Source organism: Yoonia sediminilitoris (assembly GCF_003058085.1).
Lineage (GTDB): Bacteria > Pseudomonadota > Alphaproteobacteria > Rhodobacterales > Rhodobacteraceae > Yoonia > Yoonia sediminilitoris.
In genome coordinates this window covers 56392-170619 of sequence record NZ_QBUD01000001.1, presented here as the reverse complement: position 1 = coordinate 170619, position 114228 = coordinate 56392, and the positions used below count along the sequence as shown (strand labels likewise).

Here is a 114228-nt window from a genome sequence, read left to right as displayed (position 1 = left end):
GGTACCAAAAGGGTCGGGAACCGACGTCAGCGGCTTTTGCATGAAGGGCTCCAGCGCTGCGGGGTCGGGAACATTGCCGGGGATTTTGCGCATCCCGTCCATGTCGTCCGAAAAGCAAAGCAGTTTGGTGGGGATGTCCGATATCACCTCGAACGCGCGGCGCACCATCGTGGTGCGGCTGACTTCGCCGAACGTCCCGATATGGGGCAGGCCAGAGGGACCATAACCCGTCTCGAACAGCACATACCCCTTTTCAGGGTCCTTCTTTGCGTAACGTTTGAGCACACGGCGGGCTTCCTCAAAGGGCCAGGCCTTGGATGTCATCGCTAGGTCACGCAGATTGCTCATGGTATCTCTCAGAATCTCGGTATTATGACCCCAACGGCCACAACTGGCGCACTCCCTATTGCGAGACGGGCACAGCGTCAATAAATGGGTGCAGCAACCAGAGGGAAAAGCCATGCTCGAAGAAGGACCAATGACTGCTCAAGACGCACTTGTGGCACTCATGATTGCCGTGTCGGCATCCGATGAAAACATTCGCACGTCTGAACTGGTCAAGATGAGCAACGCGATAAACAACCTGCCGGTCTTTGCAGGCTTTGACCCCGAACGGTTGCCACGCATGTCCAAGGTTGTGTTTGACCTGCTCGAACCAGAGGACGGGCTGGAGGCCTTGTTTGGCCTGATCCGCGATGCGCTGCCCGAACGCCTGTATGAAACAGCCTATGCCCTGTCATGTGATGTGGCCGCAGCCGATGGCAGAATCGACGGCCCCGAAGCACGGATGCTACAGGAAGTCCGCGACGAGCTGGAGATCGACCGTCTGCACGCCGCCGCCATCGAACGGGGCGCAAGGGCACGTCATATCACCCTTTAGGCGCCGCGCTTGATCCAATGCTGCAAGAGCCTTTGCTGCAATGCCTTGGCTTGCCGGTTCCATTGTCTGGCCCCGGCGGGCGATTCGTCACCTGCCCGTTTGCCCTGCTCCCGCTTTTCCAGATCAGCCCCGAAAAAGGCAAACGCAAGGTCTTGCCCCCCGGAGGTGCGGACATAGCCCGCAAGGCTGGACACGAAATTCAACGTACCTGTCTTTGCCTGTACGTGTCCCAGATGATTGCGGACCACCTTGCGATTAGCATCGACCATCTGAATCCGCTTCATCAGCGGGCGCAGTGTTGCGGCTGCGCCATCGGCGCTCAGGAACGACACCATGTCAGCCGCCGAGACGCGCGATTCATCACCGAGGCCGGAGTGATCCACGAAGTGCGGCTGAATACCCGCGCGATCCCCCGCCCAACGCGCCATCCCGAGGGCAGAGGTGCGCAAGCCGCGCTGCGTGCCGGTCAGGGCCGCAGTGGCAGAAAGCCCAGCGGCCTCTGCCGTGATATTGGTCGAAAAGCGCAACATCGACCGCATCATCTGGTCAAGCGGCGCACTGCGCCAGACTGCCAACGCGCGGCCCTGCGGCAACTCTGCCAGCTCTTGCGGTCGCTTCAGGACGATTCCGTGCGACCGGGCAAAGGTCGCAAAAACCTCTCCTGCATAAAGCGCGGGACGACGGACCGGCAGCCAACGTGATCCGCCATTGTTCAATGCGCGGCGGGCGACGGTCCAGTCATCGACGCCGTCGCGCTCTTGATAGGTGAAAACCGGGCTCTGGCGATCGACAACACTGACGCGGGCGGTGGTGACGGCCGGGCGATATTTTTCGCTGCGCGCATCAAGGGCAGTGGTGTATTTTGCGCCTTCGCGCTTCCATTCGAAATGCACCCTGTTGAAGTTCAGGTTCAGGCCGGTCACAGCTGGGTTGTACCCGACATGGTCCAGTTGGGTGTTGTCGATTTCATCAAGGTTGACCAGCGCGTTGTCCCAGACAAAAAAGTCGCCTTTCACCTCACGCAGACCGGCCGCTTTGATCTGTTCTGCCAGATCGGCAAGTTGATCGGTCACCAGATTGGGATCACCGCCACCGACCAGAATCAAATCACCATCCAAAACGCCATCCAGAATGGGACCTGCAGCAATTACCCGTGTCTCAAACTGATGGGCAGCGCCCAGCGCTTCGATTGCATAAAGCGCGGTGACAGCCTTGGTCACACTCGCAGGCGGCAAAGCGGCATCGGGTTTAATCGCCTCGCGCACTTCTCCGGTCGCCAGATCAGCAACGACGCACCCGACCGACCCCGACAGATTGGCGCGCGCGATCAGGCGGGCAGCAGGGTCATTGACAGAAAGGCGGGCGCGTGGCCGGATCGACGTCAACGGCGCCTCCGCCCTTGCCTGCGTGGCCAGCAGGGATGCGGCTCCTGCAAGCAGATGTCTCCTGTTGACAAGCATTACCATTCTCCTCGGGCGCGGATTGCCGATGATGACTGGTCTGACATGGGCAGATTAACAAAAGACCACACCGGCGCTTTCCTGCGCCCCAAACCATGCGAGGCCTGCTTGGGCAGTTTGGCCTGTGCATAAATCCGCGCGGCCTTTGACGTTCGCGCGGCAAGCCTGTCGCCGGGGCGGGCAAGGACGCCGACCGGCACGTTGTCCATAATCCAGCGCCAGTCATGCCAGCGGTGCAACCCGGTCAGGTTATCAGCGCCCATCAACCAAACGAACCGGACCCCCGGATAGCGGCGGTGCAGCGCCGCAATGGTCTGGGCGGTATAACGGGTGCCCAGATGAGTTTCGATGTCTGTGACCAGCACACGGGGATGCGTCATCACCGCCCGTGCGGCCTGCAATCGGTCGTCAATCGGAGCGGGCCCAGCCGTTTTCAAAGGGTTTCCCGGACTTACCAGCCACCAGACGCGATCCAGATCAAACCGTTTCAGGGCCGCCTTGGTGATATGCACATGCCCTTCATGCGGCGGATCGAATGAACCGCCCAAAAGGCCAATGACTTGTCCTGCTCTTGCTGTCGGCATGCCGTGCAAACTGTTCCACCTTTGATTTTACAGGGGCAAAAAGCCGGGACCGCCCCCAAAAGTAAAGCCTTTTCAGGCAAGATAGCGCATGAAAGCAAAGCGCGCGCTGTCCGGAGCCCAACAGGGAACATTGATCGTGCCCTGCCCGCCATGCAGCCGGGTCAACAACCTTGACGACCCGCCAACTGCGGGCATCAGCCGCAAGGCAACGTCCAGTCCGCCCGGGTGCCCGCGGGTCCCCGCCTGATAGGCAAGATACACAACATGCTGCCCGTCAGGCGATGGATGCGGGAACCAGTTGACAGCATTATCGTCAGTCATCTGCTGCAGGCCAGTCCCGTCAGGATGAATACGCCACAGGTTCACCGCACCTTCGCGCTCTGCGTTAAACCAGATCCACTGGCCGTCGGGCGTATAATCAGGGCCATCAATGTGGTCAAAGGCATCAGTTACGCAAACCTCATCATCGCCTGCCACCGTACACGTCAACAGCGCAAACGGCCCGCCGCGCCGCCCGACATAGGCCAGCCTTTGACCATCGGGCGCCCAGCCGTGCCAATAGGAAGGCACAGTGTCGGTTACCCGCACAGGCACGCCACCCGTTACAGGCAGACTGTAAATGCAGCTCGATTCCGTCCGACTTTTGTCACTGATAACAAGCATGCTGCCATCGGGTGAAATTCCGTGATCATTGTTGCAAGCGGTCGCATGACCGGTGTCGATCAAATGCAATGCCGGTGCGGCCAGCGGCACACGAAACAGCCGCCCGTCACCATTGACAATCAGATAGCCATCAGGGTGCCAATTCGGGGCTTCAATATGCCCGTCGTGGCGCAACAGCACTGTGGCTTCACCCCGGGCCATATCGAACAAGCACAGCTCACTTTGCATTGCTGACCCCAGCTTGAATGACAGATGTCAAACTGTCCCCTCCGGCAGGTAGTCAAACTTGGTAAACCGCGCCTCTTTCCCCCCGCCCGAAGTATCAAATGCAACCACCCCTACAAAGGCCCCGGTAAAGGACGCATGTTCGCCGCGCCCGCCTTCGTCCGAAATGACCGAGGCGTCGAGGGCCGGACCAAAAGCAATCCAGTCGCCGCTCTGACGATAGAAAAACTGTTGGGTGGGGCCATTCACATCGACGCGCAGCTCCACTGGACCATCGGTCAGAGGGACATCAGCAGCAGGAAAGGATAGTGCCCCATCCGGCCAATCACCGGGACAAGACATCAAGGTCAGCACGCGCCCGCCATCCGCGCCAAGGCCAACCATGGCCGCATGAAATTTGTGCCTGTTGTAGTATGTCGTAAGCCCGGCCGCTTGCTGATAGGTCTCGGGCGCAAAATCCCACAACATCGTTTCCACGCGGTACGCATGATGTTCCTGCCTGCGGGCCACCAATGCCTGCTCAAACCAGCTGCCAATGCTCTCACGACCGATCAGGACCAGTGCGTCAGGGTCTTCACGAAAAATACGGTCACGTTCCGGAGTGCGCAGCCACTGGAACTCTGGTGGCAAATTGCCACCAAGTGTGCGACGCACAGCGGTAGGGGGGCGTTGTGCCACATCAACTGGTGCAGGCACCGTGGCGCGCGGGACCATGCCTCCGGCCTTCAGGTACAGCCAATCATCAAGCCAGACGACCTCTTCTATCCCTGTCTCGCGCCCCAATGCACAAAACGGACCATGTGGCCCCGGCAGAGGACGGCCCATCAGGAACGTGTGGTAGTGAGCGCCCCAATGGGTTTCGACATATTGGCCATGACCAGTGCGCTGGATCGGACCATCAGATCCTGCCGCGCACATCACGTGCAGATCGGGGTGATTTTCATAAGGCCCCCAAATATCGCGGGACCGGGCCAGCGTGACCGCATGATCATAGCCTGTTCCACCCTCTGCGGTGGTCAGGTAATAATATCCGTTGCGTTTGAAGATATGGGGCGCTTCTGTCAGGCCACGGGCCGTGCCCTGATAAATATTGCGAACCGGACCAAACAGACCTTTGTCAGGCGACCACTCCTGCAACAGAATACCATCAAAAGATGCATGGGCCGGATTGCCGCCCGTGCCGGGGCCACGGTGGTTCCATTGCATATTCATGAAATACTTGCGGCCATCGTCCTCATGAAACAGAGACGGATCAAAGCCGGATGAATTGACGTACCAAGGATCGGTCCATGTTCCGTCAATCCTGTCGCATGTGGTGATATAGTTCGGCGCATCCTTAAAGGCACCGTCCAGCCGCTTTACATCCGTATAAACCAGCCAGAACTTGCCATCCGCATAGGACAGGCATGGCGCCCATATCCCGCAGCTATCCCCATTGCCCCGCATATCCAGCAGGGCGGCACGGTTCAGCGGCCGAGCCACAAGGTCCCAATTGACCAGATCACGCGAGTGGTAAATCTGCACCCCCGGATACCATTCAAAGGTGGATACGGCGATGTAATAGTCCTCTCCTACCCGGCAGAATGAAGGGTCCGCATTGAAACCGGGCAGAATGGGATTGGTGATCATGCTCATCGTTGTGCGGCGCCTTTCACCTGCTCGGCGGATTGGGCCCAAAGGTTGATCTGCTCTTCATCTGCATATTGGTCAATCAGGGCCAGCTCATCAGCAGTGAATTCAAGGTTATCCACGGCACCGGCACAATCCACCACCTGACTGGGCTTGGACGCACCAATCAGGGCGGTCGTAATACCGCCATCGCGCAACACCCATGCAATTGCCATCTGGGCAAGGGTCTGACCACGACCCTCGGCGATCTCGTTGAGCTTGCGGATATTGCCGATCGCCTTTTCGGTAATCATCGCGGGGGCAAGGGACTTCCCCTGTGAGGCGCGGCTGTTGTCGGGCACCCCACCAAGGTATTTCTTGGTCAGCATACCCTGTGCAAGGGGGGTAAAGGCAATGGAACCAACACCCAGCTCCTGCAACGTCTCCTTCAGGCCGTCCCGCTCAACCCAGCGGTTCAGCATGTTGTAGGATGGCTGGTGGATCACACAGGGTGTGCCCAGATCATTCAGAATGGCGACCGCCTGCCGCGTGCGCTCTGAGTTATAAGATGAAATACCGGCATAAAGCGCACGACCGGAGCGGACAATGTAATCCAGCGCGCCCATGGTTTCCTCCAACGGGGTGTTGGGGTCAAAGCGGTGCGAGTAAAAGATATCGACATAGTCCAAACCCATCCGCTTGAGCGATTGATCACAAGACGACACCAGATACTTGCGGCTGCCCCATTCGCCATAGGGGCCGGGCCACATCAGATAGCCCGCTTTGGAGCTGATAATCAGCTCGTCGCGATAGCCGGCAAAATCCTCGGCCAGAATGGAACCGAACGCATGTTCCGCCGACCCGGGCGGCGGGCCATAATTGTTTGCCAGATCAAAATGGGTGATGCCATGATCAAATGCTGTACGGCAAATATCGCGTTTGGTGTCATGCGGGGTGTCATGGCCAAAGTTGTGCCAAAGGCCCAGACTAATGGCTGGCAGCTGCAATCCCGACGCGCCGCAGCGACGATAGGTCATCCGGTCATAGCGGTTTTCTGCTGGTACGTAAGTCATCCCACATCCCCCTTTGTTGTTTGCACCTGATAGGCACCACGGGGCATGTAAGATGTCAACTACAGGGTTGCCCACAACGGGCTGGCGGCAACAGACACCAAACCGTAAGATGGGTTTTAACCCATCCCCGCACGCAGCCTAAGCTCGCCATATGAAAACAAGACGCGCAACAGCCTATCTTCAACCAGCCCTGTTGCTGCTTGCCATGCTTTTTGCCTTCCCCTTTGTTCTTTATGCGGTGCAGTTCGGGCAAGGCGGGCTGCGCAATGCGTTGCCTGAGCCACACTACATCTTTTCCGACAATGCGACAGCCAACATCGGGATTTTCACCCATATGATCACCGGCGCATTGGTCACGCTTCTGGTACCGTTGCAATTGTTTCCAAGCTTGCGCGCCAAAGCACCGCGCTGGCATCGGTGGTCGGGCCGGATAATCATTATGTCTGCACTTATCACCGCTGTGGGCGGGCTGATATATATTGGCCTGCGCGGCACCATTGGTGGGACCGCAATGAATATCGGGTTTGCTCTGTACGGCGTTTTGATCCTGATAGCGGCGACCCAAACGGTGCGCCATGCGCGCAGTGGTCGGATCAGCGCCCATCACGATTGGGCGCTGCGCCTGTTTTGGCTGGCGCTGGGGTCCTGGCTTTACAGGGTGCACTATGGGCTGTGGTATCTTGCTACCGGCGGGCTCTGGTCAAATCCACAATTCACCGGCGGCTTTGATCTGGCACAGAATATCGGCTTTTATGTCCCCTACCTGATCGGGGTTGAACTCTATCTTGCCCGCAAGCGGCGACCGGTCCATCGGCACCCATGACGGCTTTCCATTGGCCGAGGTCCGTGCAAGATTGTGAGCATGAGAATTTTGACAATACGTAACGGCACGCCCGTCTCCCGCATCTCCTTTGGAACCATGCAATTTGGGGGCAAAGCTGATGCTGCCGCCAGCCGTGCGATGTTTGACAGCGCGCGCGCCGCCGGGATTACCCACTTCGATACAGCTGTCGGATATTGCGAAGGCGCGTCCGAAACCTTGCTGGGCCAGATGATCAAACAAGATCGCGACGACCTGTATATCGCGACCAAAGTCGGCTATGCGGGCGGGGCCAGCAAAGCCAACATCACCCGCCATTTCGATACATGCCGCAAACAACTGGATCAGGACGCAGTCGATCTGCTCTATATGCACCGGTTCGACGATGACACCCCGCTTGAGGAAACCTATGAAACATTGGCTGACTTGCAATCGTCCGGGGCCATCCGGCATATCGGCGTGTCCAACTATGCGGCATGGCAGGTGATGAAGGCACAGGCTGTTGCGCGGTCACTTGGCACGAAAATCGATGTCATTCAGCCAATGTACAATCTGGTGAAACGGCAGGCCGAGGTCGAGATTTTTCCCATGGCCCAAGACCAGAAAATCGCCATTGTGCCCTATTCACCGTTGGGTGGTGGACTTCTGACGGGCAAATATGGGCAAGGCAGCGGCGGCCGCCTGACCGAAGATCCACGGTATCAGGCACGATACGACCAACCATGGATGCATCAAACTGCCCGTGATCTGCACGCCCTTGCCGACGCACAAGGTGTTCATCCGGCCACGCTCGCCGTGGCGTGGGTGGCGGCACACCCAGCGTCAGTTTCGCCGATTATTTCGGCAAAGTCGGTTGAACAGCTTGGCCCGTCGCTGGCTGCGGCAGATTTCGATATGGATTCCGATCTTTACGAAAAAACCACCCAACTCAGCATATCCCCGGCACCAGCCACAGACAGGTTGGAAGAAATATGATCGACTTCTTGATTATTGGCGGCGGGATTGCCGGCGTTTCGGCAGCGGCAAGGCTGGTAGAGCTTGGCAGCGTTGTCGTGCTGGAGACAGAGGATCAGCTGGCCTATCATGCCTCCGGTCGCTCTGCCGCAATGTTCGAGGAAAGCTACGGCAAGCCGTCGACCATTGCGTTGAATGCCGCCAGCAAGTGTTTTCATGTTGATGCAGACGTCCTCAGCCCGCGTGGGTTGATGATGGTCGGGAACAAGGACAATGCCGCAACCTTCGAGAACGACCGGACCGTCATGCAACTTGACCTCATCACAATGGATGAGGCGGTAGATTTTGTGCCAATCACATGTCGCAAGGCGGTTGACAGGGCAGCCTATCACAGTGAGGCATGGGACATCGACACCGACAAGCTGCTGCAAACATTCGCCAAAATGGTCCGCGCGAAGGGCGGCCAGATCAATACCAAGGCGGGTGTCAGCAGCATTTCGCGGATCACGACCGGTTGGGAGGTCAACACCCGCACCACCAGCTATTTCGCACGCAATCTGGTCAATGCCGCAGGTGCATGGGTCGACAATATCGCGATGATGGCCGGAATTACGCCGCTGGGTTTTAGCCCCAAGCGCCGGTCCATGGCGCGGATGCCCGCACCGGGTGGACATGATGTGCGCCAATGGCCCATGCTCTTTGGCCCTGGCGAAACATGGTACGCAAAACCGGACGCCGGTGCGCTGATCGTGTCACCCGCCGATGAGGACAAGGTCGAACCGCATGACGCCTACCCCGATGAAATGACACTTGCCGAGGGGTTGATGCGTTATGAAAACAACGTGACGGAACCCATCGTCCGTTTGCTGGCCTCTTGGGCCGGATTACGCACGTTCGCCCCTGACGGCACGCTTGTTCTGGGGCGCGATCCTGTTGATGACCGGTTCATATGGTGCGCAGGCCAAGGCGGATATGGTATGCAATCCAGCCCGGCAGCCAGCCAGTTGCTGGCTGACATCATCGCCGAACGGCAGCCTGAACTGGACGCACAGACCGTCGCCGCACTGTCACCGGCCCGCTTTTCTGCATGACCCGATACAATCGGCAGGGGCAGCCAATTGGCCCGGCGGTTGCAAATTGGTCAGGTTGCGAAACGATCCCCCGCACGCCGATGCGGGGCGCCATTTGCGATGTGGTCCCGCTGGAGCCAAGCCATAGCGACGATCTGTTTGCAGCCTACGCACTTGATACGTCCAGTCAGCTTTGGACCTACATGACCAAGGGGCCGTTTGCCTCTCAACAGCAGCTTTGCGACTGGGTCTCTGACTGTGCCGACGCGCAAGATACGCTGTTTTTTGCCGTCATCGACAAGGCGACGGACAAGGCAATTGGTGTTGTGAGCTATCTTAGGCTTCAGCCCGAAAATGGCGTCGTGTAAGTCGGGAACATCGCCTTTTCGCCAATGCTGCAGCGCACGCCGCTAGCGACAGAGGCGATGTATCTGATGATGCGCCGCGTCTTTGCAGACATGGGCTACCGCCGATATGAATGGAAATGTGATGCACTGAATGCCCCGTCACGTGCGGCCGCCACGCGCTTGGGGTTTCAGTTTGAAGGCATTTTCAGGCAAGCGCTCGTCTACAAAGGGCGCAACCGCGACACGGCATGGTTCTCGATCATTGATGCCGAATGGCCGGCCCTGCAAACTGCGTTCGAAAAATGGCTGGCACCTGAAAACTTTGACAAAGACGGTCAACAAATCCGGCGGCTTGCCGATTTCAGATAGGGCCTGTCAGACCTGATGAAACCGGAGCGGCTTTGAATTCTCTCTGACGATCACGCCCTTGGCCTCCAGATCAAGCTGGACGCATTTCTGCCACCAGCCCGACGTCGCCCCACCGGGAAACAGGGCCTCGGGCAAATGTGCCTTTGCGGCGTCTTTGCTTTCCTTGGCGGTCATACCCGGTGCGGATTTCGGCAAGGTTGCCAGCATTGCCGATTTCATCGCCTCATATTTCGCACGGTCAACCCGTGTGATCTTTCCGGGCGTGTTGATGTTCTCAACCTCGATCTTTTCCGTCATCTTTGCCCCCTCCGGGATGGATCAAGATCCATCTTACGGCATGGCTTCTGTCATCCATCGACGCGAATGCGCGCGTTTTGCGGATCGTAGGGGCTATCCTCCACAATCTCGGCGGGCCAAAGCTGGTCCTGCATCTTGACCTGGAGCTTCGCACCCACCGTGGCCACGTCAGGGCGGACATAGCCCAGCCCGATAGATTTCTCAAATGCGACGGAATAACCACCCGACGTCAAACGCCCCACTCTGCTGCCGTCCTGTGCGTACAGTGCCTCGCGGCCCCATGGGTCCGCATCGGATGGGCCGTCAATCAACAGGGTTACGCATTTCGAGCGTATGCCTTTTGCTTCCATCGCCTCTTTGCCATGGAAGTCCTTTGACAAATCCACAAAGCGTGGCAAATCCGCCTCCAGCGGGGTCGCGTCTCGGCCCAGTTCATTACCGAAGGCGCGGTATGATTTCTCCTGCCGTAGCCAGTTTTGTGCCCTTGCACCGACCAGCTTTAGCCCGTGTTTTTCACCAGCCTTTTCGAGCAGGTCAAAAAGATAGTTCTGCATCTCCATCGGGTGGTGCAATTCCCAGCCCAACTCACCCGTATAGGCGACACGGATGGCGTTGACCGGGCACATCCCCAATTCGATCCGCCGGGCAGACAGCCACGGGAACCGCTTGTTGGACAAGGCGGTCGCCGGATCAGCATCAACGATCACATCATTCAGCAAATCGCGTGATTTCGGCCCGGCAAGCGCAAAAACACCCGTCTGTGATGTCACATCACTGAGGCACATCGGCCCAAATTCACCCATCTTGTCCTGCACGGCCTTGGCCAGATAGTCACCATCATAGGCTTGCCATGCGCCTGCAGAGATCAACGTAAATGCATCCTCTGCATGCCGGACGATGGTATATTCGGTCCGGGTCGTGCCATGGGCAGTCAGCGCATAGGTCAGGTTGATCCGGCCCACGCGCGGCAGTTTGTTTGTTGTGAACCAGTCCAGAAAAGCCGCAGCCCCCGGCCCTTCGAGCCTGTGTTTGGCAAAGGCCGAGGCGTCGATCATCCCGACACCATTGCGAATGGCTTTGGCCTCTTCCACCGCATATTGCCACCAGCCACCACGCCGGAACGAGCGGGCGTCATGGTCAAAGCTTTCGGGCGCGTCCAGCGGCCCAAAGTAGTTTGGCCGTTCCCAACCGTTGACGCAGCCGAACTGCGCACCCCTGGCTTTCATCCTGTCGTAGGACGGGGCGGTTTTCAGGGGACGGCAGGCCGGGCGTTCTTCATCGGGGTGATGCAGGATATAGACGTGATCGTAGCATTCCTCATTCTTGCGTGCCGCATACTCTGTGGTGATCCAACTGCCAAACCGCTTGGGGTCAAGCGACGCCATGTCGATCTCGGCCTCGCCCTCGACCATCATCTGGGCAAGGTAGTAGCCGGTGCCGCCTGCGGCTGTGATGCCGAAGGAAAACCCTTCCGCCAGCCACATATTGCGCAACCCTTGGGCAGGACCGACCAGCGGATTGCCGTCAGGCGTATAGCAAATCGGGCCGTTGAAATCATCCTTCAGGCCGCTTTCCTCGCAAGACGGAATGCGGTGGATCATCGCCATATACTGGTCTTCGATCCGCTCCAGATCGAGCGGGAACAGATCCGCGCGGAAACTGTCAGGCACGCCATGTTCAAAGACAGCAGGCGCACCCTTTTCATAAACACCCAGAATCCAGCCACCGCGTTCCTCTCGCACATAGGACTGGGCATCGGCATCACGAATGACGGGGTGCTCTGCATGCCCTAGCGCGCGGAAGTCCACCAGCGCCGGGTCCTTGTCCATTACGATGAACTGATGTTCGACAGGAATGGCAGGGATCTTGATGCCCAGCTTGCGCGCCGTCGTCTGGGCGTGGTTGCCAGAGGCTGTGACCACATGTTCGGCGGTGATGACGATCTGCTCGTCGGAAGGAACAAGGTTGCCGCCCTTCTCAACCATCTTGGTGCAGGTGACTTCCCATGCCTGCCCTGTCCAGTGAAATGCATCGGCCTGCCACTTTCGCTCGATCACGACACCGCGCTGGCGGGCACCCTTCGCCATCGCCTGTGTGACATCAGCAGGGTTTATATAACCATCTGTATGGTGATAAAGCGCACCCTTCAGGTCGGACGTTTCAATCAGTGGCCACTTCGCCTTGATCTCCTCAGGGGTCATCCAGACATACGGCACATCGCAGGTCTCAGCCGTCGATGCATACAGCATATATTCGTCCATACGCTCTTGCGTCTGGGCCATGCGCAGATTGCCAACAACGGCAAAACCTGCGTTCAGGCCGGTCTCCGCTTCCAGCGTCTTATAGAAATCGACGGAGTATTTGTGGATGTGGGTCGTGGCGTAGTTCATGTTGAACAGCGGCAACAGACCCGCAGCGTGCCATGTGGACCCAGAGGTCAATTCGTCGCGTTCCAGCAACATGACATCGTCCCAACCGGCCTTCGCCAAATGATAAGCGATAGAGGTGCCCACAGCGCCACCGCCAACGACGAGTGCTTTGACTTGGGTTTTCATTTGAGGCGACTCCTTGCTCGTGATCTGGCCATAATCTGAGGCATTCAGAAAATTGGCGACAGAACCAGCCGACTCCTTGAGGGCTGATTGCGACCTTGCAGCACCGTAAGATGGGTTTTAACCCATCGCCGCTGTAAATTGGGCAAGTCGCGTGGGGCGGCTCGGCTCTTTGCATGGCCAGGCTTTTGCTACTCGCCTGATCAAACCATTTGTGTATCCACAGCGTTTCGGCTTTGACTTGAGACAGCAGCGAAAGGCGAAACGTCATAGTTGGATATGGGAGGGTCTGACACATGAGATTTTCAATCGAAGATGCCGCGAAACTGGCCGAAGCCAGTTACGACAGTGGGCGGATTACCAGCCCACGTGTTCTGCATTCTTGCCCGCACAAAGATGTGCAAGCCCATGTCCTTGAGGGTGATATCCTCCTGCTTCCCGGTTCGAACTCGGTTGATGATTACCTCAAATTCAATCTCAGACCGTTACGCATCGGACATAAGAAATTGATCATGAACGACAATAAGGCCAGCAAAGGTGCATCAGGCACCGTGTGGCATCAAGGTTTCCTTGCCTATTCCGCCGAGATTTTCCATTGGCTGATCAAGCAAAACGTGGCGCCTAAATTCATCATCGGGCATTCACTTGGGGCTGCTGCGGCACAGATTCTCTCCAAGAGCTACAATGTGCCCACCATCGGTTTCGCAGCACCGCGGCCCAAATATTCACGCGGAAGGGTCAAATATGATCGTCAATGCCTGCTGATTAACCGCGGCGACGATCCCGTGACCCGACTGCCGCACCGCTTTCATCACATGGGTGTCATCAAGAAAATATCGCCTGCAAAGCGCAAGGACCTCTTCGCCCATTCGATGGTTCAATACCGCGAAATCGTTGATCAGGGACTGCAACATGGTCTTTTGCCATCAAGTTGGGGCGGCATGTGATACGCGCCCTCACAACATTGCAGGCACAACCTGATCAGGCGGGCGATGGCCATCGGCAAAGGTCTGAATATTCAAGATCACTTTCTCGCCCATCTCGATACGCCCTTCCAACGTCGCAGAGCCCATGTGCGGCAGCAAGATCGCGTTTGGCAGTTCCTTGAGGCGGGGATTAATCTGTGCACCCCGCTCGAACACGTCCAGACCGGCACCGGCGATTTCGCCAGCCCGCAGCATCCGGGTCAGCGCGTTTTCATCGATGACTTCGCCCCGCGAGGTATTTACGATCACGGCAGAGGGCTTCATCAGTTTCAGTCTGCGGGCATTCAGGAGATGGAAAGTCGATGGTGTATGCGGGCAATTGATTGACAGGACATCGACACGCGCAACCATCTGATCCAGACTTTCCCAATAGGTCGCGTCGAGTTCTTCCTCGATTTCAGGGCGCAGACGCCTGCGGTTATGGTAATGGACCTGCATCCCAAAGACAGCGGCACGGCGTGCAACGGCCTGCCCGATCCGGCCCATACCAAGAATACCAAGGCGGCGGCCCTTGATACGCCCCCCCATCATCGCCGTGGGTGACCAGCCCGCCCAATGATCGGACTGCGCAACGCGCAACCCTTCAGCCATGCGGCGCGTTACAGCCAGGATCAACGCCATCACCATATCAGCGGTATCTTCGGTCACGACACCCGGTGTGTTGGACACAAGAATGCCCCGCTGCCGCGCGGTTTCGACATCGATATTATCAACACCGGCCCCGTAATTGGCGATCAACTTCAACCTTTCGCCAGCCCGGCCCAACAGCTTTGCGTCGATTTGGTCTGTAATCGTGGACACAAGCACGTCGGCCTTGCCCATGGCATCAACCAGTTCATCAGCTGTCATTTGCGTGTCATCCTCGCGCAAGGTGACGTTGAAAAGCTCTTTCATCCGCGTCTCGACCGCCTCGGGCAACCGTCGCGTGACAACAACACTTAATTGGCGACCTGGCATGGAAACCCTCCCTTGGCTTTTCAAACGTCCTGCACCGTGTCAGGTTGCGCCAAAGGGACGCGCAGCACAAGAACTGCGCGCCGAAAAATGAGTGTGCAGTTATGAGGCAAATGATGCGGGCATCAATGCAGTGGTTGCGGTGTGGGTTTATGGCAATGCTACTATGTGTGTTTTGTGCTGGCGCCCAGGGCCAGCAGACAAGTCGCACAGGCCTGGGACCGGAAACAAATTTGCCATTACCGCGTTTTGTGTCACTCAAGGCATCGCAAGCAAACGTGCGTCGGGGGCCGTCCCTATCGCACCGGATTGACTGGGTGTTTCAGCGACGCAACATGCCTTTGCAGGTGATCGCCGAATATGGCCACTGGCGGCGGGTGATCGACCGGGAGGGACAGGGCGGTTGGGTCCATTACACCATGCTTTCCGGGTCCCGCACCGTGCTGATCAATGGACAAGCCACGCCTCTGCGCGCAAAGCCCGACGACACCTCACTTGAAAATGCGATCCTAGAACCCGACGTCATTGCCCGCTTGGGTGAATGTGAAGTGCGGTGGTGCAAACTGAATGCCGGGGGCTATCGTGGCTGGGCACCAAAGTCGGACCTATGGGGCGTCGCTGACAGTGAAATCAGGGATTGATCGGGACACGGTCGGCAAGCAACAGGATCACTGCTAAGCTTGCTAAAATAACCCGAGTCGCCATGTCTAATCGCCACGATACCACGCTGAACCTATCCGCAGGATTGCTTTCTGTTGCGGTTGCATTCGTGCTTGTCGGGCTCAAGCTGTGGGCGCTGGGGCAGACCGGATCGCTGGCTGTTGCGGCAACTTTGGCTGATAGTGCGATGGATTTGATGATCTCACTGGGCGGGCTGATTGCCATTGCCTATGCAGCAAAGCCCGCAGACGAGGACCACAATTTCGGCCATACATCGGCCGAGGATCTCGCGGCACTGGGGCAATCCATTTTCATCGTGATCTCTGCCGGAGTGATTGCGGTGGCTGCGGTCTTGCGATTGCTGGATGATAATGTTGCCCTGCCCGAGCAAGAGGGGCTGGGGATTACGATCATACTGTTTTCGGTCGGGATCACGCTGGGGCTCGTCGCGTGGCAACGACGCGTCGCGCGCAAGACCGGAAACAAGGTCGTCGCGGCAGACAGTCTGCACTACATTGGCGATCTGATCCCCAATGTGGGCGCGATCATCGCACTTTGGGCATCGGGCGCGTTGGGGCTGCACCAAATCGACAGCGTCGTGGCCCTTGTGGCCGCAGCACTGCTGGTGGTGGGGGCACTGCGGATTGGCAAATCAGCCTGGGACGCGTTGATGGACCGGCAGGCTGACCCAAAGATGATCAGTGGCATTTGTGAAATTGTGGAAGATTTCGAGGGTGTGCAGGGTTACCATGACCTGAAAACGCGGGTCGCTGGCAGCCGGGTGTTCGTCAATTTGCATATAGAACTGGATGGGGCGCAGACGCTCTATGAAGCCCACAATATCGGCGCAGCCCTGCGGCGCGCGATTGTTGCACACTATCCGCAGACTGACGTTCTGATCCATAAAGACCCTGTCGGGGTGCAAAAGCACCCCGACGATGAAAGGTAGATGGGTCAAGACCCATCTTACGCTACATTATCTGATTGGCCTTGAAGAACCGTAAGATGGATTTCAATCCATCTAAGCTGCAAGCCCGCGCCCTTTCAACAATGCTTCCACCCCAGGCAAACGCCCCCGAAACGCCGTATAAAGCGCTGCGGCATCAACAGAACCGCCCGATGATAAAACTGTCTTTTCAAGACGTTTTGCCATCTCCGCGTCAAACGGGTTACCAGCCTCTTCAAAGGCCGCAAAAGCATCAGCATCCATCACTTCCGACCACATGTAGCTGTAATATCCGCTGGAATAACCATCCCCCGCAAAGACATGTGCGAAGTGCGGTGTTGCATGCCGCATGCGAATGGCCCGCGGCATCCCGATCTGCTCCAATAATTCGGCTTGTTTCTGCATCGGGTCCGCTGGGGCTGGACCGTCGTGGAACCCTAGATCAACAAGCGCTGATGCAACATATTCGACCGTCTGGAACCCCATATCATAGGTCGCGGCCCCCAACATACGTTGCAGCAGATCCTCTGGCATAGGAGCGCCCGTCTCTGCGTGAGTCGCGAACTCTGCCAACACCTGCGGCACTTCAAGCCAATGTTCAAACAGCTGGCTGGGCAATTCCACGAAATCCCGCGCAACAGACGTCCCGCTGATGCTTTCATAAGTCACATCCGACAGCATCTGGTGCAATGCATGTCCAAATTCATGGAAAAGCGTGCGCGCATCGTCATACGACAAGAGCGCGGGCTTGCCCTCTTCGGGCTTCGCAAAATTGCAGACATTCACCACAATGGGGCGAATATCGCCCGACAAGCGCTGTTGCGCGCGCATCGCCGAGCACCACGCACCGGACCGCTTGGCGCCACGGGCAAAATAGTCACCCATGAAGACGGCGACATGGGCACCATCGCGCGTCACTTCCCACAAGCGCACATCCGGATGATAGGTCGACCCCTCGCACGCCCTGAACTCAAGTCCGAACAGACGATTGGCACAGGCAAATGCGGCTTCAATCATCCGGTCCAGTTGCAGGTACGGCTTCAATTCGGCCTCGTCCAGATCGTGCAGCAGCCTGCGCCGCTTTTCCGCATAAAAACGCCAGTCCCATGGCTCCAGCGGTCCGGCAAACCCGTCAGCTAGCAGCATCTGCTCCAGATGCGCCGCGTCCGCCAGCGCTGCGGCCTTGGCGGGTTCCCAGACCCGCATCAACAGATCACGCACAGCCCCCGGGTTTCCCGCCATCTCGGTTTCAAGCTTGAAGTCGGCAAAGGTATCGTAGCCCAACAGGCGCGCCCGCTCTTCGCGTAGCTTGAGCGTTTCCGCAGCAATCGCCCGATTGTCGGTTGCGCCGCCACCCGCCCCGCGCGCCGTCCATGCTTCATAGGCTTTCCGGCGCAAATCGCGGCGTTCAGAAAATTGCAGGAACGGTACGATCAGCGACCGCGACAAGGTAACAACCGGGCCGCCTGCCTGCTTTTCTTTTCCTGCTGCCTTCGCCGTGGCGACAACGAAATCCGGCAATCCCGCCAAATCACCAGGCCCAAGCGACATGAACCATTCCCGTTCATCGGCGAGCAGATTTTGCGTGAACTGCGTGCCCAGCACAGACAAGCGCGACTTCACAGCGCGCAGCGCTTCGGCTGCCTGCCCTTCCAACTGCGCACCGGACCGCACAAAGCTGCGCCGTGTCAGCATCAGCACCCGCTGCTGTTCGTCGGACAGATCAAGGTTATCACGGTCCTGCCAAATGGCCTCAACCCGCGCAAAAAGCGCCTTATTTTCGGAAATTTCGGAACCGTAGGCGCTGAGTTTCGGCGCAAATTCGCGCTGCAAGGCTTCGCGGGCCGGATTACTATCCGCGCCCGCCACATTGTAAAAAGTGCCCAAAACGCGGTTCAACAGGGCATCCGCCAACTCCAGCGCCTCAATGGTGTTGGCAAAGGTGGGGGCGTCATCCTGCTGTACAATAGCGGCAATGTTGCTCCGTGCCGCGTCCAGTGCCGCGTCCACGGCTGGCGCAAAATCTGCATCAGAGATTTGATCGAACGGCGGGATTTCAAACGGGGTATCCCAGTCAGCAAGCAACGGGTTTGTCATTTTCAGTTCTCCTTTGCGCAGAACGTAGGGGCCACACCTGCCAGTTGCCACACCCAGCGGGATAACGACGCAAAAAAATGTGGGCCGACGGCACAATCAAAGGCGTTCATGACCGCGTGACCCGCGTTATCTTTGCCGCATCCGTTTCTCAAACCGGCGCAGTAACAGTGACAGCGAAATCGTCATGGTCAAATAGACCAGCGCGACAACATTATAGGTCTCGAAATAGCGAAAATTGCCCGCCGCGGTCACTTTGCCCAGTTGGGTCACGTCAGTCACACCAAGTACGGACACCAGCGACGAATCCTTGACCATCGCCACGAAATCATTGCCTAACGGCGGCAGGATCGTGCGCAGGGCCTGCGGGAATATGATCAGCCGGAACCGCTGCCACTTGCTCAGGCCCAGCGCCTCGGCGGCTTCGATCTGGCCTTCATCGACTGATTGCAGACCGGCGCGAAACACCTCGGCTAGAAATGACGAATAGGCAATCGTCAGCGCAATGACAGCCCGCCAAAGCAAGGAAAAATCGCGGGTGCGGATTGGGTCCAGCCCCACTGACTCCAATACCACGTTCCAGGCTGAAACCAGTGCGGGTGCAAAGACAAAGGCCACGTAAAGCAGCAGGACGATAATCGGGATGCCGCGAAAGACCTCGATGTAGAAGCGTGCAAACTGGCGCAGAACCAGCCAGCGCGACAGGCCCGCCAGCGCCAGCAAAAGCCCCAGAACACAGGCCATCGCGTAGGATACCACGGCGACATAGATCGTGACCCAAATGCCTTTGCGCAGCGTGGCCAGCACCTTGGCATATTCCGGCACGGTCAGGACCTGCCAGAACAGATAGGTGCCAATCGCAATGACAGCGACCAGCCACCAAGGAAAATCCTTGTCGTCGGGGGATGTGGGAATCAACCGGGCACAGTCCCGGACAACATCCGGGACCTCCTGTTCAGGGCTTATTCACCAAGCTTATATTCAAGGAACCACTTGGTATTGAGCGCATCAATCGTGCCATCGGCAGTCATATCCGCGATGGCGGCATTGATCGGGGCGACCAGATCAGAGCCTTTGGGAAAGATGAAGCCGAAGTCTTCGGTGCCCAACTTATTGCCGATAATCTTGAGACCACCGTCAGAGGCTTCGACATAGCCGTTCCCGGCTGTGCCATCGGTCAGCACCAGATCAACGTCGCCCGCGCGCAGCGCTTGCACCGTGGCCCCGAATGTTTCCATCAGCTTGATGCGGGGGTTGGCCTCGTCGCCGTCGAGTACATCATAGACACCGACGTAAAACGGGGTTGTGCCCGGTTGGGCCGCCATCAGCAGATCATCATTGGCGGCAAATCCGGCGGCGTCGTCAAAGCGGTCCTCGTCGCCGCGCACCATCATTACCATTTCCGAGGTCATGTATTTATCCGAAAAATCGACAATTTCCGCGCGGTCCTCGCGGATAGTAATGCCGGTCATGCCCAGATCGAACTGCCCTTCAGACACGGCAGGAATCATCGCGTCCCAGCTGATGTTTTCATAGACGACCGTGGCGTTCAGACGCTCCGCGATCTCGGCCATCGCGTCGTATTCCCAGCCCACGGCATTGCCTTCGCCATCAATGAATTGCAGCGGCGGATAGGCGTTTTCGGTCACGACGACAATCTCGCGCCCGTCCAAATCGGGCAGGTGCCCATCCGCACTGGCGACGGTGGCGATCATCATGGCAGCAACTGTGGCGATTATTTTCATGTCTGGGACTCCCATCGGACAATTTCAATGCCGCAGTATGGGCTTCACTCAGACGGGCGCAAGCCCTGTCCGCCACAGACGGCGCAATCGGCGCGTGGCTTGATATTGATCGTGCGCGTTTGCGCGTAAAGCGCATCATAAATCAGCATCCGGCCACCCAGACCATCGCCCGCGCCGGTAATGAGTTTCACCGCCTCAACCGCCATCATCGCACCGATGACACCGGGCAGCGGACCAATGACCCCCGCCTCGGCGCAACTGGGCACCAACGCACTGTCGGGGGCGGTTGGAAAGACGCATTCGTAACACGGCGTGCCTTGGGCCGGAGCGTAAAGGCTGATCTGCCCCTCCCATTGGGTCAAGGCGCCCGCAATCAGCGGTTTGCCCAGCGCCACGGCGGTACGGTTCACCAGATAGCGCGTATCGAAATTGTCAGTCCCATCAAGGATCAGGTCGTAGTCCGCAAACAGGTCCGCCGCGATCTCCTCCTCCAGCCGCCGCTGATAGGGGCGCACGACAACAAAAGGGTTTTGAGCTTTCATCGCCTCGGCAGCGGAATGCACCTTTGGCATCCCGATATTGCGGTCCAGATGAATAACCTGCCGTTGCAGGTTTGTGTTTTCAACCGTGTCATCGTCAATGACACCAATCGTGCCAACGCCTGCCGCCGCCAGATATTGCAGCGCGGGCGCGCCCAGCCCCCCTGCCCCGACGACCAGCACCTTGGCGTCGCGCATGGCCTTCTGTCCCGGTCCGCCCACCTCGCGCAGCATGATATGGCGTGCGTAGCGGTCGAGTTCCGTCGTGGAAAAGCGGTCCGACGAGGCTGGCGCAGGTGCCGCCTTGGCAGCCACCTGTCGACGCAGGCCACCCAAAAATTTGCGATATCCCCAGACCATGAAACCAAAGGCAATCAACAGCCCCCACAAGCGCGCATCACCGCCAGTGGCCATCCGCAACGGGTGCCCGTCCGGCAGGGCAACATGGATGATCATGACCGCCACAAGCAGAATGCCCATCATAGTCCAGCGCGCGTGATATGGCGCCTTCATCGCAATGCCGATCCCCCAGAGGACGGCAGCCATCGCACCGACCATAATCATAGGCCAGTTGACCCAAATCCGCCTGTGCCCCGCGCGGTCACGTCCAACGCTTGCACCATCTGAAACGTGGCTTGCGACACCGGAGCGACCACCATTTGCGCGATACGCATCCCATGCGTGACGTCGAAATATTCGGTGCCCAGATTGATCAGGATCACACCGACCGGCCCGCGATAGTCACCGTCGATCGTGCCCGGACTGTTCACCATCGTGATCCCATGCTTAAGCGCAAGGCCAGAGCGTGGCCTGATCTGCACCTCAAACCCGTCAGGAATGGCCATCCGCAGGCCTGTCGGAATCAGCTTGCGTGCGCCGGGCATCAGGGTGATCTTGTCACGCTCCGGCAAATTGGCCCGCAGATCTGCACCTGCCGCGCCTTGTGTCTCATAGGACGGCAGGCCCACGTCAGGGTCCGCGCCTGCATCCCATTGCAACTGGATTGTCGGCGTCATGCCAAGGCCTCTGCAATCCGCTTGGCAAGTGCGGTTGCCACTGCCTCTTTGCCCATGCGCGGCCAGTTTTCGGCACCGGCGTCACTGATCAGTGTGACCGCGTTCTCTTTGCCACCCATGATCCCCGTATTAGGTGACACATCGTTGGCCACGATCCAGTCGCACCCCTTGCGCAACCGCTTGGCCGTTGCGTTGGCAATCACATCATCGGTTTCAGCGGCAAAGCCCACGACCAGTTTTGGCCGTCCTACGGTCATCTGCGACACGGTTGCCAGAATGTCCGGATTTTCGGCAAATTCCAGCGTCGGCAGGCCGCTGCCATCTTTCTTGATCTTGCTGTCGCCCGCGTTCGCCACCCGCCAGTCCGCAACGGCCGCCGCAAAGACCGCCGCATCAGCGGCAGGAGCGGATTGAACGGCGTCAAGCATCTGTGCTGCTGTCTGCACCTTGATCACATCTACACCCTGCGGCGGAAGCACATCAGCAGGCCCCGTTACAAAGGTCACATCGGCGCCAAGTGCGGCCAATGCCGCCCCAATCGCCGTGCCCTGCGCACCCGAGGAGCGGTTCGCGATATAGCGCACCGGATCAATCGGTTCGTGTGTCGGGCCGGACGTCACAAGGATATGTTTGCCCTTCAGCGGGCCATCGGACAATGCGGCGTCAATCGCGGCGATAATCTCTGGCACCTCGGCCATGCGACCGGGTCCATATTCACCGCAGGCCATATCGCCTTCATTCGGGCCAACGACCAGCACCCCATCGCCTTGCAGAGTGGTCAGATTGCGTTGTGTCGCGGGGTGGTCCCACATGCGCACATTCATCGACGGGGCGATCAAGACGCGCTTGTCCGTCGCCAAAAGGAGTGTTGAGGCCAGATCATTGGCCAAGCCACTCGCCATCTTGGCCATCAGGTCCGCCGTGGCAGGGGCGACAACGATCAGATCAGCGGCGCGTGACAATTCGATATGGCCCATCTCGGCTTCGTCCGTAAGGTCGAACAGGTCTTGATAGATTTTGCTTGCGGAAAGCGCCGACAGGCTGAGAGGCGTCACAAACTCGGCACCCGACTTGGTCAGGACAGGTGTCACGCGACAGCCGCGCTCGCGCAACCGGCGCACAAGGTCCAACGATTTAAAGGCGGCGATGCCGCCGCCTACAATCAACAGGATATGTTTATTCGCCAACATGGTCTGCTCCGGTATCACCCATGCCAGACACTAGGTCAGATGATACCGGAATGACAATGTCATGCGGCTATGCAAAAAACGAATGGACCTCGGTGCTTTGCGACTCAAGGCTCTTGCGCATTTTGCCAAAGGCTGCTGCTTCCAACTGACGCACGCGCTCTTTGGACAGCCCCAGTTCGGTACCAAGACTTTCCAGCGTGCGCGGGTCCTCACGCAGTTTGCGTTCACGGACGATGAACTGCTCGCGATCGTTCAGCGATGACAAGGCCGTAACAAGCCACTGGCGCAACGTGTCATTGTCATGCGAATTCTCGACGGTCTCTGCGGCCTGCGGGCCATCGTCCTCGAGCGCGTCAATCCATTCGCGACCTTCATCGTCAACCGACTGGGTGGCGTTGAGCGAAAAGTCAGAACCGGACAAGCGCCCTTCCATCATTTCGACATCATGCAGCGGCACACCAACTTCAATGGCGATCAACTCGCGCATCTCCTGACGGTCGATCTCGCGGCCCTCGGCGGAAGCTTCACGTTCCAACCTTGCCTGAACCCGGCGCATGTTGAAAAACAGTGATTTCTGCGATGAGGTGGAACCGGTGCGCACCATCGACCAGTTGCGCATCACATAGTCCTGAATGGATGCCTTGATCCACCAGACAGCATAGGTTGAAAAGCGCACGCCACGATCAGGATCAAATTTGTCTGCAGCTTTCATCAGGCCAACAGACGCTTCCTGAATAAGATCATTCATCGGCGCACCGTAGCGTTTGAATTTAGACGCCATTGAGATGGCAAGACGCATATAGGCCGTGATAAGGCGGTGCAGCGCCTGTTCGTCCCGCTGGTCGCGCCATGCATACGCAAGAGCGAGTTCAGTTTCAGCGTCCAACAATTCAGCCTTCATAGCTGTACGTGACAATGTTTGATCAGAAAAACCGGTGACACCCATGATATTTCTCCCAGTGATCTTGCGATGCATTAACTTTGCTTCTTGAATTTGTTACGATGGGACAAACGCATTGGATCAGAAAAAGTTCACATGACTCAGTCTGGAAAACTCACGCTCGTGCTTGGTGGTGCCGCGTCTGGCAAGTCTGCCTTTGCGGAAAACCTTGTCCTGGAAAGCAATCTGGCCCCGCTTTATGTTGCGACCGCCCAGATTTCTGATGATGAAATGGCGGAAAAAAAATTGCGCCATCAGGAACGCCGGGGGACCGAATGGACAACGGTGGAGGAACCTGTCGCCGTCGCGGATATATTGGCAGAGGCGGACCATTCACAGGTGATCCTGATTGATTGCGCCACGCTTTGGCTGACCAATATCATCTTGGGTGACTACGATCTTGCTGTGGAAAGTGCACATCTGGTCGCCGCCTTGTGCATGTGCCGCGCAGAAGTAGTCGTCGTTTCCAACGAAGTCGGGCAAGGGATTGTACCAGACAACAAACTGTCGCGCACGTTTCGTGACGCCCAAGGCACGCTGAACCAGTCCATCGCCACCGAGGCAGACTTGGTCGTCGCTGTTATGGCGGGTCTGCCCCTTGCGCTGAAAGGGTCTTTGTGACCCGGTTCTGGCTGGTAAGGCACGGGCCAACACACCAGAAAACCTTTGTCGGATGGCGCGATGTCCCCGCAGATCTTTCCGATCAGGCGCTGATCGACAGGGTTGATGCCTATTTGCCGTCAGACGCGCTGGTCATCGCGTCCGACTTGCGCCGCGCCTCTGCCACAGCTGACGCGATTGGCGGCACGCGGCAGCGTCTTCCAGACAATGCAGGATTGCGCGAATTCGACTTTGGCGTCTGGGACGGGATGACCTTTGATCAGGTCGCCGCCCGCGACCCCGACCTAAGCCGCCGTTTCTGGGAGCAACCTGGCGAACTGACAGCGCCAGAAGGCGAAAGCTGGAACGGTGTCGCGGCAAGGGTCAGCCGCGTGGTTGACCAACTCTGCCGCGACCACGCAGACGCAGATATCGTATTGGTTGCCCATATCGGCGTTATCATGACCCAGATACAACGCGCCAGCAGCAGCACCGCCTATCAGGCGATGGGCCACAATATCGACAACCTGTCCGTGACTGACATCACCATGGCAAGCGGACGCTGGCAGGTTGGGAACATCAATCACATTCCGTGATATGGAACGTCAAAATTCCTTGTTTGGCAACGGGTTGAACCGTCTCTAACGTCATGCGCATGACATATGATCTTTATATCGGTGATCGCACCTTCAGCAGCTGGTCGCTCCGTGGTTGGCTGATGCTTGAAAAGTCCGGTCTGCCTTTCAAAACCCATATGGTTGGGCTTTATGCTGGCACCTACCGCGCAGAGCTGGCACATCTTGCCCCAGCGCGCACGGTACCCGCACTGCGAACACCGCAAGGGCACGTGCTATCCGACAGCATGGCAATGGCTGAAACATTGTACGAGGCCCATCCCGATGCCGGAATTTACCCGAAAGACCCGGCGGCACGCGCACTCGCCCGGAACCTGGCTTCAGAAATGCATGGCGGATTTGGCGCGTTGCGCAATGATTGCCCGATGATGATTTCACGCGTCTGGGAGGGGTTTACCCCGTCAGACGCCGTATCGGCGGATCTTGCCCGAATTGAATTTCTGTGGGCATTGGCCCGCGAAAGGCATGGTGCAGACGGGCCTTGGCTGTTTGGAAAATACAGCGTTGCCGATGCCTTCTTTGCCCCGGTGGCCATGCGCATCACAGCTTATGATCTGCCTGTTGGTGAGGCCGCAAATGCCTATGTGCAGGCGCATCTGATTGACCCTGCTTTTCTGGAATGGCATGTGGCATCGCAGTCAAAAACCCACGACCCTTGGCCCTACCCGATGGATCTTGCCCATCGTCCATGGCCGTCCGTTAACCATTCCTAAACCACGTCCCACTACCCGTTAACCATTAACGGGGAGTGGTCAAATGGTCGCCAAGACCTACACAGTTGCGTTTGAGGGGATCGAAGCCCGTGTGGTCGAGGTGCAATGCGCCGTTTCCCCCGGTATTCCGTCATTCTCCGTGGTCGGCCTGCCCGACAAAGCGGTGTCAGAGGCCAAGGAACGTGTGCGCGCGGCGTTGACCAACATGGCCATCGCGCTGCCCTCGAAACGAATCACGATCAACATGTCGCCTGCGGACATGCCCAAGGAAGGGTCGCACTTTGACCTGCCGATTGCGGTGGCGCTGCTTTCGGCCCTTGAAATCATCCCGCAAGACAATGCGGAACAGATCGTTGCCTTGGGTGAATTGTCGCTCGACGGTAAATTGGTGCCCGTCGTGGGTGCCCTACCCGCAGCAATGGCCGCAGCAGAGGATGAAAGGACCTTGCTGTGCCCTGCTGCCTGCGGGGCAGAGGCCGCGTGGGTCGGTGCTGCAAATGTCATCGCCCCGCGTGATCTGGCCGAAGTTGTGCGCCATTTTACAGGGCAATCGGTCCTTGCCGCATCCGAACCCGGTGAAGTGGTCCAGCCCCACGGCGCGCGCGACATGGCAGAGGTCAAAGGACAGGAACGTGCCAAACGTGCGCTGGAGATCGCAGCAGCAGGCCGCCATCACTTGATGTTTGTTGGCGCACCGGGGTCTGGCAAATCCATGCTTGCCGCGCGTATTCCCGGTTTGTTGCCGCCGTTAACCCCCGCCGAAGCACTGGAAACCTCGATGATACACTCCCTTTCCGGCCTGCTGGACGAAGGCGGGATCAGCCGTGAACGGCCCTTTCGCGAACCGCACCACACGGCGTCAATGGCGGCGATTGTTGGTGGCGGGCGGGGCGCGAAGCCCGGCGAAATCAGCCTTGCCCACAACGGCGTGCTCTTCATGGACGAGTTTCCCGAATTCGCGCGGCCTGTATTGGAAACGCTACGCCAACCGATTGAAACGGGCGAAGTCGTGGTCGCGCGCGCCAATGCGCATGTGCGCTACCCCTGCAAATTCATGCTGGTCGCGGCAGCCAACCCATGCCGATGCGGCCACTTTGCCGATCCAACCCGGGCCTGCGCGCGCGTGCCGATCTGCGGAGAGGAATATCTGGGTCGCATCTCTGGCCCCTTGATGGACCGGTTCGATTTACGGGTTGAAGTGCCGCCCGTTGCATTCACCGATCTGGACCTGCCCGAGGATGGGGAAAGCACAGCCAGCATTGCCGCCCGGGTCGCGATAGCACGCGACAAGCAGACTGCACGCTTTGCAGATCAAGACAAAATCCGGGTGAACGCAGATGCCGAAGGGCACCTGCTGGAAGAAATCGCCACTCCCGACAGCGAAGGACGTGACCTCTTGATCAAAGTGGCAGAGCGTTTCGGCCTGTCCGCACGCGGCTATCACCGCGTCCTCAGGGTAGCGCGAACGGTGGCGGATCTGGACGGGGCCGAAACAGTGCGCAAACCCCATGTGGCAGAGGCCGTCAGCTACCGGTTGGCCATGGCCAAGGAAGTCTAGACGCGTTTGAGCCGGTGATAAGTCAGCCAAATATCGACGGCTCAACGGGCTGCGGGTGCGCGCTTGCCAAAGCGCCAGCCACGCAAGCCCACCGCAATTTTCGGCTGGACCGGACGCAAAGCCTCACCATTTCACAACAAAGCTTTCGACCACGCAGGGTTCCGATGCTGCGCGACACGATCGAGACACGCGCTGTCTGCTGGCCCGCGGAGCCCGGAAACTTGTCATTTGGCGACACCATGAATCGCAACAATGAGAGCCCATGGTGCAAATTGTTCATATTGCTTGGGGTAACGGTCAAAGATTCGTCTTATTTGGCGGCGGATTCGTCATTCTGAGACCGCATTTAGCGGCGAAATTCCGCTTACGTACTGCGAAAGGACCGACCTCCATGAATGCCTTTGTCAACATACTCGTGCCAGAACACGCCAGTATTCGTAAGATGGTTGTTGGACAACTGGTCCGGCAAGAGAGCGCCCAAAACTGGCTGGATATGGTAGGCGGTTGCGACGACGAAGACATTGTCCCCAATTATAATACAAGCAAGGCTGCAACACCCCGCACTGACGCGCGCAACAGTATGCGTGACATCGGTGAAGGGTCGCTTCTGGAAGCAAACACCTAGAGGCTGACTGCGCTCACGACCGGGCTTTGGCGGCAAAAATCAGCGCGTGCTTTCCTGACACAGTTTCTTCGATCCCTCATTGCGTTATACCTGCGGCGTATGAGCAAGAGGATCACGACGTGAAACGCAGAACGTTCTTGGCGGGTTTGGTCAGCGGTGTAGCGGGAGCAGGGCCAATATCCGCACAGGCAAACGGCTTTTCAAACTGGATTGCCGGTTTTCAAAGGCGCGCAAAGGCCGCCGGGATCAGGAACAGCACATTGCGGGCTGCCTTTGCCGGTGTGCAATATCTGCCAGACAGTATTCGGCGGGACCGAAACCAGTCAGAGTTCGTAAAGCCATTGTCGGAGTATATGGCAACGGCAGCATCTGACACTCGGGTCCGGAACGGGCGCTCGCTGATCCGGCAATATGGCAATCTGCTTGGCCGTATTGAAGCGACCTACGGGGTGCCACCGCATATCGTGACCTCAATCTGGGGCATGGAAAGCAATTACGGCCAGCGGCGCGGTGATGTGCCACTGGTGTCGACCCTTGCCACGCTGGCCCATGACGGGCGGCGCGGGCGGTTCTTTGAACAGCAGTTGATCGCCGCATTGCGGATTTTGCAGCGTGGCGATGTTGCGCCGCAGAATATGACCGGGTCCTGGGCCGGGGCGATGGGACACACGCAGTTTATCCCCACCTCTTATCAGGCCTATGCGGTTGATTTCACCGGTGATGGAAGACGCGATATCTGGGCGGATGATCCCAGCGATGCGCTTGCCTCGACCGCGGCCTATCTGCGCCAATTCCGCTGGCAACAGGGGCAGCCTTGGGGGGTCGAGGTGCTGTTGCCCAACGGATTCGACTACGGCTTGTCAGACCGCCAATCGCGCAGATCGCCCGCAGGCTGGGGCCGACTTGGCGTGCGCGGCGTGGACGGAAATGCCGTGCCCAATTATGGCGAGGCATCATTGATTACACCGACAGGTGCGCGTGGGCCAGCCTTTCTGGTGTTTCGCAATTACGACGTGATTTCACGGTACAACAATGCCCAAGCCTATATCATCGGGGTCGGCCATCTTGGTGACCGAATTGCGGGTGCTGGTCCGCTTCGGCAACCATGGCCTAGCGGTGAACGCAGCCTGCGGCGCGCTGAACGGGTCGAGCTCCAGCAGCGCCTGACGGCGGCGGGCTTTTCGACCGGCGGTGTAGATGGCAAGATAGGTCCCAACAGCCGTGCCGCAATCCGGCGTTATCAACGCAGTATCGGTCTGCCAACGGACGGCTATGCGTCGCTGTCGCTATTGCAGCGGCTGCGGTAGGCAGGCGCCGCCCTGCATGCAGACAGTCAGCGCGTCCAGAACTTCGGGCGACGGGTTTGCAAAGATCATGCCGCCACATGGCTCCGCAATCGCCATCACCGGCACCTTGTCCGCCCGGACAAAATAGATCGCATCAACATCGGTGCGCGCACTGCCGCACCATGGACCCGCACAGACGGGCAGCAGTTCAACGGGACTTTCATAGGGCCGCACGAACCCTGCGCTGGTCAGTGTCATCCCGACAAACTCCGCCGCAATAGCGGCAGGGTCTGGCGATTGTGGATCTTTCAGGCCCTGAGGCAGCGCAGATTCGTCAAAATGCAATCGCCCGTACAGCACAAAGTAAGGTTCAGGTGCTGCGGCCACCTGATTGAAGGTCGCGATCGGATCAGGGCGCATACAACTCAGAGCGGCGGCTTGTCCCGCAAAAACTATCAAGCCCAATATGGTCATCATGAATTTCATGGCTGTGGTCCTTTCATCGTCAGTCCAGATCAGACGGAACCGCGGGCCTGTTCCTTGGGGCGCATCACAATCTTGTCGTGAATTCGGCCAGGACCTGTTCATAGACCTTGCGCTTGAAAGGGACGATTGCATCGACAAGCTGGTCTTTGGGCAGCCATTTCCAGCGTGAGAATTCAGGGTGCGCCGTGACAATATCAATCTGGTTATCCTCGCCATGAAACCGCATCAGATACCATTTCTGTTCCTGCCCCCGATAGCGCCCTTTCCAGATTTTTGGCACAAGCGCATGCGGCAACTCATAGCGGATAAGACCTGTTGTTTCCGCTTCGATGGCAACAAGGTTCGGGGTGACGCCAGTTTCTTCTTGTAGCTCACGTAGGGCCGCTTGTTTGGTTCCTTCACCGGGATCGACACCGCCCTGCGGCATTTGCCAAGCGTCAGTATCACGGTCGATCCGCTGACCGACAAAAATATGGCCGCGCGTGTTGGCCAACATGATGCCCACGCAGGGCCGGTAGGGAAGTGCTGCGATTTGTTCGGGGCTCATTTGGGTGGCGATCCTTTGTTTTGGTAAGTCTGTTGACTGGCGCAGTCACATACGACTGTTGGTTGCTATACGATTACGAGCCGGGTTTGATGTCGGATCCGCGGCGCAATCCAGAGCAGATCTTGTCTTTTGACTCCGACGCAGCCTGCGGTCGGTCGGCCCGGTCCGCGCCACTGGTGCATGAAAATAGCCGATCCGCGCCCTTTGACAGCATAGGGCCAGTTCCAGTCAGTCAGAATGACCAGATCATACATCGGATCAGCCCGGCGCAGCAGTTCGTGACCGTATCCGTGGGGCTTGCGGACCATCAGATTATAATCCGGGTCGGTCACGTCGTCAGACCACACATCAACTGGCCGGATCGGCAGCGCCCAGTCAGCAGGGCGCGCCATCCGGTCGGGCCGGTAAAGCATACCGACAATCCGGTGCACGCCACGGGGCGTGGCACCGTCCCCTTCCGCCTTGTGGTCCGTCACACCACCCCGCCCGATGGTCCGCGCAAACCGCCGCCCCAGAAAACGCAGGTGTGTCGGCGTGACAATAAGGTCGGTCACCTTCATGTGCGAAGCCAGAGGCGGGATGGATCAAGATCCATCTTACGGTTTGGTGTCTGTCGGGTCATAAAAGATGCCCTGACTTGCTTGCCTTGGTTGCCAGATAGTCCGTGTTATGCCGGTTTTCCCCCACCATCAGCGGCACACGTTCCGTCACTGTGATGCCTGCGTCCTCCATCCGCGCGACCTTGGCGGGGTTGTTCGTCATCAGCCTGACCGCAGAAAACCCCATCCGTTTGAGGATTTCAGCCCCGATCCGGAAATCACGTTCATCATCCTCAAAGCCCAACCTATGGTTTGCCTCGACCGTGTCGAATCCCTGATCCTGCAACGAATAGGCGCGCATCTTGTTGGCCAGCCCGATGCCCCGCCCCTCTTGGTTGAGGTAGAGCAACACACCTGCCCCTTCGGCCCCCATTTGCGCCAGCGCACCGCGCAGTTGCGGCCCGCAATCGCATTTCAGCGACCCCAGCAGATCACCGGTAAAACAGGCCGAATGCAGCCGCGACAGCACAGGTGCCGCCCGATCCGGCTGACCAATTTCGACGGCATAATGTTCCTCTGCCCCGTCATCGGGCCGAAAAACATGCAGCCGCCCCGCCTCGGACACCGCAAGCGGAAGACGGGCGCTGATCACAGGGTGCAGCGGACTGAGTCGCTGTTGCAGGACCTCCGCACCCGGCACGATCGTCAGATTATGGGCAGCGGCAAAGCCCGCAGGGTCTTGCGTTGTCAGCGTAAGGGCTGCAGGCAAAAGTCTGGCGGCCTTGACCAAGGCAATCGCGGCCCGGTGCAGATGTGCCGTGCCATCACGCGCACTGTGCAGGGGACCTTTCATCGGGCTGCGCAAATCATCAGCAGGGTCCGCCACGGCACGCACCCATGCGGCGGTTGCATCGGGGGGCAGAAGGATGCGGGCGATATCCCCATCGTAGGCGCGCGCCTTGAGTGTCTGTGCCCGCCTGCTGGTGATGGACAACGTCAACTCGCCGTCCAGCGTGCGAAGATGCGCGAAGCGGTCCGGATCAAGCGACTCGACCGCAAGAACGATCAGCCCCTCTTCAAGCACAACCGGCACGCCCATCCGCAAATCGGCCCGCGCACGGGCGATCCGTTCTGTAATATCGGGGGACAGGTTTGTGGGCATATGTTTCTCTTTCCTGCTCTCAACTATCGGTTTCCGGACAAAAGTGAAACAATTCGCAGCCAATTCACACGTCCGTGTGAAATTTTCTGCTCTGACTTGTCGAAAGCACTTCAAGAACACATTTCTATTACCAGAACGAAGGAGATTGTCATGGGACAAGCAAAAAGAATTCTGCTCGTGGATGATGACGACGATCTGCGCGAAGCACTCGGCGAACAGCTGATAATGACAGACGAATTTGACGTGTTCGAAGCTGACGATGGGGCAAGCGCGCTCGTCAAATCGAAGGAAGGTCTTTATGATCTGATGATCCTCGATGTGGGCCTGCCCGACACAGACGGCCGCGAACTTTGCAGGCTGCTGCGCAAGCAAGGGGTCAAATGCCCCATTGTGATGCTGACAGCGCAAGACAGCGACGCTGACACGATTCTGGGATTGGACGCTGGCGCCAACGACTACGTCAGCAAGCCGTTCAAATTCCCGGTGCTGCTGGCAAGAATCAGAAGCCAGTTGCGCACGCACGAGCAATCCGAGGACGCTGTTTTCCAGATGGGGCCCTACACCTTCAAGCCTGCGCAGAAACTGTTAGTGCGCGAAGATGACAGCAAAATTCGACTGACCGAGAAAGAAACGAATATTCTCAAGTTTCTTTACCGCGCAACCGAAGGGGTAGTGGCCCGCGACGTGCTGCTGCATGAAGTTTGGGGCTACAACGCAGGTGTGACAACACACACGCTTGAGACCCATATTTATCGTCTTCGCCAAAAAATAGAACCAGATCCGTCCAATGTTCGCCTTCTTGTGACCGAATCCGGGGGCTATAGATTAGTGGCGTAGTAACATCGGCGGCCGGGTTCTTGTCCCAGATTCTGGCCGCCAGCGCAACAGAACCCCGCCGGTGATCGGGTTATATCACCACCTCCCTGTTGGACTTGCCCGGGCCTTGTGCCCGGGTCTTTTTTCCTGAACGGGCTTGCGAGATTGGCGCAAGACTATGGCCAATGGCTATCTGCGGTCTACTTCCTCCACAGGTTAAAGCATGAATTCAGGCGCCGCCCTGAAATACTTCGTGCACCCCGCACGCAAAACCAAAGGAGTTACCAAATGAAAAATTCAAGCGACTTTATGACCGAAGCAAACGCGATCGTACCGCGCATCTCGGCCGAGGAAGCAATTGCCAAACACGCGGCAAGCGAAGCGATCTTTGTGGATGTCCGCGACAGTTCTGCAATCGCAAAATCCGGCACAATTGCCGGGGCGCTGACAATTCCCCGTGGCATGATCGAGTTTGTCGCAGATCCCGAAACCCAATTCCACAATGCCGCGCTGCAAAAAGATGCGGACATCAACCTGATTTGCGGCGCCGGTGGGCAAGCGGCATTGGCGGGCAAGACGCTCAAAGATATGGGGTTTACAAACATCACCAATGTTGGCGGCTTTGGCGATTGGAAAGCCGCTGGCGGTCCTGTCGCAGAATAGGGTTGACCAAAGGCTGGCAAAGATCACCTTTGAGCCATGACCAGCCTTCCACCAATTTTTTCCGACTGGTTCAGCCACCGTGGCTGGACCATTCATCCCCACCAGCACGATATGCTGGAGCGTGCAGAAGCCCCGGCGCTCTTGCTGATCGCGCCGACGGGCGGGGGCAAGACGTTGGCGGGCTTCCTGCCCACTTTGGCCGAACTGGCGGATGGCACGCACGAAGGGCTGCATACACTTTATGTCTCGCCGCTCAAGGCACTGGCCGCGGACATCAAACGCAACCTGCGCACGCCTGTCGCAGAAATGTCCCTGCCGATCCGGATTGAGGATCGCACGGGCGATACCTCCTACACGCAAAAACGCAAACAACGCGCCGACCCGCCGCATATCTTGCTGACCACGCCCGAATCGCTGGCCCTGCTGACAAGTTACGAAGACGCGCCGCGTATGTTCAAAGGTCTGCAACGGATTATCGTCGATGAGATCCATGCGCTCGCTGAAAGCAAGCGCGGCGATCAACTGATGCTGGCGCTCAGCCGGTTGCAGGCGATAGCGCCCGACCTGCGCCGCGTGGGGCTGTCGGCGACCGTCGAAGACCCTACCGCCATCGCGCGCGCATTGGCCTGCCATCCGGACCCCTGCCCCATTCTGCAAGCAGACCCCGGCCCGGACCCTGACATTCAAATGATGATCACCGCCGAAAAACCACCCTGGGCTGGCGGCGGTGCAAAATATGCCATCCCCGAAGTGCTTGAGCAGGTCAGGCAGCACAAAACGACGCTGATCTTTCACAATACGCGCGCGCAGGCCGAAATCTACTTTCACAACCTGTGGCTTGCCAACACCGATGACCTGCCGATTGGTATCCACCATGGCAGCCTGTCGCGTGAACAGCGCGAAAAGGTCGAAACGGCCATGGTCAATGGTGATCTGCGTGCCATCGTCTGCACCGGTTCACTTGATCTGGGGATCGACTGGGGCGACGTGGACCTTGTTATTCAGGTGGGCGCGCCAAAAAACGTCAAGCGGCTGGTCCAGCGGATCGGACGGGCCAATCACCGCTATAACGCGCCTTCAAAGGCACTTTTGGTGCCCGCCAACAGATTTGAAGTGGTCGAATGTGTCGCGGCATTGGAAGCCGTCAAAGCACATGATCTGGATGGAGACCCCAAAGGCGCGGGACCGCGTGACGTCCTGTGCCAGCATATCCTAATCAGGGCCTGCGCTGGCCCGTTTCAAGCGGATACGCTGTTTGACGAGGTCAAAACCGTCGGAGCCTATGCAGGGCTGAGCCGCGCAGCCTTTGACGATTGTCTGGAATTTTGTGCCACAGGGGGCTACGCGCTACGGGCCTATGATAAATGGAAACGGCTGCTACAAACGGATGACGGCGCGTGGCAATTGCGCGACCCGCGCGCCGCACAGCGCATTCGCATGAACATCGGTACGATTCAGGATACCGACACCCTCAAAGTGCGGTTGCGCGGCAACTTCAAGCCCTTGGGCGAGGTAGAGGAAGCGTTTGCCGCAACCCTGACTCCGGGGGACACATTCCTGATTGGCGGGCAGATCGTACGTTACGAAGGACTGCGCGAAATGACGGTCGAGGTCTCGCGCAGGGCCGACAAGACACCCAAGATCGCCACCTTCATGGGCACGAAATTCGCAAATTCGACACAGCTGTCCCAACGTATCCTGCGCATGTTGCAACAGGATAAGTGGCCAGACCTGCCCGACCATACGGCCGAATGGCTGGGGCTTCAGCGGCAATATTCCAAAATGCCCGAGGCAGACCGGATTTTGGTTGAAAGCTTCGGCTTTGATGAGCGCGAATATACCTGCGCCTACGGGTTTGCCGGACGTAATGCGATGCAGACACTTGGCATGTTACTGACCCAACGGATGGAAGAACTGCACCTGCACCCGATGGGATTTGTGGCCACGGATTACGCAACACTGATCTGGGGACTGGACCGGGTCGATGACCCTGCCCCTTTGTTTCGCGCACCTGACCTACGCGATGGTTTTGAAAACTGGCTGTCGGGAAATGCCGTGATGAAAAAGACCTTTCGGGGCAGTGCCACAATCGCCGGTCTGATCGAAAGAAACCTGCCGCAGGCGCGCAAATCCGGGCGGCAGGCCACCTTTTCGTCAGATATCCTGTATGACACGTTGGCCAAATACGACCCGAACCACCTGATGCTGCAAATCACCCGCGAAGAAGCAATGCGCGGCCTTGTCGATTTTGGCCGGATCGAGGAAATGCTGGCCCGGACGGCTGGGCGCGTTGATCACGTCAAGACCAAACGGATCACACCATTCGCTGCCCCACTGTTTCTGGAAATGGGCCGTGTGCCGGTGAAAGGGGCAGCGCAGGAAAGGTTGATTGAAGAAACCGCAGCACAGATGATGGATAGCGCCGGTCTGTCCGGCCTGTGACCCAAGACGAAACGGACCCGCCCCATGACGGATTACGCATTTGATTTCAATGGTACGGCTTGTCGGGCACTGCCGTCGGGCGGGCTCTTTCTGCCCACGCATAAGGTGCTGTGTGTGTCTGACTTGCATCTGGGAAAATCTGACCGGATCGCCAGGCGCAGCGGCATGATGCTGCCCCCCTATGAAGTGCACGAAACGCTGACCAAGCTTGAGACGGATATCGAGGCAACCCAGCCGCAGACCATTATCTGCCTTGGTGACAGCTTTGATGATCTGGACGCGGCATTGGATCTGCCCGATGACATGCGGATGTGGCTGGCCCGCCTGCAAGCCGGGCGCGCTTGGGTCTGGATCGAGGGCAACCATGACCCCGGGCCAGTCGCACTTGGTGGCACCCACCTGCGCGATATCAGCATCGGTACACTGATTTTTCAACATATTGCCAGCCAGGCCGTGGCCGAAGTGTCAGGCCATTATCACCCCAAACATCGCGTCGCCGGGCGCAGCAGGCCTGCGTTCCTTTATGACGGCAAACGGCTCATCATGCCTGCCTACGGGGCCTACACAGGCGGACTGTCAAGCAACACGGATGTTCTGCGCAACCTGTTTTCGGAACAAACCATCGCGATCTTGACCGGCCCAAAAGCTATCCCCGTGCCGGTTGCAAAAAACCGGCGGCCTGTTCGGTCTGGTGGTAGATTTTACTGAACGGCACTTTCGCGCCTGTTTCCATCAACAGATATTCGCGGTTTCCTCGCGCAGGCTATCTGCAACCGACGTAGCAGCGACCCAATGGGAACGATAAGCAAAGAACCCAGAACACCATCCGTTTCGAAAGGCGCGCAGCGGCGCCATCTGGCAATCAGGCCAACAACCGTGGCAACGGAGCAGTGTCGGCAGGCTCCACAGCTTCGCGGGCATGAAATGAACCAGCAAGTCAACCGTGACAGCAACCCCGAAGAAACGAATCGCAATCGTAAGAAATAGCTTCAATTTTTGAATGTAATCAGGTCTTTACATCGTTTCGGTAAACGCCGCGCAACGTTCATATGTTGTGGGCGTTTCACCTTTATCTGATGCCTCAGGTTAAAGGCGAAACGCTTTAGGCCGAACACACCCACAGGGGGATCATCGTCCCGCCATCAGCAAGTGGTTATTCAGACGGTGAGTCCCTCCGGCTCCGGCAGGCCGTTTGCACGACAGCACGCGGTCACTGTATTGGCCAGCAAGCAAGCAATTGTCATCGGTCCCACACCACCCGGCACCGGGGTGATCGCACCGGCTACGGCAGCGCAGCTTTCATAATCCACATCCCCGACCAATCGGGTGCCACCATCGGGTTTCTCAATGCGGTTGATGCCAACGTCAATGACGGTGGCACCCGGTTTGATCCAGTCACCCGGTACCATCTGCGGGCGCCCCACTGCTGCAACAACGATATCGGCCTGGCGAACAACGCCAGGCAAATCCGCCGTCCGCGAATGTGCGATCGTCACCGTGCAGCTTTCGCCCAACAACAGCTGCGCCATTGGTTTGCCAACAATATTGGACCGGCCAATCACTACCGCATTCAGCCCCGACAACGATCCATGATAATCGCGCAGCATCATCAAACAGCCCAAAGGGGTGCAGGGCACCATGCTTTTCTGTCCCGTGCCCAAAAGGCCTACGTTTGAAATATGAAACCCATCAACATCCTTGGACGGATCAATACTGTTGATGACCAGATCGCTATCCAGATGCTCCGGCAATGGCAGCTGAACCAAAATGCCATGGACTGCAGGGTCCGCGTTCAACTGATCAATCAGCGCCAGCAAATCCGCCTCGGAGGTATCCGCGTCAAGCCGATGCTCGAAAGAGGCCATGCCAACCTCCACAGTCATCTTGCCCTTTGAGCGGACATAGACGTGACTTGCGGGGTCTTCCCCTACCAGTACAACAGCCAACCCCGGGGTAATTCCATGTTCAGCTTCAAGACGTGCGACATGCGCACCAACTTGCTCGCGTATCTTGGCCGCGAACGCTTTTCCATCCAACACAGTTGCCGTCATATCATCTCTTTCCAACATTACGGGAGGGTGGGTGGGCGTCGTCCCGGACATGGTCCGGGTCCAGCGTCGCCCTGCCCGATCTTCAGAACAAACCTTCGATCTGCCCATCTGCATTCAACATGATCTGCTCCGCCGAAGGTACACGCGGCAGACCGGGCATCGTCATGATTTCACCACAGATCACCACAATGAAACCCGCGCCCGCCGCCAGACGCACTTCGCGCACAGGCACCGAATGGCCAGTCGGGGCGCCGCGCCGGCTTGGATCGGTGGTAAAGCTATATTGGGTCTTGGCCATGCAAATCGGCAAATGACCATAACCCTGCTCTTCCCACTGCTTCAACTGGTCCCTGATCTTGCCGTCCGCAATCACCTCGTTGGCGCGATAAATCTTCTTTGCAATTATATCGACCTTGTCAAACAAGCTCATTTCATCGGGGTAGATCGGCGCAAAATCAGCTTCATCTGCATCGGCAATTTCAGCAACACGGGTTGCAAGCTCTCTTGTCCCTTCAGACCCCAAAGCCCAATGTTTGCACAAGATCGCCTCTGAACCTTCAGCCTCGACATAGGCTTGCACTGCCGCAACTTCGGCGTCGGTATCGGTCACGAAATGATTGATGGCGACAACCACCGGCACCCCAAAACTTTTGACATTCTCGATATGACGGCCAAGGTTGGCGCACCCCGCCTCGACGGCCTCGACATTTTCCGCGCCCAAATCAGCCTTGGCCACGCCGCCATTCATCTTCATGGCGCGCACGGTTGCGACAACAACGACACAAGAGGGGGCAAGCCCGGCTTTGCGGCATTTGATGTTCATGAACTTCTCGGCACCCAGATCAGCACCAAAGCCCGCCTCTGTGACGACATAATCGGCAAGTTTCAGCGCCGTTGTGGTCGCCGTCACCGAATTACACCCATGCGCAATGTTAGCGAACGGGCCACCATGAACAAAGGCAGGGTTGTTCTCAAGCGTCTGGACAAGGTTCGGCTGCATCGCGTCTTTCAACAGAACCGTCATTGCGCCATCTGCCTTGAGATCGCGGCAATAGACAGGGCTGCGGTCACGGCGATATGCGACAATGATATCCCCCAGCCGCTTCTGCAAATCTTCAAGGTTCCGGGCCAGACACAGAATCGCCATCACCTCTGACGCGACCGTGATATCGAAACCGGTTTCACGTGGAAAACCATTGGCCACACCGCCCAGCGATGTGGTGATCTGCCGCAGCGCGCGGTCATTCATGTCAAGAACACGCCGCCAGACAACACGACGAATATCAATCTCGAGCGCATTACCCCAATAAATATGATTGTCGATCATGGCCGACAGCAAATTATGTGCCGATGTGATCGCGTGAAAATCGCCCGTGAAATGCAGGTTCATGTCCTCCATTGGCACAACTTGCGCATAGCCGCCCCCCGCAGCCCCGCCTTTCATGCCAAAACAGGGTCCAAGCGATGCCTCGCGAATACAAACCGCCGCTTTCTTGCCAATCGCATTCAACCCGTCGCCCAACCCTACGGTGGTGGTGGTTTTTCCTTCGCCAGCGGGGGTCGGATTAATCGCCGTCACAAGAATCAACTTTCCATTTTCGCGGCCCTGCACCGAATCAATCAGACTTTGGCTGACCTTCGCCTTGTCATGGCCATAGGGAAGCAGATCATCGCTTTCGATGCCCAGCTTTGCGCCGATTTCCTGAATAGGGCGCTTGGACGCTGCGCGCGCAATCTCGATGTCAGACTTGTATTCCATGACCAGTTTCCCTGTATCCGGCACATCATGCCATTTAAGTTATAGGACGTTTCTAGTCATAGCCCAGCAAGACGTTGGCTTAGTTTGCGACACCTTGGGCTGCGGAATCGTCCCTCACAACCAAATCCATGTCGGATCGGAAACTTAGGGTCGCCACGCGCGCTGATCAGGCACATGAAGCCGAACGCCGTCACCCACCGTAATACGGCCCTCGCGTTCGATCCAGGCCGTCACGCCGCGCTTGCCCTGTGCTGCCGCCTTGAAGTGATCGCCAGCACCCGGCACATCCTGGTTGATCACCTTGGCGGGCAAATGACAGGGGCGGTTCTCCATATCCACGACAATGGCGGAACCGTCCGCAAATTGCAGGCGCGAGGATGGGGGCAAATGGGTGAAATCCGGGATACCGCTGATTACCAGTGACGCACCGATATGTGCCGGGTCAAAAGCATCCAAACCACAATCTGCCGCAATCTCTGCCAACTCTTCAGCAGACATGACCGAAAGCTGGCGCACGTTGCGAATTTCTGTGCCTTTAGGGTACTGGCTGCGCACACGCACACAGGCAGGTCTTGTCAAACCACCGTGGGATTCACCGGGGATGCCAGCAAAGGTCAACTGCGCCTGCGTCTGCGGGGAAGATCGCAAATTCGCCGTGCGGTCAGGCACGTGACCGATCCACACTACTTCACCGTAGATATCCGTTGGCTTCAGCGCAGGCATTGGATCAACTCCGTTTGGTGTTCCAACGCGGGATACTCAACGCAACCGCAATCAACAACCGCAAATCCCTGCTTCTTATGGCCACAAATATCCCCGCCGGAGGCCCTAACAAAAAAATGCCGCCCCGAAGGGCGGCACTATTGGATCAGGTCGAAGGTTCCGGTTCCATCCCGCCGTCGGGCGCGCGGGGTTTCTTTGGCTTCGTCTTTGGTACAGCCGTCACAGACGGTGTCCCGCCCGAAGGAGGCGTATCATCGGCATCATCGCCCAGATTCGGCGGATCACCGGCCATCACGCGCTTGATCTCTTCCCCGGTCAATGTCTCGTATTCCAAAAGACCCTGTGCGAGACGCTCAAACTCGTCATGCTTTTCAAGAATAATTGAGCGCGCGCGCTCGTACCCGGTCTGGATAAACCCACGCACTTCTTCTTCTATCAGTTCCTTCGTGCTTGCCGAAACAGACAGGCCGGCAGTATTGCCCTGATAGCCTTCGTGGGCTTCGGCATAGTCGATATTGCCAACCTTGTCTGACATGCCCCAGCGCAACACCATCGCACGGGCCAACTGGCTGGCCTGCTGGATATCGCCAGCAGGTCCGTTGCTCACCTGCTCTTCACCATATTTGATGATTTCCGCCGCCTTTCCCGCCATTGTCATGGCCAGACGCTGATGACACTCGTCCTTGAACATGTTCAGACGGTCCATTTCCGGCAGGCTCATCACCATACCCAGGGCGCCGCCCCGCGGAATGATCGTCGCTTTGTAGACCGGGTCGCATTTGGGCAGGCTGATGCCAACAATCGCGTGGCCCGCCTCGTGATAGGCCGTCATTTCCTTCTGTTCCGCGGTCATGACCATCGATCGGCGTTCAGCACCCATCATGACCTTGTCTTTGGCGCTTTCAAAATCGACCATCGTGACAAAACGGCGCCCGACGCGCGCCGCCATCAATGCGGCCTCGTTCACAAGGTTGGCCAGATCAGCACCAGAGAAACCGGGCGATCCGCGCGCGATGATCCGCAGATCAACGTCCGGACCCAATGGAATTTTCCGGGCATGCACGCCAAGGATTTTCTCGCGCCCTTTGATGTCCGGATTTGGCACCGTCACCTGACGGTCAAAACGACCGGGGCGCAGCAAGGCCGGGTCAAGCACATCCCGACGGTTGGTGGCCGCAACGATGATCACGCCCTCGTTCGCTTCGAAACCATCCATTTCGACCAAAAGCTGGTTCAGCGTCTGTTCACGTTCGTCGTTCCCGCCGCCGTAGCCTGCACCACGCGAGCGACCAACCGCATCGATTTCGTCGATGAACACGATACATGGGGCGTTTTTCTTGGCCTGCTCGAACATGTCACGAACGCGCGACGCGCCCACACCAACGAACATTTCAACAAAATCCGAACCCGAAATAGTGAAAAAAGGTACGCCCGCTTCACCGGCAATCGCCCGTGCAAGCAGCGTCTTACCCGTACCCGGAGGGCCCACAAGCAGTGCGCCTTTGGGAATTTTACCACCCAGACGGCTAAACTTCTGCGGGTTGCGCAGGAATTCGACGATTTCTTCCAGCTCTTCTTTGGCTTCATCAATACCGGCAACATCATCAAAGGTTACACGCCCGTGCTTTTCGGTCAGCAGCTTGGCGCGCGACTTGCCAAAGCCCATGGCACCGCCTTTGCCACCGCCTTGCATACGGTTCATGAAATAGATCCAGACGCCGATCAAAAGCAGGAATGGCAGCAGGCTCACGATGAACGACTGAAACACCGAGGTTTCCTGACTGCGCGCTTCAACCGGGACATTTGCATCCAGCAAAAGTGTTGTGATTTCAGCATCTTGTGGCTTGATTGTCGTATAGACACTGCTGCCTTGCGAGTAGCGCACATTTTCGCCGTCAATGACGACACGTGACACCTGACCGCTATCAACAGCCTGCACAAATTCAGAATAGCTTCGCTGGTCACCTGTCGCAGAGCCTGACTGGCTGCTGAAAAGGTTGAACAGGGCCAGAACCATAAGGAACAGGACGACCCAAAACACCATGTTACGCGCGTTGCCCAAGGGGAACTCCTTCAAAATCGGGGGATGCAGCGACAGAGTCGCGGCAAAAGCGTTTCTTCTAAAATAGAGGCAAAACCTTAATCTTCAATGCGCAAACGGCAGTATGTGAAAATCCGCGACAATCTGCGCTGTCCAGCCATTTGACCGGCCGACAACAGGGGCCGCGATCAGCCTGTCGTTTGACCATACTGCAGGCGTGCAAAGCACCGACGCCCGCGGCAGCCCCGATTGACGCCAATCCGGGCAAGCGCGCAGACCCGCTAGGCCAAGCGCCCTGATTTCCAGTGCCTTGTCGTGGGGGCCCGCCAGTTGCCAACGCCCGTCCCAAATCTCGCGCGTTCCACTGGTCTCGTCGCGCACTGCCTTGAACTCGCGGCTGACCCTTGCCCCATTGTCCTTGACCGTGATCCGACAACCACCAAGCGTTGTGGATTTGCCCTCTGTGATGGCCGCATCGACCCGCGCGATCGATCGTGCCCGCGGGGCATAGCGCGCGGATGAAACCCACATGATCGAACGCACCAACAGACGCCGACGCAGCGCTGGCAGCAAGGCGGCAAATCTGGCGCAGTCAAGAACGACGTCACCCCGATCAAGCGACACAATCTGTGTCGCGGCATCCTGCGCCGCTGCCAGAATAACATCCAACTCTGCGTGCAGGTTCTGCGACACCCGGTTCAGGTCAGCGACAGAAATACCTAATGGCGCCAAGGCTATCAACGCCTGCCGCGCCTTGACCCGGTCAAAACGGATGTCCTCGTTAGACGGATCGTCGATCCAAACGACTTCGTGACGTGTTAGATAATCCCTCAGGGTGGCGCGTTCGTGCGACAGAAACGGGCGCAGGAACGTGACGCCCCTCTCGGTCCAGCGGGGCCGCATTCCCGACAAGCCGTCAATGCCACTGGCCCGCCCCAAGCGCAGCAGAAATGTCTCGGCCTGATCTGTCGCCGTATGGCCTAGCAAAACGTGACTGATCTGGTTATCGGCAGCCCAACGCGACATCAGATCATACCGCGCGACACGCGCCTGGTCCTGCAAATTACCGGTCGTTGCCGTGCGTTCCCATCGCAGGGTTTCGTGAACGACCCCCAGCTTTGCGCATTGATCACAAACGAAAGCTGCTTCGTCAGCGGATGCCGCCCGCAATCCGTGGTCAACCGTTACGGCATGCAACTGCTGCCCTGTTTGCCGGACAAGCCCTGCAAGCACATGCAGCAAAGCCATTGAATCCCCGCCACCGGACACGGCAACGGCGATCCTTTGCGGCGCGTCGCTTTCGAAAGGACTGTAGACACTGGCGAAGATGGATGCGTCTTCACCCTGTTGCTGAAACCAGGCAGGGTCTACTGACATCCCAAATTCTGCATCACCTGCCGTGCGTCAGCGACGGCTGCGTTGCCGGGAAAGCGGACATCGACCTCGGCCAAAGTCAGGCAGGCATCTTGCGTCTGCCCAATCGCCCCAAGGGTGGCGCCCAGTTTGAATAGCGCGTCCGGTGCAATAGTTCCGCTTGGTGCGCCCGAGAATGCCGCGAGATAGGCGCGCGCGGCGTCGGTCATCTGGCCCAGCCCTTCCAGCGCCTCACCACGCATGTATTCTGCCTCTGACGTCAGCGGACTGCCCGGATAGGTCGTGCCAAAGGTCGATAGCTGGTCAGCGGCGCCGCGAAAGTCACCCGAGGCAAGCGCTTCGCGCGCGCGCTCAAAATCGCCCTTTTCACCGACGGCCAATGCCGGTCCGTCATTCGAAGGCTGGGCTGGGTTTGCTGTGGGTCCGGTTGGTATTTCCCCGCCACCCAGCAAGGGGGTATCGCCCAAGTCGCCAATGCTGCAATCGGCTTCCAGTTCACACAAGCGAAATTCCAGATCGCCGACGCGGTTAGTGCCGTCAACAGCAATGCTGTTCACCCGGAATTCCAGCTGTTCGGTCTTGGAGGTCAGGCGCTGTAATTCGGCCTCGATCGCGTTTAGCCGATCAAGGGGCGTATTGCCTGCCACCCCTTGGTTCATCCCGCCTGTGGTAGACAGTTCGCGCTTCAAAGTTGTGATATCTCGGTAGAGGACCGTCAATTGCTGGCGGATGTCAGCCAGTGTTTCTTCTTGCTGCGCCACGCTGGCAATCGGGGCCAGCGCAAGTGCTGCGATAACAACAATACGGTGCAACATAACAGTCCCCCTGCCTGTGGTCAGCTTGTCATAGCCGAGAATGACAATACCGTCACTGCACGTCGGTTGCGTGCATAGCAACTCTCTTGTGAACAAACTTCAATCGGGCGTTCCTTGCCATAGCTGGTGGTCTGCAAGCGGCCCGCAGGTACGCCGCGTGACACCAGATATTCCCGCACGGCATTGGCGCGGCGATTGCCAAGGGCAAGGTTGTATTCGCGCGTCCCCTGTTCGTCAGCGTGGCCTTCGATGATGGCACGGTAATCACTGTTGGTCAGCAGCCACTGTGCCTGCCCATCGAGAATTGTCTGGCCTTCAGGTGTCAGCGTTGATGTATCGACGGCAAAAAGCACCCGGTCCCCGATGGTCTGGTTAAAGAACAAGGGGCTGGTGGGATCACTGGCCGACCCGGCCGGACCGCCGTTCAGACCGTCCTGACCATTCAGCCCGCCCGCACCATCCGCACCAGCGCCGCCGCCGAAACGATCCGGATTAGTACAGGCTGCGGCGGCTAGCGCCAACAGAAGCACTGTCGCGCGTGTCATCATTTTCATGGATACCATCCTGTTTTTTCTGCTCTTGTTTTTTTTCAGCATAGCACGGCTTTGCGGCCATGGAAATCCTATGGTTGCAAGGGCCCCCAAGAGGGGTCGGATGACCCGCCCTGCACCGGCACCGGTTTCAGATTGCGGCCTGACACATCCACCGAATAGACCGACGACACCCCGCCTGCACCTTGGGTTTCGCGGCTAAACATCACGACGCGGCCATTGGGCGACCATGTGGGCCCTTCATCAAGGAAAGAAGAGGTCAGCAGGCGTTCTTCTGACCCGTCGGTGCGCATCACACCGATATGGAAACGGCCAGCGTTTTGCTTGGTAAAGGCAATCAGGTCCCCACGTGGCGACCAGACAGGCGTGCCGTAACGGCCAACCCCAAAGGAGATGCGGCGAGCTTCCCCGCCATTCGCGTTCATCACATAAAGTTGCTGCGTGCCCGACCGGTCGCTTTCAAACACGATCTGACTGCCATCTGGCGAAAAGCTCGGCGCTGTTTCGATCGACGGGGCAGAGGTCAGTTGAGTGAACTGCCCCGTGGCCAGATCAGAGCGGTAAATATCCGTGTTGCCGCCATTGGACAGACTATAAATCACTTGCCGACCGTCACGGGAAAAACGCGGGCTAAAGGCCATTTCGCCCGGGGCTGTCTGCAACTGCTGGCGACCGACGTTGGCCACATTCAGCACATTGATGCGCGGAAAGCCGGATTCAAAGCTTGTATAAAGCACCCTGTCGCCACTGGGCGAAAAGCGGGGGGCCAGCACAATTGCGCTGCTATCCGTCAGATATTGCAGGTTGGCCCCGTCATAATCCATGATTGCAAGGCGCTTCTGGCGATTGTCCTTTGGTCCGGATTCAGACACGAACACAACGCGACTGTCGAAATAGCCCCCTTCACCTGTCACCCGGCTATAGGCGGCATCGGCAACCTTATGCGCAATCCGCCGCCATCCTTCGACGGTGCCAACCAACTGCTGCCCCTGCCCCAGTTCTGACCCCGAAAAGATGTCGAAGAGTCGGAACTTGACGACTAACTGATTGCCACTGACCGACACGGCCCCGGTTATGAGCGCCTGCGAATTGATTGCCCGCCAGTCCGCAAAGGCAATCGGCTGCGCGAATGAGGAAACCTGGGAGATAAACGCAGTCGCGGGAACTTCTCTGAACAGGCCCGTGCCTGACAAATCCTGTGCAACAAGGCGCGAAATGTCATTGGCTAGCTGCCCTGCATTGCCGGTTTCGGCCTGAAAGGTCGGCACGGCAAAGGTGATCGGTTCGATTACCCCATCGGTAATGGTCAGCCGGAGCGGCCCGTTCTGGGCGGCCAGCGGACCGGCCAGCATCAAGGCCAGAACCAGTGTCAGAAGTCGTTTCATCATATCGCCTCACTCCGCATGTCCGGGTTGTTCCCGAAACGTCGCTCATTTGTGCTTCTTAGCAGGCATGTGCAAGCTTTTCACCTCACCTGCGCGTGTCTTTGCTTATCCTATTGGCCTGTCTGCCGGATCACACATCAAATTCATCGTTCTTATCTCCATATCGTGATCCGCATCACCGCAAACGCATCGTGCTGGGGTCAAAAACAATCACAACATCTTTCCATGATTCGTATTTTTCAGCGGGCAGTTGATACCCGTCGCCGCGCGTTGCACAGCGCAAAATGGCGCGGCGGGCAGCCTCGAATGCCGCGCGGGTGGCGGCATCGTTGCCGCTGGGCGAGATAAGTTCGACCCTGTCACCGACGACACGCCGATCACGATCAAGGCTAAATCTGACCTCGACCGCGACATCTGCAGCAGCAGAACCAGTGTTGACGTTCCAGCACGCGCTGACGGCCAGACGGAATGCGGATTCCTCTTGCCCGGTTAGTGGCGGCCCGGCCTGCACATTCGGTGCCTCTGCGGCAGGCGTTGTCGTGGGCGCATCAACATCAATCCCGGCGAGCACGTCCGCGACCAGCGCATCCGTGTCCTCTGGCGGCACGATCTCGGGTTCAGCCTCTGCAACATCCGCGACCGGCGGGGTTGGCCTGCTAGGGCGGGCCTGAGGGCGCACAGAAGTCTGCGGCGCTCCGGACGGCTGTTCATCCGCAGACACGATGCGATCAGACGATTCCGCCAAGGCGGTTTCCGGTTCAGGGGCATCAACAACCACCTCTGCAGGTTCCGGCGATTGCGCGGGAGGGTCATTGGCCACATCATCAACAGCCACATCGGGGGGCGGCGGGGCATTTGGTGCTGGCGTGACAACGTCAGAAGGGCGCGGCGTCGGGCGGTCGCGCACAGCAAGGTCCGGCGCACCTGACGGGGTTGGGGGCGGCGCGGGAATGACAGGGGCATTATCGTCGACAGTCGTCGGCGGTGTAATCTGCGGCGGCGCAGGCGGCGGGGTCTCTTGCGGCGGTTCAGGGACAGGATCAGGGGGCGTAACCGGCTCCGGTGTTGCCTCCTCGATAGGGGCGGCTGGTGGGCTCTGGTCAATGACAGGCTGCACAGGCGCATCAGGCTCGCGCGTGCCAGGGTCAGGCATACTTGACGCGCTTGCAAGCTGTTCGAATTCCTCGCCACTGATGGTGGTCACAACCATCGTATCAAAATCGAGCGGATCGGAATCCAGTCCCCAGCCCAGCAAGAGCCAGCCAATCAGCCCGACATGGCCAATCGCAGAGATATAGGTGCCCGGCGTGCGCATCGCTTACCCGTCAGATCCATCCAGTGTGGGGCCACCGGTTTCGGTCACAAGGCCAATGTCGGTAAAACCACCGGCATTCAGGGCCCCCATGATCCGGGCCACCTTGTTCCAGTCATTGGCCCCGTCGGCACGCAGATAAATCCGCTGGCTGGTGCGCTCTGACGCGATGGCAGTCAGCTTTTGCACCAATTCATCCTCGGGTGTCTCGGTCTCCTGGATCATCACGGCACCGTCAGCAGTGATGGTCACGGTCAAAGGTTCCTCATCATCAGATGCCAGCGCATCAGCCGCCGTTTCGGGCAAATCCACTTCGACCCCAACCGTCAAAAGTGGTGCCGCCACCATGAAAATGATCAACAGGACCAGCATCACATCCACAAAGGGGGTGACGTTGATTTCAGCCATCGGTTGGGTGCGGGTCGCGCGGCGGCGGCGCCGCCTGCCGCCATCGCCCCCCGATTTCATGACACCGGCACCCATATCAGTTATCGTCCAGTTGGCGGCTCAGGATCGTGGCAAACTCGTCGGCAAAGGCTTCATAGCCGCCGATGATGCGATCACTGTCAGCCGACAGCTTGTTATAGAATATCACCGCGGGAATGGCAGCCAGCAGGCCCAGTCCCGTGGCCAGCAAGGCCTCTGCAATGCCGGGGGCGACAACGGCCAGGTTGGTGTTCTGTGCCTCTGCGATTTCGATAAAGGCGTTCATGATACCCCACACAGTGCCGAAAAGGCCCACAAAGGGGGCGGTAGACCCCACAGTGGCCAGCACCGGCAAGCCCTTTTGCATGGTCGCGGCTTCCTTGGCGATGGCCACATCCATGGAACGGTCAATGCGGGCAGTGGCGCCTGCAATCAGTTCACCATCCTGTTTGTGCGACCGGCGCCACTCCAGCATACCAGCCACAAATATCTTTTCCGATGGGCCATCAGGGTCGGTGCCGATCTTTTCAAACAGTCCGTCTAGCGGCTCGCCGGACCAGAACGCGCGGTCGAACACGTCCGCCTCGGCCCGGGCCTTGCGGTATTGGAGGAGCTTGTCGACAATCACAGCCCAGCACCACACAGAGGCGGCGATGAGCAGGATCATCACAAGTTTCACGGTAATCGTCGCGCGCGCGAAAAGCGCCCACATGGTGTAGTCGGTTGCTGCTTCCATTGTGCCTGCTCTGCCTGTTGGCCCCTTCGGAGCTCTGAGTTGGCTCAAGACTAGACCAAGCGGAAATAGAAATCCAATCAAACCGATGTTTCAGACGCCGATGGGCCGGTTTTCAGTGAACAGAGCGGCGGAGCACCGCTGGCAAACGGGCCACTGCGCCCTCCGTGGTCAGACAAACCACAGTGACAAGGGCCGAAAAGAGCGTCAGGTCATCACGTTTGACATCCTGCTGAAACACCAGACGCACACCGGTGTTTTCAACCATTGTACTCTCGACCACCAACGCATCGTCATAACGGGCGGCTGCAATATAATCGGCCTCGACGCGGCGGACGGCAAAGACAAAACCCTGCGCCTTCATTTCCACCTGATCAACCCCAAGCGCACGGACCCACTCGCTACGGGCACGCTCGATGAACTTCAGGTAATTGGCATAATAGACCAGCCCGGCCAGATCGGTATCCTCATAATAAACGCGCAGTGGGAATTGATGGTTCACGGCAATGTCCTCGAATTGGCTCAGTTCAGCCGTCCAACCCTTGCGGCAAGGCGCAGGGCATGGCTGGCATCCTGTGCGGCCAAAGGCATGACCGGATCATAGGCGGCGCGAACGACATCGGCAATATGCGGGCGCAAGACCGCCTTGCCATCAATCATCGCAAGCGGCGGCATCTGGTCAAACGCACTGTCTGACCACAGCACAATCATCTGTACGGCCTGACTCAGGGCCAGCACATCAGCAGACACGCGGGAAAGATGGTCATCCATGCGCAGGAAAACAAAACAGGCACGAATGGCTCCCGCCTCGTCAAATCGGAAAATCCGGTACTGGTTGGCATCCGCTTGTTGGAGCCTGCCGACCAACGGACCAAGGTCCGGCACCAACTGGTCAAGATGCGGCACCTCTGTCAGTTCGGCCCAGTCGCGGCAGAAAAACACCATCAGATTGGCACCCAACTCGGTATCAACCTCGTCCATCTTGTGATTGGCCAGCGTGACAACAGCCTCAACAGCACCTTTGAACACAGCCAGCGTGGCATCATCGACGCCAAAGATCACTGGCGCGATCGGACGGCCCCACCGGGCAAAGACATAAGACCCGTCCGTGCGAGTGAACAACTTTGCAATATCCTGATTTTCTTCGTCCATTCAAACTTCCGCCGGAGGCATCCTCATTCTCAACCAAACAAATCCGTCTGCGACTTGGGCGCTGTCAGTCCCAAATGCGCCCAAGCGGCCTGCGCCAGCATCCGGCCGCGCGGTGTGCGCTGGATCAACCCCTTTTGCAGCAAATAAGGCTCAATCACATCTTCAAGCGAGTCGCGGCTCTCTGATAAGGCGGCCGACATCGTTTCAATCCCCACCGGGCCGCCGCCATAGCTTTCCGCGATCAGACGCAAGTACCGGCGGTCAGCATTATCGAGCCCCAGATGATCGACGCCCAGGCGGGTCAGCGCCATATCGGCGATCTCTTGCGTCACGGTCCCATCGCCATCAACAATGGCAAAATCCACGACACGGCGCAGCAGGCGGCCCGCGATGCGCGGCGTCCCTCGCGCACGGCGGGCAATCTCGCGCGCACCAAGGTCGGCCGCAGGCGCGCCCATCAGACGGGCACCACGGGTGACGATCTGGTGCAATTCGTCCTCGGTGTAAAACTCCAGCCGGGTCGGAATCCCGAAACGGTCGCGCAATGGCGTCGTCAACAGCCCCATGCGGGTCGTGGCACCGACCAGCGTAAAGGGCTGCAATTCAATCCGCACCGTGCGGGCGGCAGGCCCTTCACCAATCACCAGATCCAGCTCGAAATCCTCAAGGGCGGGATACAATACCTCTTCCACAGCCGGGTTCAGGCGGTGGATTTCGTCGATGAACAGCACATCACGCGCTTCCAGATTGGTCAGGATCGCGGCCAGATCACCGGCCTTGGCCAGCACAGGGCCAGAGGTCATGCGAAAATTGACCCCCAACTCGCGGGCCATGATCTGCGCCAGTGTCGTCTTGCCCAGACCGGGGGGACCATGAAACAGGGCATGATCCATCGCCTCGCCCCGCCTGCGCGCACTTTCGATAAAGACCTTGAGGTTCGCGCGCGCCGCACGCTGGCCAATAAATTCATCCAGCGTCTGCGGGCGCAGGGCGCGGTCTTCGTCCTCGGGTTGGCGGTCGGGGCGCAATGTGGGGTCGGGTTCTGACATATTCGCCCTCTATCCCTTCGGGGCCAGCAGCTTCAAGGCCGCACGGATAAGATCCGGGGTATCGGCATCCGGGTTTGCGCCGACAGCTTCGGCCACCGCACTGGCCGCGTCACCGGGGGCATAGCCAAGATTGCCCAAGGCGGAAAGCGCTTCGGCCTGTGCCGGATTTGCCTGTCGAACGGGCGCGCGGCGGGTTGGCGCAGGCGTGTCCGGCTCAATCACCGCATCACCTGTGGCCTCTGCCACGGTGCCGCCCATGGCCATGATGGAGGGCGCTTTATCCTTGAGCTCGATGGCAACCCGTTGGGCCGTTTTGGGACCGACACCCTTTGCTTTCGCGATCGCACTCCAATCACCCAGCGCAATGGCGCGACTGACACCTTCGGCACCAATTGTCCCCAAGATAGCCATGGACGCCTTTGCGCCAATCCCCTGCACCGACATCAACAGGCGGTGCCATTCCTTTTCAACCAGGGTCGTGAACCCGAAAAGCTGCAAGTTATCTTCACGCACCAGCAAATCGGTGAACAGGGCAACCTGTTCGCCGTTTGCCGGCAGGCCAACCATGATGCGCTCTGACACATAGACAATATAGCCGACGCCGCGCACATCAATCAGCACATGATCCGTGCTGCGGTACTCCAGACGGCCTGCGATCTTGCCAATCATGTTGTTGCCTTTGCCAAAGCTCTGCTCAGGGTATTCGCAGACCGGGCGTGATAGGAATGGCAGATTGCAATGGCCAATGCATCGGTGGCGTCTGCCCCGGCCAATTTGACCCCGGGCAATTGCAGTTTCACCATATGTTCCACCTGATGCTTTTCAGCATGACCGACGCCCACGACAGCCTTTTTCACGGCATTCGGAGCGTATTCACCTACGGGAATGCCCGCCTGCGCCGGAACCAGCATCGCGATCCCGCGGGCCTGCCCCAATTTCAAAGTGCCCGCGCCGTCTTTATTGACAAAAGTCTGCTCAACAGCCGCCGTGTCGGGTTGATACAGATGAATCACGTCCGTCAACTGCTCAAACAACGACAGAAGACGCGCCCCCAGATCATCACCGACCGAATGGCAGACCCCGTTTGCGACATGGGAAACACGAGAGCCGGCGACATCGATGACGCCCCACCCCATATTGCGCAAACCCGGATCGATTCCCAAAACGCGCATCTGCTGCCCCTTTTTTCTTATTGTCTTGAAATTGCTAGCACAAAGCGCGAACAAAGACCAAGTGCCTTACTTACCACAGTTCAGCCAGCCCTTTTCTTCAGATGGTCAGAATACGTCACTCCCGGATCTAGACAACACTGCGTTAACCCTTTGTAAAAAAACAGTTAATGGCAAATTTCGCACAAAATTAAGGCATGTTAAGAACGCATATGACCCTTGCGAAAATGGCACTGGTGAAGTCCCCACTTCCACCATAAATGCAACTCATCAATGAAACACGCTGCATCGCAGCATCTTGTAAAAGGAACCCGGCCATGGCCGCTATTGACACATCCCGTCCCGTTGCTGGCAGCACTGCCGGCCGTATCTTCTCTGTCTTTTTCAACATAGCTGACACTTTCAGCGCCTGGAAAGACGCGCGCGCGACCCGCAATGCACTTTCAAAGCTGACAACACGTGAATTGGATGACATCGGGCTTTGCACGAGCGACATCGAAGCTGTTGCAACGCGCAGCCACCGCTAACTCAAGCTTTTTGTCTTTAACCTAAGGCATCAGATAAAGGCGAAACGCTGTCGGCAACGGCAGCCCTGCTGATACAAAAAAGCCGCCTCCTAACAGGGGCGGCGTTTCTTATTCAGACTGTGAAAGTCCCTTATGGCTTATGGGATAACGACTTCCAAGCCCTCGGCGATCATCACGGTTGCAGGATCGGCATGCATGATCCAGCCGCCCGCCTGTTCCATGATTGATCCTGCGTGCAGGGCTGCGACACGCTCATTATAGGCGTCAGCGCCCATATAGGCGAACAAAAAGCCCTTGAACAAAAAGCCCATGACGATCAGGACAGCCAGCCCTTTGAGCGGAAAGCGTGGTGTGTAAACGCGCGGGCTCGCTACGATCAGACCATCAGCATTCACAGTTTTCACGACGCCGCGCGCCATGCGGTCATGCCGACGAACAATGCGCTTCAATCGCTTATCAAATGGGACATTAGCCTGAGCCATGTTTCTCTCCACAAATTACCAGTCACTGGTGTAACGAAAATCACTAACAAATTCGTATATAACAAGCATTTTCTACGGCAACATTGCCAAAAGTCATTAAACCGGTGTGTTTTTGCTCATCATCAGCGTCGCCCAGTCAACAATCTGATCAGTTTTGACCAGATTGAAGCCGTTCTGGCGATAAACCTCTATCACTTGCTCTGCCTGTTCATTCAGAATTCCGGAAAGAATCACATGCCCGCCCGGGGCAACATTGCGCGACATGTCAGGAGCCAGACCAACCAACGGCCCCTTGAGAATATTCGCAAAGACAAGGTCAAATGGCGCCTTTTCTGCAAGTCCAGACGCCGCAAACCCCGCCGCAACGAGACAGCCTACGCGACCGCTCAAGTTGTTTGCGACAACATTGGCATTCGCAACCTCGACGGCCACCGGGTCAATATCACTGGCCAGAACAGATGCCTTTGGCAACACTTTTGCCGCCGCCATGGCCAATACGGCAGTACCACAGCCGACGTCTGCGACATTGCCCGGCGCAACACCGCTGGTCAGAAGGTCATCGAAAGCGCGCAAACAGCCAAGAGTAGTGCCATGGTGCCCGGTCCCGAATGCCATCTGCGCGTCGATCAACAACCCGATTGCATCCGCAGGCAGTTTGTCCGCGTCATGCGAGCCATATACAAAGAAACGGCCCGCAGGCACTGGTGCGAGTTCGCGCTGAACTTTTGACACCCAATCCTGATCCGGCACTTCGGATACGATGAACGGTTTGGCACCATGTATTGCAGCCAGAACGGCAAGCGCCGCATGGTCCGGCGCTTCGGTGAAATATGCACCGACTTCCCACAGCCCGGACCCGTCCTCGACCTCGAAGACGCCGATGCCTGTTGGCTCGGGCGTGACGGCCTCCAGATCGTCTGCAAGGCGGTAAGCAGCGTCTTCGCCAGAAAGCGTCGTAAGTGCCGTATAAGTCGTCATTGCCGGGACCTTGTGAATTGCTAGCCCCCGTTAGGCTGTCGCTGCGCAAGCGTCAAGCCAGCCTGTTGCCCGACACCCATGCAGGTAATCAGGCACCGACACCAATGGGACATGTCACGCCAGTCCCGCCAATGCCACAATAACCCGCCGGGTTCTTGGCCAGATACTGTTGATGATAGTCTTCGGCAAAATAGAATGTTGGCGCGTCGATGATCTCTGTTGTGATGGGACCGTAGCCTGCCTGCGACAAGCGCGGTGCAAATGCCGCCTGCGACTGCTTGGCCGCCTGCATTTGCGCATCGGAATAGGTGTAAATGCCAGAGCGATATTGCGTGCCTGCATCATTGCCCTGCCGCATGCCTTGCGTCGGGTCGTGGCCTTCCCAGAACACCTGCAATAATTGTTCATACGAGATGACAGCAGGGTCAAAGATCACACGCACCACTTCATTATGTCCGGTCTTGCCGGTGCAGACCTCTTCGTAAGTGGCGTTCGGGGTGTAGCCGCCTGCATAGCCAACCATAGTGGATTTCACGCCATCCAGTTTCCAGAACATCCGCTCCACCCCCCAGAAACAGCCCATGCCAAACATGGCCTGTTCCATCCCGGCAGGTACTTCGCTGGTCAGCGGTGTCCCGAAGACAAAATGCGTATCCGCAGTCGCTAGCGGATCGGGGCGTCCGGGCAGCGCGTCAGTCTTTGCCACCATTTCGGATTTATTGCGGTTCACAAAAAACATCAAAAAACTCCTTATTTGGGACATAAATAAATCACCCGCCACCGATATCCAATAGAGACCATCACGTTCGAGTGAAACGAACAGTCAAACAGGACCACATCATGGCGCGCGCTATTTTTACCATCACTTTTGGATCGTATCTTTTTAGCACGGCCTTTACTGTCGTCCTGACATATCTTTCACTGGCACCGTCCAATCTGACGGGGCTTGCCGGGCTGTTTTGCGCAAGCATGTTTGCCAGTTTCGATTACGCAAGGAAAACGGGGCGGAGTATGCACGGCAATGAACGGATCACATGTGCGTTGGGTACCATCGCTCTCATGCTGGTGATTGCGGTGCCTGCCTTGTTCATGGTTTTCGCAGTCGGTGGGCTTTTGACCAATCCAAAACAGTGGACCGAGATGCTCGGCGTCGGTATGGGTGATTTCGCCATGTTTGCGGCTGCTGGCTTGGCACTCTACGCGATTGCCTGCCCAATCCTCATTTATCTGGGCTTGGGGGCCAGCAAGTGGACCGGCTTCAAACCAGCCAAGCCAATGATGAGCGACGCATAAAGTTATTCCGCGGGGGCAAGCAGTCGGCCTTGCAGCGTTGTTTCATGTCCCGGTGCAGGGTGACGGGGGATCAACATTGACAGCAACAGCGAAACCACCGCCATGCCTGCTGCCAACATGAACACCAAACCGGGCGATTTGAGCCAGATATAGCCGAGCAGTGCAGGCAAGAACACCGCCGCAATGTGGTTGATCGTAAACGCCACCGCTGCCGTCGGTGCAATATCCTGCGGATCGGCGATCTTCTGGAAATAGGTCTTGATCGCCAGCGCGAGGCTGAAAAAGATATGGTTCACCACATAGAGCGCAGTCGCCAACGCCACGCCCCAGCCAAAATAGTAGATCCCGCCATAGGCAAAGAACACCAGACACAGGCCGACATACTCAAATATCAGGGCCCGGCGTTCGCCAAAGACGGCGACCAACCGACCCAACATGGGGGCCGCGATCATATTGATGACAAGCGTGAGCAGGAAAAGCTGCGTAATCTCGTCAACCTGATAGCCGAACCGTTCAACCATCATAAAACCGGCGAAAACGACAAAAACCTGACGTCGCGCGCCCGACATGAATTGCAGGGCGTAATAAAGCCAATAGCGGCGGCGCAGAACCATGGTCTTGTTCTGCGGATGCGGGCTTTCGAATTGTGGATAGGCAAACAGGCAGATCAGGGCGACGACAGCAGTGAACCCGCCCGACAGCCAGTAAACAATCGTATAGGTCAGGCCCAAGGCTTCCCACGTCAGAACGATCAGCAGATAGACGACAATCGTGGCCCCTGCCCCGGCGGCGATAATCCAGCCCAGCATTTGCGGCGCGCGGGCCTTGTCGATCCACTGCAATTGCAGGGATTGATTCACTGTCTCGTAATAGTGAAAGCCGATTGACGACAGCATCGTGACAGTCAGAATGCCGCCCATCTGCGGGAATTGCGCCGTGACCGCAGTCGCGGCACCCAGCATAATCAGCGAAACGAGACCCAAGACCTGTTCACGGACAAATATGATCAGGGCGATCACGCCAATCGCAAAAAAGCCCGGGATTTCGCGCACCGTATGCAGCCAGCCAATATCGGACCCGTCAAACCCGGCAACTTCGATTACGAAATTGTTCAGCAAGGCCGACCATGTGGCAAATGCAACTGGCATCGCCATCGCCATGATAAACAACAGGGCTTGTGGTCTGCGCCAGAACGGCAGCGACTGGCTATCTTGAAGGCGGACAAATTTCATGCTGCCGCAATACGCCCAATCCATCCGCAAGGCGAGTAGAATTCGCGGCCATGCTGACCCGGATCAGGCCTCCATTGCCAGACGTTCTTCCAATACGTCAAACGGCACGCCCGGTTCATCCTTTGCGCCCCGGATCACAAGGGACGTCTTGACGCTGGCAACATTTTCCGCGCTGGTCAGTTGCTCGGTCAGGAACCGCTGGAAACTGCGCAAGTCAGGAGCCACGCATTTCAAGATAAAATCCACCTCGCCATTCAGCATATGGCATTCCCGAACAAGAGGCCAAGAGAGACAACGGTTTTCAAAAGCGCTCAGGTCCGCTTCGGCCTGACTGACAAGTCCAACCATGGCAAAGACCTGCACCTCGAACCCCAGTTCCCGCGCATCAACATCGGCGTGATAGCCTTGAATAAAGCCCTGTTCCTCAAGCGTGCGCACGCGGCGCAGGCAAGGCGGGGCAGAGATACCCACCCGTTTGGCCAATTCAACATTGGTCATCCGGCCGTCTGCCTGAAGCTCGGCCAGAATCATCCGGTCAATATCGTCAAGTTTGGTACCTGGCATTGCATTCCCTGTTTTTTGCAATTTGTACGCGTTGATCGACGATCGCGCAATATTATTTCGCATTTAGGTAACATTATATCGCACCACAAGCGGGCAAGACGGGTTTTATCATAGCCATCGCGCAGCTATATGAATGCGACAATCGTCCATGAAAGGCCACCCAATGTCCGAGACCCGCCACACCAAAGTTCTGATTATCGGCTCTGGCCCCGCTGGCTATACCGCTGGCGTCTATGCAGCGCGTGCGATGCTGGAACCTGTGTTGGTGCAAGGGATTGAACCGGGCGGGCAATTGACCACAACCACCGAAGTCGAAAACTGGCCCGGCGATACCGAAGTGCAGGGCCCTGACCTGATGATCCGGATGGAAGCCCATGCTCGCGCGATGGGCTGCGATATCGTCGGCGACATCATCACCGAGCTGGATCTGCAAAACCGTCCCTTCACGGCGAAATCGGACAGCGGCACCGTCTATACGGCTGACGCCGTGATCCTGTGTACCGGCGCGCGCGCCAAATGGCTGGGCCTGCCCACCGAAGAAAAATTCAAGGGCTTTGGCGTGAGCGCCTGTGCCACATGTGACGGGTTTTTCTATCGCGGACAGGAAATTGTGGTCGTTGGTGGCGGCAACACCGCCGTGGAAGAAGCGCTGTTCCTGACCAACTTCGCCTCCAAAGTGACCCTGATCCACAGACGCGACGAATTGCGCGCCGAAAAGATCCTGCAAAACCGGCTGGAGAAGAACCCGAAAATAGAAACACTCTGGTTTCATGAAATCGACGAGGTCTATGGCTCCGACAGCCCGCTCGGTGTCGAGGGGATCAAAGTCAAACACACCAAAACCGGCGAAATCACCGACATTCCGGCCAAAGGCGTCTTTATCGCCATTGGGCATGCGCCTGCGTCCGAACTGGTCAAAGACCAGCTTGAAACGCACAGCGGCGGCTATGTAAAGGTCGAAGCGGGCAGCACCAGAACGGCGATTCCCGGTGTGTTTGCGGCGGGCGACCTGACCGACCACACCTATCGACAGGCGGTGACATCTGCCGGGATGGGATGCATGGCGGCACTTGATGCCGAAAAATTTCTGGCGGAGCAGGAATAAACCGGTGCGCAACAGCCTGTCTTGCGGGTGATCCGTTCTGTGACGGGCGGATGCGGGGACCGGACGTGCCAATCATCAACGATTGCTACGAATATCCATCCTTTTTCAATGGTTTGTGTGGACAAATAACGCGATTGAAGGCTATCGAGCCGTCATAATTCGCAGAAGGTCATTGTTGAACATGTCGCAACCGCTCGCCCCCATTCCTGAACTCTATGTCTCGTATGACAGCGCGCAGAAGCTGAAGCTTGAGGCGGCTGATCTGGTCAGCCATGACCTGACCCCGCGCCAGATTTGCGATCTGGAGCTTTTGATGAACGGGGGGTTCAACCCGCTCAAAGGGTTTCTGTCAGAAGCCGACTACAACAGCGTCGTCGATAACATGCGTCTGGCCGATGGCACGCTCTGGCCGATGCCTATCACCCTTGATGTGTCCGAAAGTTTTGCCGAAACGGTCGCCGTCGGACAGGATATCGCCCTGCGCGATCAGGAAGGTGTGATCCTTGGCACCATGACGGTCACTGACAAATGGACGCCGGACAAATCCCGCGAGGCGGAAATGGTCTTTGGCGCCGACGATACAGCGCATCCGGCGGTCAATTACCTGCACAATACTGCCGGTGCGGTATATCTGGGCGGGCCTGTGACGGGCATCCAGCAGCCGGTGCATTATGATTTCCGCGGCAGCCGCGACACGCCCAACGAATTGCGCGCCTACTTCCGCAAGCTGGGCTGGCACAAGGTTGTGGCGTTTCAGACCCGCAACCCGCTGCACCGCGCCCATCAGGAACTGACGTTCCGCGCCGCGAAGGAAGCGCAGGCCAATCTGCTCATCCATCCCGTTGTCGGCATGACCAAACCGGGCGATATTGACCATTTCACCCGCGTGCGCTGCTACGAGGCGGTGCTGGACCAATATCCTTCATCCACGACAACCATGTCCCTGCTCAACCTTGCCATGCGCATGGCTGGCCCGCGCGAGGCGGTCTGGCACGGGCTGATCCGCAAGAACCACGGCTGCACGCACTTCATCGTCGGCCGTGACCATGCCGGACCGGGCAGAAATTCCGCAGGAGATGATTTCTATGGCCCCTACGATGCGCAGGACCTGTTCCGCCAGCATCAGGACGAAATGGGCATCACTATGGTTGACTTCAAACATATGGTCTATGTGCAGGATCGCGCCCAATATGAACCAGCCGATGAAATCAACGACAAGGATGATGTCACCATCCTGAATATCTCTGGCACCGAACTGCGGCGGCGGCTGTCAGAGGGGCTGGAAATTCCCGAATGGTTTTCCTTTCCCGCAGTCGTTGAAGAGCTGCGCAAGACCCGCCCACCCCGCGCCGAACAGGGTTTCACCGTGTTCTTTACCGGCTTCTCCGGATCGGGGAAGTCCACGATTGCAAACGCACTGATGGTCAAACTGATGGAAATGGGCGGGCGCCCCGTGACCTTGTTGGACGGCGATATTGTACGCAAGAACCTCAGTTCAGAGCTGGGCTTTAGCAAGGAACACCGCGACCTGAACATCCGGCGGATCGGTTATGTGGCATCTGAGATTACCAAGAACGGCGGGATCGCGATCTGCGCGCCAATCGCGCCCTATGCCACCACACGACGCGCCGTGCGCGAAGAGATTGAACAGTTCGGCGCCTTTCTTGAGGTCCATGTGGCGACGTCTATCGAGGAATGCGAGCGGCGCGACCGCAAGGGCCTGTATAAGCTGGCCCGCGAAGGCAAGATCAAGGAATTCACAGGTATTTCAGACCCCTACGACGTACCGGAAAACCCCGAACTCAGCTTGGAAACCGAAAGTATCGCGGTCGACAGCTGCGCCCATCAGGTGATCCTGAAACTCGAAAGCATGGGGCTGATCAAGGGATAGATTTTTCCGCCGGCATATGCATCGGCTCTGGGCATGGCGTCAACTGGCCTTTGCCGCTATGACGTCGAAATCCGGGTCATCTTCACGGTCGTCGGGAAACAGACTGACGCCGATTGGCGCGTCGGCCTTGACGTTCCCGGTGACCGGAGAGGCAAAGACCGTAACTATAGCTTTTCGCTCATACCTCAGGTCAAAGCCGAAGAGCTATCGACGGAAAACACAACGCGAACCAATGCGCTGCAAGGCCTTCCCAAGCTTGGGAAAACAAGCCACCGCCCCTCATAACGAAACGAATGCGGCATACCTAACGAGCAGCGCTGATGGATCTACCGAGACTCAAGCAATTCAGTGAAGATTAGTGCACCGTGACCGGTTGCATGTCATTTTCCCGCGCGAGGTCAAATGCCAGCCGCTTGTTCGCAACAAGCGCCAACTGCTCTCCCTGCGTGTTGTGAACTGCAAAAATGGTTTCCAGACCGCCAGCATGGACTCGCATGTCCTTGGGCAGATCAGTCACGGGAACCGGCTTCACATAAACGATATCCCGACCCATTGTAGCCAGATCAAACTTGGTATTCATTGGCTTACCCCTTTCTAATGTTGATCGTGTGCACGATCCGCTCAGGCACGGCACGGGACAGATCAACGTGCAGCAACCCATTTTCAATCACCGCCTCGCCCACATCGACCCCATCGGCCAATACGAATGACCGTTGGAACTGTCGTGCGGCAATGCCACGATGCAAGAAAATGCGCCCGTCATCCTCATCAGTCTGACGCCCACGTATGACCAAAGAGTTATCTTCGACCGTTATTGCCAGATCATTTTCTGCAAATCCGGCAACCGCAAGCGTAATGCGGTAAGAATGATCAGAGGTCTGTTCGATATTGTAGGGCGGATAGCCGTCATTCCCGCTTTTCGCGGTGCGCTCTACCAGCCTTTCAAGCTGCTCAAACCCCAATAGGAACGGATGCGTTCCCAAAGCAAATTTCGTCATTTGGACATGCCCTTCATGCAAGCGACTGTCGATTTGGTCCCATTTCGGCGACCTTGCCCAAGATATGGGGCCTGTTTTGGTCTTGATCAAGAGGAAGCGTTAGGAAGAATCAGCATATGGTATTATCCTAGGGACCTGTCATCATGGATAGAATTGGGCAAACCACCGATGAACACGAACGCAAAAATGGAACAACGCGAAGTTCTGCGCGTCGAATTGGCAGTGCTCAAGCGTGAGCACCGTGACCTCGATGAGGCGATTGAAGCGCTCCAGGATCGGGGCAGCGCCGATATGCTGACCGTCAAACGGCTCAAGAAGCAAAAGCTCGCCCTGAAGGACCGGATCGTCGCACTCGAGGACCGTATTACACCCGACATTATCGCCTGATCCGCATTGCAGCCCGCCCGCCCGTCGCTATAGTGCCGGTTCCTTTTGCAACGCAGGGCAAATGCTATGGATCAACCTTTGGTGGGCATCATTATGGGCAGTCAATCGGACTGGCCGACGATGCGCGAAGCAGCTGACATTCTGGATGCTGTCGGCGTTCCTTACGAGAAAAAGATCGTATCGGCCCACCGCACCCCCGACCGGCTGTGGGACTATGGGAAAACGGCAATTGACCGTGGCCTGCAGGTCATCATCGCAGGCGCTGGCGGGGCCGCGCATTTGCCCGGTATGATGGCTTCCAAGACACGGGTGCCCGTGGTCGGCGTGCCGGTACAAACCAAAGCCCTGTCCGGCGTTGATAGCCTTTATTCAATCCTGCAAATGCCGCGCGGCTTTCCTGTTGCGACCATGGCCATCGGCGCTGCGGGGGCGGCAAATGCAGGGCTGATGGCGGCAGGTATCCTTGCATTGCAAGACCCTGCACTGGCGGCACGTCTGGACAGATGGCGCAGCGACCTGTCGGCGTCTATCCCGCAGGAGCCTACCGATGACTAGCCCGCTGCCGATTGGCGCCACGATTGGCATTCTGGGCGGAGGCCAGCTTGGGCGCATGCTGTCTGTTGCCGCGGCACGCCTGGGGCTGCGGACCCATATTTTCGAACCGGGCGCGATGCCTCCGGCAGGCGACGTCGCACATAAGGTCACAACCGCCAGCTATGACGACAGTGTCGCCCTGACCGCCTTTGGACAATCGGTCGATGTCATCACTTACGAGTTTGAGAACATCCCCACAAGCGCGCTTGATTTGCTTGAAACACTTCGTCCGATCCATCCGGGGCGGACAGCACTTGCCACAAGCCAGGACCGGCTGACCGAAAAGACATTTCTGCAAGGCTTGGGTCTGCAAACAGCCCCTTTCGCGGATGTCAGCGATATGGACACGCTCACTGCGGCGCTGTCGGAAATCGGGGCACCTGCGATACTGAAAACCCGGCGCATGGGGTATGACGGCAAGGGGCAGGCCCGGATCATGGCGGCTGACGACGCCGCATCTGCGCTGACAGACATCGCGCGCGCGCCCGCCATTCTGGAGGGGTTCATCAACTTCAGTCACGAAGTTTCGGTGATCGGCGCGCGGGGCCCCGACGGGTCGGTTGCCTGCTACGACCCCGGCGAAAACGTGCACGAGGCCGGTATTCTGCGCACAACAACCGTGCCCGCACGGCTCAACCCAACACAGCGGACAGATGCAGTGCTGATCGCGGCGCGCATCCTGAACGCGCTTGATTATGTCGGGGTCATGGGGGTCGAGCTTTTCGTCACGCCCCAGGGGCTGATCGTGAATGAAATCGCCCCGCGCGTGCATAATTCCGGACACTGGACCCAGAACGGCTGCGCCATTGACCAGTTCGAACAACACATCAGAGCGGTGGCTGGCTGGCCGCTGGGCGATGGGTCACGCCATGCAGATGTGGTCATGGAAAACCTGATCGGCGATGATATGGACCGGCTGCCAGCGCTTGCGAAAACCGATGTGAGCCTGCATCTCTATGGCAAGGCCGAAGTCAAACCCGGGCGCAAGATGGGGCACGTCAACAGGATCGTCAAAAGCTGACTTCTTGTGGCCCCCAATATCCCCGCCGGAGGCAGACCATCATTCAAACTGCAAAATAACGTCTGCCAGACTCAAATCGGGATCAAAATGACCTTGGGCAAGAAACGTCAGCACTTCCTCGATCACCAGCGGGTTGTTCATCATGAATGTATGGGTCACAGGCAGCACGATATGGTCGGTCATGCCCGGCAGACGGGTTGAGGCCACAGATACTTTCCCGTCGTCATCCCCTTCGATCAATGCTGAGTAGATCGGGTTCATCGTGCGGTTTCCCGCGATGATGCCGACCTCGTAAGCGGGCAGGCCAAGCTGGTTGGGAAAGCTCTCGTCCTCCGTGCCCAATTGAAGCCCCGCCGGACCATTCACCCACTGGAAAGGTTCGAAATCACCAAAGATATCAACCAATTCAGAGCCCGCATTTGGTGGCCCCAGCATGACAACACGGCCCATATTGGGGGGACGGTTGTTGGTCAGCCACGCACGCACCAAGATACCGCCCATTGAATGGGTAACAAAATGGGTCCGCGCATCACCACACGCAGCAACATCTTCAGCCAGATTCTCCTCAACCAATGTCTGGATCGTTGCTTCGGTTGACGGGTAGCCACGGTTCACAACCCGGTACCCTGCCTCCTCCAGCACCAGTTGCATCGGGGTGAATGAATTCTCGGTCCGGGCAAGGCCGTGCAGCATCACCACGCATTCCTGCGCCGCAGCCTGCGCGCCTGGGGTTGTCGTGAACCCGAGCACGGAAAGAAGTGAGGCAATCAGTTTCTTCATTCTTCGCAGATAACACCTTAACGTCGCGCGACAAGGGACAATGCAATCCCGCCCAGCACAAGCAGGCCCGCAACCACAAGTCGCAGTGTGACCGGTTCCTGTAAAAAAAGCGTTCCCCCCATGACCGCGATCACAGGCACGCTCAATTGTGCAATTCCGGCCTCGGTCGCCTGCAAGGACGGCAACAGGCGATACCACAACGCATAACCCAAACCTGACGTGACCGCACCTGCGACAATTGCCGTCAGCACCCCCAAGACCGGCAGCGGACCGCCACCCGTCAGCAGCATCGCCAGCCCCGTCAGTGGCACGCAGAGCAAGAAGTTGCCTGCCGTTGCACCCAGCGCATCACGCTCGGACTGGCCAAGCAGCGTATAGACCGCCCAACTGGCACCCGCAGCTGCCATCGCGAGCGATCCACCAAGAGGCACCGCCGCTTGCCCGGCAGGCCACAGCAAAACGCAAAGCCCGGCAAAGGCAATCCCCGCCCCCGCCCAGCGCAGTGCGGGGATCGTCTGACCAGTCCAGACCGCCCAGCCAAAAACAACCACCTGCAAAACGCCGAACAGGATCAACGCACCAAGACCCGCGCCAAGACTGATATAAGCCCATGAAAAGCCTATCATATAGACCGCAAGTGCCGCAGCGCCCCAGACCCTCCGGAGTGTCCGCAACGGCGGGTGCCCAGTCTGGCGAGGTGAAACCAACAGCCATAACATCGCAGCACCCGCGACAACTCTGAGGGCCGCAAAGTCCATTGGGTTCATGCCAAAGCGGGCCACCCCGACCCGGTTCAGGATCGAATTGGCCGCAAAGGCCGTCATGGTCAGCGCAACGAGAGCAAAGAGCTTCACAGGTGACCGCCGTCAAACGCGGCGGGATAGACAAGCCTCTGCGCCGGGGCAGGCTTGTCCATGCCCGCCAGCATTGTGTTTGCGATGGGATAAGGGCTCGTCAGATTGGCCGCCTTCGCCTGCGAAAAACCAGCCTTCTCGTAAAAACCCACAGAGCCCAGGACCACCACCGGCGTCCGTGATAGGCGCGCCCATTCACTCAGCAACCCCATCATACGCTTGCCATAACCACGCCCCTGCAAATCCGGTTTGATGGCAACAGGAGCCAGACAAATCCAGCCCTTTGGCCTGCGCATGTGTGACAAGGCGAAATAGCCTACAATTTCATCCTCCCAGGGCAGTACAGTCTCACCAGCGATGCTGCGCTCCTTGCGCAATCTGCGCACCAGTTCGGCCTCGGCAGGGCCATCAAAGGCCGCACACAGCAAATCATTAACCTGACGCTCTTCACCACGGCGCAATTCCCGTGCAAAATCGGGTCCACTCGCCACGCTATCCACGCCCCAAACCTGCGGTCGGACGCGCAAAATCGACACCTGCGGTGGTGCCTGTCCAACTGTCTGCCGCTAACCTGATATACTGCAAGCGTGGCTCGTCCTTCCGCTTCTTATGGCCGAAAATATTCTGGGGGTCCGGGGGCAAAGCCCCCGGCCTGTCGGCTTGCGCAGCAAGTCGAAACAGGGTCCGGAAAAAATACCGTTCCGCCCACCATAAGGACCGTCCAGCAGCAGCAATGCAAGCCATTAAACCGTGCCGCGACAGGTTTGTAGAAAAACAAAGGGCGGCCCGATAAAGGACCGCCCTTCGCGTTTCATCCAGATGGATGGCTGATTACATCATGCCGCCCATGCCGCCCATGTCGGGCATGCCGCCGCCAGCAGCGCCTGCGCCTTCTTTCGAAGGCTTGTCAGCCACCATAGCTTCCGTTGTGATCAACAGACCAGCCACAGATGCGGCGTCCTGCAATGCAGTGCGCACAACTTTCGCAGGGTCGATCACGCCAAACTTGAACATGTCGCCATATTCTTCAGTCTGGGCGTTGAAACCAAACGACTTGTCGTTGCTTTCGCGGATCTTGCCAGCCACAACAGAGCCGTCAACACCGGAGTTCTCAGCAATCTGACGCAGTGGCGCTTCAAGAGCCTTGCGGATGATTGCGATACCGACGTTCTGGTCAGAGTTCGCGCCTTCCAGACCTTCAAGTGTCTTGCCAGCCTGCACAAGTGCAACACCACCACCAACGACGATACCTTCCTGAACAGCGGCACGTGTCGCGTTCAATGCATCGTCAACGCGGTCTTTGCGCTCTTTCACTTCGATTTCGGACATGCCACCGACGCGGATCACGGCAACACCGCCAGCCAGTTTGGCAACGCGCTCTTGCAGCTTTTCACGGTCGTAGTCGGATGTTGTTTCTTCAACTTGCGTGCGGATTTGTGAAACACGGGCTTCGATTTCAGCCTTGTCACCTGCACCGTCGACGATTGTTGTTTCGTCCTTGGTGATTGCGACGCGCTTGGCAGAACCCAGCATGTCGATGGTGACATTCTCAAGCTTCATGCCAAGGTCTTCGGAAATCACCTGACCACCGGTCAGAATGGCGATATCCTGCAACATAGCTTTGCGGCGGTCGCCGAAACCCGGTGCCTTGACAGCAGCAATTTTCAGGCCGCCGCGCAGTTTGTTCACAACAAGAGTTGCCAGCGCTTCGCCTTCAACGTCTTCTGCGATGATCAAAAGTGGCTTGCCCGACTGGATCACTGATTCCAGCAGCGGCACCATTGGCTGCAAGGATGACAGCTTCTTTTCGTGCAGCAGGATGATCGCATCTTCCAGCTCTGTGGTCATCTTGTCGGGGTTGGTGACAAAATAAGGTGACAGGTAGCCGCGGTCGAACTGCATGCCTTCGACAACATCGGTTTCTGTTTCCAGACCTTTGTTTTCTTCGACAGTAATCACACCTTCATTGCCGACTTTCTGCATCGCATCAGCAATTTGCTGACCGATTTCAGCTTCGCCGTTGGCAGAGATCGTGCCGACCTGCGCAACTTCGTCACTGTCGGACACGGGGCGCGATGCCGCCTTGATGGCTTCAACGACTTTGGTCGTCGCCATGTCGATACCGCGCTTGAGGTCCATTGGGTTCATACCAGCGGCAACAGACTTCATGCCTTCCTTGACGATGGCCTGAGCCAGCACAGTCGCGGTCGTTGTACCGTCACCCGCTTCGTCGTTGGTGCGCGATGCGACTTCCTTGACCATCTGCGCGCCCATGTTTTCGAACTTGTCTTCCAGTTCGATTTCCTTGGCAACAGATACACCGTCTTTGGTGATGCGGGGGGCGCCGAACGATTTGTCCAGAACCACGTTGCGGCCCTTCGGGCCCAGAGTAACCTTCACCGCGTTGGCGAGGGTGTTGACACCTTTCAGCATGCGATTGCGTGCATCTGTGTCGAATTTGACGTCCTTAGCAGCCATTTTCATGTGCTCCCTAAATTTCGATTGGTTGAAGAAAGACAGTCGGGCTTCTTCCCGACACGTGTCCCGGGCTTACATTGTGCCGAGGATGTCGCTTTCTTTCATGATCAACAGGTCTTCGCCGTCGATTTTCACTTCCGTGCCAGACCATTTGCCAAACAGGACCTTGTCGCCTGCCTTGACGGCCATCGGGATCAGCTCGCCGCTGTCCTTGCGTGCACCTTCGCCGCAAGCTACGATTTCGCCCTCGGCTGGCTTTTCCTTGGCGCTGTCAGGAATGATCAGACCGCCGGATGTCTTTTCGTCGCTTTCAATGCGACGGACCAGTACACGGTCGTGAAGTGGTGTAAATGCCATTTCAGAACTTCTCCAGTTCAGTTTCCCTTAATGTTGTCACTCGCTACGCCCGAGTGCTAACGGCTTGTAGGTAGGGACCAAACTTCGGCCTGTCAACAGGGCGGCGCGGCGAAGATTGCAAAAATTCTTCCAATCACAGTCTAGGCGACGAGGCGGCGACGAGCGCCGTGCGAAGCTTGGCCCCACGCGATGGATTTGCTGCATGACCCAACCGATCCGACGCGCAAAGCGGATGAGGCCAAGCGTATTTATTCGCCTGAAATCGCTGCCAGCTCTGCGGCAGCTTCGCGCAAGGTATGAAGGTAGGAAATTAGCTGTTCAATTGATTGGCGCTGCCGAGGAGCATGGATCGAGAGTGTGGAAACCAACCGTCCCTGTCCATCAAGTATGGGCACTGCAATCGCCGTCATGCCCGCCATGAATTCTTCGTCATCGGTGCCATAACCCTGCGCGCGGGTCTTGTTAATCTCTTCGCGCAACTGGTCGGGTTGCGTCAGGGTCTTGTCCGTCATCTTTTCCAGCGCGTAGTTTCCCAGATAACGATCAAGGTAACTTGGGCGCAAGCTGGACAGGTACATCTTGCCGCTTGCCGTACAGTGAAACGGCACTTCAGTCCCGATGGGCAATTGAATGCGCAGCGGCCAGTGGGTTTCGACGCGATCCAGATAGTACATGCCCTCGCGTTCCGGGATGGCAATGTTGCAGGTTTCGCCGACCTTTTTGGCCACCGCGCGCAACACCACCAGTCGAACAGCACGCACGCGCTCTGCCGAAAGGGTCTCGATCGCCAGACGCCGCATCCGCCGCCCGGGGCTATACGACCGACCGTCGATATCGCGTTGCAGAAAACCTTCGGCCTCGGCTGTGCTGAACAGTCGGTGGATTGTTGGCTTGGGTAGCCCCATCTGCTCGTTGACAGCAGACGGGGTCACGGGGACACCGGCGCGGGCGACATGCTCCAACAGCAGTAAAAGCCGTAGGTTTGTCGGAATTTGACCCGCCGTTTCGCCGATGTCCCCGTCTGATTTTGTCACATTTTCCCTATCGGACTGGTACCAGATACAGCGCGAGACTTGGTGTCAGCGCCACAAGGAGCCAAACGGCGATCAGCGCGGCAAGGTACATCGTCGAATAGCGCAACAATCTGAAATACGGAACCCCCGTGACGCCCGACGCCACATAGAGGTTCAACCCGTAGGGCGGGGTGATAAATCCGATTGACGCACCGACAAGGAAAACAACGGCAAAGTGGATCGGATCAACCCCGACCGACACTGCAATCGGCGCCAGAATCGGCGCAAGGATGATGGTGACGGGCAGCGATTCCAGGATCATGCCTGTGACAAACACAATCGCCATCGCGGTGAACAGTACGGCATAGTAGCCACCCATCCCGATCACGAAATCACCGATGTATTCCTTGGCACCCAATGATGACAGCACCTGTTGCATCGCCACTGACACCGCGATCAACGGCACCAGAATCCCGGTGATCTGCGCAGACCGCGACACGATGGAGGGAATGCTTGGCAAGGTGAACCCTTCGACCACAAACATCGACATGAAGCTCTTTTCAGAAACAGGCTCGTCTGGATCGCTTCCCATGATCTTGTTCAGCGGATAGCACAGCAATCCCACAAAGACGCAGAACCCGACAGTAACCCCTGCCGCTTCAGTCGGAGAGAACTTGCCGGTGTAAATGCCCCAAAGCACCAGACCAATGGCAAAGAACCCCAGCCACGCGCCAAAAGCTGTTTTGACAACCCGCTGGAACGACAGGCCGATCAGGATGCCCCAACCGTTGATCGTGCAAACAATGAAGGCAACCGCCATCATCGCAACCACCATCAAGGTCCCCGGAAGAATCCCTGCGATGAACAATTCCGAAATCGGCAGGTTCATCAGGAAGCCGTAGACGATGAAAATGATCGATGGCGGAATAATGATCCCGACCGTACCGCCCGCAGCAGCCGTGGCCGCGGAGAACCGTTCGTCATATTTGCCTTTGACCATCTCGGGGTGCAGCATTGAACCGATCGTCGCAGTGGTGGCCGAGTTGGATCCCGAGATCGCCGCGAAGAGCCCACAGGCCGCAATCGACGCCATCGCCAGACCGCCACGCAACCATCCCAGACAGGAATAGGCAAAATCCGACAATCGTCGGGCAATGCCCGACTGGTTGATCAAGTCACCGGTCAGGATGAACAGCGGCATCGCAAGCAGTGCAAAGCCCTTGCTGAAAACGTTGATCAGTTCGTTGCCGGTGTTCGCCAACGGCAGATCAATGACAAAGCTACAGCCGATCACCCAGTAGAAAATGACCAGCAACACAGGAGTCCCAAGCATGAAAAGGATCGTCACGCCCAATGATATCAGTGTAATCCATGTTCCGTCTGTCATCACACATCTCCGCCGATAACTGCTTGTTTGATGATCGGCTCGCCCGAACGGTAGTTGCCCCAATCTTCCAGCCAATTGCCAATGACGCGACCGGACATTAGCGAAAAGGCGATTGGCACGGTGATATAGAACCACCACTTCATGACATCATCGACGCCATCGACAAGTTGGAAGTTGTCGGCCGACAACACCGTAAAGCGCAATGAGGTCGTGATCGCGATCCAGCAAAATCCCAACCACAGGGCGGCGTCGATCGTCAGCGTGGCCATCTGGCCCGCCGGGGGCATTTTTGAGCGGAATTCGCTAAAGCTAAGGTGTGTGCGCAGTTTGACGTTATACGAACATGCAAACCATGCCATGACCATGAACAGGAAGGGCGGCACCGTCGTTGACCCGGACCATTGGTTCGAAAATACAAACCTGTCTATGACACCCCAGCAGATAATCGCTGCAATGATCAGATACATGGTCACAGATATTCCGCGCTCAAGATGCCGCTCAAGGAATGGTACAAACCTGTAAAACAGGTGCGCCAGATAACCGACGACGAAGGTTGCGACGAAACAGAACAGCCACATGCCGTCTGTGTCAAATGCCTGGCGCATATCCCATGAGCTGCCAGAGAAAATAGCGGGAACAATAGCCACCGCCTCGGCCAAAATCGACATTCAGGTCTCCCCCCCTTTTGTTTTCTCGGACCGCGCCTGTCCAGCGGCCCTTATCGCGCAAACAGGCCGGCAGAGGTTCCTCTCCCCCGCCGGCCCGCCTTATTTTTCAAGCCTTGGCAATTATGCCTTCCACCAACGGCGTGGCTCAACATTTTCCGGCAAGGTGTTCGCATCAATTGTGCGCACTTCGTCATAGATTTCCTGATAGGTATCCAGACCGCCGGACCAGCCGTTCAGACGCTCGCGCCACTGCTCCCACAATTGTGGCTGATACTCAGGCGAGCACATTTCTTCGGCTTTCTTGATTTCAGCGTCCGACAGGAACGCATTGCGCACGTTGTTCTGTGCGAAAATTGTACCCGGCAGTTGCGGATCAGACTGGCCGACTGTGTTGATCAAAGCAACTTCGTTTGCCGCCTGCACGTGGACCTGTGCCAGATAGGATGATTCCATAACCGCATCCTGCAATTCACCTTCAAGCCCATCAAACACGGACGCTGACATTGCTGTATGCTCGGTGCCGCAGAAGAAGTTCAGGTGAACTGACTGGGACACAACCGGCGCCATGTTGGCATATGCAACCGCAGACGCCCATGTTTCCGCACCGTCGATCAGACCCTGCTTGAGACCATCAAGTGTTTCTTCCCATGCAACCGGAACCGGGTTTAGGTTCAGCGCTTCCATGGCGATCCGGCCAAGTTGCGTACCGGTCACGCGGTTCTTTGTGCCTGCGAGTTCATCGACCGAGGTCACTGTTGGCTTGTCTTCAAAGTTCAGACCCAACTGGATGCCCCGCAGTTCGGCGTGGCTGAACAGGAACTTCAGACCATGGCGCTTTTCATAAGGCTCACGCAGCAGACGCATGGATGCGGGTGAATAAAGGAAGTGGTACTGGTCCGCACGGTTGCGGAACATATAGGCATAGTCCAACACGTTCAGGTAAGGTGCGCCACCGGCAGAGTTCTGGGTGGAGGCCGCATAAATATCAACGATCCCCTGCTGCGTTTTCTCAACGCAGGACGTCTGGCCGCAAATCTGGTTGTCACCAATGAATTCGATGCGAATCTCACCGTCGGTGCGGCTTTCCAGATCGCGTGCAAATTCCAGCGCGCCCGCACGCTCGATCAGCAGGTTGCGCGCGTTAAAGCCCGAAGCACCGAACTTCAGCGTATATTTTGCTGGCTTTGCAAAGCGTTTTTCGTAGGTTGATTCCGCCGCAGATGCCAAATTCGCAAGGCTCATTGCGCCCCCGAATGTCCCCGCTGCCATCAGCGTGGAACTCATCCCGTAGGTGCCCGCCACCTTGAACAGGTCCCTCCGCGAAATGTTCTTCAGGTTATCTCCAACTCCCATGACACTCTCTCCCTTTTGTCAATTAATGAGACTTTTAGTTTCAAAAAACACTAGTATAGTAATTTACATCTGGCTAGATTTTTTTTCGCAAGCGGGGGAATATAACGTGGACGCAGATTTTATCGTTGTCGGAGCAGGGTCAGCGGGCTGTGTTCTTGCCAACCGCCTGAGTGCGGATCCGTCGAACAAGGTCGTACTGCTCGAGGCTGGTGGACGGGACCTGAACCCATGGATCCACATTCCGGTTGGTTATTTCAAGACAATTCATAATCCCGCCGTTGACTGGTGCTACAAGACCGAGCCTGATCCCGGTCTCAACGGCCGCTCGATCGAGTGGCCACGGGGCAAAGTGCTTGGTGGCTCATCGTCGTTGAACGGGTTGCTTTATGTCCGGGGCCAGCCGCAGGATTATGACCGCTGGCGCCAAATGGGCAACAAGGGATGGGGCTGGGACGATGTGCTGCCCCTGTTCAAGCGCGCCGAGAATAATGAACGCGGGGCGGATGAATATCACGGCAATCAGGGTCCGCTTTCAGTGTCAAACATGCGCATCCAGCGCCCTATTACCGATGCATGGGTCGCGTCGGCGCAGGCGGCTGGATACAAGTTCAACCCCGACTACAACGGCGCCGAACAGGAAGGCGTCGGTTTCTTTCAGCTGACCTCGCGCAACGGCAGGCGGTGCAGCGCGGCGGTTGCCTATCTGAACCCAGTGAAATCACGTCAGAACCTGCAAATCATCACCCATGCGCAGGTCGAAAAAGTGGTGATCGAGGGCAAGCGTGCCACAGCAGTCACCTACCGTGACCGCAGTGGGAGCACACAAACAATCACGGCCCGCAAGGAAATCATCCTGTCCGGCGGGGCCATTAACTCACCCCAGATTCTGATGCTATCCGGTATCGGTGAAGCGGATCAGCTATCCGAAAACGGGATCGACGTCATTCAAGACCTACCCGGTGTCGGCAAGAACATGCAGGACCACCTGCAAGCCCGTCTGGTCTACAAATGCAATGAACCGACCCTGAATGACGAGGTCAGTTCGCTGTTCGGTCAGGCCAAAATCGGGCTGAAATACCTGATGTTCCGTGCAGGCCCGATGACCATGGCCGCCAGTCTGGCCACGGGCTTCATGAAAACTAGCGACGACTTGGAAACTCCCGACATTCAGTTCCACGTGCAGCCCCTGTCTGCGGAAAATCCCGGCAAGGGTGCCGACAAGTTTTCCGCGTTTACAATGTCGGTGTGTCAGTTGCGCCCTGAAAGCAGGGGCGAAATCCGGCTGCAAGGCAATGACCCGCTAAAATACCCAAAGATCATTCCGAATTATCTGTCCACGGAAACTGACTGCCGGACCATCGTAGCGGGCGTGAACATTGCGCGCACGATTGCCCGGCACGCCCCCCTGACCTCAAAGATATCAGAAGAGTTCCGCCCACATAAGGATCTCGACATGAATGACTATGACGCCACGCTGGATTGGGCGCGCAACAACACGGCGTCCATCTATCATCCTACCGGCACTTGCAAGATGGGGCAGGACAAGGGGGCCGTTGTTGACGACCAGTTGCGTGTGCACGGTATCGCCGGGCTGCGGGTGGCGGACTGTTCGATCATGCCTGAAATCGTATCCGGCAATACCAATGCCCCCGCGATCATGATTGGTGAAAAAGCATCGGATTTGATCCTTGGCAAAACCTAGGGCCAGACAAGCGCAAGCCGCTTGTGCGCCCCGCAGTCCGTTGCAATAGTCGGCGCAAGCGATTTTTACAGCACCGGTGGGGGGACGAGATGTCAGCGCAGCCAATCAGCACTGTGGCAATCATTGGCGCGGGCATGGTGGCAAAGACACATGTGCTGGCCTTAGCCGATCTCCAAGAGAAAGTCCGGCTCGGTGGCGTCTTTAGCCGGACCGCTGAAAACGCCGCTACCCTTGCCGCCAAGGCCACGGCCGACTGTGGCTACCCCGTTGCGACATACCCGTCGATTGACGCAATTTGTGCTGATAACACGATTGACTGGGTCATCGTGCTGACACCGCCCAACGCCCGAACCGAGATCGTGTCGCGCCTTGCGGCCGCAGGCAAGGCCATCTTGCTGGAAAAACCAATTGAACGCGATCTGGAGGCGGCCACGCATATTGTCGAGACTTGTGAAAATGCAGGCGTACCTTTGGGGGTCGTCTTTCAACATCGGATGCGACAGGCCAGCCGCGACATGGCGGCTCTGGTTGCGGGCGGTGATCTGGGGGCGTTGGCCATTGCTGAAGTCATCGTGCCGTGGTGGCGCGAACAGTCCTATTATGATGAGCCGGGGCGCGGCACCTACGCGCGCGATGGTGGCGGGGTCCTGATCAGTCAGGCGATCCATTCATTGGATCTGATGCTGTCCCTCACCGGGCCAGTCGCCGAGGTCCAGACGATGGCCCACACCACAATACTGCACGAGATGGAGGCCGAGGATTACGTCACAGCGGGCCTGCGGTTTGCGAATGGAGCCGCCGGATCGCTGATCGCCTCAACCGCGCTCTTTCCGGGCGCCGCCGAAAGCATCACGCTGCATTTCGAACAGTGCGTGGCCACCCTGCAATCAGGCGAATTACGGCTGAAATGGCGCGATGGCCGCACCGAGTTGCGCGGTGAAAGCACCGCCACCGGGGGTGGAGCGGATCCGATGGCCTTTACCCATGCGTGGCATCGCGACGTGATCGCGGATTTCGCAGATAGCCTGCGCACCAGGACAGCGCCCGCTGTAACCGGCCGTGACGCCCTGCACGTGCATGGGCTGATCACCGCCCTGCTCCAATCCTCTGACCTCAAACGCGCCATATCGGTGCCTGACTTGAAAGATTGACCATGCCCATTCGATTTGCCGCTCTTGGCCTTGACCATCGCCATATCTACGGAATGGCGGGTCACATGATGGAAGTGGGCGCCGAATTCGCAGGCTATTGGACCGAAGGCGACCCCGGCAAATTGGACGGGTTTGACAAACGCTTTCCCGGTGTGCCGCGCGTGGCCGACCATGCGGCACTGCTTGAAGATGAAAGCATCGATTTGATCCTGATCGCCGCCGTCCCGTCGGCGCGGGCTGATCTGGCGATCGCGGCGATGACCCATGGCAAGGACGTCATGACCGACAAACCGGGCTGCACCACATTGGCCCAACTTGACGCAATCAAGGCTTGCGTCGCAGAAACCGGGCGCATTTGGTCGGTCAATTTTTCCGAACGGTTCGAAGTTGCCTGCGTCACCAAGGCTGCCGAACTGGTACAGGAAGGTGCCATTGGCAAGGTCGTTCAGACCATCGGTATGGGACCGCACAGGCTGAACCGGCCGACACGCCCTGACTGGTTCTTTGACAGGCAAAGTTATGGCGGCATCCTGACCGATATTGCGTCGCACCAGATTGACCAGTTCCTGTTTTTCACCGGGTCCAGCGATGCGCAGGTTACAATGGCGAATGTGGCCAATTACGCCAACCCGAACGATCCCGGCCTTCAGGACTTCGGAGAGTTGTCGCTCAAAAGCGATCAGGGCCACGGTTATATCCGCGTGGACTGGTACACGCCAGACGGGCTCCCGACATGGGGCGACGGGCGGCTGACGATATTGGGGACGGATGGCTATATCGAGTTGCGCAAATATGTGGATGTCGCCCGCGATACTGGCACCGACCATCTGTATCTGGTGACGGGTGAGCGATGCGAACATATGGATGCATCGGATGCAGGCTATCCCTATTTTGCCCGCCTTCTGGCGGATATCCAGAACCGGACCGAAACGGCCATGCCGCAGGCCCATTGCTTCAAGGTGATGGAGTTGGCATTGCAGGCGCAGGCCAAAGCCGAGGGTGAAACATGATCCATGTCGCCCTGATCGGGGCCGGGATCGGGCGCGAACATCTGCGCGCCTACCTCAAGCTTCCGGCGGATTACACAGTCAAGATCATTTGCGATCTGGATCAGGCGCGGGCACAGGAGATCATCATCACCGAAGGTGCCGACCCCCGAACCACGCAGGTCACGTCCGATTTCGAGGCCATTCTGGGCCGCGATGATATCGACCTGATCGACATATGCCTGCCCCCCCATCTGCATTTCGATATGTCCATGCGGGCGCTTGCGGCGGGCAAACATGTGGTATGTGAAAAGCCGCTGGTCAGTTCCTTGCAGGATGCAGACGCGTTGATCGTTGCGGCAAAGACGCATGGCCGCGTGCTGACCCCGGTCTTTCAATATCGCTATGGCCCAGAAATCGCCAAACTGCGGGCGCTGATCGACGCAGGGTTCGCGGGTAAACCGCTTGTCGCTACGATTGAAACGCACTGGCGGCGGGATACGGATTATTACAACAACCCTTGGCGGGGGACATGGAAAGGCGAACAAGGCGGCGCCGTTCTGGGGCACGCGATCCACAACCACGATCTGCTGTGCGCCATTCTTGGGCCGGTCAGGCGGCTGTCTGCATTCACCGCCACGCGGGTCAACAACATCGAGGTCGAGGACTGCGCCGCAATCAGCTTTGAGATGGAATCAGGCGCACTGGCCACAAGTTCAATCACGCTTGGAGCGGCCACCGACACCAGCCGCTTTCGGTTCTGTTTTGAAAATCTGACCGCAGAAAGTGACTTGCTTCCCTATGCCCCGGCAGATGGCAACTGGACCTTTACAGCCCGCAACAGCGATCAGGCCACCATGGACGCATTTCTGGCACAGCAACCGCAAAGTCCGGTTGGATTCACAGGCTTTTTCAAGGCGCTAAGCCTATCGCTGCAAACCGGCAGCGGCGATGCGGTTGTGGCGATGGATGGACGGCGTTCACTGGAATTGGTTTCAGCAATCTATCAGGCAAGCCGCAACGGCGCGGTGGTGAATTTGCCGCTGGACGCAACATGCGATCTTTATGCAGGCTGGCAGCCATAGGGACTCGCTTTTTTGATATAGATCAATCATGGTACAATTTACCAAAAACGCACAAAGACAACTGGGAGGAACAAAATGTCTTTCACCACAACAAAGCTGACAACGGCGATGGCGACAGCAGGGTTTGCCCTGCTTGGCAGCGGCCTTGCTGCGCAGGAAATCACCTATATGTGCTCGTCCGACGGGACCGAATGCGCCACCGCCCGCGAGATTTTCGACAGGTTCGAGGCGGAAAACCCCGGCGTGACCGTCGTTGTGGATGAAGTGCCATACAAGGCCATTCTGGAAAGCCTGCCTGTGCAGCTTGCCGCAGGCACTGGCCCCGATATGGCCAAGGTGACTGACCTTGGCGGGCTCAGCCAATATTACCTTGATCTGTCGCCCTATGTGGATGCGCAATATTGGGAAGACAGCTTTGGCGGCACCCTTGACTGGTATCGCAAGGGTGCGGACGACAATGGCATCTACGGCCTGCACTCGCAGTTGACCATCACTGGTGGCTACGCCAACAAGACCCTGTTTGATCAGGCGGGTATCGAGATGCCCGGCGGGGACGCCACATGGGATGACTGGGCCGCAGCCACCCGCGCTGTTGCCGAAGCAACCGGCACCGATTTCCCGATGGCGATGGACCGTTCCGGCCACCGCATCGCCGGCCCTGCAATTTCCTATGGTGCCAAACTGTTTGATGCAAATGGCGAAGGCAAACTGGTTGACGAAGGCTTCACCGCCTACGTGCAGAAATTCGTGGACTGGCACAATGACGGCACCATGGCGCGCGACGTCTGGGCGGGCTCTGGAGGGTCAAGCTATCAGGATGCCGCGCAGGAATTCATCAATGGTGAACTGGTCTACTACTACTCGGGCAGCTGGAACGTGGCCAAGATGGATGACAACATCGGTGACGCATTCGACTGGGTTGTCGTCGGCTCGCCTTGCGGCTCCGGTGGTTGTTCAGGCATGCCGGGCGGCGCAGGGATCGTCGGTTTCGAAGGGACCGAGCATCCGGAGCTTGTGGCAAAGGCCATCGATTATCTCGCACAGGAAGAAAACTATGCAGAGATGACCGCAAAGACCAAGAACATCCCTGCCCACTTGGGCGTAGCGTCCAAGGGTGTTGAATACCCCGGCGCGTCCGAGGGTGCTGCAAATGCGCTGAATGCATGGGCGGCACAGGTGGCCAAGGTCTCTCCGGTTGCGTTCCAGTATCAGGGCTACAAAAACAACCGCGCGATGTTCAACATCACGGTCGAGCGTGTGACCCAAGCCATCGTCGGCGAACTCTCCGTGGAAGACGCCATGGCGCGTGCCGCGGCTGATCTGGAAACTGCACTGGCAGAAGCCAACTAAGTCACAAGGCCTGCCGGGCAACCGGCAGGCCTGTTTTCACCGGGGGGGGAATTGCCGATGCTGATGATCCTTGAGCCGATCATGCGCGTGATCGAAGTGCCTATGAAATTCCTTCAGACTGCGCTGCGTCTGAAAAACCCCGCTTGGCTGTTTCTATTCCCCAACCTTGTCCTGTTCGGGCTGTTTGCATTCCTGCCCATTCTGGTGAATGTCGCCTATGCGCTGACCGGGTCAGACGGCATTTTGCTGTCCGACCGCCCCTATGTCGGCATGCAGAACTTCACCGATCTGATGGCCTGCGAAAGCTACCTTGACCCCAATTCGTGCAAGGATGATTTATTTTGGCGGGCGGTGTGGAACACTGTCTGGTTTACCACTTTGCAGGTTGGGCTGATGGTCGGCTTTGCGCTGATCACTGCCTTGATCCTGAATCGCGACATCCGCGCACGCGGGTTCTTTCGGGCCGTGTTCTTTTTCCCCGTCCTTTTGTCACCAGTTGTTGTGGCCCTGATCTGGAAATGGATTTTGCAACGCGAAGGCATCCTGAACGCATGGCTTGATGGTCTGGGACTGGAAACCTTCAACTGGCTACTAGACCGCGACTGGGCATTCGGGTGGAGCGTGTTTTTGTCGATCTGGGCGCATATGGGGTTCTATACCCTGATCCTGCTGGCCGGATTACAGGCGATCCCGCGGGATGTCTACGAGGCCGCGATGATGGACCGTGCATCCCCTTGGCGGGCGTTCCGCCGGATCACACTGCCCCTGCTGATGCCAACCATGCTGGTGGTGCTGGTGCTGGCGACCATCAAGGGCGTGCAGACCTTCGAAGAGGTCTACGCCTTTACCGGTGGTGGACCCGGCTCTGCCACAACCCTGATTATCCAATATGTGTACGAGACAGGCTTTGCCGGTGCCCCGCGCCTGTTCGGGCCTGCGGCGGCGGCGTCCTTGCTTCTGGCCTTTGTGCTGGTGGTGCTGACGGTAATTCAACTCTGGCTGAACAGGAAAAACGTCGATGGCTAAAGTGATGTCGTTTCTGACCCGGACCCGCGGCAATGGAAAGCTACACTGGACCGACTGGCTAACCTATGGCTATCTGCTGCTGGGTGTCTTGCTTATGTTCCTGCCGGTCATCTGGCTGGGCCTGTCATCGTTCAAAACCGACGCAGAGCTTGAGCGTTTCCCACCGCGTATCCTGCCGATGGCGCAGGAGACGGTTGAAGTCGAAGGCTATGACGACCCGCTTCCACTTTATCAGATCACCGGCGGCGACTATGCGGGCCGCACGCTTGCCCAGATCAGGCGGATCGGGCTGAACGCACAGATGGTTGACCCTACCAACCCGACCGAGCGTTTGAACGTCAATATCGATGATCGCCAAGCGGTCGAGCATTTCGCGCTGGCAACCGAGAATTACAGCGAGTTATTCGCGCGCTTCAATTTTCTCAAATTCTTCTGGAATTCGGTGTTTATCACCTCTGTTGCCACGATCATAATGTTGACGGTCAATGCCATGGCCGCCTTTGCGCTGTCGAAATATCAGTTCAAAGGGCGCATGGTCGTGTTGGGGCTGGTGATCGGCACGCTGATGATACCGCAGACGGTTGTGCTGGTACCGCTGTTCCTGATTACCAAGGAACTCAACATGGCGGACAGCCTGTGGGGGGTGATTATTCCCGGTGCGGCCACGCCCACGGGCGTATTCCTGCTGCGCCAATATATGCTGACGATCCCCGATGAAATTCTGGACGCCGCCCGCATGGACAAGGCCAGCGAATGGAAGATCTTCTGGCGCATCATCGTGCCCCTGTCGGCGCCCGCCATCGCGGTGCTTGCGATCCTTGCGATCATGTGGCGCTGGAATGACTTCCTGTGGCCGCTGATCGTGCTGACCAGCACCGATAATTTCACGCTGCAACTGGCGCTGAATTCGTTCCAAGGCGAACTCAATACGCAATGGTCCAACCTTTTGGCTATGACCATGCTGGTGCTTTTGCCCATCGCCTGCGTCTTTGTGTTCTTGCAGAAATATATTGCCACCGGCATCGCCTCGACCGGCGGGAAATAAGGGGTCGTCATGTCGCATCTTGTTCTGAAAAACGTCAAAAAAGCCTATGGTGAGCTTGAGGTCATCAAAGGCGTCAATATGGAGATCGAACAGGGGGATTTCTGCGTGTTCGTCGGCCCGTCCGGCTGCGGCAAATCCACCCTTTTGCGGATGATATCAGGGCTTGAAAGCATCACCGATGGCACGATTTCCATCGGTGGGGCGGTCGTGAATGATGTGCCTGCGGCAGATCGCGGACTGGCCATGGTCTTTCAGTCCTACGCGCTTTACCCGCATATGTCGGTGCGCCAGAACCTGACATTCGGTCTGGAAAACATGCGCACATCAAAGGCCGAGATCAAAACCAAGGTCGCCAAAGTGTCCAAGATGCTGCAAATCGAGGAACTGCTTGATCGCAAACCCAAGGCCCTGTCAGGCGGGCAGCGGCAACGGGTGGCGATTGGCCGCGCCGTCGTGCGCGAACCAGCCGTTTTCTTGTTTGACGAACCGCTGTCAAATCTTGATGCGGAACTGCGCGTCGAAATGCGCCGCGAGATTGCCAAACTGCACCACGACCTGCAAAACACCATGATCTACGTAACCCACGATCAGGTCGAGGCGATGACAATGGCGGACAAGATCGCGGTCTTGCGTCTGGGGCAGGTCGAACAATTCGGTCGTCCGCTCGACATCTACAACCATCCCAACAACATCTTTGTGGCTGGCTTTATTGGCTCCCCGCGGATGAATTTTGTGGCGGGGCGTGCCGGTGAAGTGTCGGCCAGCGACATCGAATTCATCACCGACAACGGTGAGCGGATCGCCTTTCACACCTCCGATTTTGACGTACCCGCCAACGCCAAGGTCACCATCGGGTTTCGCCCCAACCACCTGAGCGTGTCGCAGGACAAACCTGATTTCAAAGTCAAGGTACACGGGACAGAGCAGCTTGGCGGTGAAAGTTTTATCTACGCCAAGACCCTCAAAGACGAAGCGATCACCGTGCATCTGGGCGGACAGACCGACATCACGTTAGGCACCGAAGTCGGGGTTACCATTCACCGCACGCATCTACAGATTTTCGACACCGAAACCGGCAAAAGCCTGCGGAGAAGGGCATAATGCGGCAAACTTGGCGCTGGTTCGGGCCGCACGATACTGTGCAGATCAGTGACCTGCGCCAGATCGGCGTCGAAGGCGTCGTCTCTGCGCTGCACCATGTTCCCACGGGTGATATCTGGACCTCTGACGAAATCGCAAAGCGCCAACAACAGGTCGCCACCCTGCCCGATGGCCGCCCAAGTGGTATCGCTTGGGAAGTCGTGGAAAGCCTGCCAGTCTCGGAAACGCTGAAAACCAAAGGTCCCGACTGGGATCTGCATATCGCCAACTACATCACCAGCCTGCAAAATCTGGCCGCTGCGGGCTTGCAGGTGATCTGCTACAACTTCATGCCAGTGCTGGATTGGACGCGCACCGAATTGCGCGCCCCGCTGCCAAGCGGCGGTACTGCGATGCGGTTTGATCTGGTCGATTTCGCGGTTTTTGACATGCATATTCTGGCACGGGCGGGTGCGGCAGGTGACTATCCACCGGATTTTCTGACACAGGTCACAGCGCGCTACAGCGGCATGACCCAAGCAGACTGTGACGAACTTCAGCATAATATCGTGGCCGGGCTTCCCGGCGCTAATGACGGCTGGTCACTGGATGATATCAAGCGGCTCTTGCAGACCTATGCGGACATAGATACCACACAGTTGCGCGCCAACCTGATTGCGTTTCTGCGCGCTGTGGTGCCGACAGCCGAACAAATGGGCCTGCGGTTATGCTGCCACCCCGATGATCCGCCTTTTTCGCTGATGGGGTTGCCACGGATCATGTCCAGCCCGGATGATTTCGCACAGATCATGCGGGCTGTAGACAGTCCTGCAAACGGGATTACCCTGTGCACCGGATCAATGGGCGTGGCAAAAGATGTCGATTTTGTCCGCTTCATAGAAAATTGGGGGCATCGCATTCATTTTGCCCATTTACGTAACACCTCCCGCACAGGCCCCCCAGTTGCCGAGAAATACAGCTTTTTTGAAGATGCGCATCTGGAAGGCGACACAGACATGGTCGCCGTGGTGCGCGCGCTGCTGGAGCAGGAAGCGGAACGCCGCACGCGAGGGCGTCCCGATGCGATTATCCCGATGCGCCCCGACCATGGCCATGAATTGCTGGATGATCTGCCTCGCAAATCCATGCCGGGCTACCCGCTCATCGGGCGGATGCGCGGCCTTGCCGAATTGCGCGGGATCATGGCCGCACTCGGCTGACCCCAGACCAAAGTTAACGCCGCGTTAAGCAACATCTTGAAAACATGCCATGGTTGTATATCGTGGACGAAACTGATTGGATTCTGTTTTGTCGAATACACTCTCTTCGACAGCGTCCGCCCCTGAAGACAAAAGTTTCAAAGAGTTCGCCGCTTGGACTCTGGTCGTCGCTTTGCCGTGGGGTTTTTATGCGCAGTTGGGCGACGGGTTGTCCGCTGAGCAAGGGCTGTTTGTCACGCTAGCACTGGCCGCGATCCTGATGTGGATATTTCGGCTGATGCCAGACTTTGTGCCCGGCCTTGCGTTGATCCTGTTTGCCACACTGCTTGATCTGGTGCCACAGCAAGTGGCGTTCAGCGGGTTTTATTCGAACATCTTTTTTCTGGTTTTCGGGATTTTCATTCTGGCCGCGTTGCTATCAGAAACATCGTGGCTGGCGCGGCTTGAACAGCTGTTGCTGCGCAAGCAGGCGTCTTTGCTGACGCGACTTTTCGCTGTTATCGCCGCAGGCGTGTTACTGACGCTGGTGGTGCCCTCTCCGTTGGGGCGGGCGAGCATGGTGCAGCCGCTTGTGCAACGGTTTTTCAAGCCACAGCGCGTACAGTCAAACAGCTTTATCGCGCTGATCCATGTGCATGCGACAACGCTGGTATCGACAGTGATCCTGACGGGCAATCCGCTGAATTTCATCCTGATTGGTATGCTGAGCGAACAAATCCGCGACAGGTTTGGCTGGCTGGGCTGGTTACAGGCGGCCAGCATGGCGGGGCTTGTCTTTTCACTGGGGCTCGTCGTGGCTGTCGTGTTCATTGCCAAAAGATCCAAAGACAGCGCCATACCAGCCCAAACCGTCGCAAGCCCGGTCGAGACGAACCCGCTTTTTGACTGGATGACACTCGGGCTTTACGCCTTCATGATGCTGGCAATCCTCACGCGCAGCATCCACCAGATCCAGCTGCAATGGATCATCCTTGCCTTGGCCATGCTTGTCTTTTTTGCGGGCGGCCTGTCGCTTGCGACCCTGCGGCAGAAACTGGATTGGCCGACGCTGATCTTTATCGCGACGGTCGTGGCCTGGGGGCCGATGCTGGACCATCTGGGGTTGAGCGGCCTTCTAGAAAACCAGCTAAAAGCGCTGCCGGACCTCATCAAAGGCAGCCTCTATCTGGGCATGGCATATCTGATTGGCATCGTCTTTCTGGTACGTCTGGCGGTGCCAGGTGCGCCTGCCTTTATCATCATGACAAGTGCAATTCTGCCATTTGCGGACACATTGGGTATCTCGCCCTGGGTGCTCGGGTTTGTGATCCTGACCGTGTCTGAAGGATTTATCTGGCCGTACCAGCATGGCGTCTTTTCGCAAACCGTCACCATGCTGGACGGGGATGGCACCGACTACAGGATACGCACGATCATCCTGTGCAATATCCTTTTTCTTTTGCTGCGCTGTGGGGCTGTCTTTGCCAGCATCCCGCTGTGGCAAGCACTCAACCTGATGTAGAGGCTTTGCGATGAACCGGTTTTTTGTATTTGCCAAATACCTTGTCATCGCCATCGGGGTTGGCGCGGTCCTGTACCTTGTGCTGGACCACAAAAGCAGCCGGATCAAGATTTTGGTCGTGCATTCGTACGGGGCGGATATGCCGTGGGTAAACAGCATTGATGCCGGGATCGACCGTGCGGTCAATGACTGGAGCGGCGGGAAAAGCAAGCTTGAGGTGCGCAGGCATTATATGAACCTTCTGGGTCAGAATAACTGCAATTTCTACCGCAACGCCGCCTCTGACGTCAGGATCGCCATTTCATTCTTTGCGCCTTCTTATGTGATTATCGTCGATGATCTGGGGCAGACGCTTGTCGGATTTAACCAGTTGCGGCTTACCGACGAAACAGAGCGCCGCGCCTTGGCAGAGACACTGACAAGAAACGTCGCCAAAGGGCGCTGCGATTTGCCCGAAGAAAACGTGACCGCGTACTTTGGACTGGACACGCCGCAACGTGAACACCCTGTCGAAATCGTCTTTGCAGGGATCAACGGGGACGAAACGGTTTACGGCTACGGCCGCGCCGAAAATGTGCAGGGCATCCGCGAAAACAAAAACTATGATGCCCTGTTCGAAACCATTGGCATTCTCGCTGAGTCCTACCTGGCTGTGTCCGACGACGGCGAGGTTGCGGGCATCCAAATGCTGAATGACGGGTCCGTCACTGGCCAGTCCGAAAACACCCAGATGCGCAGATACCGGGAGAACAACCCAGACGCCATCTATCCAATTTCCGACCCGCTCGCTGCGGGAAATCTGGCTGCGTGGCAAGAATCCGTGCGTGCCGCAAACGCCGCAAACCAGATGCTACTCATTGCCAACTACAAACAGGTCCGCGGGGTGGACGGCAATCCGGTGCCAGCAGAGGAACTGATTGCATGGACCGAACAGATGGCCAAGCTGCCGGTGCTTGGGGCGAACACCGATTTTGTGGCTGACGGTGGTCTGATGACGGTGGCCACATCAGGGATCGAACAGGGTGTCGTCGCAATGAACAAGGTGCTGGCCCTGATCAGTGGCGATGACGGCCCCGAGGAATGCAGGACCCGCGAAGTTTGTACGGCACGACAATATCTGCTGGGCATGAACCAGACACTGGTGCGCAAGCGCAATTTGTCAATTCCTTCCATTTACGAAGCCTTCAGCCGCGAGATTGGCACCTTTATTGGCGTGCAAAGCAAGGTGCAGATTGCCGATGAGGGGATTGAATGATGCACCAAAAAAAGGCCCTGCTATTCGATTTTGACGGTGTGTTGATCAACAGCCTGCCGGTCATGCAACTGGCCTTTTCCGCTGCCCTGGACGAAATCTATGACGGGCAGCGTCACGACCATGACGCGTTATTCAAACGCTACCAGACGTTTCTGGGCATGGGCTTTCCGCAGATCATGAACGAGCTGGGATTGCGTCACGAAATGTTCGGACCATTCCGGCATCACAGCCGCCAGTTGGCCCCCTATGTGCGCTTGTACCAAGGGGCCACAGCCCTGCTGAAATGGGCGGACTCCGCTGGCATCGCGATGGGCATCGCCACCGGCAAGGATGAGGAACGCACACTGGAATTACTGGAAAGGTTGGGGATACGGCACAGGTTCGGCGCAGTCTTGTGCAGCGACAATGTCCCAAAACCCAAGCCTGCCCCTGACATGGCCATTTTGTTCGCTGATGGCCTTGGGATACCTGCATCGGACGTGATTTTCGTCGGCGACGCCACAGCAGATATCTCATGCGGCAAGGCCGCAGGCTGCCTTACCGCCGCAGCAACATGGGGCTACACGCCCCGCGCTGCATTGCTCGCGCTTGAACCTGACTATGTTTTTGAAACGCCCCAAGATGCACAGCAGCAGCTTGCCGATTTGACCACCCGGGCGCAGGATATCGCATGAGGTGGGTTTTCGCCCTGCTATTGTGGCTTGGCCACGCATCGCTGGCCACTGCGCAGGACTACTGCCCTGATGTCGACCCGCCTCCGGTCAATGGCACGCTCAAGGTTGGTGTGGGCTTTGTCCCCCCATTTGTCATGGGCAGTCAACGCAACCATGAAGGGTTGAACATCGATCTTTGGAAGATGATCGCAGCCTGCCTTGACCTTGACCTGATGCCCTACCCGTTTGAGGAAATCGGCGACAAGGAAACGCTGATCAAGGCCCTGATCAAGGAAGAAATCGACGTGGCCATTGCCAACATTCCGATCAGTCTGGCCCATGAAAAGGATGTCGACTTCACGGTGCCCTATTTTCAGGCGAAATTCGGTGTCGTCGTACCCGACGACAATTTAACCACAAACATTCTGCAACTGCTCAAACGGATATTCCAATCCAACATTCTACTAATCATCGGGGGCCTGTTCGGCTTCATGCTTGTTGTCGCCACGTCCTATTGGTGGATCGAGCGGCGCAATGGCAATGAATTCTTCACCGAAGGCCCCCTTGGCGGGCTTTACCGGTCGGTCATCTGGGCCACGCTCCTTATCTTTCAGGGCGAGGGCGACCCGTTTGAGCTCAAATCGCGTTACGGACAGATATTCGTGCTGTTTTTGATGTTTATCGGTGTGACGATCATCTCAAGCTTTACTGCGATCATCACATCGAGCCTTACCTTACAGGGGCTGCAACCCAGTATTTCGTCAATAGACGACTTGAAGACCCACAGGGTCGCGGTCGTCGCCGACCAAGAGGCACAGCGGTGGGTGCAAGAGCAAGACATTCCGCTTATTACCTATGAGTCCTTTCCGCGTGCACAGGCCGCACTTAACGCAGGCGAGCTTGAAGGGTTGCTGCATGACAAAGAAGCGCTTCAGTATATGGTGAACAAGAAATACCTGACGAACCTCAAGTTTGCGCCGCTAACGATTGACACACAGAACTACGCAATTGCGCTTCCGCAGGGCAGCGCGCTGCGCGAACCTATCAATCTGGTGCTGCTGTCCATTCTGGATAGCGCCGCGTGGCAAGACCTGCTCAAAAAGTTCTTTGGGGCCCTCGATTAACGGCTAGAGTTGTGGCGTTGGCGCACTGCGGGTTTCCCAGATTTCGCGTTGCCACGCCAGCCACCCCTGCACTTCGACCAGCGGGCCGGTTTCGATCTGGCAAGTGCGCACGCGCCCGCGTTTGACCGACCGCACGATCCCAGCGTTTTCCAGCACCGCCAGATGCCGCATGAATGTCGGCAAGGCCATTGCGTGCGGGGCGTGCAAGTCGCTGACGGTCGCGGGCCCGCTGGCCAGCCTTTCAATCACCGCGCGGCGCGTCGGGTCGGCCATGGCCCCAAAGATGGAATCAAGTTGCTTAGTCATTGCGCTAACTGTGCGAAATCACCCCTGATCGTCAATCGTGATCTTGTGCCTGCCCGCCCATAGGCTAGCCTGAGCGCATGTCAGACACCCCCCGATTCATTCACCTGCGCGTCCACACCGAATATTCGCTGTTGGAAGGTGCGATCCCCGTCAAAAAGCTGCCGGGCCTTGCCGCCGGCATGGACATGCCCGCCGTCGCAGTGACCGACACGAACAATATGTTCTGCGCGCTGGAATTTTCCGAAGGGGCATCCAAAGCAGGCATCCAGCCCATCGTCGGCTGTCAGGTCGATGTGGCCTATACCACGCCCGAACCCGGCAAGCGCCCCGATGATCCTGCGCCCATTGTCCTGCTCGCCCAGAATGAAGCGGGCTATATGAACCTGATGAAACTGAACTCCTGCGCCTATCTGGATGCGGGCGGGCAGTTGCCGCAAGTCACGCTGGATGATCTGCAAAAGCATCACGACGGTTTGATCTGCCTTAGCGGTGGCCCTGATGGCCCGGTCGGGCGGCTTTTGCGCCAAGGGCAGCGGCCCAAGGCCGACGCTGTCATGGATCGGTTGGCCGTCATTTACCCCGACCGGCTGTATGTCGAATTGCAGCGCCACCCTGGTGATGGCCTGCCAGAGGCGGAAAGACTGTCGGAGCGTGGTCATGTCGAAATGGCCTATGCCAAGGGCCTGCCGCTGGTGGCCACAAATGATGCCTATTTCCCCAAGCCCGAAATCTACGAAGCGCATGACGCGCTGATTTGCATTTCGGCCGGTGCCTATGTTGACCAGCAGGAACCCCGCCGCAGACTGACACCGCAGCATTATTTCAAGTCGCCACAAGAGATGGTGACGCTGTTTGCTGACTTGCCCGAAGCGATTGAAAACACGGTCGAGATCGCGAAACGCTGCGCCTTCAAGACCTACAAGCGCGATCCGATCCTGCCAAAATTTGCCGATGACGAGGTCGCCGAACTGCGCCGTCAGGCGCAAGAGGGCCTGAAAGCCCGCCTTGCCGTCATCCCCCACGCCGCCAGCGTGGAAGAATACGAAAAACGCCTCGAATTTGAACTTGGCATTATCGAGGGGATGGGATTCCCCGGTTATTTCCTGATCGTGGCCGACTTTATCAAGTGGTCCAAGGATAACGCCATTCCGGTTGGTCCGGGCCGCGGGTCCGGGGCCGGGTCATTGGTCGCTTATGCCTTGCTGATCACCGACCTTGATCCGCTGCGCTATTCGCTGCTGTTTGAACGGTTTCTGAACCCCGAACGTGTGTCGATGCCCGACTTTGATATCGACTTTTGCATGGACCGCCGCGAAGAGGTGATCCGCTATGTGCAGGAAAAATACGGGCGCGACAAAGTCGGCCAGATCATCACCTTCGGTGCGCTTTTGTCCAAGGCCGCCGTGCGTGACGTGGGCCGCGTGCTGCAAATGCCCTATGGGCAGGTGGACCGTCTGTCCAAGATGATCCCGGTCGAAGGGGTCAAGCCCGTTTCAATCGAAAAGGCGCTGTCAGATGAACCCCGCCTGCGCGAAGAGGCCAAGAACGAAGAGGTCGTGGACCGCCTGCTGACCTATGCCCAACAGGTCGAAGGGCTGCTGCGCAACGCCTCGACCCACGCGGCAGGTGTGGTGATCGGCGACAGGCCGCTGGACGAGTTGGTGCCCCTGTATCAGGACCCGAGGTCCGACATGCCAGCCACGCAATTCAACATGAAATGGGTGGAACAGGCGGGATTGGTCAAGTTCGACTTTCTGGGCCTCAAAACCCTGACGGTGATCCAGAACGCGGTCGAATTGATCCGCAAGGCAGGACGCCCCTTGAATGTGGCGGCGGACGGGACCGAACTGTACCAGCCGCCAGAAGGGTTTGAATATGACATCGGGGCAATCCCGCTCGACGATGAAAAATCCTATGCGCTTTATTCATCGGCCAAGACCGTCGCCGTGTTTCAGGTGGAATCCAGCGGCATGATGGATGCGCTCAAGCGCATGAAGCCGACCTGTATCGAAGATATCGTGGCCCTTGTGGCCCTGTACCGCCCTGGCCCGATGGAGAATATCCCCACCTATTGCGAGGTGAAGAACGGCCAGAAAGAACTGGAATCCATTCACCCGTCGATTGACTACATCCTCGCCGAGACGCAGGGCATCATCGTTTATCAGGAACAGGTGATGCAGATTGCACAGGTCATGGCCGGCTACAGCCTTGGCGGCGCCGACCTGCTGCGCCGCGCCATGGGTAAGAAGATTGCCGAGGAAATGGCCAAGGAACGCCCCAAATTCGAAAAGGGGGCGATGGAAAACGGGGTCGACAAGAAAAAGGCCGCCGAGGTTTTCGACCTCTTGGAGAAATTCGCCAACTACGGATTTAACAAATCGCACGCCGCGGCCTATGCCGTGGTCAGTTACCAGACCGCGTGGCTGAAAGCGAACCACCCAGTCGAATTCATGGCTGGCGTCATGAACTGCGATATCCACCTGACCGACAAGCTGGGCGTCTATTTCCAAGAGGTCAAAAAGGGGCTGGGGCTGGAATATACGCCCCCTTGCGTGAACCGGTCACGAGCGACATTTGACGTGGCTGACGGCAAGCTGGTCTATGCACTTGGCGCGCTCAAGAACGTCGGTGTCGAGGCGATGAAACTGATCGTCGCGGGGCGAGGCGACAAACCTTTTGTGAACCTGTTCGATTTTGCACGGCGTTGTGACCTGAAACGGATCAGCAAGCGCCCGCTGGAAATGCTCGCCCGTGCAGGCGCTTTTGATGTGCTTGACCCCAACCGGCGCCGCGTGATGCATAGCCTTGATGCGCTGACCGGGTATTCGGCGGCCATCCATGACCAGAAATCATCAAATCAGGTGTCGCTTTTCGGGGACGCGGGTGAAGATTTGCCCGAACCGCGCCTTGCGGGCGGGGATGACTGGCTGCCAGCCGAACGGTTGGCCGAAGAATTCAAGGCCATTGGATTTTATCTGTCCGGCCATCCGCTTGATGATTATATGGGCGCTCTCAAACGCAAGCAGGTGCTGACGCTGGACGAAGTGACAGCCAAGGCCGAACGAGGGGCCGCCATTGTCAAGATGGCGGGCACCGTGTCTGGGCGACAGGAACGCAAGTCAGCACGCGGCAACCGCTTTGCCTTTGTGCAGCTTTCTGATCCGACCGGCCAATATGAAGTCACCATGTTCTCTGACACGCTGGAAGCGTCACGCGATTTTCTGGAGACCGGCGCGCAGGTTGTGCTGCAATGCGAAGCGACGATGGAATCCGATCAGCTCAAGCTGCTGGGGCGGTCGGTGTCGCCCATCGACAATGCCGTTGCCGATGCGGGCGGCGCAGGCTTGCGGGTCTTTATCGACGGTCCTGATGCAATCGGGTCGGTCGCAAGCATTCTGGAAAATGCCAAACGTGACGGGGTTCGGGCTGGCAATGGACCGGTCTATTTTTGCCTGATGGGCGACGGGCTGCCCGGTGAGGTGGAGTTGGACCTGGGCGATGATTTTCCTGTGAATCCGCAGATCAAGGGGGCCTTGCGCAGCCTTGGCGGCGTGATTGAAGTCGAGGACGCCTGAGACCTGCCGGGTGGCTGGCACAGTAGACGCCGCGTTGAAAATTCGTTATGAAAACGGGGATTTTAATGAAGGGTGTGTCGCTTGGTGCGCGCGATCTTGTCTGTTTTCTGCCTGACCGCCCTTGTCGGCTGTGCGGGGCCGATGTCAGGAGGCTTGGCCTTCATGAGCACCGGTGCACCGATGGGCGACTCAGATGTAACCAAGGATGACATTGTCCCCTATGGGACCTTTGCCCGCAATTGCACGGTTGCAAAGGCGGACATGGGCGCAGAGGTCAAATCCGCAGCAGGCTTTCGCTTCTTTGACCCTCGGCCGGACAGCACCAGGAAGCGCACGATGTTTCTGACCGGGTTTCGCGATGGATGCGCGCGGCAATTCACTGGTGCGCTGGTCATGTTCGGAGACGTCGGCACGCATGAAATTGTTCGCTATTCCGACGTGGGGCTGAAGCGGCCCTACTCAGCGACGGACGAGGCGTACGAGGTGATCAAGACCACCTTTTGTGGTGCACGCCCGACCAAACCATGTGGTCGCCGCATTGACCGCCTGGCAAAATCAACAAGCTTCGTCACTGTCTATGATGGTTTTGGTGATAAGGCCGATTGGGTAGATCTCTTGCTTCATAAAGGCGAGATTGTCGCCATCGAGGTGAACGATGGTTAAGGAGGCGGATGGATCAAGATCCATCTTACGACCTTGTACCGTTTGATTAATTTCGCGGCATTTTGTGCCTTTTTTCCCCGTGGGGCTTGCAAATCCCCGGCCTGACCGCTTTGTTTTGACAGATCTTTCCTGTCTACGCCGCATCGACAGGAAAGACGGGATGTGACCATCTGGTAAGGCGGCAGGTAAATACCATGCAAGTGACGTTTCTTCTCAATGGGGAAACCGTAACGCTGGATGCGCCGCCCACGCGCAGCCTGCTTGATTGGCTACGCGAAGATCGCGGGCTTTGCGGTACAAAGGAAGGATGCAACGAGGGCGACTGTGGCGCCTGCACCGTTGTTGTGACGGACCCCCACGGTGACACAGGCGCGCGCGCTCTGAACGCCTGTATTCTGTTTTTGCCCCAGCTGCATGGCAAGTCTGTGCGGACCGTGGAGGGGGTTAGCGGGCCTGACGGCGAACTACATCCGGTACAGGCGGCCATGGTCACCCATCATGGGTCACAATGCGGATTTTGCACGCCGGGGTTTGTTGCCTCGATGGTGGCCGGGCATCTGAAAGGACGCACTGATCATGATGATGTCCTGGCAGGGAACCTCTGTCGCTGCACAGGATATGCGCCTATCATCAGGGCCGCAAAAACAGCGCAGGACGCCCCGCCCCCTGCATGGCTTGACGATCCAGCCCTGCCGGTCGCGCCAGTCCCTTATGCCCCTGAAACGCTTGATGCGCTTGCCACATGGTATGCCGCAAACCCGGATGCCACGCTGATTGCCGGCGCCACGGATGCGGGCCTTTGGGTCACCAAGCAGTTGCGCGACCTGACGAAGGTCGCGTTCCTGAACCGCTGTCGTGATTTGCAACACTTTGAATTTGCAGAAGGTGCGATCACCATCGGTGCAGGTGTCACGATGACCGATCTGATGGAAACGATGCGGGTGCATCACCCGTCTTATGCGGAACTGATCCGCCGCTACGGGTCAGAGCAGGTGCGCAATGCTGCCACGATCGGCGGAAATATCGCCAATGGATCGCCAATCGGGGACAATCCGCCCGCGCTTATTGCTTTGGGCGCCACGCTGCATCTGCGGCACGGTCCCAAGCTTCGCAAAATGCCGATCGAGGAATTCTTTGTTGAGTATGGCAAGCAAGACCGCGCCCCCGGGGAGTTGGTCACGGGTGTCACAATTCCACAGACCGCGCCGAATTTGCGCTGCTATAAAATATCGAAACGGTTCGATCAGGATATTTCGGCTGTTTGCGGGTGCTTTAACGTGACTGTGCAAGACGGACATGTGCAGCGGGCGCGTATTGCCTTTGGCGGCATGGCGGGCACCCCGCACCGGGCCAACGCAGTCGAGGCGGCTTTGATTGGTCAACCGTGGACCGCTTTGACCATCTCGGAAGCGGCCGAAAAGTTCGAAACCGACTACACCCCGATGAGCGACATGCGTGCATCAGCCAGTTACCGCATGCGCGTCGCCCGCAATCTGCTGCATCGCTATTTTGCCGAAATGTCAGGCCATGCAACCAATGTGCTGGAGGTCGCGCCATGACCGTCGCCAAGCCACTTCCCCATGACGCAGCCAAGCTGCATGTCACGGGTGCCGCACGCTATATCGACGATATCCCAACCCCAGAGGGCACATTGCATCTGGCGTTCGGTACCGCCACGATCGCCTGCGGTCAGATCACGGCAATGGACCTGAGCGGCGTGCGCGCGGCTGATGGTGTGGTCGCTGTCCTGACGGCCGATGACCTGCCATTCGCCAATGATGTGTCCCCGTCAGCGCATGATGAGCCCTTGCTTGCAACGGGCGAGGTGCACTATCTGGGCCAGCCCGTCTTTCTTGTTGTTGCAGACAGTCACCTGAACGCGCGCAAGGCCGCCCGTCTGGGCCAGATCGCATATACCGAACGCCAACCGATCCTCACAATTGAGGAAGCGCTGGCCGCCGACAGCCTATTTGAAGACGGCCCGCGCATATGGACAAAAGGCGATGTGGATCCCGCCCTTGCTGCCGCACCCCACAGGATTGCCGGTCAGATCGATATGGGCGGGCAAGAACATTTCTATCTGGAGGGACAGGCCGCACTTTGCCTGCCGCAGGAAGGTGGGGACATGGTGGTGCAAAGTTCGACCCAGCATCCTACCGAAATTCAGCATAAGGTTGCGGATGCTCTTGGGGTGCCGATGCACGCAGTGCGCTGCGAAGTGCGGCGCATGGGTGGCGGATTTGGCGGCAAGGAGAGTCAGGGCAACGCCTTGGCCGTCGCCTGTGCGGTTGCCGCGCGCCGGACGGGCTATGCCTGCAAGATGCGCTATGACCGTGATGACGACATGATGATCACGGGCAAGCGACATGATTTCCGCATCGCCTATGACGCAGGTTATGACGCGGACGGCAAGCTGCTGGCTGTTGATTTTACGCAGATGACCCGCTGCGGCTGGGCGATGGATCTATCGCTTCCGGTGGCGGACAGGGCGATGTTGCATGCCGACAATGCCTATCACCTGCCCCATGTACGGATCACGTCGCACCGGTTGCGCACGAACATGCAATCCGCCACCGCCTTCCGCGGCTTTGGTGGCCCGCAGGGCGTACTGGGCATCGAACGCGTGATGGACCATATCGCAGCGGAATTGGGGATTGACCCGGTCATTGTGCGGCAACGGAACTATTATGCGAGGATGGGTATAGGGGGGCTGTCTGCCCCCCGCGCTACGCGCCCCCCCGAGGATATTTCAGGCCATAAGAAGCAGAGCGGAACCGAGCTGGACCGTAAGATGGATCTTGATCCATCGCCCCCACAGCAGACACCATACAATATGCCGGTAACGGATTTTATTCTGGATGAATTGACCGTCAGTTTGCTGACCCGTTCGGACTATCACGCTAGACGGGCCAGAATTGCGGGTTGGAATGCGAAAGAACCTATCCTCAAGAAGGGCATTGCTTTCAGTCCAGTCAAATTCGGGATTTCCTTTACCCTGACCCATCTTAATCAGGCTGGCGCGCTTGTGCATGTCTATCAGGATGGATCTGTCCATATGAACCACGGCGGCACTGAAATGGGGCAAGGTTTGTTCCAGAAAGTCGCACAGGTCGCAGCCCACCGCTTTGGCATTGATACCGCCCAAGTGAAGATCACGGCGACTGATACCGCCAAGGTCCCAAATACATCTGCAACCGCCGCGTCATCCGGGTCAGATCTGAACGGGATGGCTGTTGCCAATGCCTGTGACATCATCCGGGACCGTATCGCGGTTTGTCTTGCCCAATTGCATCAGACAAAACCCGACGACATCCGCTTTGAAAACGGTGACGTACACATAGGCACCCGGACCATCAGCTTTGCCCAAGCTGCTCAAACCGCATATCAGAACCGGATCAGCCTTTCGGCCACCGGGTTTTACAAGACCCCGGACCTTGCGTGGGATCGGATCAAGGGCGAGGGCACGCCATTTTTCTATTTTGCCCAGGGCGCAGCCGTCACCGAGGTTGTGATCGACACGCTGACCGGCGAAAATCGTATTCTGCGCACCGATATCGTGCACGATGCAGGCGCGTCACTGAACCCAGCACTGGATATTGGTCAGATCGAAGGCGGCTATGTGCAAGGCGCGGGCTGGCTCACCACTGAAGAGTTGGTTTGGGACGATAGCGGCCGGTTGCGCACCCATGCGCCGTCGACCTACAAAATTCCGGCCTGTTCCGACCGACCCGATATTTTCAATGTGGCCCTTTGGGATGCACCGAACCCTGCCCAGACAATCTATCGGTCCAAGGCTGTGGGCGAGCCCCCTTTTATGCTGGGCATATCGGCCTTTCTGGCCCTGTCGGACGCGGTCAGCGCCTGTGGCCCGCATTATCCCGATTTGCAGGCCCCGGCCACAGCAGAGGAAATCCTGAACGCCATTGACAGGGCACGCGGATGACCGATTGCGTCCGCATCACTGTCGCCAGGACGGCAGGCTCTGCCCCCCGCGACACCGGCACGCAAATGTTGGTCTGGGCGGACCGCACCGAAGGCACGATTGGCGGTGGCGCGCTGGAGTGGCAGGCGATTGCCGACGCAAGGTGCATGCTGTCCGACGGGCGCAGCAGTGACCAGCGCACCATCCCGCTTGGCCCTTCATTAGGCCAATGTTGCGGTGGCTCTGTCACGCTTGTCTGGGAACGGGCCGATGTGCTTGATCCCGCGCCTCGGTCCTCCTTGTGGATCTATGGCGCAGGGCACGTTGGACGCGCCATCGTACATGTCATGGCCCCGCTGCCCGATTTCGACATCACATGGATCGACACATCAGCTGACCGCTTTCCGCGGACTGATGTGACAACCCTTGTGGCCGCCGACCCCAGTCTGGTTGCGAAACATGCACCCGCACAAGCGGACCATCTGATCCTCACGTATAGTCACGATATGGACCTTGCCCTGTGTCACGCGCTGTTGCGCCATGAATTTGCAAGCGTGGGATTGATAGGGTCGGCGACCAAATGGGCGCGGTTTCGTGCGCGGCTGGCTGCATTGGGCCATAGCCCCGCCCAAATCGCGCGCATTGCCTGCCCGATTGGTGACCCTTTGTTAGGCAAACACCCCGCAGCCCTTGCGCTTGGTGTCGCAACCTCCATGATCGACAGGCAGAATCGAAAGACCAAGGACCGCACCGCATGACCGACCCGCTGTTGCGCCTGTCTGGCCTGACCAAAGCCTATCCCGGCGTTGTCGCCAACAAGGACGTGTCCTTTGATATCATGGGCGGTGAAATCCACGCGCTGCTGGGCGAGAACGGCGCTGGCAAATCCACCCTCGTGAAAACGATCTATGGTTTGGTCAAGCCTGACAGTGGCCAGATGTCCCTGCATGGGATCCCTTTCCAGCCTGCCGAACCGCGCGCCGCCCGCGCTGCCGGTGTGGCGATGGTGTTTCAGCATTTTTCCCTGTTTGACGCGATGACCGTGGCCGAAAATATCGCGCTTGGCATGGAAAAGCCGCCACCGTTGCGTGATATCGCGGCCCGCGTGCGCAATGTGTCGGAACAATACGGCCTGCCGCTTGATCCTGATCGCACCGTGGGCGGTCTATCCGCAGGTGAGCGTCAGCGCGTCGAGATAATTCGCTGTCTGCTACAAGATCCCAAGCTTCTGATTATGGATGAACCCACATCTGTACTGACCCCGCAAGAAGTTGCCATCTTGTTCGAGACATTGCGCAAGTTGCGCGCAGAGGGGACAGCGATCCTTTATATCTCGCACAAGCTGGAGGAAATCCGCGCGCTTTGTGACAACGCTACCGTTTTGCGGCTGGGTGAAGTTGTCGGCACTTGCGACCCGCGCAACACTTCGGCCCGTGATATGGCCGAATTGATGGTGGGCAGCGTACTGCATGTCCCACAAAAAGCGGCCCGGCCCGTAGGTGAAATCATTGTCCGTCTTGATGCCCTGAACGCCCCTGCCCCGCATCAGTTCGGCACGGCGTTGCGCGACATCTCGCTGGAGGTCCGCAAGGGCGAAGTGCTGGGGATCGGCGGTGTCGCCGGTAACGGGCAAGACGAACTTGTCGCGGCTTTGTCCGGCGAAATGCGGGTAGGTGCTGCGATGATCCAATATCAGGGCACGCCAATCGGCAAACTGGGCCCCAATGCCCGGCGCAAACTGGGCCTGCTCGCGGCGCCTGAGGAACGGATGGGCCATGCGGCCGCCCCCGATATGACCCTGACCGAGAATGCCGTCATGACCGCCACGACCCGTCAGCACCTTGCCCGCAAGGGATTCGTGCACTGGGGCCGTGCGCGCAGCTTTGCCGAAGCTGTCATTCGTGCGTTTGATGTGCGCACCCCCGGGCCCCAAAATACCGCCCGGTCCCTGTCAGGCGGCAACTTGCAGAAGTTTGTGATTGGCCGCGAGATCATGCAGGACCCCGATGTGCTGGTTGTGAACCAACCCACGTGGGGTGTTGATGCGTCAGCCGCCGCCGCGATCAGGCAAGCGCTGCTTGATTTGGCCGTAAATGGCGCTGCTGTCATCTGCATCAGTCAGGATCTGGATGAATTGATGGAAATCTCGGATCGTTTTGCTGCCCTGAATGAGGGCCGTTTGTCCGCGCCCCGTCCAGCCGCAGGCCTGACGGTTGAACAGATCGGCCTGATGCTGGGTGGCGCGCATGATATGGAAGTGGCCCATGTTGACGCTTGATGACACACCTCTTTCGGGGCGCTGCCCCGGACCCCGGGATATTTTTGGCCATAAGAAGCTGGGGGTCTTGTTATGATCATGCTGGAAAAACGTCCGCAACCATCCCGTTTTTGGGTTCTTGCCACACCCGCGCTGGCCGTTGTGCTGACCATGTTTTTTGGCGGGCTTCTCTTTCTGGCTCTGGGCAAAAACCCCTTCGAGACGATCCGCACGATTTTTCTGGACCCGTTGTTTTCCGAGTTCGCCTGGTATTACCGCCCGCAACTGTTGATCAAGGGCGCGCCTTTGGTGTTGATCGCCATTGGCCTGTCTTTTGGCTTTCGGGCCGGGATTTGGAATATCGGAGCCGAAGGGCAATATATCGTTGGCGCCATTTGCGGGGCTGCTGTCGGGTTGGCGTTCTATCCATTGGAGTCCTTCATCATTTTTCCGCTGATGATTTTGGCCGGCGCGCTGGGCGGAATGCTTTGGGCGATGATACCGGGTATATTGCGCGTTAAATTCGGCACCAATGAAATCCTTGTGTCGCTGATGCTGGTTTATGTTGCAGAACAGCTGCTGGCCTCGATGGCGCTGGGCGCGCTGCGCAATCCTGACGGCATGGGCTTTCCCGGCAGCCGGAACCTTGCGCAGTACCCGTCCGCCGCCAACCTTGAACTGATCAGCGGAAGCGGCATGCATTGGGGTGTTGTCACGGCCCTGATCGTCGTCATCTTTGCCTATGTCACCCTGTCGCGCCATATATTTGGCTTTCATGTCCGCCTGTCGGGGCAAAGCCCCCGGGCTGCGCGCTTTGCGGGGGTGAACCCCGGTCGGCTAATCCTGATTTGCATGGGATTGTCCGGCGCATTGGCTGGGCTGGCGGGACTGTTTGAAGTGGCCGGTCCTGCGGGTCAGGTCAGTATTGACTTTAACGTGGGTTACGGCTTCACGGCGATTATTGTGGCCTTTCTGGGCCGGTTGCATCCAGTGGGCATTCTGCTGGCGGGCGCGTTAATGGCCCTGACTTACATCGGCGGTGAAATCGCCCAATCCAACCTTGGCCTGCCGCTTGCCGCGATCCAATTGATGCAGGGAATGCTGTTGTTTTTCCTGCTCGCAGTGGATGTTCTGACAAATTACCGCGTGCGGTTTGCAACGGGGGCGGCTGCCTGATGGATTTTTCTGCAATTAATCCAATCCTTCTGCTTGCGTCGCTCATGGTTGCCGCGACCCCTATTTTGCTGGCCGCCGTGGGTGAATTGGTGGTGGAACGGGCGGGCGTGTTGAACCTTGGCGTTGAGGGGATGATGATCACCGGCGCCGTGTGCGGGTTTATTGTGGCTGTTGGCACCAATTCCCCTTGGCTTGGCTTTATCGGGGCCGCCGTTGGGGGGGCACTGCTGTCGCTTTTGTTCGGGTTCCTGACGCAGTTCTTGCTGTCCAATCAGGTTGCCACAGGGCTGGCGCTGACCCTGTTTGGCCTCGGCCTGTCGGCGCTGATGGGTCAGGGCTATATCGGGATCAAGGCACCAAGCTTTCCCGATTGGAATATCCCCCTGCTGGGCGACATTCCGGTCATTGGGCCAATCGTTTTTCAGCATGATCCGATGGTCTATGTCGGCCTGTTGATCGTGGCTGGCACATGGGCGTTTCTGAAGTACGCCCGCGCCGGCCTGATTTTGCGTGCTGTGGGTGAAAACCACGAGGCCGCGCATGCGCTGGGATATCACGTGGTCCGCGTGCGGATGTTGGCGATCATGTTTGGCGGGGCCTGTGCAGGCCTTGGTGGGGCCTACCTAAGCCTTGTGCGGGTGCCGCAATGGACCGAAGGTATGACCGCCGGGGCTGGCTGGATCGCACTGGCCATCGTCGTCTTTGCCAGCTGGCGGCCGTGGCGGCTTTTGCTGGGTGCTTATTTGTTTGGCGGGGTGACTGTTTTGCAGCTGAACCTGCAAGCGGCTGGCTTTGCCATTCCGGTGGAGTATCTTTCCATGTCGCCCTATCTGGCCACCATCGCAGTTCTGGTTATTATGCGGACCGGACGGGCGCCCGGGTCACTGGGCCAATCTTTCCATGCCTCACGCTGAGGCTTACGACCACCATCAAGGGGATAATGATGACGATGAATAGAATTTTGGCCGGTGCAGCAGTTGCACTGGGCCTTGCAACAGGCGCGTTTGCGGACGGGCATGAAAAGACAAAGGTAGGCTTTGTCTATGTAGGCCCCGTTGGTGATGGCGGCTGGACCTACGAGCATGACCAAGGGCGGCTTGCCGTTGAAGAACATTTCGGCGATGCGGTTGAAACCGTCTATGTGGAAAGCGTTCCTGAAGGGCCCGATGCAGAACGCGTCATGACCCAAATGGCACTTGGCGGTGCTGATCTGATCTTTACGACATCGTTTGGCTATATGGATCAGACGATCAATGTGGCGGGCAAGTTTCCGGACGTGAAGTTCGAGCATGCAACCGGGTTCAAACAGGCTGACAATGTGTCCGTCTATTCTGCCCGCTTCTATGAAGGTCGCGCCGTGCAGGGCCATATCGCGGGCCAGATGACCGAAAGCAACATCATCGGCTACATCGCCTCGTTCCCGATTCCCGAAGTGATCCGCGGTATCAACTCTGCCTATCTGCACGCCAAGGAAGTGAACCCTGACGTCGAATTCAAGATCGTCTGGGCCTACACTTGGTTTGATCCCGCCAAGGAAGCCGAAGCCGCGACTGTTCTGATCGAACAGGGCGCAGATGTGATTTTGCAGCACACCGATTCTACAGCTCCGCAAGCCGCCGCACAGGCTGCTGGCAATGTCGTGACATTCGGTCAGGCCTCTGACATGGCGGAATTCGCTCCCTTCCCACGGGTATCATCGATCATTGATAACTGGGCGCCCTACTACATAGCCCGTACCCAAGCTGTCATTGATGGTACTTGGGAAAGCACGAGCACGTGGGACGGTATCGCCCCTGGTATGGTTGGCATCGGTGAAATCACAGACGCAGTGCCTGCCGAGGTCAAAGCAAGCGCCGAAGCGATGGTCGAAAGCATGCGTTCGGGTGAATATCATCCCTTTACCGGCCCCATCAACAAACAGGACGGGTCCGTTTGGCTTTCAGATGGCGAAGTCGCGGATGACGGCACGCTGGCTGGCATGAACTTCTACGTTGAAGGGCTGACAGGCGATATCCCGCAGTAAGTGGAACTACGCTGTTAACTGAGCGGAACTGTCGCAGTTCAATTGCGAAACTGTCTGAACGTCGAAAGCCTCGCCATTGGCGGGGCTTTTTCATTGCGCGAGGCGACCGCAATGGAAAAAGAAAAAGACCTTCTTGACGCATTCGGCGAGATCGCCCCATCGGTCTGTAACAACTCCCAAGATGAGCACCGGATCAATCGCCGTGTCGAGGTTTGGATTCAGAACGGCACATAGTGCCGCAATCAAACTACGCTGCCGGTTTTAAATGCCTACCGCGTTTCGCGAAAAACCTTTCTTACAACTCTTCGGGAAATGCATTGCAAAGATAGTATGTCGAGGGCGTTTTGCCCTTGCCCGATGCCTCAGGACAAAGGCAAAACGCTTCAATGCCTATTGAGACCGGCAGACAGTGTCGTTAGATAGGCGCAACACCTTCCTTTCCCCCGGAGTATTCGCCATGGCTGCCAATCAATTCGTCTATTTCATGGACGGCGTATCCAAAACCTATCCCGGCGGAAAAAAGGTTTTTGAAAACATCCGCCTGAACTTTCTACCCGGTGTGAAAATCGGCGTTGTCGGCGTCAACGGCACGGGTAAATCCACCCTGATGCGCATCATGGCCGGCCAAGACAAGGAATTTCAGGGCGAAGCATGGGCCGCCGAAGGGGCCCGCGTCGGGTATCTGCCGCAAGAGCCTGAACTGGACCCCAATTTGACTGTGCGTGAAAATGTCATGCTGGGCGTTGCAGACAAAAAGGCGATCCTTGATCGCTATAACGAAGTCGCGATGAACTATTCCGAAGAAACCGCCGACGAAATGGCGCAGCTTCAGGATGAGATCGACAGCCAGAACCTTTGGGACCTCGACGCCCAGATCGACATCAGCATGGAGGCACTGCGCTGCCCTCCTGATGATGCCGATGTGACCACTCTGTCAGGCGGTGAAAAGCGCCGCGTGGCCTTGTGCCAGTTGTTGCTTGACGCGCCGGATATGCTGCTCTTGGACGAACCGACCAACCACCTTGATGCGGAAACGATTGCTTGGCTGCAACAGCACCTGATCGACTACAAGGGAACGATCCTGATCGTCACCCACGACCGCTATTTTCTTGATGCCATCACCGGCTGGATTTTGGAACTGGATCGCGGGTCGGGTATCCCGCACGAAGGGAACTATTCAAGCTGGCTGGAAGCCAAGGCCAAGCGGCTCGAACGCGAAGCCAAGGAAGACAAATCCAAACAGCGCACGCTGCAACGCGAACTGGAATGGATGCGGCAGGGCGCAAAGGCCCGACAGGCCAAATCCAAGGCGCGGATCAGCGCCTACAACGATATGGCCAACCAGTCGGAGCGTGAAAAGATGGGCCGTGCGCAAATCATCATTCCCAACGGGCCACGTCTGGGGTCCAAGGTGATCGAGGTTGACGGGCTCAAGAAAGCGATGGGTGACAAGCTGCTGGTCGAAGGGCTGGAGTTTGATCTTCCTCCAGGCGGCATTGTCGGCGTTATCGGCCCGAACGGTGCCGGGAAATCGACCCTGTTTTCCATGCTGACAGGTCAGCTTGACCCCGATGAAGGCACCGTAACCTATGGCGACACGGTGAAATTGTCCTATGTGGACCAAAGCCGCGATGCGCTGTCGTCCGACGCAACCGTCTGGGAAGAAATCAGTGGCGGTGCCGAGATCATCGAACTTGGCGATGCTTCTATGAACAGCCGCGCCTATTGTTCAGCCTTCAACTTCAAAGGCGGCGACCAGCAAAAGAAGGTTGGCCTGTTGTCCGGTGGTGAACGCAACCGCGTCCACATGGCAAAGCTGCTGAAATCCGGCGGCAATGTCCTGTTGCTTGACGAACCAACCAACGATCTGGATGTTGAAACGCTGCGGGCCCTCGAAGACGCGCTGGTTGATTTCGCAGGCTGCGCTGTCGTCATCAGCCACGATCGCTTCTTTCTCGACCGGATTTGCACCCACATCCTCGCCTTTGAAGGGGACGCCCATGTCGAATGGTTTCAGGGCGGTTTCACCGACTATGAAGAAGATAAGAAGGCGCGACTGGGCGCAGATGCGCTTGAGCCAAAGCGGATGAAGCATAAGAAATTCGTCCGCTAGGGTCAGGACCCGAGCAACTGGCGTGAAAAAGCGTTTCGCGAAATTTCATGGCCGTTTTTCTGCAAAAATTGATTCTCTTTGCGGGAACCGCGGAATCAAAGGGGCTCTGGTCTGCGCATTTTAAGGTAAAATTCGACACAGGAATTGACCGCACAACCAAAAATTGCCCGCCTTTTCTGCCCAATACCGGCAAAATTCCGCCATAATTTCTCTTTTTGCAACAACCACACTATCTAGATGCTCAAAATCTGCGCAATCTCTCCTTATTGATGACAAATTTGCAGGCGCAAACTCATCGTGACACGGAGGAACCACTGAACATGGTAGTAGTATCGCTGATGGTCGGTAGTGTGTTTGCACTTATGGCATCCCTTGGTTTCTACGCATTGACAAATATCAATGCGGCTCAGGCCGTTTTCGTGTATTTGGCCACGGGGTCCATGACGACGCTGCTGATATTGGCACGCGCGGCGGCCATGGACTTTTCCGACCCGACAGGCGACGACGTCGACTAACTCTCTTTTTTCCATTCCCGGTCGGTGCTGACCTGGGTCGCTTGCAGATGTAGCGGCTCAGATAAGAAGATTGGGACACACGAGATGCGCAAGTATCTGCGCGCTGCGGCGGCGGTTTCTACCCTTTTTTGCCGGCCTACACCTTGGTTGTCCCATCGGGTCAGATCCTCACTCGTGGCCGGGCTTCGGCACAACGATTTCACCTGAATTGTCCTGATCAAGGTGCAAATTTGGCCTGTCCACGCGGCAAAAATTCTGTGATTGTCGGCAAAGCAGGAGGAATAGATGCCCAAACTCAAAACCACGGCCGCCGAAATGGTGGCAAACGCGCGGGCGCGCATCGAAGAGATTGAAACAGACGACGCAAAAGCAATGCTGAATGACCCTGACGTGGTTTTCGTTGATTTGCGTGATGTGCGTGAACGCCAGCGTAGTGGCGCGATCCCCGGCAGTTTCCACTGCCCCCGCGGGATGGTCGAATTCTGGATTGACCCCGACAGCCCTTATTTCAAAGACATCTTTGCCCAAGATGACAAACGCTTCATCTTCCACTGCGCCTCTGGCTGGCGATCCGCACTCACCGTCGCCACGTTGAATGACATGGGATTTCCTGCGGCGCATCTAAAAGACGGCTTTGGAGGCTGGACCAAAGCAGGCGGCCCGGTCGACACACTCGAGCGGCCCTGATGACACACCATAGAGTGCGGCCAATAGCTGAAACCCCCTGTACGGACATGGGCAAACTGCCCTAGACAGGGCTCTGTAATGACCGCACACATTGCCTGATCACGGCAAAGCGTGAAAATACGGAGACAAGCATGCAAAGACGCGGCGCGGGCGGTTCGGATGGCGGAACGGGGAGTTTCCTTATTGGATTGATCATGATGATCGGCGGCGGCTATCTGCTGTTGGATGGTATCGTGGTACGCCCTAATTTTGGGCTGGGCGCGCGGGCATTCGGGATCGGCGGCGTGTCGATTACCAGCGGCATGATCCTGATCCCCTTCATGTTCGGGGTTGGTCTTGTCTTTTATAATGCGCGCAACTGGATCGGCTGGCTATTGGCGGGCGGGTCACTTGTGGCGCTGGTCTTTGGGGTTATTGCCAACATGACCCTGCAACTTGACCGCATGAGCGCCTTTGACCTGATCGTGATTCTGGTCCTGACGGTTGGCGGTATCGGCTTATTTCTGCGATCTCTCAGGGCTGGCTGACCACCCCACATCCAGTATGTAAAAATCCGTGTTTTGCGGTGTGTTTTCATCAAGCCGCCTGAACCCTGCTTTTTTCAAGACCCGTGCAGAGGCGGGGTTGTTGGATGAAACGCCGCCGCAAAGCCGTATTGATGCGCCTTTTGCCAATGCCGCTGTCAGACCCAAAACAAGCTCGCTGGCATAACCATGGCCCCAGACATCCTCGGCCAAAAGATAGCCCAGATGTATGGTTTTGTCATCGCGCTCGGGGGATTGGGCGAGGATCAGCAGCCCGATAATACGATCCGCTCCCGCAAGCTGTACAACATAGGTCGTGCCCTCTTGCGATTGCCTGATGATCCAATTCTCGATCGCCGCATCATTGTTTTCGGTCGCCATGGATGGCGGCAGATCAATGAGCACCCTTTCAGTCAGAAGCTCACCCAGATCCGAAATCAACCGCGCTTTCCACTTCGGATCTTCAAGCCACGATGACCATTCCTGCACGCTCAACCTTTGTGTGGCAAAAGCGTGCAGTGGCGGAACCATGTCAGTACCCGATTGCACAGCCGTCCTTTCGTGGGTCGCTGCCGGCTTCCAGCACACCATCGTCATGGATCATGATCGCCTGTGCGCCCCCGATGGCTGTTTCAGGCCGCTGCACATTGTGCCCCAGCGCGCTGAGCTGGGCCTTGACGCTGTCGCTGTAGCCATCTTCGACATTCAGCACGTCCCCTTCGGCAAAACAGCGGGGGGCGTCGATCGCCCCTTGCGGGGAAAGCCCGAAGTCGGTCACGTTGGTCACAAAGCGCGCGTGGCCGGTTGACTGGTACTGTCCACCCATGACGCCAAAGGGCATGTAGGGTTTGCCATCTTTCGTGAGCAGTCCGGGAATGATCGTGTGCATCGGGCGCTTGCCCGGTCCAACCTCGTTCGGGTGGCCCTCTTCCAGCGTGAAGCCCGCGCCGCGGTTCTGGAACAGCACGCCGAATTTGTCTGATGCAATCCCCGACCCGAAAGAATGGAACACCGAATAGATTAGCGAAACGCACATCCGGTCCTTGTCCACCACAGTGATGTAAATCGTATCCTTGTGCACAGCCTCGGCCCCCGGCACATGGCCGGGCATGGCTTTGGCAGGATCGATCAGAGCGGCGAGTTTTGCCGCCGTTTCCGGGGCGGTCATATAGTCAAGCCGGGTCATATACGCGGGGTCGGCGACAAAGCGGTTGCGGGTATCATAGGCCAGCTTGGTTGCCTCGGCTTCGATATGGGCGCGTTCGGCACCCCACGGGTCCATACCTGCGATGTTGAAATGCTTGAGGATATTCAGCAACAGGATCGCCGTCGCCCCCTGCCCGTTTGGCGGATGCTCAAACAGGTCCAGCCCGCCGTAGCCGCCCGTCACCGGCTCAGTATAGTCGCAGGCGGTGTCGGCAAAATCATCCAGCGTATGGGTCCCGCCCAATGCGTTCAGGCTCGCAACCATATCTTCGGCGACGTCACCTTCGTAGAAACCTTCGCGCCCATCCATGGCAACGCGGCGCAACACCTCGGCCTGCTTGGGCGCGCGGAACATCTGCCCCGGCTTTGGCGCCGCACCATCCAGTAAAAACATATCGCGGGCCTGCCCCGACAGGTTGTCAACCGACTGCGCCCAGTCAAAGGCCACCCGCGGTGCCACAGGAATGCCCGCCTCTGCATAGTGAATGGCGGGGGCCAAAACCGCCTTCAGGCCAAGCGCGCCCCAATCCTTGGACAAACGACAGAATGCATCGATCGCGCCGGGCACGCTGACGGCATCAGCCGAATAGGGTGCAATCACCGGTCCCTTTGCACGTAGGGCGGCGGCATCAATACCAGCGGGTGCGCGTCCCGACCCGTTGAGCGCGATAACCCGATCTTCGCCCGGCGGTGTCATCAGCACAAAACAATCGCCACCAATCCCGGTCATTTGCGGCTCACAAAACCCAAGCAGAACGGCGCCCGCGATGGCCGCGTCCATGGCGTTGCCCCCCGCCTCCAGCATTTGCACGGCAACTTTTGAGGCCAGCGGGTGCGATGTCGCGCAGATACCATTTGTGGCAAAGACCGCAGAGCGGCCGGGTTTATGAAAATCGCGCATTATTTTTCTCCCGCATTTCGGGACAAATTAGGGCACTCGTAGTCAAGTGCAACGCAATTCTGGAACGAGGAGGAAGTTCCCGACGCCACCTGCAAGGGTGGGGGCTAATAGCAAGCAGCGCCGGGGAAAGCCTATTGGCTATGACACGATGATTGCCCCGTGATCACGGCCCAAGAATGATCGAATTGGGGCGCTTTGAAGGCTTTTCGTTTTCCGGCGCGCGGCGTACTCTGCGCGAAAGCGGAGGACGATATGAGACAGGTTTACATCACTGGCGCGGCACGCACGCCAATGGGCGGATTTCAGGGCGTTTTTGCGGGTACTAACGCGCCGACACTGGGCGGTGCCGCGATCAAGGCAGCCATGGAACATGCAAATATCGGCACAGTCGACGAATTGCTGATGGGCTGCGTTCTGCCTGCGGGCATCGGTCAGGCCCCCGCTCGGCAGGCGGGATTTGCCGCAGGGCTGGGCGATGACGTGCCCGCAACCACGGTCAACAAGATGTGCGGGTCGGGGATGAAAACCACAATGATGGCCTTTGACCAGATCGCGCTTGGCAGCGCCGACGTGATGGTGGCAGGCGGCATGGAAAGCATGACCAACGCCCCCTACCTGCTGCCCAAGCTGCGCGGCGGTGCCCGCATCGGCCACCAGACCGTGCAGGACAGCATGTTTCTTGACGGGCTTGAGGATGCCTATGACAAAGGTCGCCTGATGGGCACCTTCGCCGAGGATTGCGCGCAAAAGTTTCAGTTTACGCGTGCGGCGCAAGACGACTATGCGCTCGGGTCGCTGTCCAACGCATTGGCTGCACAGGAAAGCGGCGGGTTTGACGCAGAGATCACACCGGTCACCCTGCACCACCGTCGCGGCGATGAACAGGTGTCCGCCGACGAACAGCCAGCCAAGGCACGGCCCGACAAGATACCAACGCTCAAGCCCGCCTTTCGCGAGGGCGGCACCGTGACCGCCGCGAATGCCTCCAGCATTTCAGACGGGGCGGCGGCACTTGTACTGGGCACCGATCAGGCTGCCAACATCCGTGCCCGTATCATGGGGCACGCCAGCCACGCGCAGGCCCCCGGCTGGTTTACCACGGCACCGGTGCCTGCGGCCCAAAAGCTGCTTCCGAAAATCGGCTGGACCGTGGCGGATGTGGACCTGTGGGAAGTGAATGAGGCCTTCGCCGTGGTCCCCATGGCCTTCATGCGCGAAATGGGTATCCCCCGCGACAGGATGAACGTAAACGGCGGCGCCTGTGCACTTGGCCATCCGATTGGCGCATCAGGAACGCGGATCATCGTGACCCTGCTACACGCGCTGGAAGCGCGGGGGCTGAAACGCGGGGTCGCCGCGATCTGCATCGGTGGCGGCGAAGGCACGGCCATAGCGATTGAACGCCCCTAACCCGCAAAGACACGCAAAAAAAGAGAACTAAATGCCGCAATCCGTCGACTACCCGACACTCGCCAAGACCATCACCGCACTGACGGAAGGCGAAGACGATATCGTGTCGCTGATGGCCACCGTTGCCTGCGAAGTGCACCACAGCGATGACCGCTTTGACTGGACAGGGTTTTACCGCGTCGTTGGGCCTGAACTGCTGAAGATCGGCCCATATCAGGGCGGACACGGCTGTCTGGTCATTCCATTCTCACGCGGGGTCTGCGGGGCAGCGGCGCGCACCGGACAGGTCCAGCTTGTCGCTGACGTGGATGCCTTTCCCGGCCATATCGCCTGCGCAAGCAGCACACGGTCAGAACTGGTTTTACCGGTATGGGGCAATGACGGTACCCTGATCGGCGTCTTCGATATCGACAGCGACCAGCCCGACGCCTTTACCCAAGACGACGCCGACGAGATGGCAGCGATCCTGCGGTCTGCATTCGGCTAAAGCTGTTTGGCCAGGTCCGCAGATAAAGCCGACTCGACAACTTCGTCCTGTTTCCGCGCCAAGTTGCGCTATGAATAAATGGCTGTTTTGAGTCCGATCCAGACGTTCGCGCAAACTTCAATCATCTCTATGGGCACTAGCGTATCTCGTGCTAGGCTAGCCAACAGGTTGGGTTTTTAGGGAACAGAAACATGGAAAGTACGCGTCACGATTGGATTGTTTTTCATCGCGTTCGCCTGCGCGCCCCGATTGACGGGACCAACAATCCCTTGCCTGGTCCGAAAAAGGCTGAAGCATGGAGGTTTTACCCCGCATCGCCTCAAGGTCCGAACGGAATGCGGACGAATGTTTCCGAAGAATGGGGAGGCTTCGGAATCTATCCCTCCCGCGATTTGGCTGAAGAAGTCTTTGAAAATCCAGATGAACATCTGCCATTTCTAGATGACACTTTGGAGGCGTTTCATGCCTTGGTTGTGCCCTACTCGCACCGAGGCAAGGTGGACTGGCGTGGTTCCCTGATGGAAAATGAGACCTTCAAAACCTGCCCGTCTGACCCTGGCGGTCCGCTGATCGTCATTACTTCTGCCGGATACGAGAATCCGGGGCCAGATGACCTGCCTCGGATCAGCAATTTTATCCGCGAGGTCGACCGCGTACAAGATTTTTACGCAACATTGACCGACAATATCCGCAGAGCGGTATTCAGCGGCGCTGGCGTCGACGGGCACGACGGAATGACTGTGTCACTTTGGCGGACCGACGCAGCCATGATGGCTGCTGCGTATAAGCCCGGGCATCACCGCGCGCAAATGGACTATCAGCGGGAGGTCGGGCATTTCGACCACAGTTCGTTCAGCAGAGCCCGCATCTTGGCAAGCAAGGGTACTTGGGACGGGAGCAATCCAGTTCTTGAGATGAGTTAGCGAGAGCGCGCCTCTTGCTGCGTCCCTTTTTTCCGCAAGACCGCTCCTCGCGGTCTGCCGTCATTTTCAGTGTTTTTCCCGAAAAAACTTCTTCCCATATCCAAAAATTCCTGTAGCGTGAAATTATTGACACTTTTTTCACGGCACTCTCATGTCAAAGTTACAGCCTATCCAAAGCAATACGCTTGGCGCTGACTTGCGCGCGCTGCGCAAGGCCCGTGGGCTGACGCTTTCTGACCTTGCCGCAAAAATGGGCCGTTCTGTCGGGTGGATCAGTCAGGTGGAGCGCGACATTTCCGTGCCCACATTTGCGGACCAACAGGCACTGGCGGCGCTCTTGGATGTCTCGGTCTCAAGCCTTGCCCACACCGGGGCTGCGCAAAGCGAAGACGGGGTCATTGTGCGACGAGACGCCCGCCGCCCGATCGGGTCGCGCATGCCCGGACTTGTCGAGTCGCTGCTGTCCCCCGACTTGACCGATGATTTTGAGGTTGTGCATTCAGCCTTTGCGCCGGGCGCAACATCACCCGGCCCCACCCAGCGGGACACGACGGAAATCGGCTATCTGGTCACAGGCCGCATAACACTCTGGGTCGAAGAGAAGCAGTTTCACCTTGGCCCCGGTGACAGCTTTCGATTGCGCGGAGAGTGTTTCCGCTGGGCCAACCCTTACGATGACCCCTGCGAGATGATCTGGATCATCTCACCCCCTGTCTATTGAAGGAGGACGCAATGGCAACCGGACGATGTGAATGCGGCGAGGTGGCTTTTGAGGTGACAGGTCTGCGCGAAACGGTGACTTTCTGCCATTGTAGCCAGTGCCGCCGCACCAGCGGGCACCTGTGGGCGTCAACCCACGCGGCCTTTGACCAGCTTACCTTTACCCAAGACGAGGGCCTGCGCTGGTACGTCTCTTCTGACTGGGCCAAGCGGGGGTTTTGTGGGACCTGCGGGTCCAGCCTGTTCTACAGGATGAATGATGAGGATGGCATCGGCATCGCTGCCGGTTGCTTCGACACGCCCAATGATCTGAAACCGGGCAAGCACATCTTTTGCGCGCACAAGGGCACATATTACGAAATCGCGGACGATGCGCCGCATATTGCACAATATTAAGGGGGAACCATGTCTGACTTTCCAACTTCGGCGCGTGTCGTCATCATCGGTGGCGGGGTTGTCGGCGTATCGATCCTTTATCATCTGGCCAAGGAAGGCTGGACCGATTGTGTTCTGCTGGAAAAGAACGAACTGACTGCGGGGTCCACATGGCACGCGGCTGGCAATTGTCCGAACTTCGCCCCCAACTGGGCTGTGATGAACATGCAGCGCTATTCGCTAGATATGTACCGCAGTCTGGCCGAGGACGTAGATTATCCGATGAACTACCACGTTACCGGCTCTATCCGGCTTGGTCATAGCAAGGAACGCGCGCAGGAATTCGCGCGTGTCGCGGGGCAAGCCAAAGCGATGGGACTGCCGATTGAAATGATCGACATGGCAGAGGCGAAAAAGCTGCACCCGTTTCTGGAAACGCATGATCTGTCAGGCGTGCTTTGGGACCCGCTGGATGGTGATATCGACCCCGCACAACTGACGCAGGCCATGGCAAAGGGCGCGCGCGATCTGGGCGCAAGGGTTGAACGGTTTTGTCCGGCCACCGGTGTTGAACAGACAAGCGATGGCTGGACCGTCAAAACCGACAAAGGTGACATCCGCTGCGAAAAGGTGGTGAATGCCGCCGGTTACTATGCCGCCCGCGTCGGTGAATGGTTCAAACCCTTCGGCGCTCGCGACGTGCCACTGGCCGTGATGTCACATCAATATTTCCTGACCGAAGAAATCCCCGAACTTAAAGCATGGTCCGAAGAACAGGGCAAAAAGACGCCGCTGATCCGCGATGTCGATAGTTCTTACTATCTGCGGCAGGACAAGAATGGTCTGAACCTTGGCCCTTACGAGCGGAACTGCAAGGCACATTGGACTACTGCGAATGACCCGATGCCCGACGATTTCAGCTTTCAGCTTTACCCTGACGATCTGGAGCGGCTTGAATGGTATATCGAGGACGCGATGGCCCGTGTGCCGCTGCTTGGAACGGCGGGCGTTGGCCGCAACATCAATGGCCCGATTCCCTATGCGCCCGATGGTCTGCCGATGCTCGGGCCCATGCCCGGTGTGCGCAATGCGTTTGATGCTCATTCCTTTACCTTTGGCATCGTCCAGGGCGGCGGCGCGGGCAAGGTCATGGCTGAATGGCTGATCCATGGCGAGACAGAGCGCGACATGTGGTCGGTCGATCCGCGCCGTTATACCGACTACACCGACGCCGACTATTGTCTGGCCAAGGCGCTGGAAACCTATGGCCATGAATATGGGATGCATTTCCCCCACAAGATGTGGCCCGCCGGGCGCGACAAGAAACTGTCACCCAATGATGCCAAAGTGCGGGCATTGGGCGGCCAGATGGGGGCCTTCAACGGATGGGAGCGGGCGAATTGGTTCGCCAAAGAGGGCGACGATACATCGCTTGCCGCGACCGAAACATGGGAACGTGACGGCCCATGGGCGATCCGTGTCAAAGAGGAATGCGAGGCCGTGCGCGACGGGGTCGGCGTTCTTGATCTGCCCGGGTTTTCACGGTTCAACCTGTCGGGCGACGGTGTTGCCGCATATCTGGACGGTCTGATCGCAGGCGCACTGCCATCGGTCGGGCGCATGAACCTTGCCTATTTCCCCGACAGTCGTGGGCGTATCCTGACCGAAATGTCGGTGATGCGACATAGCGATGACCATTTCACCCTGATCACCGCCGCCACCGCGCAATGGCATGACTACGAGGTTCTGGCGCGCAATCTGCCCGACGGGATTTCCCTGACAGATCACACAACGGACTATTCAACCCTCATAGTGACCGGCCCGAAATCGCGCGACTTGTTCACAGCACTGGGGACAGATGCGGACCTGAGCTTGCCATGGCTGTCACACCAACCTGCCAAGGTGGCGGGGATTGATTGCGCCCTGGCGCGGGTAAGCTTTGCCGGTGAACTGGGCTGGGAAATTCACGCGGCCAACGCCAACTTACCCGCACTCTATAATGCCGTTTTGGGCGCGGGTGCCGTGCCTTTTGGCATGTTTGCCCTGAACGCGCTGCGCATCGAAAAGGGCTACCGCGCGTGGAAAGGCGATCTGTCCACCGACTACACATTGCTGGAAGGCGGACTGGAGCGTTTCATCCGTTTCGACAAGGCCAGCGACTTCCCCGGCAAGCAGGCCCTGATGGCTGAAAAGCAGCAAGGCCGCAAGAAAGGCTTTGCCACCATGACGCTGGATAGCCCCGGCGCTGCCGATGCACCTTACATGTCGCCGATCTGGGTGAACGGAGATGTCGTTGGTGAAACGACGTCAGCCGATTGGGGCTACCGGGTCAATAAATCCATCGCTCTGGGCATGATCCGGTCCGACGCGAATGTCTCTGGCGCCAAAGTGGAGATTGAGATTTATGGCGAAAAATACACAGCCACGATTCAGGAGGACCAACCGCTTTGGGATCCTGAAAACACAAGGATCAAAGCGTGACGGACATTACTCTTCTTGACGGCGGAATGGGACAGGAACTGGTGCATCGCGCGGGCGATGCACCGACCCCGCTGTGGTCTACGCAAATCATGCGCGACCATCCGGGTCTGGTCGCGCAGGTCCATGCGGACTACCGCGCGGCGGGGGCGACCGTGCATACAGCCAATACCTACGCCATTCACCGTGACCGGCTGGCAGGGACCCCGCTGGAAGGGCAATTCGAGACCCTGCACACAATGG

116 protein-coding genes (2 of these 116 cut by a window edge) are annotated in these 114228 nt (G+C 57.7%); 61 read left to right on the top strand and 55 right to left on the bottom strand.

The window, feature by feature from the left end; translation table 11 throughout:
- A protein-coding gene (locus tag C8N45_RS00865; RefSeq protein ID WP_108384343.1) for a lysine--tRNA ligase crosses the window boundary here: on the bottom strand, window positions 1–348 show its start. Its footprint begins 1218 nt before the window's first position; 348 of the gene's 1566 nt are visible here — the first part of the coding sequence; its start codon is at window positions 346–348; its stop codon lies off the left edge, out of view.
- A 112-nt stretch (window positions 349–460) separates the two neighbouring features.
- Between C8N45_RS00865 and C8N45_RS00860 the strand changes: the two genes are divergently transcribed.
- A complete protein-coding gene (locus C8N45_RS00860) occupies window positions 461–880 on the top strand; it encodes a tellurite resistance TerB family protein (protein ID WP_108384342.1) in 420 nt (139 codons plus the stop codon).
- Here C8N45_RS00860 and dacB read toward each other — a convergent pair.
- The 5 genes from dacB to mgrA form a co-directional block, all read right to left on the bottom strand.
- On the bottom strand, window positions 877–2340 hold the full coding sequence (gene dacB, locus C8N45_RS00855; RefSeq protein WP_309498326.1) for a D-alanyl-D-alanine carboxypeptidase/D-alanyl-D-alanine endopeptidase: 1464 nt from the start codon (window positions 2338–2340) through the stop codon (window positions 877–879). The genes C8N45_RS00860 and dacB overlap by 4 nt on opposite strands.
- Window positions 2340–2924, bottom strand: coding sequence for a nicotinate-nucleotide adenylyltransferase (locus tag C8N45_RS00850; protein WP_108384340.1), 585 nt, complete (start codon window positions 2922–2924; stop codon window positions 2340–2342). Before C8N45_RS00850 ends, dacB begins: the two co-directional genes overlap by 1 nt.
- Before the next feature lie 72 nt (window positions 2925–2996).
- Window positions 2997–3815 carry a TolB family protein gene (locus C8N45_RS00845; RefSeq protein ID WP_108384338.1) on the bottom strand — a complete coding sequence of 273 codons (819 nt, stop codon included), beginning with the start codon at window positions 3813–3815 and terminating at the stop codon, window positions 2997–2999.
- A 27-nt stretch (window positions 3816–3842) separates the two neighbouring features.
- The gene (locus C8N45_RS00840) at window positions 3843–5447 is read right to left on the bottom strand and encodes a glycoside hydrolase family 43 protein (protein ID WP_245882508.1); all 1605 of its coding nucleotides are present in this window, start codon (window positions 5445–5447) and stop codon (window positions 3843–3845) included.
- Entirely contained in the window at window positions 5444–6493 is a 1050-nt protein-coding gene (mgrA, locus tag C8N45_RS00835; RefSeq protein WP_108384337.1) for an L-glyceraldehyde 3-phosphate reductase, read from the bottom strand. The genes C8N45_RS00840 and mgrA overlap by 4 nt, the downstream gene beginning before the upstream one ends.
- 151 nt (window positions 6494–6644) lie before the next feature.
- Between mgrA and C8N45_RS00830 the strand changes: the two genes are divergently transcribed.
- From C8N45_RS00830 to C8N45_RS23990, 5 genes are read left to right on the top strand one after another with little or no spacing between them, the layout of a single operon-like run.
- Window positions 6645–7316, top strand: coding sequence for a DUF2306 domain-containing protein (locus C8N45_RS00830; RefSeq protein ID WP_108384335.1), 672 nt, complete (start codon window positions 6645–6647; stop codon window positions 7314–7316).
- Between the two features lie 39 nt (window positions 7317–7355).
- Window positions 7356–8288, top strand: coding sequence for an aldo/keto reductase (locus C8N45_RS00825; protein WP_108384334.1), 933 nt, complete (start codon window positions 7356–7358; stop codon window positions 8286–8288).
- A complete protein-coding gene (locus C8N45_RS00820; protein ID WP_108384332.1) occupies window positions 8285–9358 on the top strand; it encodes an NAD(P)/FAD-dependent oxidoreductase in 1074 nt (357 codons plus the stop codon). Before C8N45_RS00825 ends, C8N45_RS00820 begins: the two co-directional genes overlap by 4 nt.
- Window positions 9355–9705 (top strand): GNAT family N-acetyltransferase, encoded by a 351-nt coding sequence (locus C8N45_RS23995; RefSeq protein ID WP_309498320.1) that lies wholly within the window; start codon window positions 9355–9357, stop codon window positions 9703–9705. Before C8N45_RS00820 ends, C8N45_RS23995 begins: the two co-directional genes overlap by 4 nt.
- Window positions 9706–9729: 24 nt before the next feature.
- Window positions 9730–10053, top strand: a complete 324-nt coding sequence (locus C8N45_RS23990; protein WP_309498319.1) for a GNAT family N-acetyltransferase — start codon at window positions 9730–9732, stop codon at window positions 10051–10053.
- A gap of 6 nt (window positions 10054–10059) precedes the next feature.
- Here the strand turns inward: C8N45_RS23990 and C8N45_RS00810 are convergent, their stop codons facing one another.
- A complete protein-coding gene (locus C8N45_RS00810) occupies window positions 10060–10350 on the bottom strand; it encodes a DUF6958 family protein (RefSeq protein WP_108384331.1) in 291 nt (96 codons plus the stop codon).
- 50 nt (window positions 10351–10400) lie between these two features.
- Window positions 10401–12905, bottom strand: a complete 2505-nt coding sequence (locus C8N45_RS00805; RefSeq protein ID WP_108384329.1) for a GcvT family protein — start codon at window positions 12903–12905, stop codon at window positions 10401–10403.
- Window positions 12906–13198: 293 nt separating this feature from the next.
- Here C8N45_RS00805 and C8N45_RS00800 point away from each other — a divergent pair, with 293 nt between their 5' ends.
- Window positions 13199–13849: an alpha/beta hydrolase family protein gene (locus C8N45_RS00800; RefSeq protein ID WP_108384328.1), complete on the top strand. Its 651-nt coding sequence runs from the start codon at window positions 13199–13201 to the stop codon at window positions 13847–13849.
- 9 nt (window positions 13850–13858) lie between these two features.
- Here C8N45_RS00800 and C8N45_RS00795 read toward each other — a convergent pair whose 3' ends face one another.
- Window positions 13859–14845, bottom strand: a complete 987-nt coding sequence (locus C8N45_RS00795) for a 2-hydroxyacid dehydrogenase (protein ID WP_108384326.1) — start codon at window positions 14843–14845, stop codon at window positions 13859–13861.
- A gap of 155 nt (window positions 14846–15000) precedes the next feature.
- Between C8N45_RS00795 and C8N45_RS00790 the strand changes: the two genes are divergently transcribed.
- Window positions 15001–15483, top strand: a complete 483-nt coding sequence (locus C8N45_RS00790) for an SH3 domain-containing protein (RefSeq protein WP_245882549.1) — start codon at window positions 15001–15003, stop codon at window positions 15481–15483.
- Between the two features lie 62 nt (window positions 15484–15545).
- Complete coding sequence (locus C8N45_RS00785) at window positions 15546–16451, top strand: cation diffusion facilitator family transporter (RefSeq protein ID WP_108384322.1); 906 nt, start codon at window positions 15546–15548, stop codon at window positions 16449–16451.
- Window positions 16452–16523: 72 nt separating this feature from the next.
- Here C8N45_RS00785 and C8N45_RS00780 read toward each other — a convergent pair whose 3' ends face one another.
- The 7 genes from C8N45_RS00780 to C8N45_RS00750 all read right to left on the bottom strand — a co-directional run bounded on the left by C8N45_RS00780 (window position 16524) and on the right by C8N45_RS00750 (window position 23978).
- Window positions 16524–18545, bottom strand: a complete 2022-nt coding sequence (locus C8N45_RS00780) for a M3 family metallopeptidase (protein ID WP_108385073.1) — start codon at window positions 18543–18545, stop codon at window positions 16524–16526.
- A gap of 126 nt (window positions 18546–18671) precedes the next feature.
- Complete coding sequence (locus C8N45_RS00775; RefSeq protein WP_108384320.1) at window positions 18672–19460, bottom strand: amino acid ABC transporter permease; 789 nt, start codon at window positions 19458–19460, stop codon at window positions 18672–18674.
- 44 nt (window positions 19461–19504) lie between these two features.
- The gene (locus C8N45_RS00770; RefSeq protein ID WP_108384319.1) at window positions 19505–20287 is read right to left on the bottom strand and encodes a transporter substrate-binding domain-containing protein; all 783 of its coding nucleotides are present in this window, start codon (window positions 20285–20287) and stop codon (window positions 19505–19507) included.
- 44 nt (window positions 20288–20331) lie between these two features.
- Entirely contained in the window at window positions 20332–21390 is a 1059-nt protein-coding gene (locus C8N45_RS00765) for a HesA/MoeB/ThiF family protein (RefSeq protein ID WP_108384317.1), read from the bottom strand.
- The gene (gene dut, locus C8N45_RS00760) at window positions 21387–21842 is read right to left on the bottom strand and encodes a dUTP diphosphatase (RefSeq protein WP_108384315.1); all 456 of its coding nucleotides are present in this window, start codon (window positions 21840–21842) and stop codon (window positions 21387–21389) included. The genes C8N45_RS00765 and dut overlap by 4 nt, the downstream gene beginning before the upstream one ends.
- The gene (coaBC, locus tag C8N45_RS00755) at window positions 21839–23032 is read right to left on the bottom strand and encodes a bifunctional phosphopantothenoylcysteine decarboxylase/phosphopantothenate--cysteine ligase CoaBC (RefSeq protein WP_108384314.1); all 1194 of its coding nucleotides are present in this window, start codon (window positions 23030–23032) and stop codon (window positions 21839–21841) included. The genes dut and coaBC overlap by 4 nt, the downstream gene beginning before the upstream one ends.
- A gap of 67 nt (window positions 23033–23099) precedes the next feature.
- The gene (locus C8N45_RS00750; protein WP_108385072.1) at window positions 23100–23978 is read right to left on the bottom strand and encodes an RNA polymerase factor sigma-32; all 879 of its coding nucleotides are present in this window, start codon (window positions 23976–23978) and stop codon (window positions 23100–23102) included.
- A 90-nt stretch (window positions 23979–24068) separates the two neighbouring features.
- On the opposite strand from C8N45_RS00750, the gene cobU reads away from it, so the two are divergent.
- The 6 genes from cobU to C8N45_RS00715 all read left to right on the top strand — a co-directional run bounded on the left by cobU (window position 24069) and on the right by C8N45_RS00715 (window position 29410).
- Window positions 24069–24593: a bifunctional adenosylcobinamide kinase/adenosylcobinamide-phosphate guanylyltransferase gene (gene cobU / locus C8N45_RS00745; RefSeq protein ID WP_108384312.1), complete on the top strand. Its 525-nt coding sequence runs from the start codon at window positions 24069–24071 to the stop codon at window positions 24591–24593.
- Window positions 24590–25168: a histidine phosphatase family protein gene (locus tag C8N45_RS00740; RefSeq protein ID WP_108384311.1), complete on the top strand. Its 579-nt coding sequence runs from the start codon at window positions 24590–24592 to the stop codon at window positions 25166–25168. Before cobU ends, C8N45_RS00740 begins: the two co-directional genes overlap by 4 nt.
- Before the next feature lie 59 nt (window positions 25169–25227).
- Window positions 25228–25920 (top strand): glutathione S-transferase, encoded by a 693-nt coding sequence (locus tag C8N45_RS00735; RefSeq protein WP_108385071.1) that lies wholly within the window; start codon window positions 25228–25230, stop codon window positions 25918–25920.
- Between the two features lie 43 nt (window positions 25921–25963).
- Complete coding sequence (locus tag C8N45_RS00730; protein ID WP_108384309.1) at window positions 25964–27478, top strand: YifB family Mg chelatase-like AAA ATPase; 1515 nt, start codon at window positions 25964–25966, stop codon at window positions 27476–27478.
- A gap of 391 nt (window positions 27479–27869) precedes the next feature.
- Window positions 27870–28103: a hypothetical protein gene (locus C8N45_RS00720; protein WP_108384308.1), complete on the top strand. Its 234-nt coding sequence runs from the start codon at window positions 27870–27872 to the stop codon at window positions 28101–28103.
- A 119-nt stretch (window positions 28104–28222) separates the two neighbouring features.
- Window positions 28223–29410 carry a lytic murein transglycosylase gene (locus tag C8N45_RS00715; protein WP_245882507.1) on the top strand — a complete coding sequence of 396 codons (1188 nt, stop codon included), beginning with the start codon at window positions 28223–28225 and terminating at the stop codon, window positions 29408–29410.
- On the opposite strand, the gene C8N45_RS00710 is transcribed toward C8N45_RS00715, so the two are convergent.
- The 4 genes from C8N45_RS00710 to ribA form a co-directional block, all read right to left on the bottom strand.
- Complete coding sequence (locus C8N45_RS00710; RefSeq protein WP_108384304.1) at window positions 29390–29875, bottom strand: hypothetical protein; 486 nt, start codon at window positions 29873–29875, stop codon at window positions 29390–29392. The two genes, C8N45_RS00715 and C8N45_RS00710, sit on opposite strands and share 21 nt — an antisense overlap.
- 64 nt (window positions 29876–29939) lie before the next feature.
- Window positions 29940–30422: an RNA pyrophosphohydrolase gene (locus tag C8N45_RS00705; protein ID WP_108384302.1), complete on the bottom strand. Its 483-nt coding sequence runs from the start codon at window positions 30420–30422 to the stop codon at window positions 29940–29942.
- Between the two features lie 65 nt (window positions 30423–30487).
- Entirely contained in the window at window positions 30488–30982 is a 495-nt protein-coding gene (locus tag C8N45_RS00700) for a L,D-transpeptidase family protein (protein WP_108384301.1), read from the bottom strand.
- Between the two features lie 58 nt (window positions 30983–31040).
- A complete protein-coding gene (gene ribA / locus C8N45_RS00695; RefSeq protein WP_108384299.1) occupies window positions 31041–32123 on the bottom strand; it encodes a GTP cyclohydrolase II in 1083 nt (360 codons plus the stop codon).
- Between the two features lie 150 nt (window positions 32124–32273).
- Here ribA and C8N45_RS00690 point away from each other — a divergent pair, with 150 nt between their 5' ends.
- From C8N45_RS00690 to pdeM, 4 genes are all read left to right on the top strand, one after another.
- A complete protein-coding gene (locus C8N45_RS00690) occupies window positions 32274–32960 on the top strand; it encodes a response regulator transcription factor (protein WP_108384297.1) in 687 nt (228 codons plus the stop codon).
- Window positions 32961–33227: 267 nt separating this feature from the next.
- Window positions 33228–33602: a rhodanese-like domain-containing protein gene (locus tag C8N45_RS00685; RefSeq protein ID WP_108384296.1), complete on the top strand. Its 375-nt coding sequence runs from the start codon at window positions 33228–33230 to the stop codon at window positions 33600–33602.
- Window positions 33603–33638: 36 nt separating this feature from the next.
- Complete coding sequence (locus C8N45_RS00680; protein WP_108384293.1) at window positions 33639–36044, top strand: ligase-associated DNA damage response DEXH box helicase; 2406 nt, start codon at window positions 33639–33641, stop codon at window positions 36042–36044.
- A 24-nt stretch (window positions 36045–36068) separates the two neighbouring features.
- Window positions 36069–36752 (top strand): ligase-associated DNA damage response endonuclease PdeM, encoded by a 684-nt coding sequence (gene pdeM, locus C8N45_RS00675; protein ID WP_108384291.1) that lies wholly within the window; start codon window positions 36069–36071, stop codon window positions 36750–36752.
- Between the two features lie 449 nt (window positions 36753–37201).
- Here the strand turns inward: pdeM and folD are convergent, their stop codons facing one another.
- From folD to ruvC, 16 genes are all read right to left on the bottom strand, one after another.
- On the bottom strand, window positions 37202–38095 hold the full coding sequence (gene folD, locus C8N45_RS00670) for a bifunctional methylenetetrahydrofolate dehydrogenase/methenyltetrahydrofolate cyclohydrolase FolD (RefSeq protein WP_108385070.1): 894 nt from the start codon (window positions 38093–38095) through the stop codon (window positions 37202–37204).
- An 82-nt stretch (window positions 38096–38177) separates the two neighbouring features.
- Window positions 38178–39854: a formate--tetrahydrofolate ligase gene (locus C8N45_RS00665; RefSeq protein ID WP_108384289.1), complete on the bottom strand. Its 1677-nt coding sequence runs from the start codon at window positions 39852–39854 to the stop codon at window positions 38178–38180.
- A 144-nt stretch (window positions 39855–39998) separates the two neighbouring features.
- Window positions 39999–40577 (bottom strand): MOSC domain-containing protein, encoded by a 579-nt coding sequence (locus tag C8N45_RS00660; RefSeq protein ID WP_108384287.1) that lies wholly within the window; start codon window positions 40575–40577, stop codon window positions 39999–40001.
- A 145-nt stretch (window positions 40578–40722) separates the two neighbouring features.
- A complete protein-coding gene (gene ftsH / locus C8N45_RS00655; protein WP_446001683.1) occupies window positions 40723–42639 on the bottom strand; it encodes an ATP-dependent zinc metalloprotease FtsH in 1917 nt (638 codons plus the stop codon).
- Window positions 42640–42723: 84 nt separating this feature from the next.
- Window positions 42724–43995, bottom strand: a complete 1272-nt coding sequence (gene tilS / locus C8N45_RS00650; protein ID WP_108384284.1) for a tRNA lysidine(34) synthetase TilS — start codon at window positions 43993–43995, stop codon at window positions 42724–42726.
- Window positions 43986–44807, bottom strand: a complete 822-nt coding sequence (gene ybgF / locus C8N45_RS00645; protein ID WP_108384282.1) for a tol-pal system protein YbgF — start codon at window positions 44805–44807, stop codon at window positions 43986–43988. Before ybgF ends, tilS begins: the two co-directional genes overlap by 10 nt.
- Window positions 44808–44827: 20 nt before the next feature.
- A complete protein-coding gene (pal, locus tag C8N45_RS00640; RefSeq protein ID WP_108385069.1) occupies window positions 44828–45361 on the bottom strand; it encodes a peptidoglycan-associated lipoprotein Pal in 534 nt (177 codons plus the stop codon).
- Between the two features lie 68 nt (window positions 45362–45429).
- Complete coding sequence (gene tolB / locus C8N45_RS00635; protein WP_168769372.1) at window positions 45430–46746, bottom strand: Tol-Pal system beta propeller repeat protein TolB; 1317 nt, start codon at window positions 46744–46746, stop codon at window positions 45430–45432.
- 172 nt (window positions 46747–46918) lie between these two features.
- Window positions 46919–48058: a cell envelope integrity protein TolA gene (gene tolA, locus C8N45_RS00630; RefSeq protein WP_108384281.1), complete on the bottom strand. Its 1140-nt coding sequence runs from the start codon at window positions 48056–48058 to the stop codon at window positions 46919–46921.
- A 3-nt stretch (window positions 48059–48061) separates the two neighbouring features.
- Window positions 48062–48538: a protein TolR gene (gene tolR / locus C8N45_RS00625; RefSeq protein ID WP_108384279.1), complete on the bottom strand. Its 477-nt coding sequence runs from the start codon at window positions 48536–48538 to the stop codon at window positions 48062–48064.
- Between the two features lies 1 nt (window position 48539).
- The gene (tolQ, locus tag C8N45_RS00620) at window positions 48540–49217 is read right to left on the bottom strand and encodes a protein TolQ (protein WP_181868891.1); all 678 of its coding nucleotides are present in this window, start codon (window positions 49215–49217) and stop codon (window positions 48540–48542) included.
- Between the two features lie 112 nt (window positions 49218–49329).
- Window positions 49330–49716, bottom strand: coding sequence for a tol-pal system-associated acyl-CoA thioesterase (gene ybgC, locus C8N45_RS00615; protein ID WP_108384276.1), 387 nt, complete (start codon window positions 49714–49716; stop codon window positions 49330–49332).
- Window positions 49717–49736: 20 nt separating this feature from the next.
- The gene (locus C8N45_RS00610; protein ID WP_108384274.1) at window positions 49737–50366 is read right to left on the bottom strand and encodes a hypothetical protein; all 630 of its coding nucleotides are present in this window, start codon (window positions 50364–50366) and stop codon (window positions 49737–49739) included.
- Between the two features lie 29 nt (window positions 50367–50395).
- Entirely contained in the window at window positions 50396–51415 is a 1020-nt protein-coding gene (gene ruvB, locus C8N45_RS00605) for a Holliday junction branch migration DNA helicase RuvB (protein WP_108384272.1), read from the bottom strand.
- A 9-nt stretch (window positions 51416–51424) separates the two neighbouring features.
- Window positions 51425–52084, bottom strand: coding sequence for a Holliday junction branch migration protein RuvA (ruvA, locus tag C8N45_RS00600; protein WP_108384271.1), 660 nt, complete (start codon window positions 52082–52084; stop codon window positions 51425–51427).
- Entirely contained in the window at window positions 52081–52587 is a 507-nt protein-coding gene (gene ruvC / locus C8N45_RS00595; protein ID WP_108384269.1) for a crossover junction endodeoxyribonuclease RuvC, read from the bottom strand. Before ruvC ends, ruvA begins: the two co-directional genes overlap by 4 nt.
- A 314-nt stretch (window positions 52588–52901) precedes the next feature.
- Here ruvC and C8N45_RS00590 point away from each other — a divergent pair, with 314 nt between their 5' ends.
- Window positions 52902–53111, top strand: coding sequence for a DUF1127 domain-containing protein (locus C8N45_RS00590; RefSeq protein ID WP_108385067.1), 210 nt, complete (start codon window positions 52902–52904; stop codon window positions 53109–53111).
- Window positions 53112–53248: 137 nt separating this feature from the next.
- On the opposite strand, the gene C8N45_RS00585 is transcribed toward C8N45_RS00590, so the two are convergent.
- The 3 genes from C8N45_RS00585 to msrA all read right to left on the bottom strand — a co-directional run bounded on the left by C8N45_RS00585 (window position 53249) and on the right by msrA (window position 55310).
- Window positions 53249–53593: a hypothetical protein gene (locus C8N45_RS00585; protein ID WP_108384268.1), complete on the bottom strand. Its 345-nt coding sequence runs from the start codon at window positions 53591–53593 to the stop codon at window positions 53249–53251.
- 96 nt (window positions 53594–53689) lie between these two features.
- Complete coding sequence (locus C8N45_RS00580; protein ID WP_108384266.1) at window positions 53690–54571, bottom strand: 50S ribosomal protein L11 methyltransferase; 882 nt, start codon at window positions 54569–54571, stop codon at window positions 53690–53692.
- Window positions 54572–54659: 88 nt separating this feature from the next.
- Window positions 54660–55310, bottom strand: coding sequence for a peptide-methionine (S)-S-oxide reductase MsrA (msrA, locus tag C8N45_RS00575; protein ID WP_108384264.1), 651 nt, complete (start codon window positions 55308–55310; stop codon window positions 54660–54662).
- Window positions 55311–55411: 101 nt separating this feature from the next.
- On the opposite strand from msrA, the gene C8N45_RS00570 reads away from it, so the two are divergent.
- The gene (locus C8N45_RS00570; RefSeq protein WP_108384263.1) at window positions 55412–55864 is read left to right on the top strand and encodes a hypothetical protein; all 453 of its coding nucleotides are present in this window, start codon (window positions 55412–55414) and stop codon (window positions 55862–55864) included.
- 2 nt (window positions 55865–55866) lie between these two features.
- Here C8N45_RS00570 and C8N45_RS00565 read toward each other — a convergent pair whose 3' ends face one another.
- Both C8N45_RS00565 and C8N45_RS00560 read right to left on the bottom strand, forming a co-directional pair.
- Window positions 55867–57096 carry an MFS transporter gene (locus C8N45_RS00565; RefSeq protein WP_108385066.1) on the bottom strand — a complete coding sequence of 410 codons (1230 nt, stop codon included), beginning with the start codon at window positions 57094–57096 and terminating at the stop codon, window positions 55867–55869.
- Window positions 57097–57159: 63 nt separating this feature from the next.
- Window positions 57160–57660, bottom strand: a complete 501-nt coding sequence (locus tag C8N45_RS00560; RefSeq protein ID WP_108385065.1) for an Lrp/AsnC family transcriptional regulator — start codon at window positions 57658–57660, stop codon at window positions 57160–57162.
- A gap of 163 nt (window positions 57661–57823) precedes the next feature.
- Here C8N45_RS00560 and trxB point away from each other — a divergent pair, with 163 nt between their 5' ends.
- The 3 genes from trxB to C8N45_RS00545 all read left to right on the top strand — a co-directional run bounded on the left by trxB (window position 57824) and on the right by C8N45_RS00545 (window position 60941).
- Window positions 57824–58765 (top strand): thioredoxin-disulfide reductase, encoded by a 942-nt coding sequence (gene trxB / locus C8N45_RS00555; RefSeq protein ID WP_108384261.1) that lies wholly within the window; start codon window positions 57824–57826, stop codon window positions 58763–58765.
- 181 nt (window positions 58766–58946) lie between these two features.
- Window positions 58947–60656, top strand: a complete 1710-nt coding sequence (locus tag C8N45_RS00550; protein ID WP_375342453.1) for a bifunctional sulfate adenylyltransferase/adenylylsulfate kinase — start codon at window positions 58947–58949, stop codon at window positions 60654–60656.
- Between the two features lie 33 nt (window positions 60657–60689).
- A complete protein-coding gene (locus C8N45_RS00545; protein ID WP_108384259.1) occupies window positions 60690–60941 on the top strand; it encodes a hypothetical protein in 252 nt (83 codons plus the stop codon).
- A gap of 70 nt (window positions 60942–61011) precedes the next feature.
- Here the strand turns inward: C8N45_RS00545 and C8N45_RS00540 are convergent, their stop codons facing one another.
- On the bottom strand, window positions 61012–61236 hold the full coding sequence (locus C8N45_RS00540) for a DUF1150 family protein (protein ID WP_108384258.1): 225 nt from the start codon (window positions 61234–61236) through the stop codon (window positions 61012–61014).
- A gap of 4 nt (window positions 61237–61240) precedes the next feature.
- Window positions 61241–61654, bottom strand: coding sequence for an Hsp20 family protein (locus C8N45_RS00535; RefSeq protein WP_108385063.1), 414 nt, complete (start codon window positions 61652–61654; stop codon window positions 61241–61243).
- 168 nt (window positions 61655–61822) lie between these two features.
- Between C8N45_RS00535 and C8N45_RS00530 the strand changes: the two genes are divergently transcribed.
- The 3 genes from C8N45_RS00530 (at window position 61823) to C8N45_RS00520 (ending at window position 63656) form a co-directional block, all read left to right on the top strand.
- Entirely contained in the window at window positions 61823–62041 is a 219-nt protein-coding gene (locus C8N45_RS00530; RefSeq protein WP_108384256.1) for a YdcH family protein, read from the top strand.
- Between the two features lie 66 nt (window positions 62042–62107).
- Window positions 62108–62596, top strand: a complete 489-nt coding sequence (gene purE, locus C8N45_RS00525) for a 5-(carboxyamino)imidazole ribonucleotide mutase (RefSeq protein WP_108384254.1) — start codon at window positions 62108–62110, stop codon at window positions 62594–62596.
- The gene (locus C8N45_RS00520; protein ID WP_108384252.1) at window positions 62589–63656 is read left to right on the top strand and encodes a 5-(carboxyamino)imidazole ribonucleotide synthase; all 1068 of its coding nucleotides are present in this window, start codon (window positions 62589–62591) and stop codon (window positions 63654–63656) included. The genes purE and C8N45_RS00520 overlap by 8 nt, the downstream gene beginning before the upstream one ends.
- 39 nt (window positions 63657–63695) lie before the next feature.
- On the opposite strand, the gene C8N45_RS00515 is transcribed toward C8N45_RS00520, so the two are convergent.
- The 9 genes from C8N45_RS00515 to C8N45_RS00470 all read right to left on the bottom strand — a co-directional run bounded on the left by C8N45_RS00515 (window position 63696) and on the right by C8N45_RS00470 (window position 72546).
- Entirely contained in the window at window positions 63696–64436 is a 741-nt protein-coding gene (locus C8N45_RS00515) for an alpha/beta fold hydrolase (RefSeq protein WP_108384251.1), read from the bottom strand.
- Between the two features lie 17 nt (window positions 64437–64453).
- Window positions 64454–65290 (bottom strand): DMT family transporter, encoded by an 837-nt coding sequence (locus tag C8N45_RS00510; protein WP_168769371.1) that lies wholly within the window; start codon window positions 65288–65290, stop codon window positions 64454–64456.
- A complete protein-coding gene (locus tag C8N45_RS00505) occupies window positions 65287–65817 on the bottom strand; it encodes a GNAT family N-acetyltransferase (protein ID WP_245882506.1) in 531 nt (176 codons plus the stop codon). Before C8N45_RS00505 ends, C8N45_RS00510 begins: the two co-directional genes overlap by 4 nt.
- A gap of 304 nt (window positions 65818–66121) precedes the next feature.
- Complete coding sequence (groL, locus tag C8N45_RS00495; protein ID WP_108385061.1) at window positions 66122–67768, bottom strand: chaperonin GroEL; 1647 nt, start codon at window positions 67766–67768, stop codon at window positions 66122–66124.
- 72 nt (window positions 67769–67840) lie between these two features.
- Window positions 67841–68125 carry a co-chaperone GroES gene (locus C8N45_RS00490; RefSeq protein ID WP_108384246.1) on the bottom strand — a complete coding sequence of 95 codons (285 nt, stop codon included), beginning with the start codon at window positions 68123–68125 and terminating at the stop codon, window positions 67841–67843.
- A 248-nt stretch (window positions 68126–68373) separates the two neighbouring features.
- The gene (locus C8N45_RS00485; RefSeq protein ID WP_245882504.1) at window positions 68374–69159 is read right to left on the bottom strand and encodes an IclR family transcriptional regulator; all 786 of its coding nucleotides are present in this window, start codon (window positions 69157–69159) and stop codon (window positions 68374–68376) included.
- Between the two features lie 7 nt (window positions 69160–69166).
- A complete protein-coding gene (locus C8N45_RS00480; protein ID WP_108384244.1) occupies window positions 69167–70525 on the bottom strand; it encodes a TRAP transporter large permease in 1359 nt (452 codons plus the stop codon).
- Window positions 70525–71193 (bottom strand): TRAP transporter small permease, encoded by a 669-nt coding sequence (locus C8N45_RS00475; RefSeq protein WP_108384242.1) that lies wholly within the window; start codon window positions 71191–71193, stop codon window positions 70525–70527. Before C8N45_RS00475 ends, C8N45_RS00480 begins: the two co-directional genes overlap by 1 nt.
- A gap of 120 nt (window positions 71194–71313) precedes the next feature.
- Window positions 71314–72546: a TRAP transporter substrate-binding protein gene (locus C8N45_RS00470; protein ID WP_108384241.1), complete on the bottom strand. Its 1233-nt coding sequence runs from the start codon at window positions 72544–72546 to the stop codon at window positions 71314–71316.
- 106 nt (window positions 72547–72652) lie between these two features.
- Here C8N45_RS00470 and C8N45_RS00465 point away from each other — a divergent pair, with 106 nt between their 5' ends.
- From C8N45_RS00465 to C8N45_RS00405, 13 genes are all read left to right on the top strand, one after another.
- Window positions 72653–74248, top strand: coding sequence for a GMC family oxidoreductase (locus C8N45_RS00465; RefSeq protein WP_220270416.1), 1596 nt, complete (start codon window positions 72653–72655; stop codon window positions 74246–74248).
- A gap of 89 nt (window positions 74249–74337) precedes the next feature.
- On the top strand, window positions 74338–75399 hold the full coding sequence (locus C8N45_RS00460) for a Gfo/Idh/MocA family protein (RefSeq protein WP_108384237.1): 1062 nt from the start codon (window positions 74338–74340) through the stop codon (window positions 75397–75399).
- A 2-nt stretch (window positions 75400–75401) separates the two neighbouring features.
- A complete protein-coding gene (locus C8N45_RS00455) occupies window positions 75402–76409 on the top strand; it encodes a Gfo/Idh/MocA family protein (RefSeq protein ID WP_168769370.1) in 1008 nt (335 codons plus the stop codon).
- A complete protein-coding gene (locus C8N45_RS00450) occupies window positions 76406–77470 on the top strand; it encodes a Gfo/Idh/MocA family protein (RefSeq protein ID WP_108384234.1) in 1065 nt (354 codons plus the stop codon). Before C8N45_RS00455 ends, C8N45_RS00450 begins: the two co-directional genes overlap by 4 nt.
- Before the next feature lie 75 nt (window positions 77471–77545).
- Window positions 77546–78820: an ABC transporter substrate-binding protein gene (locus tag C8N45_RS00445; protein WP_108384232.1), complete on the top strand. Its 1275-nt coding sequence runs from the start codon at window positions 77546–77548 to the stop codon at window positions 78818–78820.
- A gap of 57 nt (window positions 78821–78877) precedes the next feature.
- A complete protein-coding gene (locus C8N45_RS00440; RefSeq protein WP_108384231.1) occupies window positions 78878–79846 on the top strand; it encodes a carbohydrate ABC transporter permease in 969 nt (322 codons plus the stop codon).
- Window positions 79839–80891 carry a carbohydrate ABC transporter permease gene (locus tag C8N45_RS00435; protein ID WP_108384229.1) on the top strand — a complete coding sequence of 351 codons (1053 nt, stop codon included), beginning with the start codon at window positions 79839–79841 and terminating at the stop codon, window positions 80889–80891. The genes C8N45_RS00440 and C8N45_RS00435 overlap by 8 nt, the downstream gene beginning before the upstream one ends.
- 9 nt (window positions 80892–80900) lie before the next feature.
- Entirely contained in the window at window positions 80901–81992 is a 1092-nt protein-coding gene (locus tag C8N45_RS00430; RefSeq protein WP_108384227.1) for an ABC transporter ATP-binding protein, read from the top strand.
- Window positions 81992–83191 (top strand): mannonate dehydratase, encoded by a 1200-nt coding sequence (gene uxuA, locus C8N45_RS00425; RefSeq protein ID WP_108384225.1) that lies wholly within the window; start codon window positions 81992–81994, stop codon window positions 83189–83191. The genes C8N45_RS00430 and uxuA overlap by 1 nt, the downstream gene beginning before the upstream one ends.
- An 88-nt stretch (window positions 83192–83279) precedes the next feature.
- Entirely contained in the window at window positions 83280–84692 is a 1413-nt protein-coding gene (locus C8N45_RS00420; protein ID WP_168769369.1) for an SLC13 family permease, read from the top strand.
- 10 nt (window positions 84693–84702) lie between these two features.
- Window positions 84703–85947 (top strand): hypothetical protein, encoded by a 1245-nt coding sequence (locus tag C8N45_RS00415; protein ID WP_108384222.1) that lies wholly within the window; start codon window positions 84703–84705, stop codon window positions 85945–85947.
- Window positions 85944–86621 (top strand): HAD family hydrolase, encoded by a 678-nt coding sequence (locus C8N45_RS00410; RefSeq protein WP_108384221.1) that lies wholly within the window; start codon window positions 85944–85946, stop codon window positions 86619–86621. Before C8N45_RS00415 ends, C8N45_RS00410 begins: the two co-directional genes overlap by 4 nt.
- Window positions 86618–87724, top strand: a complete 1107-nt coding sequence (locus C8N45_RS00405; protein ID WP_108384219.1) for a transporter substrate-binding domain-containing protein — start codon at window positions 86618–86620, stop codon at window positions 87722–87724. Before C8N45_RS00410 ends, C8N45_RS00405 begins: the two co-directional genes overlap by 4 nt.
- 3 nt (window positions 87725–87727) lie before the next feature.
- Here C8N45_RS00405 and C8N45_RS00400 read toward each other — a convergent pair whose 3' ends face one another.
- The gene (locus tag C8N45_RS00400) at window positions 87728–88030 is read right to left on the bottom strand and encodes an ArsR/SmtB family transcription factor (protein ID WP_108384218.1); all 303 of its coding nucleotides are present in this window, start codon (window positions 88028–88030) and stop codon (window positions 87728–87730) included.
- 77 nt (window positions 88031–88107) lie between these two features.
- On the opposite strand from C8N45_RS00400, the gene dnaE reads away from it, so the two are divergent.
- The 14 genes from dnaE (at window position 88108) to C8N45_RS00335 (ending at window position 105488) form a co-directional block, all read left to right on the top strand.
- Window positions 88108–91605, top strand: a complete 3498-nt coding sequence (gene dnaE / locus C8N45_RS00395) for a DNA polymerase III subunit alpha (RefSeq protein WP_108384216.1) — start codon at window positions 88108–88110, stop codon at window positions 91603–91605.
- Window positions 91606–91767: 162 nt separating this feature from the next.
- On the top strand, window positions 91768–92268 hold the full coding sequence (locus tag C8N45_RS00390; RefSeq protein ID WP_133175914.1) for a hypothetical protein: 501 nt from the start codon (window positions 91768–91770) through the stop codon (window positions 92266–92268).
- Window positions 92269–92462: 194 nt separating this feature from the next.
- Entirely contained in the window at window positions 92463–93827 is a 1365-nt protein-coding gene (locus tag C8N45_RS00385) for a xanthine dehydrogenase small subunit (RefSeq protein ID WP_108384213.1), read from the top strand.
- On the top strand, window positions 93824–96211 hold the full coding sequence (xdhB, locus tag C8N45_RS00380; protein ID WP_108384211.1) for a xanthine dehydrogenase molybdopterin binding subunit: 2388 nt from the start codon (window positions 93824–93826) through the stop codon (window positions 96209–96211). Before C8N45_RS00385 ends, xdhB begins: the two co-directional genes overlap by 4 nt.
- Complete coding sequence (gene xdhC / locus C8N45_RS00375; protein ID WP_108384209.1) at window positions 96208–96948, top strand: xanthine dehydrogenase accessory protein XdhC; 741 nt, start codon at window positions 96208–96210, stop codon at window positions 96946–96948. Before xdhB ends, xdhC begins: the two co-directional genes overlap by 4 nt.
- The gene (locus C8N45_RS00370; protein WP_108384208.1) at window positions 96945–98468 is read left to right on the top strand and encodes an ABC transporter ATP-binding protein; all 1524 of its coding nucleotides are present in this window, start codon (window positions 96945–96947) and stop codon (window positions 98466–98468) included. The genes xdhC and C8N45_RS00370 overlap by 4 nt, the downstream gene beginning before the upstream one ends.
- 72 nt (window positions 98469–98540) lie before the next feature.
- Window positions 98541–99623: an ABC transporter permease gene (locus C8N45_RS00365; protein ID WP_108384206.1), complete on the top strand. Its 1083-nt coding sequence runs from the start codon at window positions 98541–98543 to the stop codon at window positions 99621–99623.
- A complete protein-coding gene (locus tag C8N45_RS00360) occupies window positions 99623–100537 on the top strand; it encodes an ABC transporter permease (RefSeq protein WP_108384205.1) in 915 nt (304 codons plus the stop codon). Before C8N45_RS00365 ends, C8N45_RS00360 begins: the two co-directional genes overlap by 1 nt.
- A 29-nt stretch (window positions 100538–100566) precedes the next feature.
- Window positions 100567–101646 carry a BMP family ABC transporter substrate-binding protein gene (locus tag C8N45_RS00355; protein ID WP_108385059.1) on the top strand — a complete coding sequence of 360 codons (1080 nt, stop codon included), beginning with the start codon at window positions 100567–100569 and terminating at the stop codon, window positions 101644–101646.
- Between the two features lie 111 nt (window positions 101647–101757).
- On the top strand, window positions 101758–101880 hold the full coding sequence (locus C8N45_RS23855) for a hypothetical protein (RefSeq protein ID WP_258792927.1): 123 nt from the start codon (window positions 101758–101760) through the stop codon (window positions 101878–101880).
- Between the two features lie 223 nt (window positions 101881–102103).
- A complete protein-coding gene (ettA, locus tag C8N45_RS00350; RefSeq protein WP_108384203.1) occupies window positions 102104–103759 on the top strand; it encodes an energy-dependent translational throttle protein EttA in 1656 nt (551 codons plus the stop codon).
- Between the two features lie 320 nt (window positions 103760–104079).
- Complete coding sequence (locus C8N45_RS00345; protein WP_133175913.1) at window positions 104080–104274, top strand: hypothetical protein; 195 nt, start codon at window positions 104080–104082, stop codon at window positions 104272–104274.
- A gap of 285 nt (window positions 104275–104559) precedes the next feature.
- The gene (locus C8N45_RS00340; RefSeq protein ID WP_108384199.1) at window positions 104560–104961 is read left to right on the top strand and encodes a rhodanese-like domain-containing protein; all 402 of its coding nucleotides are present in this window, start codon (window positions 104560–104562) and stop codon (window positions 104959–104961) included.
- 131 nt (window positions 104962–105092) lie between these two features.
- On the top strand, window positions 105093–105488 hold the full coding sequence (locus C8N45_RS00335) for a hypothetical protein (protein WP_108384197.1): 396 nt from the start codon (window positions 105093–105095) through the stop codon (window positions 105486–105488).
- Here C8N45_RS00335 and C8N45_RS00330 read toward each other — a convergent pair.
- Both C8N45_RS00330 and C8N45_RS00325 read right to left on the bottom strand, forming a co-directional pair.
- Complete coding sequence (locus tag C8N45_RS00330; protein WP_168769368.1) at window positions 105459–106016, bottom strand: GNAT family N-acetyltransferase; 558 nt, start codon at window positions 106014–106016, stop codon at window positions 105459–105461. The two genes, C8N45_RS00335 and C8N45_RS00330, sit on opposite strands and share 30 nt — an antisense overlap.
- Before the next feature lies 1 nt (window position 106017).
- A complete protein-coding gene (locus tag C8N45_RS00325; protein ID WP_108384194.1) occupies window positions 106018–107592 on the bottom strand; it encodes a gamma-glutamyltransferase family protein in 1575 nt (524 codons plus the stop codon).
- A gap of 252 nt (window positions 107593–107844) precedes the next feature.
- Here C8N45_RS00325 and C8N45_RS00320 point away from each other — a divergent pair, with 252 nt between their 5' ends.
- The 7 genes from C8N45_RS00320 to C8N45_RS00290 all read left to right on the top strand — a co-directional run.
- A complete protein-coding gene (locus C8N45_RS00320; protein WP_108384192.1) occupies window positions 107845–109002 on the top strand; it encodes a thiolase family protein in 1158 nt (385 codons plus the stop codon).
- 31 nt (window positions 109003–109033) lie between these two features.
- A complete protein-coding gene (gene msrC / locus C8N45_RS00315) occupies window positions 109034–109489 on the top strand; it encodes a free L-methionine (R)-S-oxide reductase MsrC (protein ID WP_108384191.1) in 456 nt (151 codons plus the stop codon).
- A gap of 191 nt (window positions 109490–109680) precedes the next feature.
- Window positions 109681–110412, top strand: a complete 732-nt coding sequence (locus tag C8N45_RS00310) for a hypothetical protein (RefSeq protein ID WP_108384189.1) — start codon at window positions 109681–109683, stop codon at window positions 110410–110412.
- 151 nt (window positions 110413–110563) lie between these two features.
- Window positions 110564–111133: a helix-turn-helix domain-containing protein gene (locus tag C8N45_RS00305; protein ID WP_108384188.1), complete on the top strand. Its 570-nt coding sequence runs from the start codon at window positions 110564–110566 to the stop codon at window positions 111131–111133.
- A gap of 11 nt (window positions 111134–111144) precedes the next feature.
- On the top strand, window positions 111145–111528 hold the full coding sequence (locus C8N45_RS00300) for a GFA family protein (RefSeq protein WP_108384186.1): 384 nt from the start codon (window positions 111145–111147) through the stop codon (window positions 111526–111528).
- A gap of 9 nt (window positions 111529–111537) precedes the next feature.
- A complete protein-coding gene (locus C8N45_RS00295; protein ID WP_108384185.1) occupies window positions 111538–113988 on the top strand; it encodes a GcvT family protein in 2451 nt (816 codons plus the stop codon).
- On the top strand, window positions 113985–114228 hold the 5' end (the start) of the coding sequence (locus C8N45_RS00290) for a homocysteine S-methyltransferase family protein (protein ID WP_108384183.1). Its footprint extends 629 nt past the window's final position; 244 of the gene's 873 nt are visible here — the first part of the coding sequence; it begins with the start codon at window positions 113985–113987; its stop codon lies beyond the right edge, outside the window. The genes C8N45_RS00295 and C8N45_RS00290 overlap by 4 nt, the downstream gene beginning before the upstream one ends.

Bases quoted from the DNA above. Each gene is read 5' to 3' on its own strand.
- C8N45_RS00565 (WP_108385066.1), bottom strand. From the start codon at position 57,096: ATGAAATTTGTCCGCCTTCAAGATAGCCAGTCGCTGCCGTTCTGGCGC.
- dacB (WP_309498326.1), bottom strand. From the start codon at position 2,340: ATGCTTGTCAACAGGAGACATCTGCTTGCAGGAGCCGCATCCCTGCTG.
- C8N45_RS00570 (WP_108384263.1), top strand. From the start codon at position 55,412: ATGGCGCGCGCTATTTTTACCATCACTTTTGGATCGTATCTTTTTAGC.
- C8N45_RS23995 (WP_309498320.1), top strand. From the start codon at position 9,355: ATGACCCGATACAATCGGCAGGGGCAGCCAATTGGCCCGGCGGTTGCA.
- C8N45_RS00690 (WP_108384297.1), top strand. From the start codon at position 32,274: ATGGGACAAGCAAAAAGAATTCTGCTCGTGGATGATGACGACGATCTG.
- C8N45_RS00765 (WP_108384317.1), bottom strand. From the start codon at position 21,390: ATGATTATGGTCGGTGCGATGGCTGCCGTCCTCTGGGGGATCGGCATT.
- C8N45_RS00355 (WP_108385059.1), top strand. From the start codon at position 100,567: ATGACGATGAATAGAATTTTGGCCGGTGCAGCAGTTGCACTGGGCCTT.
- C8N45_RS00515 (WP_108384251.1), bottom strand. From the start codon at position 64,436: ATGAAGAAACTGATTGCCTCACTTCTTTCCGTGCTCGGGTTCACGACA.
- C8N45_RS00480 (WP_108384244.1), bottom strand. From the start codon at position 70,525: ATGACAGACGGAACATGGATTACACTGATATCATTGGGCGTGACGATC.
- tolA (WP_108384281.1), bottom strand. From the start codon at position 48,058: ATGCGCACGCCGGGCACCTATATCTCTGCGATTGGCCATGTCGGGCTG.
- ribA (WP_108384299.1), bottom strand. From the start codon at position 32,123: ATGCCCACAAACCTGTCCCCCGATATTACAGAACGGATCGCCCGTGCG.
- groL (WP_108385061.1), bottom strand. From the start codon at position 67,768: ATGGCTGCTAAGGACGTCAAATTCGACACAGATGCACGCAATCGCATG.
- purE (WP_108384254.1), top strand. From the start codon at position 62,108: ATGGATCAACCTTTGGTGGGCATCATTATGGGCAGTCAATCGGACTGG.
- C8N45_RS00435 (WP_108384229.1), top strand. From the start codon at position 79,839: ATGGCTAAAGTGATGTCGTTTCTGACCCGGACCCGCGGCAATGGAAAG.
- C8N45_RS00305 (WP_108384188.1), top strand. From the start codon at position 110,564: ATGTCAAAGTTACAGCCTATCCAAAGCAATACGCTTGGCGCTGACTTG.
- C8N45_RS00800 (WP_108384328.1), top strand. From the start codon at position 13,199: ATGAGATTTTCAATCGAAGATGCCGCGAAACTGGCCGAAGCCAGTTAC.
- C8N45_RS00585 (WP_108384268.1), bottom strand. From the start codon at position 53,593: ATGGCTCAGGCTAATGTCCCATTTGATAAGCGATTGAAGCGCATTGTT.
- C8N45_RS00400 (WP_108384218.1), bottom strand. From the start codon at position 88,030: ATGACTAAGCAACTTGATTCCATCTTTGGGGCCATGGCCGACCCGACG.
- pal (WP_108385069.1), bottom strand. From the start codon at position 45,361: ATGAAAATGATGACACGCGCGACAGTGCTTCTGTTGGCGCTAGCCGCC.
- C8N45_RS00310 (WP_108384189.1), top strand. From the start codon at position 109,681: ATGGAAAGTACGCGTCACGATTGGATTGTTTTTCATCGCGTTCGCCTG.
- C8N45_RS00455 (WP_168769370.1), top strand. From the start codon at position 75,402: ATGCCCATTCGATTTGCCGCTCTTGGCCTTGACCATCGCCATATCTAC.
- C8N45_RS00370 (WP_108384208.1), top strand. From the start codon at position 96,945: ATGACCGACCCGCTGTTGCGCCTGTCTGGCCTGACCAAAGCCTATCCC.
- C8N45_RS00825 (WP_108384334.1), top strand. From the start codon at position 7,356: ATGAGAATTTTGACAATACGTAACGGCACGCCCGTCTCCCGCATCTCC.
- C8N45_RS00770 (WP_108384319.1), bottom strand. From the start codon at position 20,287: ATGAAAATAATCGCCACAGTTGCTGCCATGATGATCGCCACCGTCGCC.
- C8N45_RS00360 (WP_108384205.1), top strand. From the start codon at position 99,623: ATGGATTTTTCTGCAATTAATCCAATCCTTCTGCTTGCGTCGCTCATG.
- C8N45_RS00790 (WP_245882549.1), top strand. From the start codon at position 15,001: ATGCTACTATGTGTGTTTTGTGCTGGCGCCCAGGGCCAGCAGACAAGT.
- C8N45_RS00430 (WP_108384227.1), top strand. From the start codon at position 80,901: ATGTCGCATCTTGTTCTGAAAAACGTCAAAAAAGCCTATGGTGAGCTT.
- C8N45_RS23990 (WP_309498319.1), top strand. From the start codon at position 9,730: ATGCTGCAGCGCACGCCGCTAGCGACAGAGGCGATGTATCTGATGATG.
- dnaE (WP_108384216.1), top strand. From the start codon at position 88,108: ATGTCAGACACCCCCCGATTCATTCACCTGCGCGTCCACACCGAATAT.
- C8N45_RS00850 (WP_108384340.1), bottom strand. From the start codon at position 2,924: ATGCCGACAGCAAGAGCAGGACAAGTCATTGGCCTTTTGGGCGGTTCA.
- C8N45_RS00805 (WP_108384329.1), bottom strand. From the start codon at position 12,905: ATGAAAACCCAAGTCAAAGCACTCGTCGTTGGCGGTGGCGCTGTGGGC.
- C8N45_RS00590 (WP_108385067.1), top strand. From the start codon at position 52,902: ATGGCCGCTATTGACACATCCCGTCCCGTTGCTGGCAGCACTGCCGGC.
- C8N45_RS00470 (WP_108384241.1), bottom strand. From the start codon at position 72,546: ATGGGAGTTGGAGATAACCTGAAGAACATTTCGCGGAGGGACCTGTTC.
- C8N45_RS00445 (WP_108384232.1), top strand. From the start codon at position 77,546: ATGTCTTTCACCACAACAAAGCTGACAACGGCGATGGCGACAGCAGGG.
- C8N45_RS00545 (WP_108384259.1), top strand. From the start codon at position 60,690: ATGGCGTCAACTGGCCTTTGCCGCTATGACGTCGAAATCCGGGTCATC.
- ybgF (WP_108384282.1), bottom strand. From the start codon at position 44,807: ATGTTGCACCGTATTGTTGTTATCGCAGCACTTGCGCTGGCCCCGATT.
- C8N45_RS00720 (WP_108384308.1), top strand. From the start codon at position 27,870: ATGAATGCCTTTGTCAACATACTCGTGCCAGAACACGCCAGTATTCGT.
- C8N45_RS00440 (WP_108384231.1), top strand. From the start codon at position 78,878: ATGCTGATGATCCTTGAGCCGATCATGCGCGTGATCGAAGTGCCTATG.
- tolR (WP_108384279.1), bottom strand. From the start codon at position 48,538: ATGGGTGCCGGTGTCATGAAATCGGGGGGCGATGGCGGCAGGCGGCGC.
- C8N45_RS00685 (WP_108384296.1), top strand. From the start codon at position 33,228: ATGAAAAATTCAAGCGACTTTATGACCGAAGCAAACGCGATCGTACCG.
- C8N45_RS00330 (WP_168769368.1), bottom strand. From the start codon at position 106,016: ATGGTTCCGCCACTGCACGCTTTTGCCACACAAAGGTTGAGCGTGCAG.
- C8N45_RS00540 (WP_108384258.1), bottom strand. From the start codon at position 61,236: ATGAATACCAAGTTTGATCTGGCTACAATGGGTCGGGATATCGTTTAT.
- tilS (WP_108384284.1), bottom strand. From the start codon at position 43,995: ATGTCAGTAGACCCTGCCTGGTTTCAGCAACAGGGTGAAGACGCATCC.
- ettA (WP_108384203.1), top strand. From the start codon at position 102,104: ATGGCTGCCAATCAATTCGTCTATTTCATGGACGGCGTATCCAAAACC.
- C8N45_RS00860 (WP_108384342.1), top strand. From the start codon at position 461: ATGCTCGAAGAAGGACCAATGACTGCTCAAGACGCACTTGTGGCACTC.
- xdhB (WP_108384211.1), top strand. From the start codon at position 93,824: ATGACCGTCGCCAAGCCACTTCCCCATGACGCAGCCAAGCTGCATGTC.
- C8N45_RS00580 (WP_108384266.1), bottom strand. From the start codon at position 54,571: ATGACGACTTATACGGCACTTACGACGCTTTCTGGCGAAGACGCTGCT.
- C8N45_RS00520 (WP_108384252.1), top strand. From the start codon at position 62,589: ATGACTAGCCCGCTGCCGATTGGCGCCACGATTGGCATTCTGGGCGGA.
- mgrA (WP_108384337.1), bottom strand. From the start codon at position 6,493: ATGACTTACGTACCAGCAGAAAACCGCTATGACCGGATGACCTATCGT.
- C8N45_RS00340 (WP_108384199.1), top strand. From the start codon at position 104,560: ATGCCCAAACTCAAAACCACGGCCGCCGAAATGGTGGCAAACGCGCGG.
- C8N45_RS00415 (WP_108384222.1), top strand. From the start codon at position 84,703: ATGAACCGGTTTTTTGTATTTGCCAAATACCTTGTCATCGCCATCGGG.
- C8N45_RS00830 (WP_108384335.1), top strand. From the start codon at position 6,645: ATGAAAACAAGACGCGCAACAGCCTATCTTCAACCAGCCCTGTTGCTG.
- C8N45_RS00295 (WP_108384185.1), top strand. From the start codon at position 111,538: ATGTCTGACTTTCCAACTTCGGCGCGTGTCGTCATCATCGGTGGCGGG.
- C8N45_RS00450 (WP_108384234.1), top strand. From the start codon at position 76,406: ATGATCCATGTCGCCCTGATCGGGGCCGGGATCGGGCGCGAACATCTG.
- C8N45_RS00320 (WP_108384192.1), top strand. From the start codon at position 107,845: ATGAGACAGGTTTACATCACTGGCGCGGCACGCACGCCAATGGGCGGA.
- pdeM (WP_108384291.1), top strand. From the start codon at position 36,069: ATGACGGATTACGCATTTGATTTCAATGGTACGGCTTGTCGGGCACTG.
- C8N45_RS00680 (WP_108384293.1), top strand. From the start codon at position 33,639: ATGACCAGCCTTCCACCAATTTTTTCCGACTGGTTCAGCCACCGTGGC.
- C8N45_RS00785 (WP_108384322.1), top strand. From the start codon at position 15,546: ATGTCTAATCGCCACGATACCACGCTGAACCTATCCGCAGGATTGCTT.
- cobU (WP_108384312.1), top strand. From the start codon at position 24,069: ATGACTCAGTCTGGAAAACTCACGCTCGTGCTTGGTGGTGCCGCGTCT.
- C8N45_RS00365 (WP_108384206.1), top strand. From the start codon at position 98,541: ATGATCATGCTGGAAAAACGTCCGCAACCATCCCGTTTTTGGGTTCTT.
- C8N45_RS00410 (WP_108384221.1), top strand. From the start codon at position 85,944: ATGATGCACCAAAAAAAGGCCCTGCTATTCGATTTTGACGGTGTGTTG.
- C8N45_RS00820 (WP_108384332.1), top strand. From the start codon at position 8,285: ATGATCGACTTCTTGATTATTGGCGGCGGGATTGCCGGCGTTTCGGCA.
- C8N45_RS00810 (WP_108384331.1), bottom strand. From the start codon at position 10,350: ATGACGGAAAAGATCGAGGTTGAGAACATCAACACGCCCGGAAAGATC.
- C8N45_RS00385 (WP_108384213.1), top strand. From the start codon at position 92,463: ATGCAAGTGACGTTTCTTCTCAATGGGGAAACCGTAACGCTGGATGCG.
- C8N45_RS00535 (WP_108385063.1), bottom strand. From the start codon at position 61,654: ATGACGAAATTTGCTTTGGGAACGCATCCGTTCCTATTGGGGTTTGAG.
- dut (WP_108384315.1), bottom strand. From the start codon at position 21,842: ATGACGCCGACAATCCAGTTGCAATGGGATGCAGGCGCGGACCCTGAC.
- msrC (WP_108384191.1), top strand. From the start codon at position 109,034: ATGCCGCAATCCGTCGACTACCCGACACTCGCCAAGACCATCACCGCA.
- C8N45_RS00730 (WP_108384309.1), top strand. From the start codon at position 25,964: ATGGTCGCCAAGACCTACACAGTTGCGTTTGAGGGGATCGAAGCCCGT.
- C8N45_RS00665 (WP_108384289.1), bottom strand. From the start codon at position 39,854: ATGGAATACAAGTCTGACATCGAGATTGCGCGCGCAGCGTCCAAGCGC.
- C8N45_RS00390 (WP_133175914.1), top strand. From the start codon at position 91,768: ATGAGCACCGGTGCACCGATGGGCGACTCAGATGTAACCAAGGATGAC.
- C8N45_RS00780 (WP_108385073.1), bottom strand. From the start codon at position 18,545: ATGACAAACCCGTTGCTTGCTGACTGGGATACCCCGTTTGAAATCCCG.
- folD (WP_108385070.1), bottom strand. From the start codon at position 38,095: ATGACGGCAACTGTGTTGGATGGAAAAGCGTTCGCGGCCAAGATACGC.
- coaBC (WP_108384314.1), bottom strand. From the start codon at position 23,032: ATGTTGGCGAATAAACATATCCTGTTGATTGTAGGCGGCGGCATCGCC.
- C8N45_RS00550 (WP_375342453.1), top strand. From the start codon at position 58,947: ATGTCGCAACCGCTCGCCCCCATTCCTGAACTCTATGTCTCGTATGAC.
- C8N45_RS00660 (WP_108384287.1), bottom strand. From the start codon at position 40,577: ATGCCTGCGCTGAAGCCAACGGATATCTACGGTGAAGTAGTGTGGATC.
- C8N45_RS00710 (WP_108384304.1), bottom strand. From the start codon at position 29,875: ATGAAATTCATGATGACCATATTGGGCTTGATAGTTTTTGCGGGACAA.
- C8N45_RS00750 (WP_108385072.1), bottom strand. From the start codon at position 23,978: ATGGGTGTCACCGGTTTTTCTGATCAAACATTGTCACGTACAGCTATG.
- C8N45_RS00705 (WP_108384302.1), bottom strand. From the start codon at position 30,422: ATGAGCCCCGAACAAATCGCAGCACTTCCCTACCGGCCCTGCGTGGGC.
- xdhC (WP_108384209.1), top strand. From the start codon at position 96,208: ATGACCGATTGCGTCCGCATCACTGTCGCCAGGACGGCAGGCTCTGCC.
- C8N45_RS00460 (WP_108384237.1), top strand. From the start codon at position 74,338: ATGTCAGCGCAGCCAATCAGCACTGTGGCAATCATTGGCGCGGGCATG.
- C8N45_RS00700 (WP_108384301.1), bottom strand. From the start codon at position 30,982: ATGAAGGTGACCGACCTTATTGTCACGCCGACACACCTGCGTTTTCTG.
- ruvA (WP_108384271.1), bottom strand. From the start codon at position 52,084: ATGATTGGCAAGATCGCAGGCCGTCTGGAGTACCGCAGCACGGATCAT.
- C8N45_RS00530 (WP_108384256.1), top strand. From the start codon at position 61,823: ATGAACACGAACGCAAAAATGGAACAACGCGAAGTTCTGCGCGTCGAA.
- C8N45_RS00795 (WP_108384326.1), bottom strand. From the start codon at position 14,845: ATGCCAGGTCGCCAATTAAGTGTTGTTGTCACGCGACGGTTGCCCGAG.
- C8N45_RS23855 (WP_258792927.1), top strand. From the start codon at position 101,758: ATGGAAAAAGAAAAAGACCTTCTTGACGCATTCGGCGAGATCGCCCCA.
- C8N45_RS00300 (WP_108384186.1), top strand. From the start codon at position 111,145: ATGGCAACCGGACGATGTGAATGCGGCGAGGTGGCTTTTGAGGTGACA.
- trxB (WP_108384261.1), top strand. From the start codon at position 57,824: ATGTCCGAGACCCGCCACACCAAAGTTCTGATTATCGGCTCTGGCCCC.
- C8N45_RS00345 (WP_133175913.1), top strand. From the start codon at position 104,080: ATGGTAGTAGTATCGCTGATGGTCGGTAGTGTGTTTGCACTTATGGCA.
- C8N45_RS00560 (WP_108385065.1), bottom strand. From the start codon at position 57,660: ATGCCAGGTACCAAACTTGACGATATTGACCGGATGATTCTGGCCGAG.
- C8N45_RS00610 (WP_108384274.1), bottom strand. From the start codon at position 50,366: ATGGACGAAGAAAATCAGGATATTGCAAAGTTGTTCACTCGCACGGAC.
- msrA (WP_108384264.1), bottom strand. From the start codon at position 55,310: ATGTTTTTTGTGAACCGCAATAAATCCGAAATGGTGGCAAAGACTGAC.
- ruvB (WP_108384272.1), bottom strand. From the start codon at position 51,415: ATGTCAGAACCCGACCCCACATTGCGCCCCGACCGCCAACCCGAGGAC.
- C8N45_RS00405 (WP_108384219.1), top strand. From the start codon at position 86,618: ATGAGGTGGGTTTTCGCCCTGCTATTGTGGCTTGGCCACGCATCGCTG.
- uxuA (WP_108384225.1), top strand. From the start codon at position 81,992: ATGCGGCAAACTTGGCGCTGGTTCGGGCCGCACGATACTGTGCAGATC.
- C8N45_RS00475 (WP_108384242.1), bottom strand. From the start codon at position 71,193: ATGTCGATTTTGGCCGAGGCGGTGGCTATTGTTCCCGCTATTTTCTCT.
- C8N45_RS00325 (WP_108384194.1), bottom strand. From the start codon at position 107,592: ATGCGCGATTTTCATAAACCCGGCCGCTCTGCGGTCTTTGCCACAAAT.
- C8N45_RS00335 (WP_108384197.1), top strand. From the start codon at position 105,093: ATGCAAAGACGCGGCGCGGGCGGTTCGGATGGCGGAACGGGGAGTTTC.
- tolQ (WP_181868891.1), bottom strand. From the start codon at position 49,217: ATGGAAGCAGCAACCGACTACACCATGTGGGCGCTTTTCGCGCGCGCG.
- C8N45_RS00840 (WP_245882508.1), bottom strand. From the start codon at position 5,447: ATGAGCATGATCACCAATCCCATTCTGCCCGGTTTCAATGCGGACCCT.
- ruvC (WP_108384269.1), bottom strand. From the start codon at position 52,587: ATGCGCGTTTTGGGAATCGATCCGGGTTTGCGCAATATGGGGTGGGGC.
- C8N45_RS00735 (WP_108385071.1), top strand. From the start codon at position 25,228: ATGACATATGATCTTTATATCGGTGATCGCACCTTCAGCAGCTGGTCG.
- C8N45_RS00490 (WP_108384246.1), bottom strand. From the start codon at position 68,125: ATGGCATTTACACCACTTCACGACCGTGTACTGGTCCGTCGCATTGAA.
- tolB (WP_168769372.1), bottom strand. From the start codon at position 46,746: ATGATGAAACGACTTCTGACACTGGTTCTGGCCTTGATGCTGGCCGGT.
- C8N45_RS00845 (WP_108384338.1), bottom strand. From the start codon at position 3,815: ATGCAAAGTGAGCTGTGCTTGTTCGATATGGCCCGGGGTGAAGCCACA.